Origin of the sequence: Tissierella pigra, from assembly GCF_018917845.1 — a bacterium.
Classification (GTDB): Bacteria; Bacillota; Clostridia; order Tissierellales; family Tissierellaceae; genus Tissierella; species Tissierella pigra.
Map to the genome: position 1 here is coordinate 1 of NZ_JAHLPJ010000001.1, position 115,343 is coordinate 115,343.

102 protein-coding genes (1 of these 102 running past the window's edge) are annotated in these 115,343 nt (G+C 30.3%); 85 read left to right on the forward strand and 17 right to left on the reverse strand.

Translation table 11 applies throughout. The features are described 5' to 3' along the window. From KQI41_RS00005 to KQI41_RS00030, 6 genes are all read left to right on the forward strand, one after another. The coding region (locus KQI41_RS00005; protein ID WP_216584535.1) for an alanine:cation symporter family protein at window positions 1-241 on the forward strand (241 nt) is incomplete at its 5' end. 76 nt (window positions 242-317) lie between these two features. Then, entirely contained in the window at window positions 318-956 is a 639-nt protein-coding gene (locus tag KQI41_RS00010) for a cyclodeaminase/cyclohydrolase family protein (protein WP_154441680.1), read from the forward strand. 107 nt (window positions 957-1,063) lie between these two features. Continuing rightward, a complete protein-coding gene (gene ade, locus KQI41_RS00015; protein WP_154441681.1) occupies window positions 1,064-2,788 on the forward strand; it encodes an adenine deaminase in 1,725 nt (574 codons plus the stop codon). 29 nt (window positions 2,789-2,817) lie between these two features. Further along, window positions 2,818-3,960, forward strand: a complete 1,143-nt coding sequence (locus KQI41_RS00020; protein WP_154441683.1) for an aminotransferase class V-fold PLP-dependent enzyme — start codon at window positions 2,818-2,820, stop codon at window positions 3,958-3,960. A 14-nt stretch (window positions 3,961-3,974) separates the two neighbouring features. Continuing rightward, window positions 3,975-4,493 carry a DUF4446 family protein gene (locus KQI41_RS00025; protein WP_154441685.1) on the forward strand — a complete coding sequence of 173 codons (519 nt, stop codon included), beginning with the start codon at window positions 3,975-3,977 and terminating at the stop codon, window positions 4,491-4,493. Window positions 4,494-4,510: 17 nt separating this feature from the next. After that, window positions 4,511-5,389 (forward strand): diacylglycerol/lipid kinase family protein, encoded by an 879-nt coding sequence (locus KQI41_RS00030; RefSeq protein ID WP_154441687.1) that lies wholly within the window; start codon window positions 4,511-4,513, stop codon window positions 5,387-5,389. A gap of 16 nt (window positions 5,390-5,405) precedes the next feature. On the opposite strand, the gene yyaC is transcribed toward KQI41_RS00030, so the two are convergent. After that, entirely contained in the window at window positions 5,406-5,999 is a 594-nt protein-coding gene (gene yyaC / locus KQI41_RS00035) for a spore protease YyaC (protein WP_154441961.1), read from the reverse strand. Window positions 6,000-6,333: 334 nt separating this feature from the next. On the opposite strand from yyaC, the gene KQI41_RS00040 reads away from it, so the two are divergent. Further along, on the forward strand, window positions 6,334-7,758 hold the full coding sequence (locus KQI41_RS00040; protein ID WP_154441959.1) for a peptidoglycan DD-metalloendopeptidase family protein: 1,425 nt from the start codon (window positions 6,334-6,336) through the stop codon (window positions 7,756-7,758). Between the two features lie 52 nt (window positions 7,759-7,810). Here KQI41_RS00040 and KQI41_RS00045 read toward each other — a convergent pair whose 3' ends face one another. Together KQI41_RS00045 and KQI41_RS00050 are read right to left on the reverse strand one after the other, a co-directional pair. After that, window positions 7,811-9,094, reverse strand: coding sequence for a S8 family peptidase (locus KQI41_RS00045; protein WP_216584536.1), 1,284 nt, complete (start codon window positions 9,092-9,094; stop codon window positions 7,811-7,813). Window positions 9,095-9,278: 184 nt separating this feature from the next. Continuing rightward, the gene (locus tag KQI41_RS00050) at window positions 9,279-11,963 is read right to left on the reverse strand and encodes a calcium-transporting P-type ATPase, PMR1-type (protein WP_154441957.1); all 2,685 of its coding nucleotides are present in this window, start codon (window positions 11,961-11,963) and stop codon (window positions 9,279-9,281) included. Window positions 11,964-12,299: 336 nt separating this feature from the next. Between KQI41_RS00050 and KQI41_RS00055 the strand changes: the two genes are divergently transcribed. The 25 genes from KQI41_RS00055 (at window position 12,300) to KQI41_RS00175 (ending at window position 38,421) form a co-directional block, all read left to right on the forward strand. Next, a complete protein-coding gene (locus KQI41_RS00055; RefSeq protein ID WP_154441955.1) occupies window positions 12,300-12,998 on the forward strand; it encodes a response regulator in 699 nt (232 codons plus the stop codon). 1 nt (window position 12,999) lies between these two features. Further along, window positions 13,000-14,805 carry a sensor histidine kinase gene (locus KQI41_RS00060; protein ID WP_216584537.1) on the forward strand — a complete coding sequence of 602 codons (1,806 nt, stop codon included), beginning with the start codon at window positions 13,000-13,002 and terminating at the stop codon, window positions 14,803-14,805. A gap of 82 nt (window positions 14,806-14,887) precedes the next feature. After that, complete coding sequence (locus KQI41_RS00065) at window positions 14,888-15,388, forward strand: hypothetical protein (RefSeq protein ID WP_216584538.1); 501 nt, start codon at window positions 14,888-14,890, stop codon at window positions 15,386-15,388. Window positions 15,389-15,417: 29 nt separating this feature from the next. Continuing rightward, window positions 15,418-16,845 (forward strand): hypothetical protein, encoded by a 1,428-nt coding sequence (locus tag KQI41_RS00070; protein ID WP_154441949.1) that lies wholly within the window; start codon window positions 15,418-15,420, stop codon window positions 16,843-16,845. Window positions 16,846-16,866: 21 nt separating this feature from the next. Beyond that, window positions 16,867-17,721 (forward strand): two-component system regulatory protein YycI, encoded by an 855-nt coding sequence (locus KQI41_RS00075; RefSeq protein ID WP_195838023.1) that lies wholly within the window; start codon window positions 16,867-16,869, stop codon window positions 17,719-17,721. Window positions 17,722-17,856: 135 nt separating this feature from the next. Further along, entirely contained in the window at window positions 17,857-18,651 is a 795-nt protein-coding gene (locus KQI41_RS00080; RefSeq protein WP_154441945.1) for an MBL fold metallo-hydrolase, read from the forward strand. Between the two features lie 12 nt (window positions 18,652-18,663). Continuing rightward, window positions 18,664-19,809 (forward strand): serine protease HtrA, encoded by a 1,146-nt coding sequence (htrA, locus tag KQI41_RS00085; protein ID WP_154441943.1) that lies wholly within the window; start codon window positions 18,664-18,666, stop codon window positions 19,807-19,809. Window positions 19,810-19,828: 19 nt separating this feature from the next. Then, window positions 19,829-20,578, forward strand: coding sequence for a 5'/3'-nucleotidase SurE (gene surE / locus KQI41_RS00090; protein WP_216584539.1), 750 nt, complete (start codon window positions 19,829-19,831; stop codon window positions 20,576-20,578). Between the two features lie 64 nt (window positions 20,579-20,642). After that, window positions 20,643-20,945 carry a hypothetical protein gene (locus KQI41_RS00095; protein ID WP_154441941.1) on the forward strand — a complete coding sequence of 101 codons (303 nt, stop codon included), beginning with the start codon at window positions 20,643-20,645 and terminating at the stop codon, window positions 20,943-20,945. 147 nt (window positions 20,946-21,092) lie between these two features. Further along, window positions 21,093-21,572, forward strand: coding sequence for a 23S rRNA (pseudouridine(1915)-N(3))-methyltransferase RlmH (gene rlmH, locus KQI41_RS00100; RefSeq protein ID WP_216584540.1), 480 nt, complete (start codon window positions 21,093-21,095; stop codon window positions 21,570-21,572). Between the two features lie 163 nt (window positions 21,573-21,735). Next, window positions 21,736-24,117, forward strand: a complete 2,382-nt coding sequence (locus KQI41_RS00105) for an ATP-binding protein (RefSeq protein WP_216584541.1) — start codon at window positions 21,736-21,738, stop codon at window positions 24,115-24,117. Between the two features lie 332 nt (window positions 24,118-24,449). Continuing rightward, entirely contained in the window at window positions 24,450-25,337 is an 888-nt protein-coding gene (locus KQI41_RS00110) for an alpha/beta hydrolase (RefSeq protein ID WP_216584542.1), read from the forward strand. A 190-nt stretch (window positions 25,338-25,527) separates the two neighbouring features. After that, a complete protein-coding gene (locus tag KQI41_RS00115; RefSeq protein ID WP_216584543.1) occupies window positions 25,528-25,854 on the forward strand; it encodes a DUF2200 domain-containing protein in 327 nt (108 codons plus the stop codon). A 263-nt stretch (window positions 25,855-26,117) separates the two neighbouring features. Next, window positions 26,118-26,738, forward strand: a complete 621-nt coding sequence (locus KQI41_RS00120; protein WP_216584544.1) for a TetR/AcrR family transcriptional regulator — start codon at window positions 26,118-26,120, stop codon at window positions 26,736-26,738. Window positions 26,739-26,753: 15 nt separating this feature from the next. After that, window positions 26,754-27,560: an alpha/beta fold hydrolase gene (locus KQI41_RS00125; RefSeq protein ID WP_216584545.1), complete on the forward strand. Its 807-nt coding sequence runs from the start codon at window positions 26,754-26,756 to the stop codon at window positions 27,558-27,560. Window positions 27,561-27,820: 260 nt separating this feature from the next. Further along, entirely contained in the window at window positions 27,821-28,738 is a 918-nt protein-coding gene (locus tag KQI41_RS00130; protein ID WP_216584546.1) for a helix-turn-helix domain-containing protein, read from the forward strand. A gap of 262 nt (window positions 28,739-29,000) precedes the next feature. Continuing rightward, window positions 29,001-29,567, forward strand: a complete 567-nt coding sequence (locus tag KQI41_RS00135; protein ID WP_216584547.1) for an ECF subfamily RNA polymerase sigma factor, BldN family — start codon at window positions 29,001-29,003, stop codon at window positions 29,565-29,567. A gap of 2 nt (window positions 29,568-29,569) precedes the next feature. Further along, window positions 29,570-30,544 carry a DUF4367 domain-containing protein gene (locus tag KQI41_RS00140; protein ID WP_154441927.1) on the forward strand — a complete coding sequence of 325 codons (975 nt, stop codon included), beginning with the start codon at window positions 29,570-29,572 and terminating at the stop codon, window positions 30,542-30,544. Window positions 30,545-31,105: 561 nt separating this feature from the next. After that, window positions 31,106-31,936: a helix-turn-helix transcriptional regulator gene (locus KQI41_RS00145; protein ID WP_216584548.1), complete on the forward strand. Its 831-nt coding sequence runs from the start codon at window positions 31,106-31,108 to the stop codon at window positions 31,934-31,936. Window positions 31,937-32,216: 280 nt separating this feature from the next. After that, a complete protein-coding gene (locus KQI41_RS00150) occupies window positions 32,217-33,269 on the forward strand; it encodes a FecCD family ABC transporter permease (protein WP_216584549.1) in 1,053 nt (350 codons plus the stop codon). Continuing rightward, complete coding sequence (locus tag KQI41_RS00155) at window positions 33,269-34,309, forward strand: FecCD family ABC transporter permease (protein ID WP_216584550.1); 1,041 nt, start codon at window positions 33,269-33,271, stop codon at window positions 34,307-34,309. The genes KQI41_RS00150 and KQI41_RS00155 overlap by 1 nt, the downstream gene beginning before the upstream one ends. A 19-nt stretch (window positions 34,310-34,328) precedes the next feature. Beyond that, complete coding sequence (locus tag KQI41_RS00160; protein WP_216584551.1) at window positions 34,329-35,159, forward strand: ABC transporter ATP-binding protein; 831 nt, start codon at window positions 34,329-34,331, stop codon at window positions 35,157-35,159. Then, entirely contained in the window at window positions 35,156-35,911 is a 756-nt protein-coding gene (locus KQI41_RS00165) for a nucleotide-binding protein (protein ID WP_216584552.1), read from the forward strand. Before KQI41_RS00160 ends, KQI41_RS00165 begins: the two co-directional genes overlap by 4 nt. Continuing rightward, window positions 35,908-37,182 (forward strand): nitrogenase component 1, encoded by a 1,275-nt coding sequence (locus tag KQI41_RS00170; protein WP_216584553.1) that lies wholly within the window; start codon window positions 35,908-35,910, stop codon window positions 37,180-37,182. The genes KQI41_RS00165 and KQI41_RS00170 overlap by 4 nt, the downstream gene beginning before the upstream one ends. Beyond that, a complete protein-coding gene (locus KQI41_RS00175; RefSeq protein WP_216584554.1) occupies window positions 37,183-38,421 on the forward strand; it encodes a nitrogenase component 1 in 1,239 nt (412 codons plus the stop codon). It abuts the gene before it with no gap. A gap of 124 nt (window positions 38,422-38,545) precedes the next feature. Here the strand turns inward: KQI41_RS00175 and KQI41_RS00180 are convergent, their stop codons facing one another. Next, window positions 38,546-39,532 (reverse strand): ABC transporter substrate-binding protein, encoded by a 987-nt coding sequence (locus tag KQI41_RS00180; protein WP_216584555.1) that lies wholly within the window; start codon window positions 39,530-39,532, stop codon window positions 38,546-38,548. Window positions 39,533-40,232: 700 nt separating this feature from the next. On the opposite strand from KQI41_RS00180, the gene KQI41_RS00185 reads away from it, so the two are divergent. The 3 genes from KQI41_RS00185 to KQI41_RS00195 all read left to right on the forward strand — a co-directional run bounded on the left by KQI41_RS00185 (window position 40,233) and on the right by KQI41_RS00195 (window position 43,687). Further along, window positions 40,233-40,685 (forward strand): GNAT family N-acetyltransferase, encoded by a 453-nt coding sequence (locus tag KQI41_RS00185; RefSeq protein ID WP_154441963.1) that lies wholly within the window; start codon window positions 40,233-40,235, stop codon window positions 40,683-40,685. A 308-nt stretch (window positions 40,686-40,993) separates the two neighbouring features. Continuing rightward, window positions 40,994-43,240 (forward strand): RNA polymerase recycling motor HelD, encoded by a 2,247-nt coding sequence (gene helD, locus KQI41_RS00190; RefSeq protein ID WP_154440862.1) that lies wholly within the window; start codon window positions 40,994-40,996, stop codon window positions 43,238-43,240. A gap of 75 nt (window positions 43,241-43,315) precedes the next feature. Beyond that, window positions 43,316-43,687 (forward strand): YbaN family protein, encoded by a 372-nt coding sequence (locus KQI41_RS00195; protein ID WP_154440863.1) that lies wholly within the window; start codon window positions 43,316-43,318, stop codon window positions 43,685-43,687. A 66-nt stretch (window positions 43,688-43,753) separates the two neighbouring features. Here the strand turns inward: KQI41_RS00195 and KQI41_RS00200 are convergent, their stop codons facing one another. Continuing rightward, window positions 43,754-44,653, reverse strand: a complete 900-nt coding sequence (locus KQI41_RS00200; protein ID WP_154440864.1) for an AraC family transcriptional regulator — start codon at window positions 44,651-44,653, stop codon at window positions 43,754-43,756. A 253-nt stretch (window positions 44,654-44,906) separates the two neighbouring features. Here KQI41_RS00200 and KQI41_RS00205 point away from each other — a divergent pair, with 253 nt between their 5' ends. The 10 genes from KQI41_RS00205 (at window position 44,907) to KQI41_RS00250 (ending at window position 53,456) form a co-directional block, all read left to right on the forward strand. Further along, complete coding sequence (locus KQI41_RS00205; protein WP_216584556.1) at window positions 44,907-45,152, forward strand: hypothetical protein; 246 nt, start codon at window positions 44,907-44,909, stop codon at window positions 45,150-45,152. Between the two features lie 9 nt (window positions 45,153-45,161). Beyond that, window positions 45,162-45,704, forward strand: coding sequence for a helix-turn-helix domain-containing protein (locus KQI41_RS00210; RefSeq protein WP_216584557.1), 543 nt, complete (start codon window positions 45,162-45,164; stop codon window positions 45,702-45,704). 41 nt (window positions 45,705-45,745) lie between these two features. Next, window positions 45,746-46,471: a transglutaminase-like domain-containing protein gene (locus KQI41_RS00215; protein ID WP_154440865.1), complete on the forward strand. Its 726-nt coding sequence runs from the start codon at window positions 45,746-45,748 to the stop codon at window positions 46,469-46,471. A 211-nt stretch (window positions 46,472-46,682) separates the two neighbouring features. Next, window positions 46,683-48,215, forward strand: coding sequence for a YjjI family glycine radical enzyme (locus KQI41_RS00220; protein WP_154440866.1), 1,533 nt, complete (start codon window positions 46,683-46,685; stop codon window positions 48,213-48,215). Beyond that, window positions 48,208-49,044, forward strand: coding sequence for a YjjW family glycine radical enzyme activase (locus KQI41_RS00225; protein WP_154440867.1), 837 nt, complete (start codon window positions 48,208-48,210; stop codon window positions 49,042-49,044). The genes KQI41_RS00220 and KQI41_RS00225 overlap by 8 nt, the downstream gene beginning before the upstream one ends. Before the next feature lie 88 nt (window positions 49,045-49,132). Next, complete coding sequence (locus KQI41_RS00230; protein WP_154440868.1) at window positions 49,133-49,912, forward strand: DUF975 family protein; 780 nt, start codon at window positions 49,133-49,135, stop codon at window positions 49,910-49,912. Window positions 49,913-49,924: 12 nt separating this feature from the next. Beyond that, window positions 49,925-51,010, forward strand: a complete 1,086-nt coding sequence (locus KQI41_RS00235; RefSeq protein WP_154440869.1) for a GGDEF domain-containing protein — start codon at window positions 49,925-49,927, stop codon at window positions 51,008-51,010. 133 nt (window positions 51,011-51,143) lie between these two features. Further along, a complete protein-coding gene (locus tag KQI41_RS00240; RefSeq protein ID WP_154440870.1) occupies window positions 51,144-51,350 on the forward strand; it encodes a small, acid-soluble spore protein, alpha/beta type in 207 nt (68 codons plus the stop codon). A gap of 115 nt (window positions 51,351-51,465) precedes the next feature. Continuing rightward, window positions 51,466-51,699, forward strand: a complete 234-nt coding sequence (gene tlp / locus KQI41_RS00245) for a small acid-soluble spore protein Tlp (protein WP_154440872.1) — start codon at window positions 51,466-51,468, stop codon at window positions 51,697-51,699. 377 nt (window positions 51,700-52,076) lie between these two features. Further along, window positions 52,077-53,456, forward strand: coding sequence for an MATE family efflux transporter (locus KQI41_RS00250; protein WP_154440874.1), 1,380 nt, complete (start codon window positions 52,077-52,079; stop codon window positions 53,454-53,456). A 27-nt stretch (window positions 53,457-53,483) separates the two neighbouring features. On the opposite strand, the gene KQI41_RS00255 is transcribed toward KQI41_RS00250, so the two are convergent. After that, on the reverse strand, window positions 53,484-53,930 hold the full coding sequence (locus KQI41_RS00255) for a hypothetical protein (protein ID WP_195837994.1): 447 nt from the start codon (window positions 53,928-53,930) through the stop codon (window positions 53,484-53,486). 157 nt (window positions 53,931-54,087) lie between these two features. On the opposite strand from KQI41_RS00255, the gene KQI41_RS00260 reads away from it, so the two are divergent. From KQI41_RS00260 to KQI41_RS00300, 9 genes are all read left to right on the forward strand, one after another. Next, window positions 54,088-54,345, forward strand: coding sequence for a YkuS family protein (locus KQI41_RS00260; RefSeq protein WP_154440876.1), 258 nt, complete (start codon window positions 54,088-54,090; stop codon window positions 54,343-54,345). 798 nt (window positions 54,346-55,143) lie between these two features. Further along, window positions 55,144-55,356 (forward strand): FeoA family protein, encoded by a 213-nt coding sequence (locus tag KQI41_RS00265; RefSeq protein WP_154440880.1) that lies wholly within the window; start codon window positions 55,144-55,146, stop codon window positions 55,354-55,356. 25 nt (window positions 55,357-55,381) lie between these two features. Further along, complete coding sequence (locus KQI41_RS00270) at window positions 55,382-55,603, forward strand: FeoA family protein (RefSeq protein ID WP_412034783.1); 222 nt, start codon at window positions 55,382-55,384, stop codon at window positions 55,601-55,603. Window positions 55,604-55,718: 115 nt separating this feature from the next. Further along, a complete protein-coding gene (gene feoB, locus KQI41_RS00275; RefSeq protein ID WP_154440882.1) occupies window positions 55,719-57,944 on the forward strand; it encodes a ferrous iron transport protein B in 2,226 nt (741 codons plus the stop codon). A 35-nt stretch (window positions 57,945-57,979) separates the two neighbouring features. Continuing rightward, a complete protein-coding gene (locus tag KQI41_RS00280) occupies window positions 57,980-58,135 on the forward strand; it encodes a FeoB-associated Cys-rich membrane protein (protein WP_154440884.1) in 156 nt (51 codons plus the stop codon). Window positions 58,136-58,401: 266 nt separating this feature from the next. Beyond that, window positions 58,402-59,430: a Wadjet anti-phage system protein JetD domain-containing protein gene (locus tag KQI41_RS00285; RefSeq protein ID WP_216584558.1), complete on the forward strand. Its 1,029-nt coding sequence runs from the start codon at window positions 58,402-58,404 to the stop codon at window positions 59,428-59,430. Then, window positions 59,415-60,923, forward strand: a complete 1,509-nt coding sequence (locus tag KQI41_RS00290; protein ID WP_154440888.1) for a replicative DNA helicase — start codon at window positions 59,415-59,417, stop codon at window positions 60,921-60,923. Before KQI41_RS00285 ends, KQI41_RS00290 begins: the two co-directional genes overlap by 16 nt. Further along, a complete protein-coding gene (locus KQI41_RS00295; RefSeq protein WP_216584559.1) occupies window positions 60,913-61,665 on the forward strand; it encodes a DUF6063 family protein in 753 nt (250 codons plus the stop codon). Before KQI41_RS00290 ends, KQI41_RS00295 begins: the two co-directional genes overlap by 11 nt. After that, window positions 61,634-66,076: a Smc domain-containing protein gene (locus KQI41_RS00300; RefSeq protein WP_154440890.1), complete on the forward strand. Its 4,443-nt coding sequence runs from the start codon at window positions 61,634-61,636 to the stop codon at window positions 66,074-66,076. The genes KQI41_RS00295 and KQI41_RS00300 overlap by 32 nt, the downstream gene beginning before the upstream one ends. Before the next feature lie 73 nt (window positions 66,077-66,149). Here KQI41_RS00300 and ychF read toward each other — a convergent pair whose 3' ends face one another. After that, the gene (gene ychF / locus KQI41_RS00305; RefSeq protein WP_154440892.1) at window positions 66,150-67,247 is read right to left on the reverse strand and encodes a redox-regulated ATPase YchF; all 1,098 of its coding nucleotides are present in this window, start codon (window positions 67,245-67,247) and stop codon (window positions 66,150-66,152) included. 187 nt (window positions 67,248-67,434) lie between these two features. After that, window positions 67,435-68,649, reverse strand: a complete 1,215-nt coding sequence (locus KQI41_RS00310) for an NAD(P)/FAD-dependent oxidoreductase (RefSeq protein ID WP_154440894.1) — start codon at window positions 68,647-68,649, stop codon at window positions 67,435-67,437. 149 nt (window positions 68,650-68,798) lie between these two features. On the opposite strand from KQI41_RS00310, the gene KQI41_RS00315 reads away from it, so the two are divergent. The 7 genes from KQI41_RS00315 (at window position 68,799) to KQI41_RS00345 (ending at window position 75,369) form a co-directional block, all read left to right on the forward strand. Beyond that, window positions 68,799-69,452 carry a class A sortase gene (locus KQI41_RS00315; protein WP_154440896.1) on the forward strand — a complete coding sequence of 218 codons (654 nt, stop codon included), beginning with the start codon at window positions 68,799-68,801 and terminating at the stop codon, window positions 69,450-69,452. Between the two features lie 87 nt (window positions 69,453-69,539). Then, window positions 69,540-70,706 (forward strand): glycoside hydrolase family 18 protein, encoded by a 1,167-nt coding sequence (locus tag KQI41_RS00320; protein ID WP_154440898.1) that lies wholly within the window; start codon window positions 69,540-69,542, stop codon window positions 70,704-70,706. A 120-nt stretch (window positions 70,707-70,826) separates the two neighbouring features. Continuing rightward, complete coding sequence (locus KQI41_RS00325; protein ID WP_154440900.1) at window positions 70,827-71,753, forward strand: DMT family transporter; 927 nt, start codon at window positions 70,827-70,829, stop codon at window positions 71,751-71,753. Between the two features lie 5 nt (window positions 71,754-71,758). Continuing rightward, a complete protein-coding gene (locus KQI41_RS00330) occupies window positions 71,759-72,628 on the forward strand; it encodes a tRNA 2-thiocytidine biosynthesis TtcA family protein (protein WP_216584560.1) in 870 nt (289 codons plus the stop codon). 49 nt (window positions 72,629-72,677) lie between these two features. Beyond that, window positions 72,678-73,931 (forward strand): DEAD/DEAH box helicase, encoded by a 1,254-nt coding sequence (locus tag KQI41_RS00335; RefSeq protein WP_216584561.1) that lies wholly within the window; start codon window positions 72,678-72,680, stop codon window positions 73,929-73,931. Between the two features lie 20 nt (window positions 73,932-73,951). After that, window positions 73,952-74,701 (forward strand): exodeoxyribonuclease III, encoded by a 750-nt coding sequence (locus tag KQI41_RS00340; protein ID WP_154440906.1) that lies wholly within the window; start codon window positions 73,952-73,954, stop codon window positions 74,699-74,701. Continuing rightward, on the forward strand, window positions 74,698-75,369 hold the full coding sequence (locus KQI41_RS00345) for a YczE/YyaS/YitT family protein (RefSeq protein ID WP_154440908.1): 672 nt from the start codon (window positions 74,698-74,700) through the stop codon (window positions 75,367-75,369). Before KQI41_RS00340 ends, KQI41_RS00345 begins: the two co-directional genes overlap by 4 nt. A 12-nt stretch (window positions 75,370-75,381) precedes the next feature. Here KQI41_RS00345 and KQI41_RS00350 read toward each other — a convergent pair whose 3' ends face one another. Genes KQI41_RS00350 through KQI41_RS00360 form a run of 3 tightly spaced genes read right to left on the reverse strand, consistent with a single transcriptional unit; the run spans window position 75,382 to window position 78,090 of the window. Next, the gene (locus KQI41_RS00350; RefSeq protein WP_154440910.1) at window positions 75,382-76,068 is read right to left on the reverse strand and encodes an MBL fold metallo-hydrolase; all 687 of its coding nucleotides are present in this window, start codon (window positions 76,066-76,068) and stop codon (window positions 75,382-75,384) included. A 10-nt stretch (window positions 76,069-76,078) separates the two neighbouring features. Beyond that, window positions 76,079-77,431, reverse strand: coding sequence for a HAMP domain-containing sensor histidine kinase (locus KQI41_RS00355; RefSeq protein ID WP_154440912.1), 1,353 nt, complete (start codon window positions 77,429-77,431; stop codon window positions 76,079-76,081). Further along, the gene (locus KQI41_RS00360) at window positions 77,428-78,090 is read right to left on the reverse strand and encodes a response regulator transcription factor (protein WP_216584562.1); all 663 of its coding nucleotides are present in this window, start codon (window positions 78,088-78,090) and stop codon (window positions 77,428-77,430) included. The genes KQI41_RS00355 and KQI41_RS00360 overlap by 4 nt, the downstream gene beginning before the upstream one ends. Window positions 78,091-78,259: 169 nt before the next feature. Here KQI41_RS00360 and htrA (KQI41_RS00365) point away from each other — a divergent pair, with 169 nt between their 5' ends. The 8 genes from htrA (KQI41_RS00365) (at window position 78,260) to phnE (ending at window position 87,535) form a co-directional block, all read left to right on the forward strand. Continuing rightward, complete coding sequence (htrA, locus tag KQI41_RS00365; RefSeq protein WP_229768581.1) at window positions 78,260-79,504, forward strand: serine protease HtrA; 1,245 nt, start codon at window positions 78,260-78,262, stop codon at window positions 79,502-79,504. Window positions 79,505-79,663: 159 nt separating this feature from the next. Next, window positions 79,664-80,359 carry a DUF5058 family protein gene (locus tag KQI41_RS00370; RefSeq protein ID WP_216584563.1) on the forward strand — a complete coding sequence of 232 codons (696 nt, stop codon included), beginning with the start codon at window positions 79,664-79,666 and terminating at the stop codon, window positions 80,357-80,359. 25 nt (window positions 80,360-80,384) lie between these two features. Further along, a complete protein-coding gene (locus KQI41_RS00375; RefSeq protein WP_154440918.1) occupies window positions 80,385-81,074 on the forward strand; it encodes a hypothetical protein in 690 nt (229 codons plus the stop codon). Window positions 81,075-81,096: 22 nt separating this feature from the next. Beyond that, on the forward strand, window positions 81,097-82,476 hold the full coding sequence (locus tag KQI41_RS00380; protein WP_216584564.1) for an amidohydrolase: 1,380 nt from the start codon (window positions 81,097-81,099) through the stop codon (window positions 82,474-82,476). 118 nt (window positions 82,477-82,594) lie between these two features. Then, the gene (locus KQI41_RS00385) at window positions 82,595-84,217 is read left to right on the forward strand and encodes a PucR family transcriptional regulator (RefSeq protein WP_154440922.1); all 1,623 of its coding nucleotides are present in this window, start codon (window positions 82,595-82,597) and stop codon (window positions 84,215-84,217) included. A 164-nt stretch (window positions 84,218-84,381) separates the two neighbouring features. Further along, complete coding sequence (locus KQI41_RS00390) at window positions 84,382-85,254, forward strand: phosphate/phosphite/phosphonate ABC transporter substrate-binding protein (RefSeq protein ID WP_154440924.1); 873 nt, start codon at window positions 84,382-84,384, stop codon at window positions 85,252-85,254. Continuing rightward, window positions 85,255-85,986: a phosphonate ABC transporter ATP-binding protein gene (phnC, locus tag KQI41_RS00395; RefSeq protein WP_154440926.1), complete on the forward strand. Its 732-nt coding sequence runs from the start codon at window positions 85,255-85,257 to the stop codon at window positions 85,984-85,986. Further along, complete coding sequence (gene phnE / locus KQI41_RS00400; protein ID WP_216584565.1) at window positions 85,958-87,535, forward strand: phosphonate ABC transporter, permease protein PhnE; 1,578 nt, start codon at window positions 85,958-85,960, stop codon at window positions 87,533-87,535. Before phnC ends, phnE begins: the two co-directional genes overlap by 29 nt. 26 nt (window positions 87,536-87,561) lie before the next feature. On the opposite strand, the gene KQI41_RS00405 is transcribed toward phnE, so the two are convergent. The 3 genes from KQI41_RS00405 to msrB form a co-directional block, all read right to left on the reverse strand. After that, entirely contained in the window at window positions 87,562-89,145 is a 1,584-nt protein-coding gene (locus KQI41_RS00405) for an ABC-F family ATP-binding cassette domain-containing protein (protein WP_154440928.1), read from the reverse strand. 240 nt (window positions 89,146-89,385) lie between these two features. Then, window positions 89,386-90,324 carry a DDE-type integrase/transposase/recombinase gene (locus KQI41_RS00410; RefSeq protein ID WP_216584566.1) on the reverse strand — a complete coding sequence of 313 codons (939 nt, stop codon included), beginning with the start codon at window positions 90,322-90,324 and terminating at the stop codon, window positions 89,386-89,388. Window positions 90,325-90,511: 187 nt separating this feature from the next. After that, complete coding sequence (gene msrB, locus KQI41_RS00415) at window positions 90,512-90,970, reverse strand: peptide-methionine (R)-S-oxide reductase MsrB (RefSeq protein WP_154439617.1); 459 nt, start codon at window positions 90,968-90,970, stop codon at window positions 90,512-90,514. A 112-nt stretch (window positions 90,971-91,082) separates the two neighbouring features. Between msrB and KQI41_RS00420 the strand changes: the two genes are divergently transcribed. From KQI41_RS00420 to KQI41_RS00470, 11 genes are all read left to right on the forward strand, one after another. Further along, window positions 91,083-91,364 (forward strand): DUF6199 family natural product biosynthesis protein, encoded by a 282-nt coding sequence (locus tag KQI41_RS00420; RefSeq protein WP_154439616.1) that lies wholly within the window; start codon window positions 91,083-91,085, stop codon window positions 91,362-91,364. A gap of 243 nt (window positions 91,365-91,607) precedes the next feature. After that, the gene (locus KQI41_RS00425) at window positions 91,608-92,543 is read left to right on the forward strand and encodes a hypothetical protein (RefSeq protein WP_154439615.1); all 936 of its coding nucleotides are present in this window, start codon (window positions 91,608-91,610) and stop codon (window positions 92,541-92,543) included. Window positions 92,544-92,746: 203 nt separating this feature from the next. Further along, window positions 92,747-94,561, forward strand: a complete 1,815-nt coding sequence (pepF, locus tag KQI41_RS00430) for an oligoendopeptidase F (RefSeq protein WP_154439614.1) — start codon at window positions 92,747-92,749, stop codon at window positions 94,559-94,561. Between the two features lie 186 nt (window positions 94,562-94,747). Beyond that, window positions 94,748-96,358, forward strand: coding sequence for a PucR family transcriptional regulator (locus KQI41_RS00435; protein WP_154439613.1), 1,611 nt, complete (start codon window positions 94,748-94,750; stop codon window positions 96,356-96,358). Between the two features lie 85 nt (window positions 96,359-96,443). Continuing rightward, complete coding sequence (locus KQI41_RS00440; protein ID WP_216584567.1) at window positions 96,444-97,796, forward strand: amidohydrolase family protein; 1,353 nt, start codon at window positions 96,444-96,446, stop codon at window positions 97,794-97,796. A gap of 2 nt (window positions 97,797-97,798) precedes the next feature. Next, window positions 97,799-98,947 carry a M20 family metallopeptidase gene (locus tag KQI41_RS00445; protein ID WP_216584568.1) on the forward strand — a complete coding sequence of 383 codons (1,149 nt, stop codon included), beginning with the start codon at window positions 97,799-97,801 and terminating at the stop codon, window positions 98,945-98,947. Between the two features lie 125 nt (window positions 98,948-99,072). Then, on the forward strand, window positions 99,073-100,275 hold the full coding sequence (locus KQI41_RS00450; protein ID WP_216584569.1) for a hypothetical protein: 1,203 nt from the start codon (window positions 99,073-99,075) through the stop codon (window positions 100,273-100,275). A gap of 92 nt (window positions 100,276-100,367) precedes the next feature. After that, complete coding sequence (locus tag KQI41_RS00455) at window positions 100,368-102,050, forward strand: sensor histidine kinase (RefSeq protein ID WP_244971075.1); 1,683 nt, start codon at window positions 100,368-100,370, stop codon at window positions 102,048-102,050. 10 nt (window positions 102,051-102,060) lie between these two features. Continuing rightward, window positions 102,061-102,828: a LytR/AlgR family response regulator transcription factor gene (locus KQI41_RS00460; protein ID WP_216584570.1), complete on the forward strand. Its 768-nt coding sequence runs from the start codon at window positions 102,061-102,063 to the stop codon at window positions 102,826-102,828. Between the two features lie 126 nt (window positions 102,829-102,954). After that, entirely contained in the window at window positions 102,955-104,370 is a 1,416-nt protein-coding gene (locus KQI41_RS00465) for a carbon starvation CstA family protein (protein WP_154439607.1), read from the forward strand. Between the two features lie 183 nt (window positions 104,371-104,553). Beyond that, entirely contained in the window at window positions 104,554-105,237 is a 684-nt protein-coding gene (locus tag KQI41_RS00470; protein WP_154439606.1) for a phosphoribosylaminoimidazolesuccinocarboxamide synthase, read from the forward strand. A gap of 17 nt (window positions 105,238-105,254) precedes the next feature. On the opposite strand, the gene KQI41_RS00475 is transcribed toward KQI41_RS00470, so the two are convergent. Then, window positions 105,255-106,082: a M15 family metallopeptidase gene (locus KQI41_RS00475; RefSeq protein ID WP_216584571.1), complete on the reverse strand. Its 828-nt coding sequence runs from the start codon at window positions 106,080-106,082 to the stop codon at window positions 105,255-105,257. A gap of 223 nt (window positions 106,083-106,305) precedes the next feature. Here KQI41_RS00475 and KQI41_RS00480 point away from each other — a divergent pair, with 223 nt between their 5' ends. Together KQI41_RS00480 and KQI41_RS00485 are read left to right on the forward strand one after the other, a co-directional pair. Continuing rightward, on the forward strand, window positions 106,306-108,048 hold the full coding sequence (locus tag KQI41_RS00480; protein WP_216584572.1) for an ABC transporter ATP-binding protein: 1,743 nt from the start codon (window positions 106,306-106,308) through the stop codon (window positions 108,046-108,048). Then, entirely contained in the window at window positions 108,038-109,861 is a 1,824-nt protein-coding gene (locus tag KQI41_RS00485; protein WP_216584573.1) for an ABC transporter ATP-binding protein, read from the forward strand. Before KQI41_RS00480 ends, KQI41_RS00485 begins: the two co-directional genes overlap by 11 nt. Before the next feature lie 67 nt (window positions 109,862-109,928). Here the strand turns inward: KQI41_RS00485 and KQI41_RS00490 are convergent, their stop codons facing one another. Together KQI41_RS00490 and KQI41_RS00495 are read right to left on the reverse strand one after the other, a co-directional pair. Beyond that, window positions 109,929-110,132 (reverse strand): helix-turn-helix transcriptional regulator, encoded by a 204-nt coding sequence (locus KQI41_RS00490; protein ID WP_154439603.1) that lies wholly within the window; start codon window positions 110,130-110,132, stop codon window positions 109,929-109,931. Beyond that, the gene (locus KQI41_RS00495) at window positions 110,113-110,547 is read right to left on the reverse strand and encodes a hypothetical protein (RefSeq protein ID WP_216584574.1); all 435 of its coding nucleotides are present in this window, start codon (window positions 110,545-110,547) and stop codon (window positions 110,113-110,115) included. Before KQI41_RS00495 ends, KQI41_RS00490 begins: the two co-directional genes overlap by 20 nt. A 265-nt stretch (window positions 110,548-110,812) precedes the next feature. Here KQI41_RS00495 and KQI41_RS00500 point away from each other — a divergent pair, with 265 nt between their 5' ends. The 3 genes in view from KQI41_RS00500 to KQI41_RS00510 are tightly spaced (at most 17 nt apart) and all read left to right on the forward strand, a layout consistent with a single transcriptional unit that may run on beyond the window. Continuing rightward, window positions 110,813-111,256, forward strand: coding sequence for a MarR family winged helix-turn-helix transcriptional regulator (locus tag KQI41_RS00500; protein ID WP_216584575.1), 444 nt, complete (start codon window positions 110,813-110,815; stop codon window positions 111,254-111,256). 17 nt (window positions 111,257-111,273) lie between these two features. Then, window positions 111,274-113,514, forward strand: coding sequence for an ABC transporter ATP-binding protein (locus KQI41_RS00505; RefSeq protein ID WP_216584576.1), 2,241 nt, complete (start codon window positions 111,274-111,276; stop codon window positions 113,512-113,514). Then, window positions 113,511-115,343: the 5' portion of an ABC transporter ATP-binding protein gene (locus KQI41_RS00510; RefSeq protein WP_216584577.1), read on the forward strand. 18 nt of this gene lie beyond the right edge of the window; 1,833 of the gene's 1,851 nt are visible here — the first part of the coding sequence; it begins with the start codon at window positions 113,511-113,513; its stop codon lies off the right edge, out of view. The genes KQI41_RS00505 and KQI41_RS00510 overlap by 4 nt, the downstream gene beginning before the upstream one ends.

The window sequence follows — 115,343 nt, forward strand, 5'->3', positions numbered from 1 at the left end:
CTTTGGAGAAGCAAATATTAAATATTTATTTGGAGCTAAAGCTGTAAATATTTATAAAATTGCAGTTCTTGGATTTATAATATTAGGTTCATTTATGGAAGTTGCTGTGGTTTGGGATTTAGCAGATATGTTTAATGGTTTAATGGTTATTCCAAACTTAATAGGTCTTTTAATATTAGCACCTCAAGCTGCTGCCATAGTAAAGGATTACGATACAAGTTTTATTAAACAACAAAGATAATATACTATATAAAAAGGGAACAATACTGTTCCCTTTTTTTGTTACTTATAGTAAAATAACAATAGGAGGGGATAAAATGTTTATAGATAAGAGTCTAAAAGAATACATAGCTGCTACAGCTAGTGGAGAGCCTACTCCAGGGGGCGGAAGTGTTTCTGCCTTAGTAGGTAGTTTAGGAGGAGCACTGACCAATATGGTATGTAACCTAACTGTTGGTAAAAAAGCTTATGAAGAATTATCAGATGACATCAAGTCAAAAATAGTTAATAATTCTAAAGAAGTAGAAAAATTAGTTGAAACATTAAATAATATTGTAGACGAAGATACTAAGGCTTTTGATAAGGTTATGGATGCTTTTAAACTTCCTAAAGATACAGATGAAGAAAAAGCTGCAAGAAGCAATGCTATTCAAGAGGGCTATAAAATAGCATTAGAAGTACCTTTAAGATGTGCAGAAAAATGTTTAAGAGTATTGGAATTACAAGATGTGTTTGCTGATTATGGAAATGTAAATGCTATTACGGATGTAGGTGTAGGTACATTATTAGCTTATGCAGGATTAGAAGGAGCATTATTTAATGTGACTATCAATCTAGGAAGTATAAAAGATGAATCATTTAAGAAAGAAACAGAAACTAAAGTAGATAATCTCTTAACTGAAGGAAAGAAATTAAAAGAGGAACTACTAAAGGTTGTATATAAAAGATTAGCATAAGAGAAGGGAAACCTTCTCTTTTTCTTTATTAAATCATAAAAATATTGTATTATAATAATAGGAGTGTCATAAATAATTTTCACCATTAAAGCTTAGGAGGTATTAAGATGTTTAAAAAGCAGTTGATAGATCTTATAACTAAAGCAAAAGGTGTAATAGATGTGGAGTTGGTGCTTAAAAATATAAATATAGTCAATGTATTTTCAGGTGAAATAATAAAGGGGAATGTGGCTATTGATAATGGGAAAATAATAGGCATAGGTGAATATAATGGTAAAGAGGAGATTGACTTAGAAGGTAAATATTTGGCTCCAGGATTTATAGATAGTCATGTTCATATAGAATCATCTATGTCATCACCTTCACAGTTTGCTAAAGTAATAGTTCCAAGAGGTGTAACTACTATAATTGCTGACCCTCATGAAATAGGAAATGTTAAAGGAATAGATGGTATAAAATATATAATAGAAGATAGTAAAAATGTCCCTTTAGATGTTCATATAATGCTGCCTAGTTGTGTTCCATCTACAAGCTTTGAAAATGCAGGAGCTATACTAAAAGCTGATGATTTAAAAGAATTATTAGAAGAAGAGACAGTTATAGGCTTAGGAGAAATGATGAATTATCCTGGAGTCATATTTTTAGATGATGATGTATTAAATAAATTAGCTTTATTTAAGGATAAAGTAATAGATGGTCATGGACCTATGATCCGTGGAAAGGAATTAAATGCCTATGTAATATCAGGTATAAAAACAGAACACGAATGTTCTACAATCGACGAAGTATTAGATCGTTTAAGAGTAGGTATGTATATACTTATTCGTGAAGGTTCAGCAGCAAAGGATTTAAAAAACATAATTAAAGTTGTAAATAAGGATAATTTAAGAAGATTCCTATTTTGTACAGATGATAAACATCCTGAAGATTTAATTAATGAAGGAACTATAGATTTTAATATTAAACTTGCAATTAAGGAAGGTATTGATCCAATAGATGCTATTAAAATGGCTACTATAAACTCAGCTGAATGTTATGGCCTAAAAAATAAGGGAGCCATAGCACCAGGATATATTGCGGACTTAGTAGTAATAGATAATCTAGAGGATTTTAATATATTAAAGGTATTTAAAAGTGGAAAGTTAGTAGGAGAAAATAATAAGGCACTATTTGAACCTAATATACATTTACCAAAAAACATGATGGATTCAGTAAATATAAAAGACATAGACTTAGAAGATATTCAAATTCCTATGACCAATAATAAGGCAAATATAATAGGAGTAATGGAAGGGAGTTTAGTTACTAAAGCTGTGATAAAAGAAGTGAATATACTAGATGGATTTTTTCATTTCTCAGATGATGGTATACAAAAACTTATAGTAGCTGAGAGACATTTAAGAAAAGGAAATATAGGTGTAGGACTTATAGAAAACTTTAAATTAAAAAATGGCTCCATAGGTTCAACTATAGGTCATGATTCACATAATATAATAGTCATAGGTGATAATGACGGGGATATACTAACTGCCATAGAAGAATTAAAAGAAATAGGAGGAGGACTCACAATAGTAAAAGATGGGAAAGTCTTAAAAAGTTTGCCTCTAGAAATTGGAGGAATCATGACTTCCAGGCCAGTTGAAGAGACCAATTCTATTCTTAAAGAAATGATAGAACTATCTTATGAAGAATTAAATGTAAATAAAAATATAGACCCTTTTATGACTTTAGCATTTATGGCATTACCAGTTATACCTAAGTTAAAACTTACAGATATGGGTTTATTTGATGTGGAAAAATTTGATTTTGTTAAAGTATGTAGAAATGATTAGTATAAATTATTTTAAATGGAGATGATTTTATGGTTTATTTTGATAATGCAGCTACATCTTATCCTAAACCAAAAGTAGTATATGATGCTATAATGGATGCAATGATGGAATATGGTGCTAATCCTGGGAGATCAGGGCACAAGAAGGCATTAAAAGCAAGTAGGGGGATATTTGATACAAGAGTTCAAATAGGTAAGCTTTTAAATATAAAGGACCCTATGAGTATAATATTTACTTTTAATTGTACAGAAAGTTTAAACCTAGGGATAAAAGGATATTTAAAACCAGGAGACCATGTAATTACCACCTCCATGGAGCATAACTCTGCTTTAAGACCTATTGTATTTTTAGATAAATTAGGAGTAAAGCATACTATAGTACATGGAGATTCTAAAGGAAGGATAAACCCTAAAGATATTGAAGATAGTATAACTAAAGAAACTAAGATGATAGTCACTACTCACATATCTAACTTAACAGGAACTATAATGGATATAGAGTCTATAGGAAAAATTGCAAGGAAACATGGGTTAGTATATTTGGTAGATGGTGCTCAATCAGCAGGTGTATATAATATTGATGTAGAAAAAATGAATATAGATATGCTTGCTTTTCCTGGACATAAGGGGTTACTTGGACCTCAAGGAACTGGCGGGCTTTATATTAGACCAGGTATAGAATTAGTAGAAACCTTTCAAGGTGGCACAGGAAGTATATCTCATTCCTTGGAGCAACCAGATATATTTCCAGATAAATTTGAATCTGGTACACCCAATGCACCTGGAATAATAGGTTTAGGAACTGGAATAAAATATATATTTGAAAAAGGTATTGATAATATAAGGAAAAAAGAAGAAGACCTTACAATGCACTTTATAGAGGAAGCAAGTAAAATTGATAAAATCATACTATATGGAACATTAGAGAAAAATCATCATGCACCAGTAGTTGCCTTAAATGTTGGAGAAGCTGATTCCTCAGAGATAAGCTATATATTAGATGAAGAATATGATATTGCTGTGAGACCAGGGTTACATTGTGCACCTTTAGCTCACAAAACTATTGGAACTTTTGAACAAGGAGTAGTTAGATTTAGCTTTGGATATGAAAATACCCATGAAGAAATAGAGTTTGCCATAAAGGCCTTAAAAGAAATTGCTAAGGAAGTTTAGAGAGGAGAAAATATATGGTTCAGCTACAAGAATTTATTGCATCGTATAATATAGAAATTATGATAGGACTTATGGCAGCAATACCTATATTATTAGTTTTATACCTAATAGCTGAAATAAGAATATCAAAGATAAGAGAGAGATACAATGAATTAGTAAGAGGAGTTAAAGGTATAGATATAGAGCAACTCCTTATAAAAACTAATGAAGAACTGAAATCAATTCGTATAGATATGAATACTATGGAACAAAAAATAGAGAGTATTGAAACAAAGCTAGCCTTTGCTATTCAAAAGGTTGGCTTTGTTAGGTATAATGCCTTTGGAGACATGGGATCCGATTTAAGTTATTCTGTTGCATTATTGGACAAGTTTAATAATGGATTTGTCCTTACAAGTATTTATGGCAGAGAGTATACTACCAGTTATGCAAAACCAGTTAAATTAGGAAAATCAGTATACCCATTATCTGTAGAGGAAATGCAGGCAATAGATAGGGCGTTAATGGGTGAATACCAAGAGAAGACTCTGTAGTAGGAGGAACAAATTAGATGAGTAAGATTTCTTTTATTATAAATCCTGTAGCTGGTGGTGGAAAAGCAAAGGGTTTAATCCCTTTAATTGAATCAAAGATGGAGAAATATGAAAAAGAATATTCAATAAAATTGACTACAAAGCCTGAGGAAGCCATAAAAATTGCAGAAAACTGTGTAGAGGATTATGATATAATAGTTGCAGTAGGTGGAGACGGAACAATAAATGAAGTAGCTAGAGGACTAGTTAACAAAGGGAAGGGTATATTGGGAATCATCCCTGGTGGTACAGGAAATGATATGGCTAAAAGTCTGGGAATCTCCATAGATCCTGAAAGGGCTTTAGAACATTTATGTAATGGTAAAAATAGCACAATAGATGTTGGACAGGTAAATGACTTTATTTTTTTCAATATTGCTAGTATTGGATTTGATGCAGAGGTTGTAATGAATACTATAAATATAAAGAAAGCCATTAGAAGTAGGTTTGCCTATGGAATTAGTGTTATATATTCATTATTTAGTTTTAAAAAGAAAAGGATTCAAATTAATATAGATGGAAAATTTGCAGAGGAAGATGTAATTTTAGTAGCTGTAGGTAATGGAAAATACTATGGTGGCGGAATGGAAATTTTACCTGATGCAAAGGTTAATGATGAATATTTAGATGTATGTATAATATCTGGAATAAGAAAAACAAAACTTTTATTTTTATTTCCAAGCATATTTAAAGGTAATCATATTAAATATACAAAGTATGTAAAAATATATAGAGGAAAAAATATAAGAATAACATCTAAAGAAGGATTATACTTAAATATAGATGGAGAAATTAATCCTAAGGTTAAAGATATAGAATTTAACTTGAAGGATAAAAGATTAAATGTAATAACCTAAAAAAAGTAGCCCAAGGCTACTTTTCTAATATATATTGCTTTTTTTCTTCTCTAGATAGTCTATAAAGTGATAAATAGATACTTTTAGATATAATGTCAGCCATATTCATAACTAGAGATAGTCTAGTATTTTGTAGTACCATAGCTTCCATCATGCCGCCAATATTTACGATTCCAGTAATAGATATATCTCCAACTGGAGGTAGAGATTTGTTTACCCCAGCGCCAGGACGTAAGGGAGAATTTTTAATAGATAAATGCCCAACTCTTTCTAATCTCCCTAAGGAAGAGTCTATGGCAATTATAAATGGATTATTATAATCATTTTTTATTTTATCTAGATTCTCCTCAAGATTTTTTGCATGAATGGGATTTTCCAATGTTCCCATTAGATATACATTTCTATAATTTTTTATTATAGGTTCAAGTTTGTGGCCTACTAATGGACCTAGAGAATCTCCAGTAGACCTATCTGTACCAATACAGAAAAGAATTATATCTTTATTTTCTATAGAATTGGAAGATAAATAATTGAATACTAAGCTGGAAAATTTGGATAAAGCAAAGGGAGAAGATGAGTCTATATAATTGTTTCTAGTAAATATATTCATTAATAACCTCCTATGTATTCTGTTATATATAACCTTCAACTTAATGGGTACTAGGAGTATTGCCTAAAATTAAATATAAATACTTTGTTTCATATATAAAAATAAATGTTAAGATTTCGTAACATTTACATATTTAACCAATTAATATTTATATTAATAATGTGAGAAACAAGCTTAAAAATTAAGGTATGAATAAACTAAAGGAATTAGAAGATAATAAAACTATTAGAATATGGAAAGGTTGAAAAAAATGTAATCTATGATATAATTGTTACAGATTGATTACAAACGAGTTACGACTATAATGAAAATAGTTCTAAACTAGGAGGAAATTATGGATAATCCCAATTATAATTACATGAGAGAAACTTTTGATAAGTTAAGAAAAACCTTTGATAAGTTAAAATTAAACGGAAATGATATGAAAGTAGCCTTATCATCCTTAATGATTCTATCTATTGTTGCATTAAGTATTACAGGATATAAAGCTTATGAGATTAAAATGAAGGCATTTGATGTATATCTTGGGGAAGATATAATAGGAACTGTGAGAAGCCAAGAAGAAGTTAATGACATAATGGACAACTTAGAAAAAGAATTATCCAATACATATAATATAGATGTGGTTTTAGACAAAGATATAAAATTTGAACAAACTAAAGCTAAAGAAGAGTTAATAACATCCAGTAGTGATTTGCAAAAACAAATCAAATCAAAAATGCACTTTTTAGTGTCTGGATATGCTCTTGAAGTAGATGGAACAGAAGTAGGAGTACTAAAAGCTAGAGAAGATATAGAAGATATAATAAATGAAATAAAAAAGCCCTATGAAGATATGGCTAAGGAAGGTACTGATATAAAGGATATAAGTATAGTTGAAAATGTACAAATAGCAAAAAAAGAAGTACCTTTAAATAAGATAAAAGAGAAGGAAGACTTATATAATCATTTATTAACAGGATCGGAAGAAATAAAGACTCATATGGTAGAGGTAGGAGAAAGTTTTTGGACTATTGCAAAGATATATAATTTATCAGTGGAAGATTTAGAAGCTGCAAATCCAGATAAAAATCCAGAAAGACTTCAAATAGGCGATGAGGTAAAATTAGTCGTGCCTAAATCAGTTCTTACAGTGGCTACCGTATTGGAAGTAGAGTATACTGAAAATATAAACTATGAAACTGAAATAGAATATGATGAGACTATGTACACAAATCAAAAGAAAACTAAGGTAAATGGTTCAAATGGTGAGAGAAAAGTAGTTGCAAAAGAAATAAAACACAATGGGATTATAGTAGATAAAGATATAGTCAAAGAAGAAATAATTACAGAACCTGTGAAGGAAGTTGTAGTAAAAGGAACTAAAGAAGTTCCAAAAACTGTGGCAACAGGTACATTTTTAACTCCTACTAGAGGTAGAGTTTCTTCTAGATATGGTATGAGAGGTGGTAGGATGCACAGAGGTCTTGATATAGCAGCTCCAATAGGTACAGCTATAAAGGCATCTGATGGAGGAAAGGTTATATACTCAGGTTCAGGAAAAAGTGGCTATGGAAAAATGGTTGAAATTGACCATGGTAATGGATTTGTTACTAGATATGCTCATTGTAGTAAGTTACTTGTAAATGTTGGAGATAAAGTATATAAAGGACAACATATAGCTAATGTAGGAAATACAGGTAGGTCATCAGGTCCACATTTACATTTTGAAGTCCTGAAGAATGGTAAAAATTATAATCCAAGTAATTATTTAAAATAGAGGAAGCTTTGGCTTCCTTTTTTGTATATAAAAAGGGCGATTTTCCGCCCTTTTAAAATCTAGAATCCAATAAGAATATAATTATCAATAGCATAAGCAGAGTTTCTAGCAAGTCATTATCCATAGTGTTTGAACAAGATTTTATAACATTTTCCAGATTATCTTTTTCATCGCTGAATAATAGCTTTAAGTTTAAAACTCCAATATCTTGTATTTCAGGAGAATTAGAAAGAGCAATAGATGATTTGATTAACTTATTTTTTACATCCTGTGGTGAAATATCTTTATATTTATTTAATAAAAGTGCGACAGAACCAGATACTAAAGGTGTTGCCATGGAAGTACCGCTAAGAGATGTGTATCCATCTAGCTTAGTATTTGATAGAGATTTTATATTTGCTCCTGGAGCTAGTATATCAGGTTTCATTAAACCCTCTAATGTAGGTCCTCGACTAGAGAATGGAGCTATAGTATCATCAGAGGGATCTACAGTTCTTTTATCATCAGTTGCTCCTACAGTTATGACATTTTTATTGATACCAGGTGAAAGAATAGTTCCCTTTTCTGGTCCACTATTTCCTGCTGCCACAACAACAATTAAACCTGCCTTTATAGCCATATCTACAGCTTTACATAAGGGGTCCTTATCGCAGGAGTTATTGGCAGGAGTGCCTAAAGAAAGATTAATAATCTTAGTATTATATTTATCCTTAGTAGCCACTATATAGGAGATAGCATCAATAATATCTGAAATATTTCCTCCTCCTGCTTTATCTAAAGCTTTAATACCTAATATATTAGCTTTAGGAGCTATTCCTATATATTTTCCCCTTGAGGAATAACCACTTGCAGCAATAATACCTGCTACATGGGTACCATGACCGTTATCATCATAAGGTTCACTTTTATCATTGACCATATCTTTAAATCCAATGATTCTATTAGTAGGTCTTGTTAAATCACTATGGGGAGCTACACCAGTATCTATTACAGCTACTGTAATACCCTCTCCATTATATCCTTTATCATGAGGAAAATATGCGTCCATTGTAGGTGCTGCAATATCTAATAGAGCATAAACCCTTGAGTCAAAGCTAATATAATCTACTTCAGGATTAGATACTATCTTATAAATTGTATCTGTAGTCATAAGACCGGCAAATCCATCTATTAATGGTAAATCACGTTTGACCCTATTGGACAAGATATTGATATTTTCCTTTAGATTGGAAGAATTACTATTAAATTGTACAATTACAGGCACCTCTTCTCTTGACTGAGACATTATTTTGGCACCGAGAATAGGACAAAGCTTAGTATTTATTACTGTTTTCACTATTACCACCTTCCTTGTTCTATTCTATGCTACCAAAAAATAAAATGTGTCAAAAACAAGAAAAGCCCGAAGGCTTTTCTTATAATAAATAGTAAAATTCTGCTTTTTATCTTTTTAAATTAGAACTTTACATTTATGAAATTCAGAGAAAACTGAATTATAAATATTTGAATAGAAACTTTTATTACTTTTTAATTACCAATTTACTTAATTCACCTACTATTAAAGGAATAAAAGCATATTCTAATATTGCCATCCAATCCTTTACACCAAGAGAAAAAGTATTAAATATAGGCTGCATGAATGGTATATATAATACGCCAAGTAACAATACAAATGAGAATAATGTACCATATACTAAGGTTCTATTTGTAAAGAATCCAATTTTAAATAATGTATATCTTTGTGACCTACTGGAGTAAGCACGTAATAGTTCTGCAGTTATTAAAGCAGTGAAGGTAATTGTTCTTGCCTTATCGATATCCCCTGAATAAGCTGAAAGTCCCCATTTATATGCTAATAATGAAGCTCCTCCTACAGCTATACTTTGAAGAATTATTCCTACGAGCATAGACTTATTTAATATAGGCTCTTTTGGGTTTCTAGGAGATAATCTCATAATATCAGGGTCACCTTTTTCTACCCCTAAAGCAAGAGCTGGGAAACTATCTGTAACTAGGTTTAACCATAATAATTGAATAGGTAAAAGTGGTACTGGTAAATTAAATAATATACTTGTAAATACTAAAAATATTTCTCCTATATTACATGATAATAAAAAGAAAACAAACTTTTTAATATTGCTATATATTATTCTACCTTCCTCTACAGCAGATACAATGGAGGCGAAATTATCATCAGTTAAAATCAATTCAGCAGTGTTTTTAGCCACATCTGTACCTGTAATACCCATTGATACACCAATATCTGCTCTCTTTAAAGCTAAAGCATCATTTACTCCATCACCAGTCATAGCAGTTATTTCTCCATTAGCCTTTAATGCACTAACTATTCTTACTTTGTGTTCAGGAGAAACTCTAGCATAGACCTTTATATCTTTTACTACTTCTCTTAATTCCTCATCAGAGATTTTATTTAATTCTTCTCCCATCATAGCTTCATCTATTGTATCAGCCATACCAAGTTCCTTAGCTATGGCGAAGGCAGTTTCCTTATAGTCACCAGTGATCATAACTGTTTTTATACCTGCTTCCTTACATTTAGCTATGGCATCTTTAGCCTCTGGTCTAGCAGGGTCTATCATACCAACTAAACCTACAAAAGTCATATCTACTTCATTTAAATCAGGAGATATATTATTAGGTAATTCATTATATTCCTTATATGCAAAGGCTAAAACTCTCAGAGCATCCTTTGAAAAATTGCTATTTACTTCTAGAACTTGATTTTTTATATTTTGACTAAAATCGGTTACTTTTCCATCTATACTAATTCTACTACATCTATTGATTATTATATCTGGTGCTCCTTTAGTGAAGGAAACAATTTTTCCAGGTATATAGTTTTGATGAAAAGTTGTCATCATTTTTCTATCTGAATCAAAAGGAATTTCTTCAATTCTAGGAAACTCTTTATTGATATTATCTTTATCAATATTAGCTTTACCAGCTAGAGTAACAAGAGCACCTTCTGTAGGATCTCCAATAACTCTAAATATACCGTCTGCATTTTCCAGACTAGCATCATTGGCTAAGGCAGATATTGAAAGGAGTGTTTGTAAATCCCCTATTTCTTCTATTTTTATGTTGGCGCCATCTACTATAAATTCTCCAGATGGCTCATATCCACCACCAGTTATATCTATAATTGTTCCATCAGTAAAAACTTTGACTACTGTCATTTCATTTTGAGTTAAAGTACCAGTTTTATCGGAACAAATTACTGTAGTAGAACCTAAGGTTTCAACTGCTAAAAGTTTTTTAACAATGGCATGGCGTTTAACCATTTTATTCATACCAATGGCTAAAACAATAGTTACGATTGCAGGCAATCCTTCAGGAATAGCTGCTACAGCTAAACTGATGGAAACCATTAGCATTTCTAAGGCTTCCCTACCTTGTAAAAGTCCAATTACAAATACTGCTATACATATAAATATTGTAGCAAGACCTAGAACTTTACCAAGGTTGTTTAATTGTTTTTGAAGCGGGGTTGTTTCATCCTCAAAGGATTGAATCATAGTAGCTATTTTTCCAATTTCAGTATCATGTCCTGTACCTACGACAATACCTTTGCCTCTACCATAGGTAACAGCAGTACTCATAAAAGCCATATTGTGTCTATCACCTAAAGATACTTCCTCATCAAAAATGGAATTGCTATTTTTTTCAACAGGTACAGATTCACCAGTTAAAGAAGCTTCTTCAATTTTTAAATTAGAGCTTTCCATAAGTCTTAAATCTGCAGGAATAATATCTCCTGCATCTAAAGCTACAATATCTCCTGGAACTAAAGTGTTTGCAGGAACTACTTCAATACTTCCATTTCTAACGACTTTAGCATTTGGAGAAGACATTTTCTTTAGAGCATCTAAAGCTTTTTCAGCTCTACCTTCTTGATAAATACCTAAAAAGGCATTAACAATAACTATGGCTAGAATAACCATGGCATCCTGTGCTTCCCCGACAAAAACTGAAATAATTGCAGCTGCTATTAAGATTAATATTAGAAAATCTGAAAATTGAGCTACAATTTTAGAGAAGAAACTTTTTTTATTTTCTTCTTTGAGATCATTTGTACCATACTTTTCCAATCTGAGATTTACTTCATTTGAAGTCAATCCAGAATCAAGATTTGAATCTAAGTTAGATAATAATTCTTCTTTACTTTGTTTATACCATTCTTTCAACTTAATCCCCTTCCTTTAATTGTTATTGATTAGTATACCACTGAAAAATAAAATAAATCAAAAAAGACCTTTGTTTAAATCACTTAGTGATTTAAACAAAGGTCTTGCTTCCTAAAAAAAGGTAATTAGCCGGGAAAGTCCGTAATGACGACTAATTATTTTTAAGCTACTCCCCTCTGAATGATATAATTATATATTAAAAGAATATAAGTTGCAAGTTAAATATTTGAGTAATTGCCAAAATATAATAAGTATTTGACAATAAATCCACTATATTAGATAATCTAATATAGGAAGATAATTATGTAAATAATTAATTAATTGGAGTGATTCAATATGTATAATAAAATACTAGTTATAGATGATGAAAAGGCTATTGCAGATATAATAAAATTCAACCTTGAAAAGGAAGGTCATAGTGTGGAAACAGCCTATGATGGAGAAGAAGCTATTAATTTAATTCATAAAATAATGCCAGATTTAGTAATCCTAGATGTTATGATGCCTAAAAAAGATGGATTCCAAGTATTGAAGGAAATTAGAATTGACTATAATTTTCCAGTAATTATGCTTACAGCAAAAGAAGAAGAAGTGGATAAAGTTCTTGGACTAGAACTTGGTGCAGATGATTATATTACAAAACCATTTAGTATGAGAGAGCTAATAGCAAGAGTAAAGGCAAACCTAAGAAGAGTAGACTACTCTAATGCTGCTGCAACAAAGGATTTAGGTACTATGATTACTTCAGATGATTTAACCATAGATTTAAACAAATATGAAGTAAAAAAAGATGGATGTATAGTAGATTTAACTTTAAGAGAATATGAACTGCTTAAATTCTTAGCATCTAGCTCTAATCAAGTTTTTTCTAGAGAGCAATTATTAGAAGAAGTATGGGGATATGAGTACTATGGAGATATAAGAACTGTAGATGTAACAATAAGAAGATTAAGAGAAAAAATAGAAGACAATAGTGGAGATTTTAAATATATTTTAACTAAAAGAGGAGTAGGATATTACTTCAGGAGGACTTAGTATGTTTGCCAGTATAAAGTGGAAATTTATTGTAGTTTGTTTTTTATTAATATTTATTGCTATGATAATAGTAGGTATATTTATTTTTGGAAGATTAGAATCACAACAGATATTAAATAACACTAATTCTATGGAACAGCATATAGAAACCATAATTAAAACCTCTTCGTATTTAGCAGAAGACAATTGGTTAAATGTATCAGAACAAATACAAGAGACTTTAAATGAATGGAAAATAGACGGTAATGAGACTATATATGTAATATATAATGATGAGTTTCCCATTATAATAGCCTCATCTTCAAAACAATATGAAAAATTAATAGGGCAAAATGCTTTATCGTATAAATCCATAGACCCTACCTTAGTATTGAAGGCCTATGGTGGAGATAGAGCAAATGAAGATATAAAAGAAAAAAATGAAAACACTGTATATAATCATATCGCATATCCTGTTTTAGACGAAGTAGGAAAGGTCAAGGGAGTAATATATATGACTTCAGATTTGCAAAATGTATATACAGTAGTAAATGAATCTAAAAAAATATTAACAAGTGCTACAATGATAGCCCTTGTAATTACAATACTTTTAGGATATTTAATAGCTTCAAGCATTACAGAACCTATTCGTGATGTAACTAATAAAGCAGAAGAAATGGCATCTGGAAATTTTGATCAATTTGTTGACGTAAAATCAGATGATGAGATTGGGCAACTTGCCAGTATGTTTAATCATTTAACTTTAAAGTTGAAAAACACAATACAGGAAATGGATTTAGAAAGATCTAAACTAGATACTATTTTTAACTATATGGCAGAAGGTGTTTTAGCAATAGATTTAGATGGTAATATAATCCATGGGAATCCTATTGCCATGGATATATTGAGATTAGCTGGAGAAAAGGACAACAATGATAACTTTACACCTTATATAAATAAGCTTTTAGAACTTATAGATATTAAAAATGTTAATTTTGAACAAATATCTACTTTAGAAGGTCATAAAGCATTAGCCATTGATTCCTATGTATATAAAGTAAAATATGCACCATTTAAAGATGAAGGAAATAATATAGCAGGGCTTATAATTGTGTTTCAAGATATGACAAATGAGCATAAACTAGATAATATGAGGAAGGAATTTGTAGCAAATGTATCTCATGAATTAAAGACACCTATAACTACAATTAAAAGCTATACAGAAACTTTAATGGATAATGGAATAGATAATGAAACAGGGAAAATGTTTTTAACAGTTATAGACAATGAATGTGATAGAATGGCAAGACTTGTTAAAGATTTATTACAGCTTTCAAATCTAGACTATAAAAAGACAGTATGGAAAAAAGAAGAAGTTTCTATAAACAAACTTTTGGAAGATATTTTATTAAAATTAGAATTTGCATTTAAAAATAAGAATCATAAGCTAGAATTAAATATAAAGGAATTACCAGATATTGTAATAGATAAAGATGGTATGGAGCAGGTAATACTAAATATAATATCAAATGCTATAAAATATACAGAAGATAATGGAATTATTGAAATTTCTTTAACAGATGAAAATAATTTTATAAATATAAAAGTAAAAGATAATGGTATAGGTATTCCAGAAGAAGATCAAAAAAGGATTTTTGAAAGATTTTATAGAGTTGAGAAAGGAAGAAGTAGAGAGCTGGGTGGTACTGGACTTGGACTATCTATTGCAAAGCAAATAATTGAAGCTTATCAAGGACAAATCATCCTCAATAGTAGATTTGGAGAAGGTACAACAGTAGAAATAAAAATACCTTATGAGAAAGTGTAATTCAATCTTAATTTTATTGTAATAATTTTGTAATATAGTTACTATATAATGTAATCAGAGTAAAAGTAAAGGAGGATAGATTATGTGGAAAAAGATATTGGCTAGTCTATTTATAGGTGCTAGTCTACTTGCTATTAGTTCAGTTGGAAATGCAGCTACAGAAGATGCAAAAATTAATACTGAGCAAAAAATTGATATAACAAAGTATCAAGTTATAAACCCTGAAAAAAAAGCTTATTCTACAGAGGATAAGATTACTTTTATAAATGGAAAAGCACCATCTGGAACAGAAGTTACAATAGAAGTATATGGAACAACTGATCTTACAAGAAAAAATTTTGATTTACTAAAATTACCAGATGAAGATGATTACATTGAAATATCTAGTGATACTATTAAATCTGGTAATATGGGATTCTTTGACAAAGAATTAGAATTGGTAACAGGAATCAATAAGATAATTGTTATTTTTGAAGTAGAAGATGTTCCACCGATTGAAATAATCGTATATGTAAAAACAACAGATACAGGAAATCATACAAATGAAGTTAAGCTTACAGATATAATAACAATACTTAAATAGTACTTTCTAGTGATATGGAGATGGTTAGAATGATGGAAAGATTCAAGACTTTCATATTAATGTCATTAGTATGTATTAGTTTAGTATTTACAAAACGCTTATGGATTGAACTTCCCAATGAAATGATTAATATATTTAACAATAAAAAAGAAGTTTATGGTGTATCGTATTTATTGTCTGATATGATAGTACCTAATAAATATCTGTTAAATTTTGGTTATAAAAACCATACTCTTTTCTATGACGATTATAAACATAGATTATGGACTAACTCAAGAAATGTTTTAAATAATATATTAGGTTCAAAAAGCATTGAAATTTCTGAATTACCAAATGATGAGTTTTCAACATATAATGGAAAGAGGTCTTTAGTATTTTATTTTCCCGAAAAAGTAAATACCTATATATTAGCTAAATCCTTAGATGTTAAAGATCCTAATCTAATAGTAGATAATCTACCTAGTGTTAAAAGCATTTATATCTCTCTAGTAGATAAGGATTCTTTTTGTGTTTTTTCAGATGGAGAGAAAAATCTATTGATATATGATAAATCTATGGATTTAGATAATTTAAAAAAACAAATCAATTCAATTAAAGAAAATCGGAATTATAATAATTATTTTTCTATGAAAGAAGCTTTAGAAGTAAATAATGATACCTATATATCATATGAAATGAAAAGCACATTGCCTACAATACATGTAGAAAATGAAATCAGAAATTTAGATGAAGAAGAAAAGAAAGAACTAGTAGAAAAGTTTTTTAACAAAAATATTGATTATATTAGAGAAATAGTTGAAAGTAATGGTTCTACTATATATATATATAATCAAAAAGTTTTGAAGTTAAATATAAATGGTTCCTTAGAGTATTTCCATCCCCTAGAAGAATTAGTTAGAAAGCGAAATCTCTATCAAAGTTTGACTACGGCATCAGAATTCATATCTAAAAGTCCAGGAGTTCCAAAAGGAATGTACTTAGCTAAAGTAGAAGAAATTGAAGTAGATAATAATTTAGGATATAATCTAACATTTAGATATAGAGTTAAGGGTATACCTATAATTCTTGGAAATGAAGAAGTAACAGATTTTGTACAAATAGAAGTATTTAATGATCATATAAGGTCATATAAACATTTCATTAGAAAAGATATGAATAAGTCAGTAGAAAGTGTTCCTGAAGCGAAGAGAAATTTAGCCTCCTTTGATATACTAGATATGAATATTGATTTTATAGTGGAAAAGTATTTAGAAAAGAATGATATTCAATTATTAGAAGGTGAGGAACCTGTTCAAGCAGAGGTTTTAGAGACTATAAACGATATTACTTTATCTTATTTTGACCCATGTCTGAAAGATATAGAAGACGAATTGATACCTGTTTGGGTCATAAGAATGGGAGACGGACTTTACGCATTTAATGTATACGACGGTTCATTAGTATATGAAAAAAATTAGTTAGGATGGATGGTGAGTTATGTGGACTGGTCAAAGGCGAAAACCATCTTAATATTTGCATTTATAATAACCAATATTTTATTGGGGTTCGTATTACTTTCAAGCGAAAGACAAGTGGAAACAACAACAAAAGAAGGTTTTATAGAAGATGTGACTGAAATTTTAAAAAGCAAAAACATTTTTATAGATACAAATATATCTAGAGAGATCCCCAGTCTAAGTACTTTAATAGTAGAATATGATTTTGTAGATTTTACGAAAGTAAATAATAATTTTTTTCAAGGTAATGGAACTATTGAATCTAAGGAACAAAACACGGCTGAAATATTTTTTGAAAATGAAAGTATAATAGTTACAAATAAAAAGAATTTAGTCTATGAAAATAAAAAGACAACAAAAGAGTACAAGGACTTAGATGAAGAAAAGGCTAAAGATATTGCATTGGAATTTTTACAAGAAAGAAAATATGATACTTCAGATATGGTATTATCCTATATATCATTAAAAGAGGATGGATATTATTTAGAGTTTTCAAAGTTGTATAAGGATAGATATCTGGAGAAATCCTCTACTATTATAGAACTGGATGAAACTGGAGTCAAGAGAATGGAAAGAACATGGCTAAATATATTAGAGGAAAGAGATACTCCAATATATATAAGTACAGCTCCAAAATCTATTCTAAGTCTTTTGAGTATGAAGGAAGTATACGGAAAAACCATAAAAGATATATCCCTATGTTATTATTTTGAACCAACAGATCACAATGATTATATGAAGGATCCTAAAGAGGCAAAAAAAGGTAAAACTATGCCTGCTTGGAGAGTTTTATTTGATGATGGATATAAAGTAATTATAGATAACTATAATAATTAAAAAAGAAGAATTTCAAATTCTTCTTTTTTTTATGTATATGTACTATAATATAAAAAAGGCTTCTAAATAAATGCTATAATAAAATCCTTACTTGAAGCTAAATAAAAAGCATATTACAAAATGGGGGAATTATGAATGGATATTAAGTTTTGTTCCTTATCCAGTGGAAGTTCAGGGAACTGTCAATATATTGAAACTAACAATACAAGATTATTAGTAGATGGAGGATTTTCTGGAAAAAGAATAGAGGAGTTATTATCATCCATAGAAGTAGAACCAAATACATTAGACGGCATACTAGTAACCCATGAACATATTGATCATGTAAGAGGAGTAGGGGTTCTTTCAAGAAGATACGATTTACCTATCTATGCCAATTGCAACACTTGGTTAGGAATGGAAAAATCCATTGGTAAAATAAAAGAGAATAACATAAAATCATTTGTAACGGAAGAACATTTAGATATAAAAGATATAACTATTCTTCCTATTAATATATTTCATGATGCTTTAGAACCAGTTGGGTATATATTTTTTTATAAAAAGATTAAAATCAGTATTATAACAGATACAGGTTGGGTAAATGATAATATAAAGAACCATATAAAAGGTTCTGATTTATATTTAATGGAATCCAATCATGATGTAAATATGCTGAAAAATGGTACTTATCCTTGGCCACTGAAACAAAGAATACTTAGTGAAAGTGGACATTTATCCAATGATTATGCTGGAAATGTTTTAGGAGAAGTTATATCAGGTAATAGAGAAACCATATTGTTGGGACATTTAAGTAAAGATAATAATACACCAGATTTAGCTCATAGAACAGTAAAGGAAATTTTAGTAAACAAAGGAATAAATGTAGATAAGGATATTAAATTGGATTTAACATATAGAGATAGAATAACCAAGGTATATAATTTATAAGGAGGAGTTAAAATGGGCGATTATAATTATTATAGTTACAATAGACCACCTAAGAAAAATAGGACTTTTTCATATTTTATAGTAGCATTAGTGGCAGCTATAATTGGAGGAATATTTGGTTCTTATATTGCGCCTACCTACTTATATGGAAAATTTCTTCCCATGCCAGAATTATATCAGGGAAAAGGGGTAAGTCCCATAAATGAGATAACTATTACTCCAACAGAAAATATAACTTCAGTGACAGCTGTAGCCAAAAAAGCCATAGGGTCAGTAGTAGGAATAACTACTGTCCAGGAAATGAGAGAATTATTTTGGTCAAGAGATGTAGAAGGTGTAGGTTCGGGAGTAATTATAGATTCAAATGGATATATTTTAACTAATTCTCATGTAATTGGAGATGGTAAGGCAAAGTCAATATCAGTACTGATTGAAAATAGAGATAAGATACAAGGAAAGGTTTTATGGTATGATTCTTCCCTTGATTTAGCCATAGTAAAAGTAGAAGCTAAAGATTTACAGGTGGCAGAATTTGGGGATTCTGATATACTTGAAGTAGGACAGTTGGCAGTTGCTATAGGAAATCCATTAGGATTAGATTTTCAAAGGTCGGTTACATCAGGAGTTATTTCTGGACTTCACCGTTCTATTAAAGTAGATGAGTACAATATTATTGAGGATTTGATACAAACAGATGCCTCTATAAATCCAGGAAATAGTGGTGGTCCTCTTTTAAACAGCGAAGGTGCTGTAATAGGTATAAACACTGCCAAAATAAAGACTGGTGAAGGACTAGGATTTGCTATTCCAATAAATCTAATTAAACCCATAGCAGAAGAAGTTATTAAAGATGGTAAGTTTAGTAGTGTTTATATTGGATTTCAAGGAGCAGAGGTAGATAGATTTGAAAGGGAGTTTGGCACTAGATTAGGCACTGATAGCGGAGTAGTAATCATTGAAATATTACCAAATTCTCCAGCACAAAAAGCCAATTTAGAGATTTTAGATGTAATAACAAAAATTGACAATCAAAAGGTTGAAAATATGGTTCAATTAAGAAAGATACTCTATAAGTATAAGATTGGAGATAAAACAGTTTTAACAATCAATAGAAATGGTCAAGATATAAAAGTAGAAATAGAATTCACAAAATTTTAAAGTAAGTAGGAGGTTTGAAGTGAGAATATTATTAGCAAATGATGATGGAGTAATGGCAGAGGGTATATATACATTGGCAAAGGAGTTAGAAAAGGAACATGAAATAATCATAGTGGCGCCAGATATGCAAAGATCAGCTCAAAGCCATGCTATTACATTAGGTAATGAACTAATAGTAAAAGAAGTGGATTTAGAGGGACTTAAGTCTAAGGCTTATAGTGTTTCAGGAACTCCTGCCGACTGTATTAGAGTAGGCCTAGAAATTTTATCAGAGGAAAAAGTAGACTTAGTCTTATCAGGGATAAATTTTGGGTTTAATTCAGGATTAGATATACTTTACTCAGGAACAGTTTCAGCAGCAATAGAAGGAAATATATATAATATCCCTTCTGTAGCCATATCTGCTGAAGTAAAAGAAGATACTGCACGATTTGATATTGCAGCTAAATATGTAAGACAAATTTTAGAAAATTCTATGGATAAGTTGTTGAAATCCAATATTGTATTAAATATAAATATTCCATATAAAAGTGAAGAGGATATATTAGGTATAAAGGTTTGTAAGATAGGTGGACCTATCTATGATTATTACCTTACGGAGTATAATGAAAAAGGAGAAAAGATACTAAGACTTAAAGGTAGAAAGGACTCCGTAGCAGAAGAAGATACAGATAGATTTTATTTAAACAAGGGATATGTAACAGTAACACCCCTTTATTATGACTTAACAAATTTTAAATTATTAGAAGAGATAAAAACTTGGATATAATTGATTAAATATTATAATATCTGGGTAGTATTTAAATGATACTTACTATAAGGAGGCAAAAACTATGTTTGAGATTAGGAGCAAAGAAGAGGTCTTAAAGGAATATGTAAGGAGATACCCAGAGTTAGATAGATTTGTAATGGATGAATTATCTAAAGAATATGACAGGTACATAGACTTACTGAAAAACTTAGAGACTAAGGAAGAGGCTATCGGAGTATTTCAAGAGGAAATAGAGAGAAATGAAAGGTCCTATAAAGATAATTCCAAAATGAGAGCATTAGAAGGTTCAACTCATAATCAATTCATGGATATATTAGCTAATTATGGACTTATAGTATTTTTTAGAGACAATATGATAAAGTGATTTAAAGACAATAAAAAATGAATATCTAATAATGAATAGTTAAACAAGTGTACAGGATTGTACACTTGTTTTTGTTAATCTGAATATTAAAATTAGGCTATTTGTGGTAGTATATAAGAAGATATATTTAGATGAAAGGAAAAGACTATGAATATAAGAGTTGTTGCAGTAGGAAAGATAAAAGAAAAATATATACAAGAAGGTATAAAAGAATTTTTAAAAAGACTATCAAGATATTGTTCAATGGATATAGTAGAAATTGAAGATGAAAAGGCACCTGAGAATCTGTCTGAAAAGGAAATGGAAATCGTAAAGAATAAGGAGGGGGAGCGAATTTTAGCCAAAATTCCTCAAAATTCTTTTGTTATTTCCCTGGAAATTAAAGGTAAACAATTATCCTCAGAAGAATTGTCAAAAAAGATAGAAGATCTAATGATAAATGGAGTAAATGATATTACTTTCGTCATAGGGGGGTCATTAGGATTGTCTAATAATGTAACCACTAGAAGTGATTTCAAACTATCCTTTTCAAATATGACTTTTCCACATCAGCTAATGAGACTTATTTTACTTGAACAAGTTTATAGGGGGTGGAGGATAATAAAGGGCGAACCGTATCATAAATAACTGCGGTTTTTTTGCTCTAGAAGTCTTTCTATTAAGCTTATAAGTCAGAGAATTGGCTCATTTATTAGTAAAGTAAGTAAAAGATAGACAACGGTTTAATTAGTAGTCTAATGATGTAATTATATAGTAAAATAAAGGTAAATAGGAAAATGGAGGAAAACAAATGAGTGGTGTTGATAATTTACAGGGGATTGACTATCAAGTTTCTTATTCAGTTCTTATTTTGTTAGAGTTAATACAAAGTGAGCTATGCAGTGTTGATGGTATTAAGTTTGAAAGTTTAACAGAAGAAGAGGAAGATTTAAATATTTATAGATGTGATGGAAGTAAAGAGTTTATCCAAATAAAGAAGAAGGCTGAAGGTTATCATTGGACGCCAAGCGAAATGAAGACCATTTTTGAGAAATTTCAAGCGAAAGATAAAGAAAATGTGTATTTTAAGTTTGTTACTAATGGAGGTGGTAACACAACTGTTGCAGAACTAAAAAGAAAACTGCTTAATGGAAAAGCTTTGTCTGATGATTTACTAGATAACTTTTCAAGTACTAATATGAGTATTGTCGATTTAAAATCTATTTTGAAGAGAACTAAAATATTAACCTTAGAGTATACCTCAAATGACACTAATAATCCGGCATACGTTGTTAATGAGAGAATTAAGGATATATTACTATCTACAACGTTTCAGTTGACTGACACAGTTGAAAACGCATTTAATTCACTTTGGAAATATGTTTTTGATTTATCCAAAATATCAAAGATTGTAAACATGTCAGATATTATTACTGAATTAAGTGATATTGGAATATGCATTTCAAATAAGATTTGGTTTGATTTGCCAGTATTAAAGGACTTTATTGGAAGGGAAAATGAAATATTTGACATAAAAACTGCTTTAATGGAGAACAAACGAGTAATCATCAAAGGAATTAGTGGTACAGGTAAGACAATGACTCTTGCTAAATTAGCTGATGACTTAAATAGTAAAGGAAAAAACGTTGCTTGGTTAGAGTTAAATAGTACTTTTTCACGTAATGATATATTATACTATTTAGCTTCGTTTTTCCACGATATTGGATTGCAAAATCTATCTAAATCATTGCTTAAGTCGGAAATAAGAGATATTGTTCCTCGAATTCTTGATGCAATCACAAAACAGGAAGTATACTTAATTTTTGATAGTCTTGATAAGGCTAGCGTTGAAGTCATATCTATTATTGAAGAACTGTTTAAAGAATCTATAATGGCTAATTTATTAGGTGGTATTGTTATATCATCCTTAGATTCAGTAGAATGTTACTCTGAAGTTGATATTATATCTAATAGAGTTGTTGAGTATAAATTATTTGGTTTATCTCCAGAAGATACAGCACTATTTTTCTATGAAAATGGAATTGATATAAGTACTGATGAAATAATTGATTTCCATGAGGCAGTTGGAGGACATCCAATTTCTCTAGCTTTCTTAAGGCAATTAGTTACTAGTAAAACTTTTAATTCAGAAGAGATTGATAAATTAAGTAAATTAAGTATTGATAGTGCGAGAAAATGGTTGTTTAATAAGGTTTTTTTAACACTTAATCAAGACGAAAAGGATTTACTGCTTAATGTATCTGTGTTTAACTATCCATTCAATGAAAATGAAGTTAAACAAATTATTGAAACTAAATATAAACCAATTTACCTATTTGATAGTTTGATGAAAAAATGTATAGTGCTTTCTAAAAGAGGCTTATATAATCTTCATGATGCTATTCGAGATATGCTATACGATATGTTAGATTCTGACAGCAAAGTTCATTTACATAATAAGATGGCTAAATACAATAAGAGAATAATGGAGAATTCATATAAAGATACTGGGGAGGTTTTATATGAAGATATCTTTAAATGGGGATACCATTTAGAACAACTAGAGAAAGGAGAGAATCTAACTAATAATTGTTATGAGTTATTACAATTAGATTCAGAGATGTTAGATGCTCTATGGGCGATAGAAAGGTTTGGATTTCCATTCTCTTTTGCAGATCCTGAACTAAAATACGCTAATAATTGTGTTAAGTTTTTGCTTAAGAAAGGTTTAATAAAGAAAAATCATAATAGATTAAAAAGGTATTTGGGTACAGTGAAAAAGTTTAGGTTAGAAGGTTTCGATTTTTTTGATTCTTGTTTCTTGCACCATCTCTGTATAACACGTGGAATTTCTAACCATTTGGGATATATGCGAGTATTTGAACCTAATGAAGCCTTTCGAGTTCAAGGCATTATATGCCCATGGGAACATTGTATAGAATATATGCCTCTCCCGCCAATTACAAAGGCTCAACATGAAGCTAGGATTAAATTCCTTCAAGAGCAGTTTGATAATAATGCATATGATGACAAACCATTAGAGATAAGAGAAAGATTATGGGATGAACTGCAAGAAGGAGTACCTGAAGATGCTCCAGAACTACCAGATTTTAAATTGGAAGCAGCTAGTTGTCCAATATTCGGCCATTGCTGCCCAGATGGTGAAGAGCAAGCTTCATTTTGTCGAAAGTAATCATAAATGATGAGAGAAACTTTATCAACTTCAAAAATTATTTTTAGATAGAAGATATAAAATACAAAAGAGAGGGAAATACAAAGATGCTATATACCTAAAAAACCGCATTTACAGCGATGCGGCGAACCGTATCATAAGTAAATGCTAGATGTAAGGGTTACATTTGATAACTGTGTAACCTAGATGCTTAGCATTTACTTTTTTAATTGAACCTTAATTTATTGTGAATAGGTTATAGTTATGTTATACTGGGAAAAATAGAAATTGATTATTTTTTATATTTAACATAGTAGCATTGATATTATTGTTTAATATTGGGGGGCGAGATATTGGAGAAATTGAGAATTAAAGCCAATGGAACGGAATTAGAAGTAAATCAGTATCCTAGAAATGGAGAAACAATTGTGTTTATACATTTTTCAGGGGGAAACTTAGCACAATGGAATGGAGTTGTACCATATTTTATTAATAAATATCACATAGTTACGTTGGACCTTAGAGGACATGGTAAGTCTGAGAAAGTAGTAAATGGATACACATTAGACAATATGGCAATAGATATTATAGATGTTATGAATCAATTAGGAATAGAGAAGGCACATATAGTGGGAAGTTCTTTAGGCGGGGAAATTGCAGTAAATCTTGCAGCACATTTTCCAGAAAGGATACAGTCTATTGTGGCAGAAGGTGCGATTCAGAACTACTTTGGTAAAAATGGTGTGTGTGATATAGCAAAAGAAGAAATACCAAATAAAAAAATAGAACTGCGAACTAAAAGAGCAAAGAAGAACAATCCCGTTTTTGATTCAATTGTTGAAAAAGTTAAGATGGCAAAGCAGAATTATGAACAAGGTGGTATTTTGTGGAATCAGCAAATTGAGGAATTTGAAATATATAATAGTTCAGAAACAGGAGATGGGAAATATATATCTGCTTGTCCTAAATGGGTAATAGATAAATATTTAGAAGATTTTTGGGATATCAAATTTGAAAAATACTTTGAAAATATTATTTGTCCGGTTTTAATGCTACCCAGTGAAGAAGAATGGAAGTCAAAGGAAATAAAAGCATGTATAGAAAATTTTGAAAAGCTTTTGAGGTCAAGAAGTCAGGTTGTGGTTATTCCTGGGGGGAGTCATGCATATGTTGCATTACAGTATCCACTAGAGTTTAGCAATGTGATTCAAGCATTTCATAAGGAGATAGAGCAATATTAATGAAAGCCATTTTACTGGAAAGGTATCTTAGTACTTATTGAAAAACTGCTGTTAAAGAGGTACGGTGAACCTTATGATAAATGACTATACAGTTCAAAATGATATATTGCTAATAGAGGCTTTTAATGAACTAATTTCCATAATACTATATAAGTGAGGGTGTATAATTATCAAACATAATCTATATACAATGAGTATAGCAAGGGTTTATCCACTTTATGTTGCGAAGGTGGAGAAAAAGGGACGTACCAAAATAGAAGTTGACGAAATCATTTGTTGGTTGACAGGTTATAGTCAGAAAGAGTTAAAAATACAACTGGAAAAACAAACAGATTTTGAAACATTCTTTACAGAAGCACCACAATTAAACCCTTCTAGAACTTTAATCAAAGGTGTAGTCTGTGGCGTACCAGTAGAAAATATAGAAGAACCAATAATGCGAGAAATTCGTTATTTGGATAAGCTGATCGATGAGTTATCAAAGGGAAAAGCTATGGACAAGATTTTACGAAAATAACTAAAAATGAAGAGTTAATAAAAATCCTAATTCTTCATTTTATCCATAATTTGATGAGATTTATATTGAAATATAATTTTATTGATAAGAGAGAAAGAATGTAAAATTAAAAGGTTAGAGTAAATCTAGCCTTTTTTATATTTTCAATATATTTAATAAATGTTTAAAGCTTGACAAATAGTGAAGTAGATTATATTATTTGCTTAGTGACCATGTGGTCATTAAGTAAATTTTAAGTAGTTAATAAACAAGGGAGAAGAAGTATGCCTAAAGAGTTATTTTATGAATTAGATATAGATAAAAGAAATCGAATTATAAATGCAGGATTAAGTGAATTTGCACGATATAGTTACAATGAAGCATCTACTAATAGCATTGTTAAGAAAGCTTCCATAGGAAAAGGAAGTCTATTTAAATATTTCATTAATAAAGAGGATTTATATTTTTATATATTGGATTATGTCATAGATGATTTTATAAAGGATTTAAAGGATGAGTTGTCAAAGCTTAAAGGAGAACTATTTCAATTTATTCTTAAATATGCAGAGATAGAATTCAATTGGTATATAAAGAACATTGATAAATATAATCTCATAAACCGTGCTTTTAATGACGACAACTCAAGTATATATAAGAAAACTGTAGAAAGATATAAGCTTACTGGGCTTTCTTTTTACAATAATATAATAGAAAGTGCTGAAATACAGAAATTGAGGTGGGATAGAGAAAGGATTTTAAATATTATAAGATGGGTTCTAGAAGGGCTTAACGAAAAGTTTATCAAAGAAGCAGATGGATATTCAAATATCAATGATATTAAGGACTGCTATATAAGAGAGCTTGGAGAGTATATTGAGATACTAAAAAAAGGAATGTATGATTAAATAGGGGGGATTATAATGTTTTACGGAGCAAAAGAAGGGAAGGTAGAAATTGGTGCAACGGATATGAACTATGTTACTTTTGGTAGGGGTCAAAAAAACCTTATTATTATTCCAGGATTAGGAGACGGATTAAAAACTGTTAAAGGAACAAAAATATTGCTTACAGTAATGTATAAACTATTTGCTAAAGAACATAAAGTATATTTTTTTAGTAGAAAGAATTATATTGAAGAGGGATATTCAACTAGAGAGATGGCAGAGGATCAAAGGATTGCAATGGAGAATCTAGGGATACAAAATGCTTATGTAATGGGTATTTCACAAGGAGGAATGATATCTCAATACCTTGCTATTGATTATCCTCAAATGGTAGATAAACTAGTTATAGGAGTATCTGTGTCGAAGCAAAATGATAATATGCAGAAAGTTATAAAAAACTGGATAGCATTGGCCAAGAATAATGATTATAAAAATTTAATTATAGATACTATGGAAAAGACCTTTACAGAGAATAGACTTAAAAAATATAGGTTGCTTTATCCTATTGTCACAAAAGTTGGAAAACCAAAAGACTTTAACAGGTTCATTATTCAGGCTAATGCATGTCTTCATCATAATTCTTATGATGACTTAGATAAAATTAAATGTTCTACTTTAGTAATAGGTGGTGATAGTGATAAAATTGTAGGTGAAAATGCAAGCAAGGAAATGGCTGAGAGAATAAATAAAAGCAAGTTGATTTTGTACAAAGGTCTTGGACATGGAGCATATGAAGAGACTAAAGATTTTAACCGACAAGTATTAAGATTTCTTATATCTTAGAAATATCTATTAAATATAAGCTTTGCCAGTTAAACCAATAGGAATTAGCAAAAAGAAAAGGTATGGACAAGATTTATTAGGGTATCTTAATTAAGGTACTCTAGTTATTGTCTTTGAAAAATTATCCTATATAATTTTGGAGGATAAAGCTTAACCTTATATTAAGAATATTTTTAGTATAGATAGCAGGAATGGAAAAGAACTTTAGATAAAAAGCATATATATTATAATTACCACGTGGAATAAAGAAGGTGAAAAGGTTGGAAATTAAAACAATTATATTTAACAGCTTAAAATATATTGAGATAAATATTAATGAACCTATAAAAGCAGAAGATATAGCTAAAAATGCAGGATATTCATTATACCATTTCTCAAGGATATTTAAAAAACAAATGGGATTATCAATTATGGATTATGTAAAGGAAAGAAGGCTGATTAAGGCTTCAGAAGAAATATCAAATGGGAAAAAAATAATTGATATTGCATTTAATTGTGGTTACCAGTCACATAGTGGTTTCACAAAAGCATTTAAAAATAAGTTTGGCTTTTCACCAGCACTTTTGAGAGCATTTAGTTTTCAAATTAATAGTTTAGGAGGTAATTGTAATATGAGCCATGTATTTATGAACTATACGCCCATTCATTCTACAAAAGAGGAACTATATGAAATACTGATAAAAACTATAGATAAAAATATGTTAGAATACGACAATGAAAAGATTAATAAGGCATATGAACTTGCTTGTATAGCATATGATGGTAAGAAGAGATATTCAGAGGATGATTATGTAACACACTTAATTAATGTCGCTATTCTCTTGTCAGAGATGGAGGCAAATGAAGAAACAGTTGCAGCTAGTTTGCTACATGATATTATTTTGGAGGAATCTAGCATTTCTTTTGAAGAAGTTAAAAAGAAATTTTCTCACCGAACGATAGATATTATCAAAGGTGTAATGGAGTTTAATAGGGATGATAATATAATTGATGAAGATGTAATAATGATTAAACTAGCTGAAAGACTTCACAATATGAGAACAATTGAGTTTATGAATGAAAGTCGTTGGAAGGAAAAGGCAAAAGAAACATTGGAAATATTTTTGCCAATAGCAGTAAAACTGAATAATGAAAAGATAATAGCTGAACTAAATGATTTATCAGTAAAATATATTTAAGACTTTTTATATATGTCTTGAAATAATGTTTATAATAGAATTATGATATATCACTTTATGTTTGTTTTTTGAGGTATATTTAGGATAGAATAAGCTATGGGTTAGTAAGGTGTCTTTTAATTAAGATACCTTATTTTTTAATTTTAAATAATAAATTCTAAATAATATGTAATGAAAACTAAAATCCTTCGTATTAACATATGAGAGGGGATGGAAGTCATCGCCTACTACTTAGCTAAGTAAAAGTAAAGGAGGTTTTAAAGTGCAGCAAATTACATCTATAGATGTTTTAAGTAGACAGAGTAGTAAAGAAGAGTTATATAATAAAGAAAAAGAATTTACTAGTATATTTGAAGCTTATTATAAAAGAGTTTATAACTATATATATTATAGGGCGAGATGTTACTACACAGCAGAAGATTTGACTAGCCAAGTTTTTGAAAAGATTATGCTAAAGATAGATACTTATTCTGAGAAAAAATCACCATTTGAAGTATGGTTATTTGCCATAGCAAGGAATACAGTAAATGATTATTTTAGAAGTTCCCAGAAACATACATTTATATCCATAGATACGATTAAAGAGTTAATATCAAGAAAGAAAAATCCAGAAGATATGGTAGCAATATCAGAAACAAATGAGGAACTTTTTAAGGCACTAACTATTTTAAATAAAAAAGAGAGAAATATTATAGAACTTAAATTTGGAGCAGAGTTAAAGAACAAAGAAATAGCAGAAATACTAAATATTACTGAAGGTAATGTTGGAATAATCCTCTATAGAACCATGAAAAAACTAAATAAGGAATTAAAAAAGGAGGAAAATTAAGTATGAGTAGAAAAAGTATAGAAAATAGATTCTCAACAGATATAGATAAATATATCAATGGAATTGAAGAAGAAGAAAAAATAATGGAATCAGAAGAATATTACGAACTGCTAGAACTAGGAAAGTCTTTAACTAATAAGGATTTTAGTAAAAATAGCAACAAAAAAGAAGTATTTGATAATACTATAAAAAATATTAATGAATATAGAGAGGAAGTTATTATGAAAAATTCAAGAAAATCTAAACATTTTATAGGTAAAGTAGCATCTTTTGCATTAATATGTGGGTTAGGTTTTTCCATAATGCAGACGTCATTTGCTCAGGAGGTAGTGGGAAAAATAGTAAAAACTATATCACTGGGACATATAACAGTATATGAAGATGAATTTGTAGAAATGGAGTCATATCCTATTCCAGATAAATTAAAAGGTAAGATATTTGATAAAGATGGAAATCCACTAGAGGTATTTTCAAGAGATATGGAAAAGATATATACAGCTGATGGAATAGAAATATCTCATATAGATGGTGCAACAGGTGAGATAATAACTGTAGTTGAAGAGCAGAAAAAGAGACAAGAAGAGAATTTAATAGTTGAAGATTCTAGTAAATTAAATGATTATACATGTTTCAACGTTATACTTCCTACTTATTTACCAGAAGGATATAAATTTGATAGAGCAGAATTTTATAAAGATGAAAATGGTATTGTAGAGAATTCTAAATATATTGGTTTGTTTTTTACTAATGAAGAGACAGGAAAATATATCTATATGCAGCAACGATTTGCAGATGAAGAAACTGCATATGCAACTGGAGGAGATAAAATTGAAAAAATAGAAATTAATGGTGTAGATGCTGTTATTTACAGTGATAGGAATATAGATTGGGAAATGAGAGGTATTATTTATGCTTTATCAGGTAGAGGTGAGGTTACAAAAGATGAATTAATAAAAATTGCAGAGTCCATTAAATAAAAAGTTAAGTCATAACTAATATTTCAATGATAATTTAATATACTGTATTTTTATCTAATAACAAGATAAATCAATGCTGAGGAGCAGCTTGAATAGTGTTGTTAGAATTTTACACAGGAACGGATGGCTAATAGGCTATCCGTTCTTTATTCATTCATTGAAGAGACAAGTCCGATAAACGTCATGGGTTTGAGGACAGCATTCTCAAGTTATGCTCTTTTATTCCATGTTTACACTAATACTATATAAGCAGCTTTTATTAATATTTGTTTATATTCTGACCTAAATAAAATAGAATTAATTTCTCCTATGCTAATCTTGTGCTCAATTATATTACTAGATTTTAAGTAATTAATCATAGATAGTCCTTTTTATATGATAATTTTAATATGTTCAATACTGTGAAAACTACTATCCTATTTTTATTAGTATCATACCTTCTAATTTAAGCCAAGTGTAAACATATAATATCTTGATAAAGATAATCATTATCGATAAAATATATTATAAGGAATTTATATAATTATGTCACGAAACAAAAAATATAAAGGAGAATACAAAATGGAAATAGATTTAAATAAATTAGTAACTCATTTTGCAAATAATCATTTTAAGGTACAAACTGTATCCCATTATAAAATTAGTCCTGGAAGTAAAGGTTTTGAAAAATCAGCTCCATTACCAGGATTTATATTTCCTATTCATGGAAGGGCAAAATATTCTTTTAATGGAACCCCTTATATTACAGAAGTTGGGAGTATAGTCCATGGCGGGGCCAATATGGATTTAGGTAAACAAGTTATAGATAATAGTAATTGGGAGTTTATTATAGTTTTATATGATATTAATTACTTAAATAAAAGTGGATTAAACTTACATAATATACATTTTAAGTTAGATATAGGTGGAAATCCTAAGTTGACATCTCTTTTATGGAGATTAAAAGATGTTTCAGAAAAAGAACATGAAATTGCTAGATTTCAAAGAGAGAATATTTTTAGATCTATACTAGAAGAAATCTTTATAAGCGTTCAGAATAGACAAAATAAAGGTATCGAAGCATTATTTAAGCAAGTGTCTTCATATATCCATAATCATTATATGGATAATATAACAGTAAAGGAACTAGCAGAAAAAAATGAAGTAAATGAAAATCAGTTGTTTTATGCATTTAATAAATATGCAGGAATGGGAACTGGAGAATATATAAAACAGTATAGATTAAACTGTGCTAAAGAACTATTGATTAACAGTGAAAATACAATTTGCAGGATTGCGGAAAGTGTTGGATATATGGATCCCCTTTATTTTAGCAGAATATTTAAAAGGAATTTTGGGATAGCACCTAGTATTTATAGGGATAAATTCAGGAATAATCCATATTCAATTTAAGATTGATTCATTCTAAATTCAATTTTTATATGCTATACTAAACAATGTGATTGAGAGTGATTATCAACTGTAAGCAAATAATAAAAAAAATAGTATTAGTTTTAGCCATCACTAAATACCACTTAATCTTTGACTATGACTATCTTAGTAGATAAATCAATTTAAATTTTCTAAGAATAGACATAATTAGCCGAATGCAAACTGCTACCATAGTCTGCATTTGGCTAATTATTTTATATACTAGAAACTAAATAAATTAATGGGAGGGTAAGAAAAATAAATGGTAAGTTCAAACAAAACAAAAACTGAAATTAAAAATATAGAAGATGTGGATAAAGGAAGAACATGGGTTGCCTTACTGATTATATTATTAGGGTTAGGGTTTTTGTTTTTTCTTATGGCTTTTTCCATAACTAAAGGCTCTATAGAAATACCCCTCTCTTCAGTATGGGATGCATTATTTAGATTTGATGAAAATAATACTCATCATCTTATTATTTTAGATATTCGCTTCCCTAGGGTTATAGCCAGTGCTTTAGTAGGAGCTGCTTTTGCCGTAGCTGGAGCTATTATGCAGGGAATTACAAGAAATCCAATGGCAGATTCAGGTCTTCTTGGTCTTAATGCTGGAGCTGGATTTGCTTTATCCATATGCTTTGCATTTTTTCCTAAGATGAAATATATACAAATTATTTTATTTTCCTTTTTAGGAGCTGCATTTGGAGCAGCGCTTGTTAATGGCATAGCTTCATTTAGACGAGGAAGAGCTACTCCCATGAGGTTGGTATTGGCAGGGGCAGCTGTAAGTGCTTTATTGTCATCCTTAAGTCAAGGGATAGCTTTGTATTTTAACGTGGCACAGGATATTATGTTTTGGACAGTGGGTGGAGTTGCAGGTTCAAATTGGGAACAGATAAAGATTATGTTTCCATGGATTATAGGTGCATTAATAGGTGGAGTTATTTTATCTCACTCTATTTCTATTTCAAGTTTAGGAGAAGATGTGGCTAAAGGTCTTGGGCTGAATACGGCCATGATAAATGTTCTTTCATCAATAATAGTACTTATATTAGCAGGAGCTTCTGTATCTGTAGTAGGGACAGTAGGATTTGTGGGACTTATAATACCACATCTAGCACGATATCTTGTAGGTGTGGATTATAGGTGGATTATTCCAGTATCTGCTGTATTAGGGACAATATTAGTTGTAGTTGCAGACTTAGGGGCTAGAACCTTAAATCCTCCATTTGAAACTCCTATAGGCCCTTTAATAGCCTTAGTTGGAGTGCCATTTTTTCTATATTTAGCACGTAAGGAAAGGAGAGCACTATAATGGAGAATATTAAACAAAAAAACGAAGCCCATAAAAATAAGGTTGCAAAACGTAATATAACCATACTAATAACTTGTCTTATATTATTAATATTATCCTTTGTTATTAGTATGAATACAGGATATACGAAACTATCTCCTAATGATACTTTAAAAACCCTATTTGGTGGAGGAAGTCATAAGGAAAAACTGATTCTATTTAAATTTAGGCTTCCAAGAATAGTGGTATCAATTCTTGTTGGTATAGGCTTATCATTATCTGGATGTATAATTCAAGGTATATCTAGAAACCCATTGGCAGATCCAGGTTTACTAGGTATAAATGCAGGAGCTGGCTTAATGGTTATATTGTATGTAATGTTTTTTGGTGCTAAGTCTTTTTTGTCAGTGTTTACTTTACCGTTTTTAGCTTTAATTGGAGCAGGCATTACGGCTATTTTGATATATATTTTATCATATAAAAAGGGAGAAGGAGTCGCCCCTTTAAGGTTGATATTAACTGGAATAGCTATACAGGCAGGAATATCTGCATTAACTACTCTGCTTGTTATAAAGTTAGATGATACACAATTTGATTTTGTTGCTAATTGGCAGTCTGGAAGTATATGGGCTAGTAATTGGAATTTCGTTATGACTTTATTGCCATGGATTCTAATACTTGTTCCGTATATAATGATGAAATCAAGAGTATTAGATATATTAAACCTTGGGGATGAATTGGCATATAGTTTAGGGACAGAAGTAGAAAGAGAAAGGCAATTGCTATTAGGAGCAGCAGTGGCCTTGGCAGCATCTTCTGTATCTGTAAGTGGAAGTATTGGATTTGTAGGATTAATAGCTCCTCATTTGGCAAGAAGATTAGTTGGATCAAAACATAGGATATTACTTCCTACCTGTGCCTTAATAGGGGCAGTATTAGTATCTATATCTGATACTATTGCGAAAATAATAGTGCAGCCTTTGGAGATTCCAACAGGAATTGTAGTTGCTATTGTAGGAGCACCTTATTTCCTATACCTATTGTCAAGAAATACGCAGTAATGAAGGGAGTTGAAAATAGATGAATAGTATTAATGCAGAAAACTTAAGCATTGCATATGAGGAAAAGCTCATAGTTAAGGGACTAGATATGTGTATTCCAAAAGGGAAAATAACTACTATTATTGGACCTAACGGATGTGGTAAATCCACTTTATTGAAGGCGGTGGGTCGTATTTTAAAGCCAAAGGATGGTATTGTTTACTTAAATGGTGAGGATATTCATAATTTGACCACAAAGGAAATAGCACAGAAAATGGCAATACTTCCCCAGTCCCCACAAGCTCCATCTGGACTTACTGTGGGAGAATTGGTGGCATATGGACGTTTCCCTCATCAAAAAGGATTTGGGAAATTAAAGGAAGAAGATAAAGAAATAATTCAATGGGCTTTAGAGGTTACAAAAATATTGGAGTTTGAAACAACAATAGTAGATAACCTTTCTGGTGGTCAAAGACAGAGAGTATGGATAGCTATGGCATTAGCACAGGGAACTAACCTTATTTTATTGGACGAGCCTACTACTTATTTGGATTTATCTTATCAACTTGAAGTTCTGGAGCTTTTATATAATCTAAATAAGAAACAAAATAAAACAATTGTAATGGTATTACATGATTTAAATTTGGCCTCTAGATTTGCAGACCATATGGTGGCAATTCGTTGTGGAGAAATTATATCTCACGGAGATCCAGAAAAGGTAATGACCCCTGAAATCTTAAAAGAAGTATTCAATATTGATGCTCATATAGTTAGGGATCCACGAAAAGGTTGTCTCACCTGTATTTCATATGATTTGATTAAAAATAAAAACAATATGTGTGCAAAAATATGTGGAGGTATGAATATATGAAAAAAATTGCTATTTATGGAAAAGGTGGTATAGGAAAATCTACTACTGTATCCAATATATCAGCTGCATTGGCATCTATGGGATTAGTTGTATTACAAATAGGTTGTGACCCTAAAGCGGATTCTACCAGAAATTTAACTGGTGGAAAAAATATTCCTACCGTATTAGAGACACTTCGCAAAAATGGAGACGCTGATTTAGAAGAATTAGTATATAAGAGTACAACCGGAGTTCTATGTGTTGAAGCAGGTGGACCAGTTCCAGGTGTAGGCTGTGCTGGCAGAGGAATAATTACAGCTTTTGAAAAGTTAGAGGAATTAGATGCCTATGAAAAATATAATCCTGATATAATACTTTATGATGTTTTGGGAGATGTAGTCTGCGGTGGCTTTGCAATGCCAATTAGAGGCGGATATGCTGAAGAAGTGTGCATTGTAACTTCTGGAGAGATGATGTCATTATATGCAGCTTCAAATATATCCTATGCAGTTAAAAGTTTTGAAAATAGGGGATATGCTTCTTTAAAAGGCCTTATACTTAATGCTAAAAATATTGAAGGTGAAAATGAGTTGGTGGATAATGCTGCAAAAGAAATTGAGACCTCTGTTATATATCGTATGCCTCGCCATCCTCTAGTACAAAAAGCAGAAGAACAGGGAAAAACTGTGGTTGAAGCATTTCCAGATTCAGATATGGCAGAGCATTATAGAAATTTAGCTAAGCTATTATTAGATGGAGGTGATGCTAAATGAATAGAATACAGCATCTAAAAAAGATAGCTTCTGTTAAATCAAATGCTGGAATAAAATTTTTAACATCAGCAGCTTTTCCTGGAAGCCACTGTCCATTGCATACATCCCTAGCTTTAAGTACAAATATTAGAGGAATGTCTACTTTAGTAGTAGGAACTGCAGAATGTAGTATTTACAGTAGAAATGTGGTTAAAAAAGCCAGATATTCAGAAGAAACTTTGCATTGGATGTATGTTTTGGATTCTAATGAAGTGGTTTTTGGATGTAGAAAGGGAGTAATAGATGCCATAAAGGAAATGGACAAAGAAGGAGCAGAAGCCATTATGGTGATTTTGACCTGTGTTCCAGAAGTAATAGGAGAAGATATCGAAGGAATTATTCATGAAGTACAACCTCAGGTAAAAGCTCGTCTTAGCTCAGTATTGATGGGACATTTTAGATGCAATAGCCATCCTTCAGGATATTGGAAAACATTATTATCTTTTGGAGGTATGATGGAAAAGAGAGATATAAACTCTAATATAGTTAATATACTTGGACGTAGTACAGATGAGGATAATATTCCAATGCCAGAACTTCTAATGGAACTTGAAAAAAAAGGATTTCATCTACGGATGCTTGCACCGAAATCAGATATTAAGGATTTCATTGGGGCTACAGATGCAAAGCTTAATCTAGTTATTTCTCCATATATGAATCCATTGGCAGATATGATGGATAAGCAATTTAGTATTCCATTTATAAGCCTACATGAGATTTATAATGTTTTAGAAATAGATGAAACATATAGAAAAATAGAGGAAATATTAAGTATATCTTGGGATAATAGATTTGATGAGCTTAGGGAAAAAGCTCTAATGGCGGAAAAAAAAGCAGAAAAGGAGCTAGTGGGATTAAGATATGTTTCAACAGGTAGAAATCCAATACCTCCATTGGCTTTAGCTTTTTATTTAAATAAATTTAATATGATACCAATTCTGCTTCATATGGAAGAATTTTATCCAGATGATCGTCAATGGGCAAAAAAACTAGAAGAAGTAGGAATAAATCCTTTTGTTTGTCATATGGTGAATGATAAAAGAGATGCACCAGTGTTAGAAGAGTTAGAACCAGATTTGTCCTTTGGAGAAATCTTTGAAGGAACAGGGAAAGTACCTTGTGTGTCTTATTTATATGAATTATATGGTCAAATAGGATATGAAAGAACAAGCTTTTTATTAAATAGGATTATGAATACTTTAGAAAATCATAAAAATAAAGGAGGGATTTAAATGGGACTTCATCGATTTAGCCCACCTCTGTCAGGAAGAATGGGGATTTTGAGAACTCTTGCACCAATACGGGATTCTGCAATAATAGAATATGGATGTATGGGACATATGATGTATGGAAGGATGTTTCTAAATAGAGCAGGAGTGTCTGGTATGGCTAAAACATATTCCACTCATATTGATGAAGCAGATATTTCATTAGGAGATACAACAAGACTGAATCGAGCTATTGCTGAAATTGTAGAGAAAGATAAACCAAAAGTTATTTTCTTACTTCCATCTTCAGTTCCACAAGTAATAGGCACAGATTTACCAGCAATATGCAAAGAACTTCAACCTGAATATCCAGATATTCCGTTAATTCCATTTGGATATGGTGGTTTTGATGTCTTTGGATATAGAGGAGTCCAAGAGGCACTTTTGCTTTTAGTTAAAACTTTACCTATAGATATAGAGAAATCTAAACAGAAGACCTTTAATATTATAGGCTCCTGTGCAGATCTCTTTCGTTTTCAAGCTGATGCAGACGAGATTATTAGAATTATGGAAGGATCTTTTGGAATAAAGCCTACCTGTGTTATGACTTCTCATACCAATGTTGATGATATATGTAATATGGGAAATTCAAGTATAAATTTAGTCATAAGGAGAGAAGGAATTCCTGCAGCCGAATATTTACAAGAAAGATTTGGGATTCCTTATTTAGTAGGTAGACCTTATGGTATTAAAGGTACGATTAAATGGATTGAGGATATTGAAAAGATATTGAATATTCCTTCTAATATAGAATTTATAAAGTCAGAAGAAGAAATAGTACAAAATCAAACACTTCCGACTATACCATTTTTTAAGCATATATTCCGTTCCCATCCAGAGGAAGGTACAATTTGCTTAGGTGGCCATGCAGATGTGGTTAAAGGGATACTTACCTATGCAACAGAAGAAATGATGTTTAATAAGGGACCTTGCTGGTGCGATTCATCTCATATGTCTAGTGAAGAAATTCCATATTTAACAGAGGAAGAATGGACAGCTATAATAAAATCAAATAAAAAAAGTTTATTAATGGCTAGTGGTGAAGCTCTTGAATGGGGAGGAGGAAATTTATCACTTCAAATATCCAATCCAGATACAAAATGGAGATTAAATCCTTATCTATCTCCATTTGTAGGATTTAGAGGTGCTCTTAATTTAATTGATTTATGGCTTAATGCTGCCTTAGATCAGGACCATGATTAGAATAAATATATATGTCATTAAAGTAGAAAATTTCTATTAGTTATAAAAAAATCTCTTTTCTGGTTTGAATCTTATTTTGACTCTTGCCAGAAAAGAGATTTTTATTAAGTTATTTTACAATACCTTATTTAGAATACATTTCAGTTAGCTTTTCAGCTGCAAGACGTAATGTTAGTGGGCCAAAACTATTCATGTTTTCATCAAAATAGTAAATTCGTCCATTTTTTACTGCATCCATAGATTGCCATACAGAAGAAGATTCCATACTTTCAACAAAGGATTTAGACATTTCATAATTATGCTGAAACACAATATAATATGGATTCATTTCTGCCACGGCTTCCAAGGACATTGAATCAGCAGCATCTGAAAATCCTTCTGGCTTTGTAATTCCAAAGATTTCGTAGTACTTCGCAGTTCCTTGAGCAATAAAATTTTTCCCATCAGTACGGAAAAGCCCAAAAGTTCTATCTTCATATGATGTCAATGTATCTTTTGTATCAGAAATGTCCTTTTCAATTTCCACAATAAGTTTTTTTGCTTCTTTCTCTTTTCCTAAAAGCTTTCCAATCATTAAAAGCTGTTCTTGCCATGTGGAATTATAATCTAGCTGTACCACTGGTGCTATTTCTACAAGCTGATCATAGGCATCAAGACCAGCAGGATTATGGAAAGTCACTAATAAATCTGGATTTGACTCTAAAACTGCCTCAAGATTCAAATCCCTAGAACTGCCCACTACTGTCATGTCCACATTTTCAAGATAAGGTCCAAATAACTCTGACTTATCAAGTCCTTCAGTTTCCCCCAATTTATTCCCTATAGCTGCTGCAGTGGGAGGTGTATCAAGTGCTAGAAAATGTTCCATATAAACCACATGGAGAAGAGTTATTCGTTCTGGCTGTTTCTTCAAAACAATCTCATTTCCTGCTGCATCTGTAATGGTTCTAGGCCAAACTGCTTCCTTAATTGGTTCTTGACCTCCTTCATCTACATTTGATGTGTTTTCAGATATATTTGTGTTATTATCTTCCACTGGTGCTTTACTACAACCAGCTAAAACCCCTGTAAGTAAGGTTAAAACCATGATTAATACTATAAGTTTTTTCACATTAAGTCCTCCATTATAAATTTGTTAGTTAGCCTTGGGTAACTAATCTTAGATTCAAGTATAGCAAAGGGATTTTTATATTGGAATAGATAAATTCTGAAAGTCCTATGGATTATTTTTGAATCATTTATGAAAGAATAAATGGGTCTATTTTATCATCTACAGTATCAAAAGAAAGCCATCTACTTATTATTAACCTACAAATCAAATCTACAAACCTCTTAAAACACAGTGTTATTTACGGTCTATCACTTATAGTCACTATGGATGATTATTGCAAGAGTTATAGGAGTTTTACAATTATTTTATTGGGTATATAAAAAGGACTTATTAAAATTATCCATAGCAGTACATTGTTTAGTTAACTTTACTGATGTTATTTCTTTAGTTATGTTATTGTAGATTTTATATAGAGGTACAACTTGGAAAAATTCGACTTAATAGTGTTCTAAAGAATATATTAATTCTTAAGCTACAGAGAATATTTCAATAATGGCTCAAGGATGAACATAAAGTTTAATAATCTTTATAGGCAGTATTAGAAACACTTAGGGCAAATGTTCAAAGCCTCCAGAACCATACTTTTATGATTAATAAATTAGAAATTATACTGTAATTATGAAAATCCATATTTTATGGTGTAGATAAATAGAATTATGTCAGGTAAAGAATGAATATATAATAGAAAGTTGTGATGTATATGAAGATTATATCCATAAAAAAGTCTCCTGAATATAAAGATGTAGCAATTAAATATTTTCAAAGTAAATGGGCATCTCAAGATAGTATGAATGTCTATAGTGATTGCATAACAAACTGTATTACTACATCAAACTCGTTGCCACAATGGTATTTGCTGATGGACAAAGGGGAGATAATTGGTTGTGCTGGACTTATTACCAACGATTTTATTAGTCGCATGGATTTATATCCTTGGGTTTGTGCTTTATACATAGAGAAAGAATATAGAGGAAATGATTATGGCTCTATTCTATTGGAACAGGCCAAGAAAGATGCAAAGATAGGTGGCTTTTCTTACTTATATCTTTGTACAGGGCATATTGGATATTATGAGAAATATGGATTTAGATATATAGGTACGGGCTACCATCCTTGGGGGGACAGTTCTCGTATATATTGTGTAGATTTATAAATTTGATGATAGGATATATCTTTCATAGAAATATTTTATATAAGAAAAAGACATTCGTTTAATGACAAATGTCTTTTTTATTGACATAACAAAACAAGAGTGATAATATAAAATTATATCGCCACTTTTAAGCAGATGATTACTATTATCCAATTATAGTATATAACTTTTCGAAGTCAATGTCAATAGTTTTTTAAAATAATTTTATTTCTAGAGAAGTCAAACATATGTGACACAGACCTCTGAAAAATTTTCCTCTAAATAATGCTGTAATTTTTTTAAATTATTTATTATAAGGAGGTTATATCATGAATAGAGATGGTCTTGAATGGAAGGTTGAAGATGAATGGCTGCAAGAAGTACTTGAAGAAGCAGGGAAACAGTATGGTAAGAACAACCATTTAAAAGAAAAAATTAGAGAAGATGCCATTAGAACACAGAAGGAACTATGGGAGGAAGTAGGTTCGGTTTCCATAGCAAACGGAATGGATCAAATCGCAGACTTTATGCAATTTATTAATTTTATGAGGACACAAAAGATAAGCCACGAATCAACTAGAAAAATTCAAGAAAAATATGAGAAGGTACTCTCATCACCATATTTTGGGAGAATCGATTTTATTGAAGATGTGGAGAACAGGGCGGAGAAATATTATATAGGAATTTCAAATCTTATTGATGACAATATTGATTTTCTTATATATGATTGGAGAGCTCCGATTTCTAGTATATTTTATGACTGTGAAATAGGGGAAGCTAGTTATAAATGTCCAGAAGGTGTAATAGAAGGTGAGCTTACGCTGAAAAGACAGTATAAAATAAACAATGGAAAAATTGAATATATGTTTGATAGCAATATAAAAATAGATGATGAGATTCTTCAAGATATTTTAAGTAAAAGTACAGATAATAAAATGAAAACCATAGTGACAACGATACAAAGAGAGCAGAACAAAGTAATTCGTAATGAAAAATATAAAACTTTAATTGTTCAAGGTCCTGCCGGAAGTGGAAAAACTTCTATTGCCCTTCATAGAATTGCTTATGTCTTATATAGATATAGGGAAAAAATAACACCTGAAAATATAGTTATATTTTCACCTAATGAAATTTTTAATGACTATATATCTAATGTATTGCCAGAACTTGGAGAAGAAAATATGTATCAAACCACATTTAAAGAATATATGGATGCTGCATTAGGTAATGAGTTCAAAAAGGAAAATTATTGTGAAATGATGGAGTATATTTTAGGTACAAAAAATGAATTAAACTATGAAAGTAGAATTTATAATATAGTATATAAATCTAGTGTAGAATTTGTAAACATATTAAAAGATTATGTGAAATATGTTGAGAAAACAGATAGAAAATTTTCAGATATAATCTTTAAAGATAAGCTAATAGTATCATCTAAAGATTTACAAGAGCTGTTTTTTAAAGAATATATGCCATTACCTTTAAAACGAAGGTTAAGAAAGATTAAGGAAAGGATACTTTTCTTATTAGAGCCTCATAAAAAAGATAGAATAAAGGAAATTGCTGTTGAATTAGAATATACAGGCTCATATGTAAATAAAAATGAAATATTAAGGGATAGTATAACTATTGTAAATGATGAAATGAAGGAAATATATAATGAAATAGATAAAATAACAGAATTTAGGTTAATAGAAATCTATAAAGAGTTCTTTGAAAAATTAGATATATTTTGTACCAATTCGAATATCTTAGATTGTAAAGAGAAGATTGATAAAATTAGAAAGTATACATTAACAGGTTTAGAAAATAAAAGTCTCAACTATGAAGATCAAATAATCCTTCTATATTTTAAAATTATGTTTGGAGATATTTCAAAAACATCTGAAATTAAATATGTAATTATTGATGAAGCTCAAGACTACACCCCTCTCCAATATGAAATTTTTTATCAACTTTTTGAATCTGCAAATATGACCATATTAGGTGATTTAAATCAGTCTATTAATCCTTTTATGAACATAGGAGACTATAAAAATATCTCTCATATATTCCCCAAGGATAATACTTCTATAATAAATTTAACTAAAAGTTATAGGTCTACAAAGGAAATAACAGAATTCTCTAGAAAAATTCTTAATAGTGAATTTATTAATGAAGGTATACAGCGAAAGGGAGATAAACCTTTGTTACTAGGATTTACAAATGAAGAAGAAATAAAGCAAAAAATTCTTGAGGATATAAAAATATATAAGGATAAGGGATATAAATCCATTGGAATAATAACAAGAACAGTAGAAGAAACAAAAGAAGTATATAATTATCTAAAGGATAAGGCTCATATTAATGCTATTATGAAAGATGATGATGAATTTATTAATGATACTTTGATAATACCAATATATCTTGCTAAGGGATTAGAATTTGATGTTGTGCTTATTTATAATGTAGGAAATGAAAATTACTCATGTGAGGAGGAAAAGCTTCTTCTTTATACGGCTTGTACTAGAGCCCTTCATATTTTATGTATATATTATTCAGGAAATTCCACGCCATTACTGAAAGAAGTATTATAGTGTATTATTATGATTAATCTAATGAAATAAAGGATATTAATATGGTATTATAATTAATCATTGAAGGAGCATAATATGAAACTATTTAATCTATTATTTATAACAATGGGAGTTGTTTTTACAGGGTTAGGTATGATAGGGGTACTGCTGCCAGTATTACCTACTACACCTTTTCTAATACTTGCTTCTATATGTTTTATGAGGAGTTCGGATAAGTTTGATAGATGGTTGAGGGGCACACAAGTTTACAAAAATTATGCTGAGGACTTTGTGAATGATAGATCTATGACTTTAAAGAGAAAGGCAAAGTTAATGTTATTGTCAGATGCCATGTTATTATTCCCATTAATAAGGCTGAACAATTTATACCTTAGATTGTTTATTATTACAATCATAGCAGTTAAATATTGGTACTTTATATTTGTAATAGAAACTAAAAAGGAATAGGATATTTGTAATAAAATGTTTTAAAATAACAGTGGATTTGCTACAAAAAATCCACTGTTATTTTATTTATATCTTTTTAATTGGAATATAAATATCCATAGAGATTTTTTCATATTCCCAAGGGTGACAACGTTCATCATAGAATTCAAAGTCTAGCTTAGAGTCATCAATTTCATAGCCAGAGTTTGGAAACCATTCTTCTAGAATATATTTCCAAGTACCCTTAATTGAATTTATAAAGCTACCATCATCTGAATTTACAGAAGGAGTTGTAAATACGGCATAGGTTGCAGCAGGTACTTCAAGTGTATACATGTCGGCAGTTGCTTGGTCAAAGCTGGTAACTTTTATACCTAATACATAAGAAAACTCATCGGTTTCCATATTGGTATTTACACAAATGCCATATTCACCATGTATAGGAGGATTTTGTGTCTTATATAAATGTGCTTCCTTGCCTTCTATATTACATTGATCCCAAAAAGCAGGAATATCCCTAGAGTGAGCATTATTTCTCAATGTAGTTTTAAACTCATATCCTACTATTTTAAAAGAATCTTTATTTACTATTTTAGGTTGCATTATAATACCTCCAATTTTATTTATTTTAATTTTCTTTAAGTCTACTTTTTGCGGAAAACCTACTGGTGCGTGTAGTCTATAAAAACTTGGTGTATATCCAAAACATTTTTTAAAAGCCTTGGTAAATCCAGCATGAGTTTCAAAGCCTAAATCTAAGGCAATATCAAATATTTTTTTATTATTACTAAGTTCAGAAAGGGCATATTGAAGTTTTCGCCTTGTTACATACTCCATAACGGGAACTCCAACGAAACTATGGAAAATTCGATAGTAGTGATAGGTAGAGAAGCCAGCAATTTCTGCTAATTTATCAACTGTAATTTTTTCATTAATATGATTATCGATATAATCTATGGTTTTTTGGATTAAATCTATATAGTCCAAAGAATTTCCTCCTTTAAACAATTAGTTTCTGTACGGTAACTATATATTAACATATTTACTGATGAAATCCTTTTCCTGTTTTGCTAATATAAAGAATTATTATTTTAAGTTTAAATTTATAAAACAAAACTATTTGTGGCATTGGATAGATTATTTGATTATGCTATAGTTAAATTATCAAGATTTTGATTATATAAATAATAATCTCTAATTAAAAGAGATATAAATAGTATTTTGAAAGGGGTATATTACAATGTTTAATAAATTAAGTTCAATTAAAACATTAAATAACCAATTAATTTTATTTCATTCTGATGACCATATTGCTTTTGTTACAGATAAAGTAGATACCTCTTATCATAGTCATAATTACATTCAGATAACTATTGGATTTGAAAAAGATTTTTGTATTACTATAGAAAAGGAATCTTTTTATATAAGAGGAGTTATTTTAGATTCTAATATTAGCCACAAATTACAAGGATATGATGAATGGTAACTATATCTATTGATTAATCCAGAATCTATATTGGGAGAAACAATAAAGAGAAAGTTCTTATGTGAAAAAGAATTATATTTAATAGATCATAAGGAAATAAAAGAAAGTATTAACTTAAATATTCAATCAACATATGAGAGATTTGGTTTAATTGAATATAATGAACTTATAAAGAATATTAGAGGAATTTTAGGATTGAAAAATTATCATTTGAACCATACAATAGACAATAGGATACAGAAGATTTTAGTATATATAGAGGCTTATTCCTTGGAAAAATTGACAGTTAAGGAATTAAGCAATATGATTTTTTTATCAGAAAGTAGATTATCCCATTTGTTCAAAGATGAAATAGGTATATCGTTGACCAGTTATATTCTTCATAAAAAGATTGAAAAAACTTTTTATCTAATACTTAAGGGAATGAATATTACTGATGCTGCAATAGAAGCTGGATTCAGCAGTTCTTCTCATTTTACCAATAGCGTTCGTGATAAACTGGGAATGACTCCAAGTATAATTATAAAAAATAGCAGATATATGCAAGTATAATTATAAGAGACACCTTATAATAAATTAAAAAAGGTGATTATATGGATATATATTTAAAAGAAACAAGATTATTAGATTTCAATAATCTATCTGTTCAGAAATTAATTGAAGAGAAAGGATGGAAGGAATTAGAAGAAAACCATAAGATAAGAGAAGTTTATAGTTTTGTACGAAATGAAATTAAGTTTGGGTATAATAAAGGTGATGATATAATTGCCTCAGAGGTTTTAAAAGATGGGTATGGACAGTGTAATACAAAAAGTATACTTTTAATGGCTTTATTAAGGACATTAGATATTCCTTGCAGGATTCACGGATTCTATATTGATAAAAAGATGCAGAAAGGAGCACTAACGGGAATCACCTATTTATTTGCTCCTAAGAAAATAGTTCATGCTTGGACTGAAGTATATTTTAATCATGAGTGGATAGCTTTAGAAGGTGTAATTATTGATGAAGATTATCTTAATCAAGTAAAAGATAAACTTTATAACTTAAATAATGGATATATAGGCTATGGAATTTCTGTAAAAGATAAAGAAAAAATAAATACTTGTTGGCAAGGAAAAAGCACATATATTCAAAGTTTTTCCATTACAGAGGATTTAGGAATTTTCAATAGCCCAGATGACTTCTTTCTCAAATTTAATAATACAAATAATGGATTTAAAAGATTTTTATTTGATGTTTTGAGAAAGAGAATTAATAAAAAACTAGAGATAATAAGAAGCAGTAGTTATGATGAAAAAATTAGTAAAAGTAGATAATATTTAAAGTTTCTTATATTAGGCTAGAAACATATAAGTTATTTAGAATATGATACCTTATTATTTAATGGTTACAATAGTGAGAATAATAGTATTAGAAAATCATTACGTTAATTGAAGTGATTTTCTGTATATTAAAGGTACTTTTATATTTCTTTTGTTTATTATATAATAAATAAAAGAGGTATAATCTATTTATGGAGGTTATGAAATGGAAATTTTCGATAAAGTTGAAGATATAAAAAGAGAAGTTATGAACACATTAGAAAATCAATCCTTAACATATGAACAACAAACCTATAGATTAGCAAAAATTGCAGAAAATATTATGGATTATCCAGTATCAAAGGATGATTTATTCTATGAAATGTATAATGAGGGAAAGATATGTGACTTAGATGAGGGACACGCTCCCTATGCTCCTAGATATATATTACCTGACTATGAAAAACTTTTAAGAGAAGGCTCAGAATTTTTAAGATTGACTCCAGCTAAAAATTTAAAACAGGCTATAAATAGTCTTTTAATATTCTATCATCATGTTCCAAGTATAACAAGATTTCCAGTATATATAGGGTCTTTGGATACGCTTTTAGAACCTTTTATAGATGAAGTAAATGATGATGTCATAGAAGAAATCAAACTATTTTTAATTCAATTAGATAGAACTATAAATGATTCCTTCTGTCATGCAAATATTGGTCCATATGAAACAAAAGTTGGAAATATTATTTTAGATATTATTGATGAGCTGCAAAATGTAACACCAAATATGACACTTCTATATGATTCAGAAATAACTCCAGATACTTTCGCTGAAAAGGCTATTAAAGCTTCGTTAAACACCGCCAATCCAGCCTTCGCAAATTTATCATATTATAAAAAAGATTTCAATGAGGTTCCCTTTGGAATTGCAAGTTGCTATAATGCTTTACCAACTACAGGTGGTGCATTTACATTATCAAGAATTAGACTAAATAAAATAGCAGATGATTCTAAAGGTATAGATGATTTTATAAATGGAGAGCTTCCTAAAGTTGTAGATACCTTAGTACACTTTATGGAGAGTAAAATTGATTTTTTAGTAAATAAAACATCTTTTTTCAAAAGTAGCTTTTTAATTAGAGAAGGATTTGTTAAGATTGAAAACTTTGTAGGATTATTTGGAGTTGTAGGACTTCATGAATGTATTGAAATCTTATCAGCTAAAGAAGGTAAAACTTTTGTACTAGGTACTGATAAAGAAGCAGAAGAATTAGGAATAAAGATTATGGATAAAGTGGAGGAATTGGTAAATAAGTTTACTTCAAAATATTCTCCTGTATGGAATAGCAAGTTTATGCTTCATGCCCAAGTAGGAGCAGCCAATGACAAAGGTACAACAGCAGGTACAAGAATTCAAATTGGTAAAGAACCTGATTTATATCAGCATATTAGAACGGCCGCAAGATTACAGCAATATTTTCCATCAGGAACGGGAGACCATTTTCCATTTGAAAGTACAGCAGAAAAGAATCCAAAGGCTATTTTAGATATATTTAAGGGAGCTTTTAAACTAAATATGAGATATATTTCTTGCTATAAGGAAGATGGAGACTTAATTCGAGTTACAGGTTATCTTGTGAAGAAATCTGACCTTGAAAAATTCAATAGAGGAGAACAAGTGTCATATGACACAGTTCAATATGCACAAGACCCACTAAATGATTATGGAATTTTAGAAAGAAAGGTACAAAATGTGTAAGACAGCTACTATTAATAAAATAATACCAATGTCTTTAGTTGATGGACCTGGAAATAGAACAGCTATATTCTTCCAAGGGTGTAATTTTAACTGCAGTTATTGTCATAATCCTGAAACCATAAAAAAATGTATTAACTGTGGAGAATGTGTTAGTCATTGTCCAGTTGGAGCATTAAAGATGATTGATGGAAAAGTACTTTGGGATGAAAATAAATGTATAGACTGTGATACTTGTATTAAGGTTTGTCCCCATGGTTCTACTCCAAAGACTTACGAATATACAGTAGATGACCTTATGGAGAAGATAGAGGAAAATATTCCATTTATAGAGGGAATAACCACAAGTGGTGGAGAATGTACATTAAATTTTGAATTTCTAGAGAAACTCTTTATTAAAGTAAAATCATTGGGGCTTACTAGTCTTGTAGATACAAATGGTTTTATTTCCCTTAAAAGTCCAATGATGGAGGGATTAGTCAAGGCTGCAGATGGGTTTATGCTTGATATAAAGTCTATGAACGAGGAGGAGCATATTAACTTAACTGGAAGACCAAATAAAACTGTAATTGAAAATGCAGTATACCTTGCTAGTATAGGAAAACTTCAAGAAATCAGAACAGTTCTTATTGAAGGAAATAAAAATAGGGAGACTGTAGAAAATATAACAAAACTTTTGCAACCTTACCCTAATATTACCTATAAACTAATAAGTTATAGGCCCTTTGGAGTAAGAGAAGAGTTTTTACAATTAAAATCCATAGAAAAAAAACAAAAAGAAGAATTAAAAGAAATAGCCATAATGAATGGAATAAAGGTTATAGATTGTTAAAACAATCTATAACCTTTAAAAATTTGTTCCTTTTTCTGATAATTTACATATACTAAGGGTAAGTATAAACTGGGAAAGGAGTGATTTTATGTGGAGTAGAGAGTATATTAAGAATTATGCTAAAGATTTTTTAAGGAAACATTATTGGAAAGCATTTTTAGTATGTCTTATTGTATCCATATTAAGTGGAGGTGGGAATGGAGGGGGTAGTAACTCAACAAGAACTTCCGAAAGATATTATCAAGAACAAACGATTCATGAATTTAGAGATGGAGTCATGTTTGAAACTAAGAATCCCATGTTAAACTTTATGCTGAGAAGATTAGGAAGAACTCCCTTGTTTTATTTAACTTGGGGAAGTATTGCAATGGCAGCTATTATATTGACAATACTAATGGTAATTATAGGGTATAATCTTGAAGTAGGACAAAAAAGATTTTTCTTAAAAGGATTTAGAGATGATTTTGATGTTAATGTAGGAAATTTATTTTCTACATTTAATTCTTATGAATATCTAGGAATTATAAAGACACAATTTTTAAGGGGATTATATAATTTCCTATGGTTTTTTGCCTTAATAATACCTGGTATAATAAAATCCTATGAATACAGTATGGTACCATATATTTTAGCAGAGGAACCTAATTTGCCATCTAATGAAGTAATTGGAAGAAGTATAGAGATTACAAATGGACATAAATGGGATATGTTTGTATTGGATTTATCTTTTTTAGGTTGGTATATTTTAGGTTTAATTTTCTTTGGAATAGGTGGAATTTTTGTAAATCCTTATAAGGAAGCTACCATGGCAAAATTATATAATATTTTATCTGGAAATGATAGTATAGATGGAGAAGTATTGGAATAAAGGAAGATAATAATGATAATTGCAATCTTTAGAGAATTATTTATAAATGCCTGTATTTTGGTAACAGTTGTTTTTGTAGGTAGTCAGTTTTTTATGAATACAGGACTAGGCTCCTCATCTACTATTAAAGTCAAAGTGCAGGCAGGGATTTTAGGAGGAATCTTAGGAATTATATTAATGTTTTTTTCAATAAAAATACCACCAAATGGAATAATGGATTTAAGACATATAGCAATTATAATTAGTGCAATCCATGGTAGTGGAATAGTTACATTTATTACTGGAATGATATTAGCATTATTTCGCTTGTTATATAAAGGAATAAGTGATGTTTCTATTATTGCTGCTTCTATTATAATAGTTGTAATGAGTCTATGTATTTTTATTAGATGGATAAATAAGAATAAGTTTATGAGATGGATTTATATGTTTATTTCATCGGGATTAATAGCAACAATAGGATTTTTTCTCACCATTGAAAATTCAAGTGATTTGATAAATATAATAGTAGCTTACTGGCTAGGCTCATTATTTGCTATAATCTCAGTATATTTTTTAACAGAATATCTAGTCCAAACATATTTCTTATTAAAACGACTTAAAGAGGAATCTACAATAGATTTTCTTACAGGACTAAGCAATACAAGAAACTTTGATGTATTATTTAATTCAGTAATCAAAAATAGTATAATTCAAGATGAAAAAATATCTATATTAATGTTAGATATAGATTTTTTTAAAAAAGTAAATGATACTTATGGACATAATGCAGGTGATATAGTATTAAAAGAATTAGGAGAGCTATTATCTAAATCCATAAGAACTATAGATATAGTGGCTAGAATTGGTGGAGAAGAATTTTGTATAATATTAAAAGACTGTTCTAAAGACAAGACTTTAGAAATTGCTGAGCGAATAAAAAATATGGTGGAGGAAAAAGATTTTCTTCTTCCAGAAGGAATAAATCTTAAAGTAACTATATCTATAGGTTGTGCAATTTATCCTGATACTACTTTAGATATTGAAAAAATAAAAGAATTGGCTGATATAAAACTATATGAGGCAAAACACACAGGTAGAAACAGAGTTTGTATGTAGTTTGATGTCTTTATACCAGGATTTGACATAGTTGAATATACTTCGCATTATTTTCGTAAAATTACCTAGTATTTTAATAGATATTAATATCCAAAATAACAAGAGAAATAAATTTAATTAAGAGGTGATTGTTATGGGAAGAATGCCTATAGATTCAAATGCTATAATAGCTTTAAATGAAATGAAAATGGAAATTGCAAAGGAATTAGGATTAGGAAATAATATTACTGAATTAGATCCTGTACAAAATATATTTACAGCAGGAACCGTAGGAGGATTAATGACTAGAAATTTAGTTGAAATTGGACAAAAAAATCTTATAAATAAAGAGAATAAATAATATCATTTGGCAAGATTTATTGGAATAAGAAACTTAATATAACACATAATAAAAAGGCAACCTTATTTAAGGTTAACTTTATCACACAAATATATTAAGTTAGGAGATAAAAGCAATGAATAATAAGCCAAAACCAGATGATAGAAGAGATAATGTAGATAAGATTCAGTTTAATATTGATAATACAATTCAAAACTATAGAGAAACTAAAGAAATGATTTCAAAAACAAGTGATGAAAAATCTAAAAAAGATCTTGAAGAAAAACAAGAGAGAAGATTAGAGTCTCTTAAAGGTATGAGAGAAGAAATAAAAGATGAAGCAATAGCTAAACAAAACGATTATAAATAATTAAACTAAAAAATAATAGAGTAATTGCTCTATTATTTTTCTTTAACTGGAAGAAAATAAACAATGTAATATAGGATAGAATGATTATTTTTGTAAGGTTACTAAAATTAAATTCGGAGTTCATATGCTAGTTCTAGTAATATTAAAGCCTGTAAACTTAGTTAATGATATAAAAACATATATGATATACTGTGTTCATACCCATAGGGGACACATAACATTATATGAAACCATAATACAAATAATGTTGACATAAAGTAAAAACTAATATATACTATCGAAGGTAGTTTATACTAAATATATAATAAAACTGAAGCAGATGGGCGGCTTTTAATACCCATTTGCTTTTTTGTGTCTAAAAATAGGAGGCGACATAAATGAAAAAGACATTAAAAGACAAACAGTTTTTCCTTGCTATTCTTACATTAGTTATACCTATAACTTTGCAGAACTTAATCAGTTCATCATTAAATATGGTTGATAACTTAATGATAGGAAGACTAGGGGAAAATTCAATTGCATCAGTTGGTTTAGTTAACCAATACTTTTTTATATTTACTTTATGTTTAGCAGGAATTAATGCTGGGGCAGGTATATTTATGTCTCAGTTTTGGGGGAGAAAAGATATTTCTAACATACGAAAGATGTTAAGATTAGATATAATCTTAGGTCTTGTAGCTTCAATTATATTTTTTATTCCAGCAGCATTATTTCCTAGTTCAATAATGAGAATATTTACTAAGGATATTGAAGTTGTAACCTTGGGAATAAAGTATCTTAGAATAATATCTATAACATTTGTACTTACTGGCATTACCCAATCTTATTCTACAGTACTAAGATGTATAGGTATAGCAAAACCACCTATGTACGGAAGTTTAATAGGAGTACTAACAAATGCATTCTTAAACTGGATATTGATATTTGGCCATTTTGGGTTCCCGACAATGGGAGTAGCAGGAGCAGCCATAGCTACGAGTATAGCTAGAGTGGTTGAAATGATAGTTATAGTTATTGCAGCTTATAAATCTAACTCTATTATTTCTAATAAAGACAAAGAGAATGTAGAATTTGACTTTAATTTTGTGAAAATGTATTTTAAAACATCCTATTCAGTAATACTTAATGAATTGGTATGGTCCGTAGGACTATCAGTATATTCAATTATATATGCTAAAATAGGTATTCGTGAAGTGGCTAGTATGCAAATAGCCAATACTATAAATAATATGTTTATGGTTCTATCTATGGGACTGGCCAATGCTGCTGCAATTATGATAGGAAACAAAATTGGAGCTGGGGAGGAAGAGGTAGCAATTGATTATTCAACAAAGCTAGGTATATTAGCACCTATTGTAGGATTAATAATGGGAATATCTCTATGGGTATCTGCACCAATGGTTGTAGGATTGTTTAATATTAATAAAGATACACTAAATATGACAATAACAGTACTAAGAATTATGGCAGTAGCTGCACCTTTAAAATTCTTTAATGTTCTTATGATTGTAGGTGTATTTAGGGGTGGTGGAGATACTACTTACTCAATGCTCGTCCAACTTGGAACGGTTTGGTGTTTTGCAATTCCAGCTGGATTTATTGCAGCAGTATATTTCAAAATGCCTTTAGAAAAAGTGTTCTTTGTAATAACTTTAGAAGAAGTACTTAGAGTATTCTTCGAAGCTAAAAGACTTAAATCTAAAAAATGGATAAGAAATGTAATTGAAGATGTAGAAAACATAAGCTTAGCAGCATAAAAGAATACTCCTTTTAGGAGTATTTTTTTATAGATTATCATTTAATTTTGATACTGCCTTTTCTAAATCAACCTCAGCATTAGATAGGGCTTGTTCTCTACTTACATTTGGGTCATCTAAATAACCACCATGGGTTTTTAGGATTTTCCTAGCTTCATTAGTTTTGCCATCTGAATTTACACTAACTACATAGTTGATACTTGCTACATCATCAAATGTTCCCATGCCACTTACCATGGGACTTGCTGCAGCTAAAGGTGAATTTCCCTGATTTAAACCATCTGATCCAGAACCTAGAACTAAATTAGAAAGACTTGCACCTGTGCTAGCTCCATGAAGGTTTGTTTTAACATTTTTATTTCCTATATAATGATCATTTATATCTACAAAGGCATCACTAAATCCTGCTTGTTCTAGTGATTTAATAGCATCATTGGCAGCACTTATTTCACCGAAATAGCCTTTTACTGTCATAAGAATTCCTCCAGTATACTTTATTTATTCACTATATACTTTCTCACAAATGTATAATATTAATACAGTTATAAATTTCTATAACAGCCAAAATGGACTAGATAATAATAGTATATTATATTGCTAATTGTACAAAATAAAACATGAGGTGATAAGTATGAAAAAAATTGGTATAGAAAAAGGACTAAGTAATGTGGCAGGTCATTTGATAAAATCAGGGTATACAGTTGAATCTCTAAGTGGATCAATAGATGAAAATATTAAAAAACTAAGTGGTTTAGATGCCATAGTAACAGCAGGATATAATACTGATATGATGGGAATTAGTGATACGGAAACTAAGGCACCAGTAATAAATGCAAAAGGTTTAACCCCAGAAGAAGTAAAGAATAGATTAGATGAAGAGTTTAAATAAATAAAAAAGCTAAGTTATTTCTTATAACTTAGCTTTTTTATTTATTTCCATATATTATAAATCTTTTTTAAAAGTTAAATTAAATATAGAATATAAAGTTATTAAATAAAGTTTTATTTAGATAAATATGGCTGAAATAACTAAAGAATATGATTAATAATACACTAATACCAGCAACTGATATTCTGGAGTATTTTTTCATTTTCTATTTCTTGCACTTCTTTACACTATCCATTAGCTGATACCAAATTTGTAGGTATAAATACTAGCTTGTCCAAATCATCAATATTTTGGCAATATTTAATAGTATTTAATTTATTTATATAATCTTTTGAATATGAAAAGTTTATAAGATCACTTTGATCTCCATATGTTCGAGGTACTGCATTTATATATTGTTTCTTAATAGAATCTCAATAGCTATTAAAAGATAGTCTATATTTATATTTTCCATCATATTGAATAAGGATTTTTAAATTTTTAACTGTATGCTGATCAATCTCCTAAAAAAGTCAATTTCCTGTTCAAATGAGAATTTTACTTCTAGAAAATATCTATCGGATTCAAATTTAATTCCTTTTAATTCAAGGAGTTTTCCACTATAGATAGACATAATTGTCCCTCTTTCTCTAGATTTAAGTATGGTAGTATAAAATAATCCATATTTTTGTGAAAAAATTCTCTTTTCTGGTAGAAATCAAAGTGGAAGAATATTGACTTTTGTATAAAGTTGGATTATACTTACACTATAGAACTAAGCGATACTGATTATCAATACCGAAGAAGGGAAGTGAATTTATGTCATTAATGATGGTTCCGTTAGGCGAAACAAAGATAGTTACGGAGTTTAGAGGGAAAGATGATATGAAGCGTCATCTTCAGGATTTAGGAGTTGTAAAGGGAGAAAAAATACAGGTTGTCGGTGAAACTTCAAGTGGACTTATTTTGCTTATCAAAGGTGTTAGAATTGCCCTTAATCGTGGATTAGCTTCGTTGATAATTGTTAATTAACAAACAAGAGTGAGGAGGAGATATAGTGACATTAAAAGATTTAAAACCAGGTCAGGAAGGTACGGTTATATCCATTGGAGACAAGGGACCTATGAGAAGAAGGATTATGGATATGGGGGTGACTCCAGGAACTGTTATAAAGGTTATAAAGGTGGCGCCTTTAGGAGATCCTATTGAAGTAAATATAAGAGGATACGAATTAAGCCTTAGAAAAGATGAAGCTGAGAATATAGAGATAAAGATGTAGACAATTTATAAAATAAATAGGTGTTTAACCTATTATTTTTTCCATTGTAGGTTAGAGTAAGCTAACCATGATAATTATTTAAGTATGTTTTAATTTCATAAAAGGAGGATAAATTATGGATTATGTAATTGCTCTCGCAGGTAATCCTAATAGCGGGAAAACGACGCTTTTTAATGAGCTTACTGGTTCTAAACAACATGTTGGAAACTGGCCAGGAGTAACGGTAGATAAAAAAGAAGGTGTGTATAAAAAGGATAAGAACATAAAGATTCTGGATTTACCAGGAACCTATTCATTATCTCCATATTCAGCAGAGGAAATAATAGCTCGAGATTATATTGTAAAAAATAAGCCTGATGTAGTAATAAATATTGTTGATGGAACTAATATTGAAAGAAACTTATACCTTACTTTACAGATTGCTGAGACTAAAATTCCTATGGTTGTTGCCATGAATATGATGGATGAAGTTGAAAGTCAGGGAGATAAGATTGATTGTGAGAAACTAAAGAATATTTTAGGTGTTCCTGTAATACCGATTGTTGCTCGAAATGGAAAGGGTTTGGATAAATTAATGGCAGAGGCTGTTAAGGTAGCTAAGGATAAACCTTTAGGAAAGAAATTAGAAGTATTTGATGAGAATATTTCAAATGCTGTAAATGCCATTTCCGAATTGTTAATTGAATCTAATAATGATTCCTCATCTGTTAAAGCTATTTCCACAGAGGCTCAATGGAAAGCCATTAAATTAGTAGAGAATGATGAAATAGTAAGCTCTACCTTATCTGATAATAAGAGGGCTGCTGTTGAAAAGATTGTGAGAGAAGCAGAGAAGAATGCAGATGGAGATACAGAAGCGAAAATAGCTGATTTAAGGTATCAATTTATAACTAAAACAGTAAATACTGCTGTTAAGAAAAGTAAAAAAGGCTACGTTGAAACAAAATCAGATAAAATAGATAAGATTTTAACCAATAGATTTTTGGCTTTACCGATTTTTGCTATTATTATGTACTTAATGTTTGCTATTACATTCAGTGAAAATTTCTTATTGATAGAAGGACTTCCTAGTCCAGGTGTCTGGTTGGCTGGTTTAGCAGAAGGTCTGTGGGGTTCCTTTGCAGATGTAGTCGATGGATTGATTGCGAATGCTTCTCCAGTGGTATATTCCCTTATTATGGATGGGGTAATTGAAGGATTAGGTGCTATTATTGGTTTCATTCCTTTAGTATGGGTTTTATATTTGTTAATATCATTTTTAGAAGACTGTGGATATATGGCACGTATTGCTTTTGTTATGGATAGAATCTTCCGTAGATTTGGTCTTTCAGGACGTTCTTTTATTCCATTATTGATGGGATTTGGATGTGGTGTCCCAGCAGTTATGGCTACTAGAACTTTAGATTCTGAAAAGGATCGTACAATAACAACTATAATAACTGCTTTTATGCCTTGTGGTGCGAAGCTTCCAATTTTTGCAATGTTTGTTTCTACTTTCTTTGCAGGAAACAATAAAACATTAGTTACATACTCCCTTTATATGCTGAGTATAGTTGTAGCTATTGTAGTATCCTTGATTTTAAATAAATTTGTATATAAATCTGCTACTTCCAATTTTGTAATGGAGCTGCCAAGATATCGTGTACCTACTATAAAGAGTATTGCTATACATGGATGGGAAAAGGTAAAGGGTTTTGCTGTTAAAGCAGGTACAGTTATATTTATATCTACAATACTTATTTGGTTATTGAGTAATTTTAACATTAATTCATTTAATGGCGTTAATGCTGCAAATAATGAAGACGGAGTCATTATGGCTGAAATGGATGATAGTTTCTTAGCTTCAGTAGGAAATGCAGTTGCTCCTGTGTTTAAACCATTAGGCTTTGGTGAATGGAGACCTACTGTAGGTGTGGCAACTGGCTGGATTGCAAAGGAAATGGTTGTAGTAACTCTTGCGCAGTTATATGATGATGATGTTTCGCCTGAATATTTAGAAGGATATTTTTCTCAATATAATCAAGAAGAATTAGAAGAATTAGGATTTGAAGATGGACAGTATGATGAAGAAGCGGCATTTGATATTTATACTGAGGGAATTCTTTGGGAAGGGGAAGATGAAAATGCCCTTTCAACAATGAAGGATGATATAAAAACAAAGGCAGCAGCTTATTCCTATATGGTATTTAATTTATTGTGTATGCCTTGTTTTGCAGCCGTAGGAGCAACAAAGAGAGAATTAAAGTCTTGGAAGCTTACAGGGGCAGCAGTGGGAACTCAAATGCTTACAGCATATATCGTGGCATTTGTAGTTTATACTGTAGGAAGCCTGATAGCTTAGTAAGATTAAAGGCTTTTCTTTAGGAGGGAAAAGATATGGTAGACATTATAATAATAGGTGTTATAGGTGTTTGTGTGGTTTTGAGTATTTTATATATGGTCAAAAGAAAAAAAGCAGGGCAAAGCGGATGTGGATGTGACTGTAACGGTTGTGAAACTTCAGGCTGTAGTACACAAAAGAACACTAATTAAAAAGAAATAATAAAACCTAAGTGGCTAGCCACTTAGGTTTTATACATTGTAATTGCTTCCAATTATTTGTAAAACCCATAGATAGTAAGATATTATCTATGGGTACTGATAAAAATTTAGAGGAAGATTGTTACATTTTAATAGGTTGGTTATAATAGGTGAAATAGTAGAGAATCCTCCTCTGATTGTTATAAAATAATGATCAATGGAGGTTTTTATATATTAATTTATGTTAAAATAGAATAAAGATAATGAGGTGAGATTATATGTCCACTAAAGATAGAATACTAAAATATTTAAAATCCCATAAAAATAATACAATTCAATTAAATCAATTAGAAAATATATTATCAGGGGAGGAATCTTATTTAGATTTTACTTCTATTATAGAAGACTTAATGGAGAATAGGATTTTAAAGCCAGTGAAAGAACATGGCACCAATGGAAAGGTGATACCACTGTATAATACCTATCGTATTATAAAAGCAAGTCTTAGAGAAACAATCAATGATGAAATACAACGAAATAGCATCGAATTTAATCCCGATATAAATTTAGATATTTATTTTTCACTCAAGGAAGAAGAGTGGGAAAAAGATTTGCAATATATAAAAATTATGGATGATTATTTAGTGAAAAATGGCCTACCATCAGACTACGGAACATCTTCAGAAAGAAGCTTTCAGATTGTAGGGAATGAAAAATGGATAGATGAAGAAGGTGGAAAGAAGATATTGGAAAGGATAAAATTATGGGAAAAATTTAAAATAATAACTAATCCAGACCCTCTTATGTTTGCCATAAATCCTTTTAGATTCAAAGAATCATCGCATATCCATTTAGTAGTAGAGAATAAAACGACCTTTTATAATTTAATAGATAGTATTAATAAAAGTCAATTTACATCTCTAATATATGGGGCTGGTTGGAAAATTACAGCAAATATCCATAAATTATATAATCAATTAGGATTAGAGAATGATTTACATAAGATATATTATTTTGGAGATATAGATGCAGAAGGGATATCAATATGGTATTCAATATATGAAAAATACAATATAGAATTGGCACTACCATTTTATAAAGCACTGTTCAATAAAAACTATTCCATAGGTAAAGAAAACCAACAAAGGAATGAGAAGGCTATTGACAAATTCACAGAATACTTTTTGGAAGAAGGAAAATCTAAAATAAATAAACTGTTTGAAGATGGAGGATATTTACCACAAGAGGCACTAGAGAAAGAAGAACTGGAAAGAATTTGGAGGAATGAAATATGGGAATTTCCATAAAGAATATTACGGAAAACTATAGGGAAAGGATGGAAAGACTGGTATTATTTGATCCTTTATATGAACTTAAGAGAAAAACAGGAAAAGACAACAGTGGCAATATAATAGACTATTATGGCTTAGGGTTACTGACATTATTATTTTTCTTTGAAAATATGCTAATAAGGAATAAAAAAGCCGGAGTATTGGAATTGACTGAATTTCTTTCAAATCTTACCTATGGGCAACTAGATTTAAGTTATGAAGATTATGTAAAGATGTCTAGGGAAATAATACAGGTATTTAGACCATCCAGTGGGAAAAGAAATAGTAGGGAATTTTATAATTGGGAAACAGGAAAAGATGAAATAATTCAATATTCCATACTTAAAGCATCTGATTTTGATTCAAAATCCAATCTTCAATACTACAAATTAGATGAACAGGGTCTAGAGTTGATATTTGCAACAAAAGAGTTTTTTTCTGAATTTCAGCTTTCTATTAATCAACTAATACTTAGAAAACAATTGGAAAAAGGGGAATTTGCAGGTGCTTTAAGACAGATTGATGAGATGAGAATGGATGTTAGACATTTGCAGGAAAAAATATATAGTATAAAACATGAAATTCAAAGAAATATTATTTCTGATGAAACTTACAAAAGATATGAAACAATAGTAGATGATATACATTTTAGATTAAATAGAGAAAATGAAGAGTTTGAAGAGTTAAAACTCTTTATAGGTGAAACGAAAAATAGATTAGAATACGAAATCCATAAGGACAAGATGGAAAAGGCTTATGGATTAGTTCTTAGGATAGAGAGAGAACTGGGAGAAGTCCACTATGAACATAGAAATTTACTATTAGAAAGTATAGAAATGAAGACTACAGCATTAAATGCTGCACAGGAATCACTGTATTATGTAGGAATTGATTCCTTCAATTTCAAAGAACAAATAACCAGTAAGTTACTATCGATTCCTTTGCCATTAGAAGCTTCACGAAATTTAGCAGCCCCTTTTTTATATTTGGAGAAGGCAGAGCTTTGGTCACCATTGGCAGTCTTTGCTAAGCAGGGAATAATAAAAAAAGGCACAGAAGATAGGGGACGGACCTTTATTGATCCTTTAGAAGAAGGAGAAATCCAAGAGGATATAAAAATACAACAGAGAAACTACGAATATATAATGGAAATAATTTTAAGATTAATTGATAATGAGAACCATATTTCTTTAGAGGAAGTAGTTAATCATATAATAAGGAATGAAGATGAGAGTATATTAAATCATAGATCTTTTTATGATTTTTGGTTGCTTCTTCACTATAATTCTCCTATAAAAATGGAAATAGAAGAAAATCAAAATCTTATGCTAGAAAAGGTAATTAAATTATTAGAGAAAGACTATACTCAATTGGAAGTAGTAGAGATAAATGGGAAAGTTCAGCCAAATACAAGATATACAATAAGAAATATGAAATTGAGTTTGGAGGTGAAGAATAGTGATATATGAACAGGAGCAGGTAGTACAAGCATTTAAAATATATTCGACTTTAGCTATTAATGGAAAGGCAAACAAGGATGATTTAAGATTATATATAGCTGATGATACCATAAGGGGTTTAGTAAATCAGTTTGCTCAAGAGATGGACTGTATCATATTGGTTGTGGGAGATATGGTATATATGGTACCTTTGGCTATTTATTCACCTTTTCATGTATCTAATCAGTCCATTAAAGACAAACACTTGCCATCTAAGGCTGTAAATGCAGATATATATATGATGTATATATCAATAATAATCTTATTTGGTGAATTTTATGATAGCTATCAAAACGTAGAAGCTACAAGAGATTTTATAAGAGTTGGAGATTGGTTAAATGTAGTAAATCAAAAGGTATTGTCAATAAAGACCTTTGATGAGGAAAAACTTTTGGAATTGGAAGAAAGATATGAGTATAATTGGATTGCCATAATAGACAAATGGGATGCATTAGATGATATTAAGGAAAATGTTGCTCAAACTGCTAGGACAATTAGTAGGATGAGTTTTATTAACATGGTAAAAAGATTCTTGGAGAAGCAGGAATTAGTAGAAGAAATAGGAAATGATGAAATTCAATTAACCGAAAAGGCTAAGGCTATTATTCAAAGATATTATATGGAGTTAGAACATAATAGGGAAATCTTAGAATTTATATATTCTTTAGAAGGGAAGGAAGGTGAAGAGAATGCCAGCCATATCAAAAATTAGATTGACTAATATAATATATGAAAATGGAGGCAAAAGATTTAATGATGATATATTTGAGTTTGATGGACATAATGGAGTTATATTACTTGAAAATGGAGGAGGAAAAACTGTATTGATCCAGACTGCTCTTCAAGCTGTACTTCCGCACTCAGCCCTAGGAGAGAGAAAAATACGAGATACCTTGTCCCTAGAGGGAGGAGCAGGTCATATTGCCATTGAATGGATATTAAATGACAGACCTAGAAGATATGGAGTAACGGCAGTAACTTTGTATTTAGCTCCAGATGGCTTAAAATCCTTACGATATGCTTATGATTATTCATCAGGGGATGATCACTCCATAGATAATATTCCCTTCACAAAGAAAAATCAAGAAAATCTTACTAGATCTACCAGTAGGCAAGAGATGCAGGAATATTATCAATATATGCAAAGTCAGAAGCTAAATGCTTACAGCTTTGACACAATAAAAAACTTTCAAGAATATATTGAAGAAAATTTCCACATTATCCCTTCAGAGTGGAAAAATATTGCTCTTATAAATGGAGCAGAGGGAGATGTTGAAAAGTTTTTTGAACAGTGTAAAACCACTTCCCAATTGGTTGACAAGTTACTTATACCCACTGTAGAAGAGGCTTTGGTAGGTAATGGGACCGATGATTTTGTCCAAATATTTGAAAGACAAAGAGAGCATTTCAAAAAGCATAAGGAGCTTAGAGATAGAATAGAAGAGAGTAAAAAAATAGAGGAAAAAATAAAAAACTATGTGTCCATATATGTTGAATATCACAAAGTAGAAGAAGGAATGGTTAATAAAAAAGGGGAAGTTAAATCAATATATGAGTTTTTAGAGGAAGAGACAAGAAAAACTAATAGTGAAATATGCCATATAGAAAATTCACAAGAAATGTTAAATAAAGAAATGGAAGAGCTAAATAGGAAAGAACTATCCTATGAATTGGCAAAGTTAGAAAAGGAATTAAACAAAGCTAAAGAGGATTATGAAATCATCTTACATGAATACAATGAAATAAAAGACAACTTAGAAGAAAAGGAAGAAAGATTACAAAACCTTGAGATAGCAGAGCTTAAATCCAATATCAAACAGGAAGAAGAAAGAATCACCAGATTGAGGAATCAATTGAGTGAATTAGATGATGATTATGAAACTCTGGATTTTAAGGAAAGATTAAATGAAAACTCTAGTATATTAAAGGGATATTTTGAACAAGAATTAAATAGTTTAGATAAACAAAAAAACATGGCGGACAGTCAAAAGTATAGATATGAAGAGGAACTAAAGGTAATCCGTGTTAAATCAAATGGCTTGAAGATAGAAAAGGAGGATTTGATAAAGGTTCGCTCTGGCTTTGAAGGTGAGATAAAGGCAACAAAAAGTATTATGGAAGGTATTAGAAAAGAAATACTTTTAAACCCAGCTAATGAAACTATAGGAGAAGAATATCCTAAGTGGAAAAGTAGGCTGGAAGAGATTGAAAATTTGAATCTAGAGCATATAAACCATTTAAAAGGATTAAAAAATAGAAAAGAATTTTTATCAAAAGAAGTCCCTATTATAAACAATGAAATAGAAAATTTAATTAAAGATGTCACTAGGGAAGAAGCAAATTTGGAAGAAATTCATACTAAGCATGAGAAAATATTATCTATGATTAGAGGTTTAAAAATAGATTGGCAGTATTTAGATTCCATATATTTAAAGCAACAGTCAATTATTCAATATATGGAGGAAAGGCTGGAGAGAATAAAAAGTGAGAAAGAAAGATTAATAGAAAAGGAAAGGTTATCCTATAGATTATTGGATTATTATGGAGAAAATGAATATTTTACTGGAGAACCTTTGCTTGAAAATTGGATAGATAGTTGGAAAAATCAATTTAATCTGTTGGAACTTGGAACTAAATATATAGAAAAAGTAGCAGTCGAGTTCAATAAGGATATAGAAAGGATATATAGAGAATATCCTCTATGGCCATTGGTTGCCATTACCTCAGAAGGGGAGCTGGACAAATTATATAAAAAAATAGAGTCCCAAAGTAAAAAATTAATATCTCCAATATTAGTTTTATCTCAAGAGGAAGCAACAAAGATTATATTGGGAAAAACCAATATAGAGGAAAGATATATATATCCTTCTATTTGGCGGGAGAATGTAGATAAGAAAAAGTTTCAAATATGGAAAGAGGAGCTTTTACTATCTGCCAAAGAAATTGTGAAGGAAAGAAAAAACAAGGAGAAAGAAGAAAAAGATTGGAATGATAGGTTAAAAAGTATCAAGGAGTTTTTAAGCGATTACCCCTATGATAAATACGCCCAATTAGAAGAAAGTCAAAGAGAATTGAAGAAAAGCCTAGAAGATAAAAGGAATAAGCTAGGGGAAAAACAATTAGAAGATAAAAATATAAATAATGAAATCAATGAATATGAAACTAAATTAAAAGATTTGGAGCAAGAATCCAAGTATTTAGAGAGAAAACTGGAAAGAGCCTTAGAATTTTTCCAAAGAGAAAGAGAAATAGAAAAGATAAATAATCAATTATTTAGGAAAGATGAAGAGATTGAAAAAATCAATAAGGATATAGAATTAAATGAAAAAAGCATAAAAGTCAGTGAAGATATAATCCAGAATCTTCAAGAAGAAATTAGAGATATTGGTGGTGAAATATCTAAAATACTAGATGATTTTAATTATAAGGAAGTAAGAGATTTTAAAGGCATATATAAGAACATGGCAAAACAAAGCATTTTAGAGGATAGAGTATATATAAGGGATATGCTGTCTGAAAAGCAAAAAGATAGACCAGAATTAGAAAGACAATTAAAAATGGCTATTGAAAACAAAGATGATAAAACACAAGCATTGGAGCTGAAGTATAAAAGCGCTTATTATCATATGGATGAGGACTTAGAATACCCTTATAATGGAAAAAATTTAATAAAAAGCCTAGTGGAGAATATTAGAACTTTAAAAGAAGATATGGAGAAGATAGAACCCAATAAAAATATAATGGAAAAAATATTTGCTAAGAGTGAAACTAAATATAATATTAGAAAAGAGGATTTCTATAAAAAATTTAATGAAATTATGCTCTTTACAGAGCCTCTATTTAATGTAAAAAAACAAATAAGTAAAGAAAAAAGAGAATTAGAAGATAAAGAAAAGTATTTAAAATCAAATGCTGATAGATTGGAAAATGAATTAAAAGATATTGAAAATCATATACAAAACCTTAAAATTGAAAATGGAAAATATGAGTTTTTAATAAATAAAATTAAACCAATTTTGTTACAATCAGATATACTACAAAATCTACCCTATAATAGAAAAAATATAATATCCAGTGCCATAGCTCAGATGGAAGAATTAAAAATAAATCTAGAAAATCAGGCAAAGAAAGTAAATATGGAAAAAAGTCATTTTATTCAATTTTTAAATGAAAATCCCATAGAAATTAGATTGAGGGAGATGACCATATCTGGAGTAAAAAACAAAGAAGATTTTCATGATATATTGGAATGGCAGAGTAATATGGAAAGAACTCTAAATAGAGTGATAAACATATATGAAAAAAATATGATGGAACATGATAAAGAATTAAATCAGTTTATTCAATATCTATATACTTATTTATCCACATTAGCTTATGAAATAAGTACAATACCTAAGAATACAAAGGTAAGAATAGAGGATAAATGGAAAGAAATATACCAAATCCAAGTTCCAAGTTGGAATGAAGATAGGGGAAGAGAAGAAATTAGAAAACATGTAGATTGGATGATAGGTAAATTAGAGGAGGAAGAATTTTTAGATGAAGAAGGAAATGAAGATATAGAAAAGGTAAAAAAATCTATAGAAACATGGCTGCAACCTAAGCAATTGCTCAATATTATTATGCTAGGCGAAGAGATTAAAGTAAGATGCAGAAAAGTGACTAATGACGGAAAAGTAAGTAATATGTACTATTCTTGGAGTAGTTCAAACCAATGGTCAGGTGGAGAAAAATGGAGCAAGAATATGGCTCTTTTCTTGGGGATATTAAACTATTCAGCAGAAAAGAAGCAACATATAGTACCTAATCAAAAACGAAACAGAACAGTTATAATGGATAATCCCTTTGGCAAGGCTTCCAGTAACCATGTTTTAAGCCCTGTATTTTTCATAGCAGAACAACTAGGATTTCAGTTTATAGTTCTAACTGCCCATGGAGATGGAAAATTTATAAGGGATTATTTTCCTATAGTTTATAGCTGTAAGCTAAGACCTTCTGTAAATGGGGATACGTCTATATTAACTAAGAAGAAAACCATAAATCATGCATTTTTGAGAGATAATGACCCTATGACAATAGAAAGAATAGGAGATAAGGAGCAACTAAGCTTACTTCAGTAGATAAATGTGAAGGAAAAATAGAACTATCTTAAAATCAGTAAAAACCCCAAGGCTAACTAACCTTGGGTTTTTTCTATACATTAAATCTAAATAATACTACATCTCCATCTTTCATTACATAGTCTTTTCCTTCAATTCTTACAAGTCCTTTTTCCTTAGCTGATGTCATGTTTCCCCCATGTGCCATTAAATCATCAAAGGCTATTACTTCTGCCCTAATAAATCCTCTTTCTATATCAGAGTGGATTTTACCAGCAGCTTGAGGGGCTAAGGTTCCTTTTTTAATAGTCCAGGCTCTAGCTTCCATAGGTCCTGCAGTTAAAAAACTCATAAGTCCTAATAAACTATAGGAAGCTTGTATAAGTTTATCAAGACCAGATTTTTCTACTCCTAAATCATTTAAGAATTCCATTTTTTCTTCATTATCTAAAAGTGAAATTTCTGCTTCGATTTGAGCACTAACAACTACTACTTCTGCATTTTCAGAACTAGCATATTTTCTTATTTTTGCTACATAAGGATTTGAGTCACCATTATTTCCTAAGTCTTCTTCAGATACATTTGCCGCATATATTACAGGCTTTGAGCTTAAAAGGTTAAAGGTTTTAACTATTTCCTTTTCCTCAGGAGATAAATCCAATGTTCTTATGGATTTTCCTTCCTCTAAAGATTTCAATACCCTTTGAATTATTTCTACTTCTGCAGCCAATGACTTATCTGATTTAGCCATCTTCTGTGATTTTTGAAGTCTTCTTTCTAATTGTTCCATATCAGAAAACATTAACTCTAGGTTTATAGTTTCTATATCTCTAAGGGGGTCGATATTTCCTTCTACATGGACAACATCTACATTTTCAAAAGCTCTAACTACATGAACGATAGCTTCAACTTCACGAATATGAGATAAAAATTTGTTTCCAAGACCTTCTCCTTGACTAGCTCCTTTTACAAGTCCTGCTATGTCATAGAATTCTATTGCAGTTGGAACTGTTTTCTTAGATGTATAAATTTCTGCCAGCTTGTCTAGTCTTTCATCTGGTACTGCAACTACTCCTACATTTGGCTCTATAGTGCAAAATGGATAGTTAGCAGATTCTGCACCTGCTTGAGTTATTGCGTTAAAAAGTGTACTTTTTCCTACATTAGGTAGTCCTACGATTCCAAGTTTCATCCTTTATTTCCTTTCTATGATAAAAATTTTAAATTTCTAACAAAAAACTACTATACAAAAGAAAATTATACAGTATATAGTCCATAAGTTCAATAATAACATGATGATAAAGATATTTAAGGACCTTGAAACTATCAAGGCCCCCATAAAAGTTATAGAATTAAAATTTTAAATATATTGTAACTCCTTATTTACTTTTCAACTCTTGAATAAAATTATCAAAGGATATATTCTTGTAGTCAATATTTTCAATGCTAGTTTCCTTTTCAATTGCAGATTTTAATATAGCAGAAGATTTTATATTTCCTACAACTATGGCCCCTATGATTTTCTTATCTTTAATAAAAATTTTATTATATATATTCTTATCTACATTTTCATCTAAAATAATATCAGTAGCCATATCTTCATCTATTATTCCCATGGAAAATAAAGATATATCAAAGGCATTTAAGGTAGTTACTGGAGTAATATCTTCATATATAGTATCCTTATCTGCAATATTATATCCAGCAACTTTTCCTTGATTGAGGGCAATATTCCACAGTCCGAATATATGTCCATTATATTCTGCTGCATCTCCAGCAGCAAAGATTTCTTCCATATTTGTTTTCATTTTTTCATCTACAATAACTCCCCTATTTAATTTTAGAGGAGTATCTTTTAAAATCTCTATATTGGGACTAGCTCCTATGGAATATATTATTGTATCACAAGTATATGTTTTACCATCACTGGTTTTGAAGCCATCTACTTTACTATTACCTAGTATTTCACTTACTTCACAGTCAAATAGTATCTGAACATTATTAGCATATATATTGTTTTCTAATATTTTAGATGCTTTACTATCTAATTGTTTTGCCATAAGTCTATTACAATTATGAGCTACGGTGACTTCTTTATTCATTTGAGATAATATCCATGCTGTTTCTAAGCCTTGCACTCCCCCTCCAATTATTAGGATTCTTTTACTGTCCTTAAATCCATGGGCAATATTCCAAGCATCTTGAAGTGACCTCAAGGTATATATCCCTTCCTTATCAATTCCAGGAATTTCAGGCTTCATATTACTGGAACCAGTTGCAATTAATATTTTAGTGTAACTAATTAAGCTATCATCAAATAATTTCACTGTCTTTTTATCTGTATCTATGGATACCACCTTAGTACCTAGATATAAATTTACGTTATTATCATCATACCATACCTTTTTTTGAAGCAATATATTGTCTTCCTGAAGAGTAGACAGCAGGCCTTTTGAAAGTCTTAATCTACTATATGGATAAAATACTTCTTCTCCAAATAAGTGAATTTCACTTTCTGCATCTATTTCCCTTATGGACTTTATGGCAGAAATTGCAGCTATACCATTGCCTATTATAATTATTTTATCTTGCATTTATTTTATTCCTTTCTAATATGTTTTTATTAGTTTGTTACAATTATTATTTTAAATACATATTTGAAAACAAATAAAAATTTAAAAATAATAATGTGGGTAAATATGGAATATAAATTTAATTCTTATTCAAAATTTGAGGTGACAAAATGAGAAAATTTATTTCTACAATTATAATTATAATAGGTGTTATATTATTATTTATTCCACATATAAACAACCTGATTATTCAGCATAATATTAATAACACCAGGAATGTATTAAAGGAAATTACTTCAGAGGAAATAATAAAAAATAAAAATACAGAGGGAATTTATGATTACGATAGCATAAGGGATATTGAAATCAATACAGTATTATGGGAGATTAAAGATTTTGATAATAAAAATATTATAGGTCAAATTGCTATACCAGATTTAGGTATTGATATTCCCATATTAAAGGGTACTACTAACTCCAATTTATTAATAGGGGCTACAACTATGGTAGAAGGTCAGGAAATGGGTGAGGGGAACTATCCTTTAGCAGGTCATCTTATGAAAAACAAATCTCTTTTATTTGGAAGTCTCATGGATATAGAAATAGGAGCTTTAGTAAAGATAAGCGATAAAAATATGATTTATGAATATAAGATTTATGATACAGTAGTGGTACCTGATGAAGCTCTTAATATGTTAGACAATAGTAAGGCTGAAAAGAGAGGCAGACCGATTATATCTTTAATGACCTGTTATTATTCTTCTAAAACGGGAAAAAGGTTTTTTGCATTGGGAGAATTAGTAGATACATATACTTATCCATAATTCCCAAGATTTACAGCTTGAAAAGGAATTTAAAAACCTATAGGATGAAAATATAGTATAATTTTAAAAGAGGAGCTGGTTGGTTTTATGGTAAATACTATAAATAGTAAAAAAATAGTATTTTCATCTTTGGTCTTTATATTAATATTAAGCTTATTATCTATAACCCCTACTGCTTTAGCCAGTAGGGTAGAAGGTCTTGAAAAGAAAGTGGTAGGATATTATACATCTTGGTCGGCTTATTCAGGCTACACTCTAGATAAAGTTGATGTTACTAAATTGACTCATATTAATTATGCCTTTGCAAATATTAATGAGGAACTAAAAGTAGTATTGGGAGATGCCTATATAGATTCTATTAATCTACAAAAAATAGGAGAAATCAAAAGGATTAATCCAAATCTCAAGGTATTAGTATCAGTTGGAGGATGGTCATGGTCAGATAAATTCTCAGATGTGGCTTTAACAGAGGAGTCTAGAATTACATTTTCAAATAGTTGTATAGAGTTTATGAGGGAATATGGATTTGATGGAATCGACATAGATTGGGAATTTCCAGTGAGCGGTGGACTTCCAACTAATAAATATAGACAGGAAGATAAAGAAAATTTTACACTTTTACTAAAATCATTAAGGGAAACCTTTGATACTCAGGGTAAGATAGATGGTAGGTCTTATATATTGACTATTGCAGGTGGGGCATCAAGTATGTTTACTGACAATATTGAATTAGAAGAAATTCATAAATATATAGACTTTGCAAATATTATGAGCTATGATATTCATGGTTCTTGGGATAAATATACAGATTTCAATTCACCACTATATATCAATAGTGAATCTTTAAATAATATTAAACTCAGTATAGATGAATCTATGAAAATCTGGATAAATAGGGGTTTTCCTAAGGAAAAAATAGTCATGGGAATTTCATTTTATGGAAAGCAGTATGATAATGTAAGTCCATGGAACAATGGACTATATCAGGTCTATAATGGAATATCAACCATTGGATATGGAGACATAGCTACTAAATATTTGAATAAACATGGAAACAATAGATATTTTCATTATGGATCATTAATGCCATGGATTTATAATGGGACAAGCTTTATAACTTATGAAGACAAAGAATCCATTTTTTATAAAACAGATTATATTAAATCAAATGAATTGGGTGGGGCAATGATTTGGGAATTAAGTGGAGATTCTAATGGATTTTTACTAAACCAGCTTTATAACGGATTAAAATAGATAACTCATAAACCTAGGCTTTAAATTAAGCCTAGGTTTTGCTATGTTGCAGATAAGACTAAAAGTATGATATATTATTCTAGATAAGGATTATCTTGGTTATTAAAGGGGGAAGTTTATTTGAGAAATAACAAATATTTACCTATATTTTCGGCAATTATATATTCAACTATATTTGGATTTTCTTTTATGTTTTCTAAAATAGGACTCAAAGTCATGACACCAATAGAACTTATAGCATTTAGGTTTTTATTGGCAGCTTTAACAATGACTTTGCTTAAAATCTTTGGAATTATTAAGGTAAATTTAAAAGGAAAGAGTCTAAAGATTGTATTACTTACATCTATTTGTGAACCAGTATTATATTTTTTATTTGAGTCTTTGGGAATAAATATGACTTCTTCTTCAGAGGCAGGTCTTATGATAGCTTTGATACCTGTATTTGTAGCTATATTTAGTATGATATTTTTACATGAAAGACTTAGTCCTATTCAATTGGGGTTTATAGTTTTATCTGTTGGGGGAGTAATTTTTATTAATATAATGAAAGATAGTTTAAGGCTATCAGGCAATTTTTTAGGGATTATATTTTTATTTTTTGCTATAATATCATCTTCTTTCTATAATATTGGATCGAAAAAATCTTCTATAGATTTTACACCTGTTGAAATTACATATGTTATGATGTGGATAGGTGCTATTTCATTTAATACTGTACTTATTATTATAAATCTAATAAAAGGAAATATGAGAAACTATTTTGCACCATTAGCTCATAGCCAAGCAATAATCCCATTACTATATTTGGGAATATTATCATCAATAGTTGCTTTTTTTATGGTTAATTATACAATATCTAAAATACCAGTATCCCAATCGTCAGTCTTTTCCAATCTTTGTACAATAGTATCAATATTTGCTGGAGTTGTAATATTAAAAGAGGACTTTTTTTGGTATGATTTTATTGGAGCGATTGTGATTTTAATAGGAGTATGGGGAACAGTATATTTTGAAGAAAAAGAAGAAATATTAGGTCAATTGGAGTGATAGATATGGATGAAAAAAATAATGGAATAAAGGGAACAGGCTGTGAAATATTAGTTCCTTTTAATGATAGAAAACCATTAAAGGATATAGAAAGAAGTATTATAAAGACCTATAGAAAAAATATATGGTCTAAGTTTATTAAGGCAATAAAGGAGTACAATTTAATAGAAGATGGAGATAAAATAGCAGTTGCCATATCAGGGGGGAAAGATAGTCTTCTTATGGCAAAGCTTTTTCAAGAGTTATATAAAAATGGGAATCAAAATTTTGAATTAGAGTTCATTGCCATGGATCCTGGGTATCATAAGGACATACGCAGTCTTTTAGAAGATAACTGTAAGTATTTAGATATACCTGTTTCTATATATGATGCAGATATATTTCAAGTTGCAGATAAAATAGCCAATGATTATCCTTGCTATATGTGTGCTAGAATGAGAAGGGGCTCCCTATATGGAAAGGCTCAAGAGCTAGGCTGTAATAAATTAGCTCTAGGACACCATTTCAACGATGTAATAGAGACTACTATGCTGAATTTATTGTGTGCAGGTAATTTTAAGACTATGATGCCTAAGCTAAAGGCTCAGAATTTTGAAAACATGGAATTAATAAGACCATTATATTTAGTGGAGGAGAAATATATTCAAAGGTTTATTCAAAATGCTGGAATATGGCCTTTAAACTGTGCTTGTATGGTGGCAGCTAAGAAAATAGGAAATAAGAGATATGAAATAAAAGATTTATTAGAAGGACTAAGGAAAGACTTTGCCAATGTGGATATGAATATATTTAGATCCGCAGAGAATGTAAATATGGATGGAATATTAGGGTGGCAGAAAAATGGAGAAAAACATTTATTTTTAGAAGAATATTAGAATTTATTAAATAAAGAGTGTAATAATATATAAGAAGGAAGGTGTTCTAATGTCAGAAAGTTTTAAGAATCTTGGAATAAGTAAAGAACTGGAATCTATATTAAATAAAAATGGAATAACAGAACCTACACCTATTCAAGAAAAAACCATAAAGGAATTAATAAATGGACGTGATGTAGTAGCTCAGGCTCAAACAGGAACAGGTAAGACTTTAGCATTTTTATTGCCAATTATACAGAAAATAGATGCAAATAAGCCATATATACAAGGACTAATTATAACTCCAACTAGAGAACTGGCGATTCAAGTTACTAATGAAGCCAAAAGGCTTATGGGTGAAAAGGAAATAAATATTTTAGCTGCCTATGGTGGTCAAGATGTGGAGCAGCAAATAAGAAAGCTAAAAAATGGAATTCATTTGGTAATAGCAACTCCTGGAAGATTGTTGGATCATATGAGAAGGGAAACCATAGACTTTGGCAGACTTAGTTTTTTGGTACTAGATGAAGCAGATGAAATGCTCAATATGGGATTTTTAAAAGATGTGGAAAGTATTATAGTAAGTACACCAAAGACTCGTCAGACCATGTTGTTTTCAGCTACAATACCTAATGAAATAAGATCACTAGGTAAAAGATTTATGAAAAATCCTTTACAAATCGAAATACAAGGAAAGAACATTACCTTAGATGAAATAGAGCAGATAGTTATAGAAACTACAGAAAGAAAAAAGATAGATACACTTTGCAAATTAATTGATGAATATAATCCTTATTTAGCAATTGTATTTTGCCGCACAAAGCAAGGAGTAATTGCCTTAAATGGTGAATTGCTTTCTAGGGGATATAATACAGACGAACTTCATGGAGACCTTAGTCAAGCTAAAAGGGAAAGGGTAATTAAATCCTTTAGAACTGCAAAGATTCAAATTCTTGTGGCGACAGATATTGTAGCTAGAGGTTTAGATGTAGAGGGAGTAACCCATGTTTTTAACTATGATATACCAGGAAATGTAGATAGTTACATTCATAGAATTGGGAGAACTGGAAGAATTGGAAATTTAGGTACTGCAATTACTTTTGTAACAGAGAGAGATAGAGACGATTTAGCATTAATTCAAAGAAAGGTCAAGGCAGATTTAAAGACTAAAAAAGTAGAAAAGGATAGGGGAAAAGATGTAAGGAAACCAGATAATAAACCTGAAAAGAAAAAGAGTGAATCTAAGGAATATAAATTTGAAAGGACTAAAGGCAGTGGTCCTAGATATGCTTTTAAAAATAAAAAGAATAGTAAGAAAAAGTAATGTTTAGGGGGACGATTTAAATGAAATTGATTTCTTGGAATGTAAATGGACTTCGTGCTTGTGTAGGTAAGGGCTTTTTAGACTTTTTCAATGAGATAGATGCAGATATATTTTGTATTCAAGAGACAAAATTACAAGAAGGGCAAATTGACTTAAACCTAGAAGGTTATTATCAGTATTGGAACTATGCAGAGAAAAAAGGATATTCGGGAACTGCTGTATTCACAAAGATAGAACCTATATCAGTTAGTTATGGACTTAATATAGAGGAACATGACAAAGAAGGCAGAGTTATTACCTTAGAATATGATGATTTTTATTTAGTAAATGTCTATACTCCAAATTCTCAAAGAGAACTGGCAAGATTGGACTATAGAATGAAGTGGGAAGATGACTTTAGGGAATATCTAAAATTGTTAGAAAATAAAAAACCTGTGGTACTGTGTGGAGACTTAAATGTTGCCCATAAGGAAATAGACCTTAAAAATCCTAGTACCAATAGGAAAAATGCAGGTTTCTCTGATGAAGAAAGAGAAAAGATGAGTTTTCTACTAGATTCAGGATTTGTTGATACATTTAGACATTTTTATCCAGATAAGGAAGACGCTTATACTTGGTGGTCATATATGAGACAAGCTAGAGATAGGAATGTTGGCTGGAGAATTGACTACTTTATAGTATCAGAAGCATTAAAGGATAGAATAAAATCAGCATCTATTCATTCAAGTATACTTGGTTCAGACCATTGTCCAGTAGAGGTTATTCTATGAAAAAAACTATTCTAGGTTTTATAAGACTCTTTATAGGGTATTTTGTATGTGCCATAGGTATGGTAATGACTATTAATGCCAACTTGGGAGTATCTCCTTGGGATGTATTTCATCAAGGACTTGGAAATGTATTTAATCTGCCTATAGGAAGAGCAAGTATAATTGCAGGATTTATTATAATATTTATTGATATATATTTTGGTCAAGATATTGGCTGGGGAACTATTTTCAATATGATATTTATTGGAATATTTGTAGACTTTCTAATGCTTAATAGGTTGATACCTATATTTAATGGATTTTTTCCAAGTTTAATTATGATGCTTCTAGGGATGCTTGTTTTGGGATATGGTTGTTATATATATATTGGAGCAGGATTTGGTGCAGGACCTAGAGATGGATTGATGGTAGTACTAACTAAAAAGACTAATAAATCAGTAAGATTTGTAAAAAACTCTTTAGAAATAATAGCAATAATAATAGGATACTTTTTAGGTGGTTCCGTAGGTATGGGAACTGCCATAATGTCCATAGCTGGAGGATATTTCTTTCAGTTTGCATTTAAAACAGTAAAATTTAATGTAGCAGAAGTAAATCATAGATATATTAAAGAAGATATAAGGTTTTTAAAGGATAAATTCATAGCAGTAGAAAAAGGTGAAGTATAATCTTCACCTTTTTTAAAGTTCTATTATTTGATTTCTGTGGGTAATTTCCACAATATTAGTATCAATATCCCCTATTTTGTGGATAAAGTCTAAAGAAGTATGGAACTTATCCCCAAAGTGCATTGAAAAAAAGTATTTTGGCTTTATCTCTTTAATAAAGTATTCACCACCAAAACTAAAGGCTGATTCTAGTCTAGGATCTACTGGGAAAAAAGCTATATCTACATTAAGCTCTTTTATTTTTTTAATTTCTTCTTTAAAGGATTTTTCCATACTGATTTTTTCTTCTTCTGTATCATCATTCCAATACCACCAATTTAAGTCTCCTGCATGGAATATATCTATACCGTCTACATTGACGAAGAAAGATACACCCATATCTGTAGAACCAAAGGTTTTAATACTTACATTATCTAAAGTTAAACTTTCATAGACATCCATTTTATATATTCTCTTATTTGAATCCATAATCTTTATATCTGAACTAAATACATAATCAACGTCTTCTCTATTATTTGACCACTCCAATATCTCAGAATTAAAATGATCATCATGGGAATGGGTAGAGAATATTATGGTTTTTTTATCTTTTAGTGATATATTACCTTTATAGTAGTCAAAGACTAAAAGGAAGTTTTCTGTTTCTACAGTAAATCCACTATGAAATATATGCTCTACTTTTACATTTAATTTATTCATATCATCACTCCTAACTATGAATCTCTACATAAAAGGATACCCCTTTATTTTCATTTATAGCAAATATATTAGAATTATATGAGTTGAGAATTTTATTTACTATGGCAAGACCTAAGCCAAACTCACCTTTATATCCCTTGTTGAATTTATTAAATAGGGTATCTAAAAGTTCATCTTCAATGGGTGGTCCATCGTTCCATACTCTCAAGATAATCTTATTATTTATATTTTTTAATGAAACAAGAATTCTTTTATCCGCATATCTTATTTGATTATCTAGAAGGTTTTCTATTACGATTCCCCATTGTTCCTTATCTCCTTCCATAAATATAGGATTAAGCTCTAAGTTCCAATGAATATCTGTTCTGCGCCATGACAATCTATCTATAACCTCTTGAATTAATGAGTCAAGAGAAAATCTTATTTTATCCGTTTCATGATTAGATAAGTAGTCTAGTTTGGTTAAATATAACAGGTCTTTAACTTTCTTTTCTAGTCTTTTAGATTCTCCTTCAATTACGTCTATGGAACATTCTAAGGTACCTTTTGGATATATGCCGTCTTTAATAGCTTCGGTATAGGATTGTATAACCATTACTGGAGTTTTTAATTCGTGGGAAACGTGCTGTAAAAAGGACTGCTCTGCTTCATCTTGACGTATGAGCTGATTTCTTAAATATTCTACAGATTTTCCAAGTCTTCCGATTTCATCTTCTCTATTTAACTCTATAGGCTCATTCCATTCATTATTGGCTAATTTTTCTACTCTTTTTTCTAAATCCACTAATGGTTTAGATAAATATCTAGACAATAATATGGCAGGAATCCAGCTAAATAAGAAAACAACTACCATAACTCCTATAAGTTTTCTAAATAGAGTTTGAACTAAATCTTCTCTATAGGAGTCTCCCATATAAGAAACTAGAAACGCATCTCTATTTAGTGCTTTACCCTTTGTAATTATATAAAATACTTTTTCATTTCCTATGGAACCAGAGTATTCTTGGCTAATGTTTTTTTGATTTAAGGCTTCATTTTGTACTTTTTCTAGAAACTTTGCAGGCATAGAAAGATTTAAGGGACTTTTATTATCAGCATAAAATATAAAATGTCTTACAGTTCTAATATTTTCTAGTAATTGTTCATCTCGGCCAAAGAAGTCTGAACCAATGTAATCCCTATATATATCACTATCAAATTGATTAAATACTAAGTCTTGGGCAGAAGTAATTGTTGCATAAATCTCCCTAGTAAAAAAATCTCTTAAAGTGGAAGGCAGTATAAAGGATAACAGCAAGGAAATAGATAAGGTAATAATAGCTATGATAATCCAAATTTGAAGGGATAAGGGGTAATTTTTCATTTTTCATTCACCCTATATCCGTAGCCATAGACCGTTTCTATATCAAGCTTTGGCAGTTTTTTTCTAACTCGTCTTACTAAATCATCAACTACTCTGTCAGAACCGAAATAATCATCTCCCCATATAATGTCTAGGATTTGTTCTCTAGACAATGCCATTCCAGGATTTTTAGCAAAATACACAAGTAATTCGTATTCTTTAGAAGTAAGATCAATTGTTGCTTCTCCATATTTTACTATTCTGCTGCTTTCATTGATATTGTAAGGTCTAAGATTTAATATATTAGAATTATTTACATTGAATCTATCTAGGATATTTTTTGCTCGAATAACCAATTCTCGAGGTAAAAAAGGCTTAGGTAAATAATCATCGCTGCCTAGCTCTAATCCTACTACTCTATCAATGTCTTGGTCTCTGGCAGAAATAAAAATAACTGGAACATTTGGAGTTGTATTTTTTATTTCTTTAATTAGTTGGTATCCATCAACATCTGGAAGCATTATATCTAAAATCCACAAATCAGGCGGAGTATTGATTACTTTTTCTGCATCTCCACCATTTAAAAAGGAAGATACATTCCAGCCTTCTTTTTTTAAATATGAAGATAATACTAAGTTTAAGTTTTCATCATCTTCTACTAAATATATTTTATAGGACATATTATCACCCCATTATAATTTACACTTGTTTACACATATTATAACAAATATTCCAATAATAAAAAATAAATCCCACAACAAAAACATAATTCCCCCATATTATTTTCATACTCTTAGTTTATTATTAGAAGTAATAAATAACTTATAATTAAATAAGGAGGTAGATATTATGGATGAAAATAGAGATTATAATATGAATGAAAATGAAATCAATGAAAATGTAGAAATGACAGAAGAAAACTATAAAATACCGGAAGATATTTATATCTATAAAAGTTCAGAAGATAATTCAGAAAAGGATAAGAAGAAGAAAAGAAAGTTTAGAGGAAGTTTATTCTCTTATATATCTTTAGCATTAGTGGCATCTATTATTGGAGGCTTAGCTTCTACTTATATAGGACCGAGTTTATATGGAAAAGTGTTGCCAAACCCTAATGCTAATCAATATGTATCAACACCAGTAAATATAACTACTAATGATAGCATAAATACAGTATCTGCCGTGGCTAAAAAGGCCATGAGTTCAGTAGTAGGTATAACATCTGTAGAAGTACAGCAATACTTCTTTTCACAGCAGGAAGTAGAAGGTGTAGGTTCAGGAGTTATAATAGACAGTAATGGATATATCCTTACAAACTCCCATGTAGTTGCTGATGGTAATGCTAAAGAGGTAAATGTATTGTTTGAAAATGGAGATAAGAAACCAGGTACAGTGCTTTGGAATGACTCGGCTTTGGACCTTGCCATAGTAAAAGTGGAAGCTACAGGACTTCCAGTGGCAACTTTAGGGGATTCAGACAAACTAGAAGTTGGTGAAATAACTGTGGCTATTGGAAATCCATTGGGATTAGAATTTCAAAGGTCAGTTACATCAGGTATAATATCTGGACTTCATAGGTCAATTCAAGTAAGCTCCAATAATATAATAGAAGATTTAATACAGACAGACGCTTCTATTAACCCGGGAAATAGTGGAGGACCTCTTTTAAATAGTAAAGGTGAAGTAATAGGTATAAATACAGCAAAAATAAAAACAGCAGAAGGTTTAGGATTCTCTATTCCTATAAATGAGGCTAAAGCAATAGTAGAGGAAGTAGTTAAAAATGGATCTTATAAAACTGTGTTTTTAGGAATATCAGGTATTTCAGTTGAAGACTATCAAGCAAGACTTGGAGTTCAGCTTGCAGAGAACAGTGGAGTTATATTGATCCAAGTATCAGAAAATACTCCCGCATCTAAGGCAGGTTTAGTAAATGGAGATATAATAACTAAAATAGATGATATAAAAATAGATAATATGAGTAGTTTGAAAAAAGCATTATACAGATACAAACAAGGTGATAAAGCTAAATTAACAATTATAAGAAATAATACAGAATCACAAATTGATATAGAATTTACAGATGTAAAATAAACTGTAAAAAACAACCTATGAGTAGCCCCCCTTCTCATAGGTTGTTTTTTATATGAAAAAATTTTCAAAAATTTGATAAAATAATGAAAGTTTTTGCGTTGAATACATATATGCTATGGTGATACCATATAGTCAAACAACGACTAAGGAGGAATACTTATGGATTATTTAAAAATAGCAAATAGCTTTCCAATGTGGTTGGCAGCAGGTCTTGCCATAACATTAGCATTATTTCAAGCAATTATTTTTGCTAAAAAATCTTATAGTACAGGAAAAGAAATAGGGCTTACTGATAACCAGATGAAGAGCGCTATGAAAAGTAGTTTTATCACATCTCTAGGACCTTCAGTAGTAATTTTAACAGGACTTTTATCATTATTAGTAACAGTAGGTGGTCCCATGGCATGGATGAGGTTATCATTTATAGGCTCCGTAATGTTTGAAATGATGGCAGCAGGCTTTGGAACAGAGGCAGTAGGAGTTAAGATGGGAATAGATCCAATGACAAATATAGCTTTTGCAAATGCAGTTTGGACAATGATACTTGGTTCCATAGGTTGGATAGTATTTGCTACATTAACAGCAGACAAGATGGAAAAGGTACAGACTAAGTTTTCCAAAGGTGATAAAGGAATGTTAAGTATTATATCTGTAGCAGCTATGCTAGGATCCTTCGGTTCATTGGTGTCAGGCCACCTATTGGCAATGAATAAAAATACAATGGCAGCACTAGCTGGCGGGGCTATAATGCTTATTCTATCTCCAATAGCAGATAAGAAGAATATAAAATGGCTTAAGGAATGGGCTTTAACCTTTGAATTATTTGGTGGAATGTTAATAGCTGCAATAATATAATTTTAAATAATAGGAGGACAAGACCATGGAAAAAAACAGTCAATATGATGGAATCTATTTACCATATATAATTAAGTGGGGAAGGATAACAGGTTGGTTAGGAGTATTATTATCCTTTGGACCAGCATTAGTACTTGCAGTAGTATATAAACTGATGCCACCTGTATCTGCAATTATAACAGCATTTATAGCTATAGCATCAGCAGTAGGTATAAACTGGGTAGTTGAACCAATATCATATTTCCCTATAGTTGGAGTGCCAGGAACATATATGGCATTTATAACTGGAAATATTTCAAATCTTAGGATACCAGCCGCAGCTGTATCTCAAAATGTTGCAGGTGTAGAGCCAGGAACAAAAGAAGGAACTATTATAGCTACATTAGGCATGGCTACATCAGTTATTGTAAATATAGTAATATTGGCTTTAGGAGTATTTGCAGGTACTGCAGTTTTAGAATCGTTACCAGAAAGTGTAGTTGCATCATTTAACTTTCTGTTACCTGCATTATTTGGAGCTATATTTATACAATTTGCTCTTAAAAAGTTGAAATTGGCACCAATAGCCTTAGGAATAGCACTAGTTTTAACATTTGCATTAAATTCAGGAGTATTTAGTTTCTTACCTGGTAAACCAAGTTATATAGTTACATTAGGTGCAGTATTTGGAACTATTGGTATAGGTACAGCTTTATACAAAAAGAAACTTATATAAAAGTATTTAAGGAGGGTGTATATTGAATAAATCAGATGTATTGAAATATTTAAATGATATAGGTGAAGAAGTAAAAGATTTAAGCTTAAAGGTATGGAATAATCCTGAGACTTCTGGAAATGAAAAAGAATCTGCTAATTTATATAGACAAATATTAAAGGACTATGATTTTAAAATAAAAGAAGTAGATGGGATGGAACACGCTTTTATTGGTGAATATGGAAGTGGCTCACCAGTGATTGCAGTATTGGCAGAATACGATGCACTGCCTGGATTATCTCAAGCTTTAGATACAAAGTTTAACCCAGTAGAAGAAAATGGACCAGGTCATGGTTGTGGACACAATCTTCTAGGCAGTGCCGCATTAGGTGGGGTACTTGCAATTAAGAAATATTTAGAAGAAACAAAAACAAAAGGGACAATAAGATTCTATGGCTGTCCCGAAGAGGAGACTTTAATAGGTAAAGTAAAGATGATCAAAGCTGGAGCTTTTGAAGGATGTGATTTAGCATTAAGTTGGCACCCCATGAATGCTAATACTGCTTTAGAAAGCGCATTTTTATCAAATAACTCTATTAAATTTAAGTTTCATGGAATATCAGCTCATGCAGCTGCATCTCCAGAGTCTGGCAGATCTGCACTAGATGCTGTAGAGTTAATGAATGTAGGTGCAAACTATTTAAGAGAGCATATTATAGATTCAGCTAGAGTCCACTATACCATAACAAATGCAGGTGGGGCTCCAAATATTGTTCCAAAAGAAGCAGAATCTTGGTATTTCGTTAGAGCACCTCATAGAAAAGATGTAGATGATATAACTGAAAGATTAATCAAGGTTGCACAAGGTGCAGCAATGATGACGGAAACCACAGTTGACTATGAGGTACTAGGTGGATGTTATGAAATGTTGCCAAATAAGGTGTTATTTGATTTAACTCATAAGAATATGGTTGAAATTGGTTCACCAGAATATACAGAAGAAGAATTACAATTTGCAAAAACAATACAAGAAAGTTTAGATCCAAAATTAGTAGGAGCTGAAGCAAAGAAATTTATATCATCAGACAGCAATACAAAAGTATATCTACATGAAGGTGTATTGGAAAAAGAAAAGTCCAGTTCCATAGTAGTTGCAGGTTCTTCTGATAGTGGTGATGTTTCATGGATAATGCCAATGAATTTATTCTTAACTGCTACCTGGCCATTGGGAGTTCCGGCTCATTCATGGCAGGCTACTTCATCATCAGGCTCATCTATTGGAATAAAAGGAATGTTATATGCAGCAGAAATATTTTCAGGTATGATGTATGATGTATTAAATAATCCTAATATAGTAAAAGAAGCAAAGGATGAATTTAATAGGAGAACAGAAAATAATAAATATATAAGTCCACTTAGATAATAAAATAAATAGAGATTCTTTACACTTTAACATTATTATATATGTGTAAAGAATCTCTTTCTTATATATATAATGATTTGTGGTATAATATTAGAATCAAATATAAGCAGGTGATATTATGGGTTTAACCGTTAGGGAAATGTTAGGAGCAGAATTTTTTAAAGACTTCAAGGTTATAGGAGGTCACGAAGGATTAGACAAGCAAATACAAGGGATTGCAGTATTTGATGCACCAGATGGCTACAATTGGACAAAGGGAAGAGAGCTTATTATATCATCAGGTTATTTATTTCAGCAACAGCCTAAACTATTCCAAGAATATGTTAAAACCGATGTATTCAGGGAAATATCAGGTATGGGTATTAAGCTGGATAGATACATAAAATCTGTTCCAGATAATATTATAGCTATATTTAATGAATATAAGATTCCACTAATAAGTATTCCCAAGAGACCATCTTGGATGGATATTATGTACCAGCTTAATGTTTTAGTAATGAATAGAAATATTAAACAATTTAGAATAAGAAATATAAACCCAAGAAGTTTTTCAAATCTGAGTTATCAATCAAGAAAAATAAATAAAATATTATCACAAATGGAGGGAGAAATGAATTTTCCTTCTATGTTATATGATTTATCCTCTGAAAAAGCATATTATAGTTCTCCTGAATTTATAAAACTTATGGAGGACTTAAATATAGAGGATTTCTGGAAACCATCCTTTGATTCTACTCAGGAAATACTATGTGATAATTTAAATATAATAAGATATCGATTTATAGATGAGAAATATGATAAACCATATAGTTGGATAACTATTCCAATTACAGTAGAAGATAAAATAAAGGCTTACTTTGTAGTAGTTGAGGCTACAGGACTTATAGATTATTTTGACCAATTTGCATTACGTATAGGATTTTTACTTTTACAATCCTTATATGAACAAATATTAGTAGCTCAAAGTATAGGTGATACAGGTTTTGAAAACTTTATAAACGAAATAATAACAGGGGCATTATCTAATGATGAAATCATTTCTAAAAGAGCCAGTGATATAGGATTAGATATAAATTTAAATTATTATCTAGTATTAATGAAGGAAAAAGGAAAAAAGTCTCATTCTTCTAGTAGTAGAAAGGAGCTAAAAGAAGTAATAAATAGCAGTATATCACATATGCAGGCTAGAATAGCTATGATTGATGATAGTAGTTGTATTTTTTTAATTCCAGTGGAAGATAGTATTTCTTATGAAAGGAATTTACAGGAGATGGAAAAGTCTGCTGAGACTTTCAAAAAAAGAATAGAGTCTAAAATTGATAATACAGAAGTAGTTTTTGGTGTTTCAGATATAAGTGATACAGTATTTGAAATAAAGAGAAATTATACAAGATGTTTACAAGCCATAAAAATGGGGCAATTATTATATCCAAAGGAATATTACCTAAAGTATTCAGACTTAGGAGTATTTGCATGGATGGATATAAAGGAAGATGAGTTAGAAATAATGTTGAAAGATATAAAGCTTTTGACTGAAAACCCTGAATACAGAGAACTTATAGAAACTTTAAGGGTTTATTTAGAATGCAAAATGAATTATAGTCTTACTGCAAAGCAGCTTTTTATACATATAAATACAGTTAGAAAAAGAATAGGAGAAATAAATGATTTAATAAACTTTGATATAGAAGACTCTATGAATAGATTGAAACTTGAAATTCTATTAAAGTTAATTAAGTAAAATACTCCTAACAAAGAAGATAGCTAATGGCTATCTTTTTTAATGAAAAATAAAGAGTAACGATACAGATGGCAATGCGATTAAAATATCTTAAAAGTGTATTGCAATTAATATAAAAGTGTAGTATTCTGTAATCAAGAATTTAGATTTAAGGGGGAAGTATAATGAAAAAAATGATGGTTTTTTTATTGATTGTAACCTTGGTTATTCCAATTATTGGTTGTACTCAGAAAAAGGAAGAGGTTATTAGAATGGGATTTGTTCCCATGAAGGATGGAGATAAGTTAATAGAGTCTGTAGAGCCTTTAACAGAGATTTTATCTAAGGAACTTGGAGTTAAGGTAGAGGGATTTACAGCCACTAATTATGTAGGTGTAGTAGAAGGACTTGGGTCAGGTCAAGTTGATTTTGGATTTATTCCTCCATTTGCCTATGTATTAGCTAATCAAGAAAGTAATGCAGGTGTTATACTTACAGCATTGAATAAATCTGGAGAAGCAAAATATCGTTCCCAATTCTTAGTAAGAAATGATAGTGGAATTGAAAGCTTTTCAGATGTAAAGGGTAAGAAAATAGCATTTGTAGACCCATCTTCCACATCAGGATATTTATTTCCTGGAGCACATTTAATTAAAGAAGGTATTGATATAGAGAAGGATATAGAATATGTATATGCTGGAGGACATGATAAAGCTTTACAATTACTATTAAATGGTGATATTGATGTAGCCACTACCTTTGTTGATGCAAGAGATAGATATAAAGAGGATTTTCCTGATGCTATGGAAAAGACTAAAATCCTAGGATATACAGATTATATTCCAAATATATCTGTAACTATAAGAGGAGATATGGATCAGGAACTTCAGGAAAAAATAAAAAATGCTTTACTGAACCTTGCTAAATCGGAGGAAGGATTAGAGCTTTTAAAAGAGTTATTTAATATGTATGGATTTGAAGAAGCAACAGATACTGATTATGAAATCATAAGAAATACAGCAGAGTTTATGAATGTTGATTTAAAAGAGGGAAATTAAATGCTAAGACTAGAGCATATTACAGTTTCATATGATAGAAAGATACGAGCTGTAGATGATATAAGTTTAGAAGTCGGGCAAGGAGAATTTGTAGGAATAATAGGTTCATCTGGAAGTGGGAAGTCTAGCGTATTGAAATCCATAAACTTATTGGTTAAACCTATAAAGGGAAAAATCTATATAGATGATGTAGATATAATGAGTCTTAAAAATTCTCAGCTTAGAGCTGTAAGAAGAGAGATAGGTTTTGTCTTTCAGGATTATAATCTAATAGACAGGTCATCAGTTTTAGACAACGTATTAGTAGGAAGGCTTGGATACAAGTCTTCTTTTCACTCAATGTTAGGAATATTTACTGATGAGGATTATAAAAGGGCAGAGAAAGCATTGATTCAAGTAGGACTAAGTGAAAAAATATTTGAAAGATCAGATCAATTAAGTGGAGGTCAAAAACAAAGAGTTGCCATAGCCAAGACTTTATGTCAGAGTCCTAAAATAATATTAGCCGATGAACCTGTGGCTAGTCTCGATGTATCTACTTCTCAAAATATAATGGATTATTTTAAAACCATCAATGAGAAAAAAAATATTACCATATTAATCAATCTTCATGATGTAAATCTAGCAAAAAAATATTGTAATAGGATAATAGCTCTAAAAAGAGGTAAGCTTTTATTTGATGGAAAAGCAGGTGAGTTCAAAGATGAATTCTTTAAAGAAATATATGAATAATAAAAGAATATATAGATATTCGTATTTACTGGGGATATTTATTATTTTAATTTATTTAGGATATAAAGTGGATTTTAGCTTTATTAGATTGTATAAAGGTTTGCCTAGTATGATGGACCTTATTGAAAGGGTTTTGAAGCCAAACTTGCTATATAGTAAAGAAGTAATTGAAAAATTAATTGAGACAATTCAAATGGCAATAATTGCATCTTTAATGGGGTTAGTATTGTCGTTGCCTTTTTCTTTATTTACAGCAAATAATATTACACCTAATAAGTTATTGGGAAGTATACTAAATGGATTGTTCTCTTTTCTTAGGACTATTCCAAGTTTAATATGGGCAGCTTTGCTAGTAAGTATATTTAGTATAGGAAAATTTTCAGGAATTATAGCTCTTGGAATTATTGGTTTTTTAATGTCTTTAAAATTATTTAGAGAGTACATTGAATCCATTAAAGAAAATCAACTAAACTCTATTAGGGCCATAGGAGCAAGTTCCATACAGGTATTGAGATATTGTGTTCTTCCATATGTATTTGAGCTATCTGTTTCTGTATTCTTTATTGTATTAGAAACTAATATTAGGGCAGCAGCTATATTAGGGTTAGTTGGTGCTGGTGGAATAGGTCAGATTATGTGGAAGGATCTAAATCATTTGAGATATGATAATGTGGCTACTATAATATTGATTTTATTTTTGACTATTTTAGCAATTGATTTACTGAGTTTATTTATTAGAAAACATTTAAATAAAAAAAATATTAAGTTTACAGATATAAAAGAGCATAAAAGATTTCAAATATGTAAAATAATCTATATGCCTATGATATTTGTAGTGCTATTATATATTATATTTAAATCCTTAGATATAGATTATACTAGATTAGTTCTTGGAATAGGGCAAGGTATGGATATTATAAGGAGAATGGTAAAAGTGGATATATCTTATTTTCCTAAGATGATAGAGGGAATAAGGGAAAGTTTTTTTATAGCCATATTTGCCACCATAGTAGGAGGGGCGTTTTCTTTAATATTTTCATATTTAACAGCATATAATACTTCTCCTAAAAGGACAATATCCTTAATTTTTAAAGGTTATATAAATATTTTGAGAACATTTCCACCACTAATAACAGCCATAATATTTTTTCGTGGAGTAGGTCCAGGACCTTTAGCTGGAGCCATAGCTCTCAGTATTTACACAACAGGTGTACTTACAAAAATGTATAGTGAGGTATTGGAAAATACTCAAAGGAATATTCAAGACAGTATAATCGTAACAGGAGCAACTAGATTTCAAAGCTATATACATGGACTGCTACCTCACACATTTCCAAGTTTTATAGGATTATTATTATATAGGTTAGAATCTAATATTAGAAATTCTACTATTTTAGGTGTAATTGGTGCAGGAGGTGTGGGAACTGCCCTAACCATTAATATAACATGGAGAAATTGGGAAAAGGTAGGACTACTCCTTATTGGAGTTTCCATTATGATAATCATAATAGATAAATTAAGTCAATATTTAAGAAAAGTGTTTTTATAAAAAAATTCTATTAAAAGGCTAGCCTTTTAATAGAATTTTTCTATATATTCTTCATAAGTCATCATTCTATCGTTGAATCCATCAGGTTTTATCTCAATTATTCTATTGGCAATAGTTTGGATAAACTCATGGTCATGAGATGTAAATAATACATTGCTCTTAAAGTCCTTTAAACCATTATTTACGGCAGTAATAGACTCGAGGTCTAAATGGTTTGTAGGCTGGTCAAGAACTAATACATTTGAATTATTTAACATCATTTTAGATAACATACATCTTACTTTTTCTCCTCCAGATAATACTTTGGCTTGTTTTAGAGCCTCTTCTCCAGAGAATAACATTCTTCCTAGGAAACCTCTTAAATATATTTCAGATTGTTCTTCGGAAAATTGTCTTAGCCAATCCACAAGATTTAAGTCTACATCATTGAAGAATTCTGAGTTATCATTGGGGAAATATGATTTAGTAATAGTAACTCCCCATTTATAGCTTCCGCTATCAGGTTCTATTTCTCCCATTATAATTTTAAATAATGTAGTTATACTTATTTCATCTCCAATAAAGGCAATCTTATCTCCTTTATTTACTCTAAAACTAATATTATCTAATACTTTTACTCCATCTATAGTTTTTGATAAATCTTCTACAGTTAATATTTCGTTACCGACTTCTCTTTCCATAGTAAATCCAACGAATGGGTATCTTCTAGTGGAAGGTACTATATCATCTAAAGTAATTTTTTCTAATAACTTTTTACGTGAAGTTGCTTGTTTAGATTTAGAAGCATTGGCACTAAATCTAGCAATAAAGGATTGTAATTCCTTAATCTTATCTTCTTTTTTCTTGTTTTGGTCCTTCATCATTTGAAGTGCTAACTGACTTGATTCATACCAGAAGTCGTAGTTTCCAACAACCATCTTTATTTTACCAAAGTCAATATCTACCATATGAGTACATACTTCATTTAAGAAATGTCTATCATGAGATACTACTATAACAGTACCTTCAAAATCTCCTAAGAAGGTTTGCAGCCATCTTACAGACTTTACATCAAGGTGGTTAGTAGGCTCATCAAGGATTAGTATTCCTGGCTTACCAAATAAAGCTTGGGCAAGTAATACCTTAACTTTTTCATTACCAGTTAAATCGGCTACTTTCTTTTCATGTAGAGAAGTGTCGATTCCTAAACCTTGTAATAAAGATGATGCCTCAGATTCTGCACTCCATCCATCCATTTCGGCAAATTCAGCTTCAAGTTCAGAAGCCTTTATACCATCTTCATCAGAGAAGTCTTCTTTGGCATATATTGCATCTTTTTCAACCATTATTTCATATAATCTTTTGTTACCCATGATTACTGTTTGAATTACACTGCAGTCATCATATTGGAAGTGATCCTGTTTAAGTACAGACATTCTAGCATTTTTCTCAATGGAAACATCACCAGTATTAGGTTCAATTTCACCAGATAATATTTTAAGAAATGTACTTTTTCCAGCACCATTGGCTCCAATTACACCATAACAGTTTCCAGGTGTAAATACTAAATTAACATCATCAAATAATTTTTGTGACCCATATCTTAAACTTACATTATTTACATTGATCAATTTTTTTCCATCCCTTACTTAAAAATTTACATTATAATATTATAACATAGACAAGATATAAAGTCATATATAAATAAAGTTTTATTTAGGAATATTCTAGAGAAGTCAAACATATGTGACACAGACCTCTGAAAAATTTTCTCTGAATAATGCTGTGGTTTTCTTAAATTGCTAGTAATTATTTTGTCAAGGAGGAAAGCGATAGCGATCCTTGATTAAATAATTATTAGTAATACCATCTTAAGCAGCATTTTTAGAGAAGTACTCCTCAACTATTTCATTTGGCGTCTTAAAGTTAAGAATTTTCCTTGCTATGTTATTGTATTTGTTACTATATCTTCTAAATGACTTCTCCATTTCTTTATAGCTACTAAACCGTCTTCTGCTGTAGAATAATTCATTATCTATCCTATGACTACGCTCTACTATACCATTTTGCCATGGTGAATATGGACGAATACGTTTGTGTTTTATATCTAGCTTTTCTAAATACTTTTCAAATCTAGTTTTCTTATTTGTAATATCTTGATCATTAACAAATTCGATTCCATTATCAGTTTGAACCAATTCAACTTTAAATCCTAATTTATCTTCTAATCGTGTTAAAAAGTTAGATGTACTATATGTGCTAAGTTCATTAACTAATTCTAAATATCTCTTTCTTGAATATTCATCAATAGCTGTTATTTGGTAGTATCTGCTATGATTACTTGCAAAGCCAATACATTCATTTGGAACATACTTTACATCTATTTGTACTCTTTCCCCTGGATAAGTAGCAAGGTTTTTATGATAGTTAGATTTAGGATAGCTCACTCTTTTCTTTGCTACATTTAATTTCATTTTTCTTATCTGTCTACACATAGAATCATAGGTTCTTTTATACCCTGCATCTCTTAACTTACGATATATCTGTGCATAACCTTCATGCTGATGGTATCGATGCTTATATCTTATTAAATCTAACTCTTCTTGAGTATGTTGATTAGGATGTGACTTTGGTCTTGTACTTCTATTGGCCAAGGATTTTACATCACCATCATATCTTTTTCTCCAGCGTTGAACTTGCTGACGGCTGGTATGGTATTTTCTAGCTGCCTTAGCATTATTATCATGTTTAATTGCATATTTAACTACCCTTTGACGAAATCTCATCTCTTCTGTTATAATTGTTTTCATAAGGAAAGATCCCTCCGATTTTTGTTTGTTATGGTAAACAACATTATATCAGAGGTCTTTCCTTTTTTCATATTTACTTGTCACAAATGTATTGTCTCATATCAAAATAAAGTTTTATTTAGGAATATTTTGAAAAAGTAGGTTAAATATATACATTTAAACTAAAAAATAAAGAGACTAGAGGTTTCTAGTCTTTTTTTCTAAATAAAATAAGATATTCACCATACCCTTCTTTTTCCATATCCTGTTTCTTAATAAATTTAAGGGAAGCACCATTTATACAATATCTAAGTCCTCCTTTATCCTTAGGACCATCTGGAAACACATGGCCAAGATGAGAGTCTCCATATTTACTTCTTACTTCAGTTCGAATCATACCATGGGATAAGTCTCTTTTTTCAATTACATGACTATCTTCTAAGGGTTTAGTAAAACTAGGCCATCCACACCCTGCATCAAACTTATCATTTGAACTAAATAGTGGTTCGCCTGAGACTATATCCACATATATCCCTTCCTCATTGTTTTCGTTATATTCATGGGTAAAAGGTCTTTCTGTTCCACTTTTTTGGGTTACACGATATTCTAAATCATTTAATTTTTCCTTTATTTCTTCGTCACTTGGTTTTATATATTTATTATTCATATATTCACTCTCCTTAAAAATATATTACCCAAATATTTAGATTATATTGTAATGAGTTGTTAATTTTATGATATGATAAAATAAGATGGTAAAACTAGGAAGGAGTGATTAAATGGCAGAGCTTATTATTACTGTGATTATAACATTACCCCTTTTAATAATTCTAATTTATGGAATTATACATCCCGAAGAGTTGGCATCTTGGGGATATAAGTGGAGATACAAAGGAGAACCAGAGCCTACAGAGGAGTATATAAAATATACTCGTGCGTCTTCAGTAATAGGATTATTATTAATTATATCCATTATAATCTTTTATTTTAGTACCTTATATGGTTTAATATTTTTCATACTATCAATATCCCTATCCCTATATTATTTTTTAACTAGATAAACCAGTACTATATTTTTTCAAAAATAATATTTAGAAAGAGAAGTAAATCATGATAATGATAGAGACAATAAAAGGACAGTCATTTTATTAATGGAGAAAGAAGTGTTTTATATATACAGTAATTTAGACTTATTAGATAAAGGGAATAGCAAGTAAATTCAATGATAAATAACATAGTCCTAGGCTTTTGCTCTAGGACTTTTGTGTTATAATTAGCTTAATAGAATATTGGGAGGGATGTATATGTATAGGGGAATTAATGAAGAGATTTATGAATTAAAAGAAAGGCTTAGAACAAAAGAAAAACTTGATTCATTTAGAATTATGACCATGGAAGAATTGAATAAGCAAAAACAAAATTTACAAAATTTAAGAGATATATTGAAAAAAGAAGAAAAGGACGTAACTAAGCTTGAAAGTATGAGTCTATCAACTTTTTTCTTTGATTTAATAGGCAAGAAAGAAGATAAATTAGATAAGGAAAGAAAAGAATATTTAGCAGTTAAAATGCAATATGATGAATGTATTTTAGCCATAAGGGAATTAGAAGACGAGATAAAAAAATGTGATAAAGAATTAATGAATTATTCAAGTGTAAAGAAAGAATACGAAGAAGCCATAAAGAAAAAGCAGGAAATGATAATAAATGAAGATGGAGATAAAGGAAGAACACTAAGAGATTTATTAGATAAGCAAAATGAATTAAAGTTAAATATAAAAGAAGTCAAAGAAGCCATAAATGCAGGGAAAAATGCGTCAGGTGCATTGTCACAAATGATGGAGCCCTTAGACTCAGCTAGAAATTGGGGCATATGGGATATGCTTGGCGGCGGATTTTTTACAGATATGGTAAAACACTCTAAAATAGATGATGCTAATAAGATGTCCTACGATGTACAGCAATGTTTAAAGAGGTTTCAAAAAGAGTTAAATGATGTAAATGAATTTACAGATATTACAGTAGATATTGGTTCTTTTGCTACATTTGCTGACTTTTTCTTTGATGGACTTTTTGCTGATTGGTTTGTACAGTCAAAAATAAATGAATCCATATCCAATTTAGATAATGCAAACACAAAAGTAGGAGATATAATAGAAGATTTAAATAGGGACTTGACTATAATGGAAAGCCAACAGGAGTCTATAGAGACTAAAATCAACAAATTATTAGAGAGATAATAGTTTTGTTTTTACTTTTAATAAGCAATGGATAATCTGTTAGGATATATTTATATAATGAAGCTTTACTAAAGACCTTTGATAAATATATAAAGTTTTATTTATTTAAGGATAAGTAAAATTGAATATAGAATTGTTGTAATATTCTTATCTTTATAATATAATTTACTTAGATACTCGAACTAATTTTAAGGAGGGGTACAATGCCAAAAGTTTTATTGGAAAGAAAAGATGTAGATGTAAATCTTACATGGGATTTATCAACGATTTTTAAAACTGAGGAAGAATTTGAAGCAGTAGTGAGTAAAGCACAAAGACTTACAGAAGAACTAGAAAAAGAGTTTAAAGGAAAGCTGAATAATTCAAAAGCAATCAACAGTTGTTTAGATAAGCTAAGAGAAATAACTCAGCTATCTATGCTTGCAAGTACATATGCGTACCTTGCAGTGGCAGTAGACCAGACAAATGTAGAAAATCAAAGTAGACAAATGAAGTTATCTAATATATCATCTGATATTCAAAGTAAATTAAGCTTTGTACAATCTGAAATAATAGAGGCAGATGAAAAAATAATAGAAGCGACAATAGAAGAATCAAAAGAAAACTCAGGATACCTTAAGGATATAATTAGACAGAAAAAATATGCCTTACATCCAGAGGTGGAAAAAACATTATCTGCATTATCAGGTACTTTAGGCGCTCCGTATCAAATTTATAATCGTGCCAAATTAGCAGATATGGATTTTGGTACTTTTGCTGTAGACGGTAAGGAGTATCCTTTAAGTTTTGGCCTATTTGAAGATGAATGGGAATATGAACATGATACCAAAATAAGACGAGCTGCCTTTGAAGCTTTTTCTAAGAAATTAAGAGAATATCAGCATACTATAGCAGGAGCGTACCATACTCAAGTACAAAAAGAAAAGACATTGGCTACTTTAAGAGGATTTGATTCAGTAATTGACAGTTTATTATTTCCACAGGAGATAACTAGGGAATTATATAATAGACAAATAGATGTAATAATGGAGCATTTAGCACCACATATGAGAAAGTTTGTAAAATTACTTCAAAAAATTCATGGCATAGAAGAAATGACCTTTGCAGATTTAAAATTAGATGTAGATCCTGACTTTGAACCAGAAATATCTGTTGAAGAGTCTAAAAAGTATATTAAAGGAGCATTGGGAGTTTTAGGAGATGATTATTTAGAAGTTATTGAAAGGGCATATAATGAGAGATGGATAGATTTTGTTCAGAATAAAGGTAAATCCACAGGAGCATTTTGTTCAAGCCCTTATGGAAGTCATCCATTTATATTGATCTCTTGGACAGAAAGAATGAGAGAGGTCTTTGTATTAGCTCATGAATTAGGTCATGCAGGACATTTTTACTTGGCTCAACGAGAGCAAAATATATTTGATACAAGAGCTTCTCAGTATTTCATTGAAGCACCATCAACTATGAATGAAATGCTTATGGCAAATTATCTAATGAAAACAATGGATGATCCTAGGATGAAAAGATGGGTACTATCCTCTATAATATCTCGTACCTACTATCATAACTTTGTGACTCATTTATTAGAGGCCCATTATCAAAGAGAGGTATATAAAATAATTGATGAGGGTGGAAGTGTACAAGCTGCTACATTAAATAAACTTAAAAGAGAAACCTTAGAGAAATTCTGGGGAGATACTGTAAAGATTAATGAAGGTGCGGAACTTACTTGGATGAGACAGCCTCACTATTATATGGGACTATATCCATATACCTATAGTGCAGGACTTACAATTGCTACAGAAGTAAGTAAGAGAATTTTAACAGAGGGACAAGACGCATTAGATGATTGGAAGAAGGTTTTAAAGGCAGGAGGAACTAAGACTCCAGTAGAATTAGCACAAATGGCAGGAGTAGATATAACTACAGATAAACCACTATTAGATACTATAGCACATATAGGAAGTATAATAGATGAAATAATTAAGCTAACAGAAGAAATAGAGGAAAAGCAGTAAAAATAGAGATAAAAAATAATCACTCTGTACTGGATGTACAGAGTGATTAAGATTAACTAACAAATTTATACCGTAACCACACTATGCAGATCGGTTACATTGCTTATATTATACCAAATTACTGATTAAAGTAAACGCACTTTGGGGAAAATTAAGATAATCAATATCTAGGATGTGAGCTATACAATGATTAAAGTTAAGGATTTACTAGAACAATTTGAAGATTTTAAAGTATTAGCTGGTGAGAAAGGATTAAATAAAAATGTAAGTACAGTTAGTATTATGGATGCTCCAGACATATATAATTGGATGAAAGGTGGAGAATTTTTAGTCACTACAGGATATATAATGAGGGATAATCCTTTGGAACTAAAGAATTTAGTTATTAAGCTACACGAAAATAAAGCGGCAGCTTTAGGAATAAAGGTAGGCAGATTTATCGAAAAATTGCCAGACGAAGTAAAAAGAATAGGTGATGAATTAAATTTCCCCATTATATATGTACCTAAGAACTATGCCTTTACAGATATTATAAACCCTGTTCTTTCAAGAATAGTTAATGAACAGGCTAAGAAGTTAATGATGTCTGAAGAAATACATAAATCTTTTACACAAATAGTTATACAAGGGAAAGGAACTTCCCATATAGTGGATACATTATATAAGATATTAGACAAAGATATAGCTTTTATAGATTTAGTCTTTAATAGAAATTATATAAGATGTACGTCTGATAAATTTAAAGAGGATATAGACAATTTAGGGATTAAAAACATATCAGATAAATACTATAGTTATCCTGTTCAAATAGGAAGTTCTATTTATGGATATTTAGTAGTAGAGAACTTGCAAGAAAAACCATTGGAAGATTTAGATAATATAACTATAGAACATGCCAGTACCGTTCTTAAACTTAATATTCAAAAAGAAATATCCAATCATCAAATAGAACAAAAGTATAGGGATGAATTTATTCAGGATTTAATAATAAACAATATAAAAACTGTAGAGGAAGCTAATAATAGAGCAGCATTATATGGCTGGAAAATAGAAAATGGGTTAATTTGTTTAATAGTTGATATAGATAATTTTAAAGAAAAGTTTATTACTCTAGAAAACACACAGGAGCTAGAAAGTGAAAGGGATAAAATCTTTAGACTATCAAACTTTAAGATGAAAAGAAGCTTTAAACAGTGTTTTTATACAATTTACAGTGATAATATTGTTTTTTTAGTAGAGCCAGATGAAAAGCCTATAGAGAATTTTACCAAAAGATTAGAAAATGTTGCTGAAGAATTAAGGAGAGAAATTAAAGAAAACAGTAAATTTACAGTTTCCATAGGTATAGGGACTTACCAAGAATCCATAATAGATATTTATATTAGTTTTGTAGAAGCTCAAAAAGCTGTGAGAATAGGAAGAACAGTTTACGAGAAGGATAAGATTTATAGTTATTCTAAACTAGGCGTATATAAAATGTTATATAATCTTTCTTTAGAGGAAGATACAAGCAGATTTTGCAGTGAATATCTGCAAAATCTACTGGATTATGATAATGAGAATAACTCTGCGTATATGGAAACTTTAAAGACAATAGTTAAAAATGATTGGAATTTAAAACAAGCTTCAGAGGAAATGTTTATTCATTATAACACTATAAAATATAGATTTAACAAGATTTGTGAAATTATAGATTTAGATTTAGGCAATAGGGAGGATAAATTTAAAATAGAACTTTGCTTAAAATTAATGAATATGAGTAAACAATACTCTTTGTACATGAAGACTAAAATATAGTCTTCATTTTTATACTCTAAATACAGTGTGGATATTGTTAATTAATTATATAATACAATTAATTAAATACTGAGGAGGAAATATAATGTATAAAACAAAAGTAGGTATGTTAAAAGATGTATTGGCTTCAGTGAAAGAAAGTAATTTATCAGATCCATTTAAAGATTTAGAAAAGACAGGAAGAATTATATTAAAAGGTGGATTGGTGGTAGATCCTAAAAATAATATAGAAGAAGTACTAGATATTGCTGTATTAAATGATGAAATCGTTGAAGTAGGAAAGGATATTTATGTAGAAAAAGGCGATATGGTAATAAATTGTGAAGGATTATTAGTAACTCCAGGAATAGTAGATATGCACCTTCACTTAGGGGACTTATTTGAAGTAAGTACAGATCCTATGTATGGAGCAGTGGCGAATGGAGTGACTATGGGGCTTTCTCCAGGAGCAGGAAATACATTTATGGCACCAGCACTATTAGGAGCTGAAGTAGATAGAGGATTACCAGTAAATATTGGAGTATACCAAGGGGCTGCCAGTGTATTATCTACTATGTTATCAGTGGAGGAGTTAATCAAATTATATAAAGGTGAATTAGATGAAGAGACTGCATCATCAAGAATGACTAGAAATTCAATTACAAATACTACAGCACCATTAGTAGTAGGTATAAAAGATCATATGGGTCACTTTATAATGTCTGATGAAAATATAGAGAAAATATTTGAAATAACTTCAAAAGCTAAATTACTATATATGACTCACACTCAAGACCCAGCTCATGCAATTAGATTAGTAGAATTATCTAAAGGAAGATCTCTTCATTTAGGACATACAACAGCTGCTGGATGTGGTACACATATGGATGCAGTAGAGGGTATGAAAACTGTAATAGATCTATGTAAAAATGAAAATGTAACTGGAGAGTTTGTAACTACTATGTTGAGACAAGGTGGTGGAAGTAGAGAAGGACTTATTCTGCCTAAAAAATCTCAAGAATTATCCTATGAAGCCTTAGAAAAAGGAATAGTAGATGTTTTAATATCTGATGGGCAAAATGATGCCACAATGAAAGGATTTGGAGATACAAGGGATAATATTCCTGCAATACTGGAATTATCAGAAATGGGAGTTTTAAGTTTAAGTAAATCAGTGGCTACTATGACTTCTAATCCAGCAAAATTAGTGGCTGAGAAGACAGGAAATGACTGGTGGACAGAAAAAATAGGACATTTAGGAAAAGGTGCCTTAGCAAACATAACTGTAATCAATATGGATGTAAAGTCAGCAGTTTATACTATGGTAAATGGAGAAGTAGTAGGTTTTGAAAATAGAGCAGTAAGACGTGGAAGCGGAGCAGGAGGATTTGTAAGTAAGTTTGGTATGGTTAGAAGAATCGGAGTAGGAGATTTAGTAATGTTTTCATACAAGAGATAAGAATGGAATTAAGAGAGGAAGTCGTTTTAATGTATACTACAGAAGACATATTAAAGAGATTGGTAAAAATTAATTCTACTAATTTACCAGGAAATGAAATGGATATGGTAAAAGAAATACTACAATTTTTTCCCAAATCAATAAACTATGAAATAATAGATCATGGAAATAACAGAGGTTCTCTAATAATAGAACTAGAGGGAATTAAGAAGGAAAAAGTTGGATTTATTGGACATATAGATACTGTACCAGTAACAGATGAAGAAAGCTGGGTACACCCTCCATTTGAAGGGATAATTGAAAATGGATATATGTATGGCAGGGGAACATCTGATATGAAAGGGGGAGTTACTGCTATGATAAAAACAGCCCTGCATTTCATAGAAAATGGCATAACTCCCCAACATACACTTAAATTTGTTTTCACAGCTGATGAGGAGTCAGGAGGACTGGGAGTACGAACTTTAAGGGACAAAGGGTTATTACAGGATTTATCTAAAGTGTTTATTACAGAGCCTTCTGATGAAGAAATTGGTATATGCGAAAAAGGAACTCTTTGGCTAAATGTTTCAATTAAAGGAAAATCTGCTCACGGGTCTAAGCCACATTTAGGTATAAATGCCATAGAAAACTTATATGAGTATATAGATAAATTAAAAAGCACATTAGATTTAAAAAAGACACATGAATTTTTAGGAAGTTCAAGTTTTGCAACTACTACTATTCATGGCGGAGTAAAAACAAACATTATACCAGAAGATGCAAATGCAACTTTAGATATAAGAACTATTCCAGGTTTCAGCCATGAACAAATCATAGAAAATGCGCATAAAATTGCTAAAGATATGGAAAATAAAAGCCAAGGAATGGTTATACAGGTAGTAGTAGAAAATAACAGACCACCTTTAACCATGGATAAGGAAGACAATTTTATAAAGGAAATAGAAAAGGTATTTAATAAATTGTCTTATCCAGTAAAATTTAAAGGAATAAACTTCTATACAGATGCTTCACAGCTTATTCCTTATCATAATATTCCATTTGTAATACTAGGACCTGGTGAAGAGAATATGTGTCATCAGAAAAATGAAAGGATAAAAATTGAATCTATTGATAAGATGACTAAGTTTTATATTTCTTATAACGAATAAGAAAGTTCCACTTTTATCTTTTATAAATAATGAGCTTTCTGTAAATGAGTTTCAATAAAAACTACATTTAATGCTTAGATAGAGGATTTTGTTATAGTACTGATTAATAAAATTGGAGGATTAATATGGAAGATATGAAGACTAATAAAAAACAATATAAAACAGGTTCTTTGCCAGGGTTTATCATATCCATAGGTATAGGACTTCTAATCTACTTGGTTCTAAGTGGAATGACTTTCCAGACTAACTGGTTAGACTATAACACTATAGTAACCAATGCAGATAGTAATATTTTCTATAAGTTCATTTGGTACATTATGAACTTTACAGAAGCACAGTTTTATGCAGGAGTATTTGCATCACTAGGATTAATTCTAGGAGGTATAGTAGCTTGGAGATTAGATGTTAAAAACTCCGAGTTAGCAGGATTTAATGTTTGTTATGGTTCAAATATGTTTCCTTGGGTATTAGCTTCACAGTTATTATCACTATTTATTGCAATATTTATTTTAAAATATACATCATTATTTGGAAGTGGAGAATATACTTGGTTACCAACATTCATTACTGTAGTAGGAGCACCTCCAGCCATAATGCTGTTATATGGACCTAGTATAAAGGCATTGCTTACAGGTTCTATATTAGGTGGAATCATGGGATTCCCAGTGGCGTTCTGGATTTCAAATAATATTATTCCAGTATTAGAAGTACCAGGAGTAGTTTCAAATGTATTTACTATGACAATAACAGGACTAATAGTTTGCTGTATAGCTAAGGCATTGCCTTGGATGGAAAAGGTTCCAGCAAAACCATTAAATAGACCTGTAAAGTCAGAAAAAGAAACTTTAGAAGAAATGGAAAAACCATTATGGACTGTAAGAAGAGTTTTAGCAGACTTTTCTGAAGCTCCATTTTACGGAAATGAAATAGCTGGATTATTTGTTATATTGGGAGCCTGTCTTGATTGGGTACTAAATGCAAATCATGGTGCATATGCTTCAGGTGCCATTCCAGCAATTATATTATCACAGTTTGTAGGATCAGCAGTAGGAGTATTTTTATACTTCAATAAATATGTGGAAAAAGGATGGTATGGAACTTATGTGCCAGTAGTAAGTGTTGGACCAGCTTGTGTTCTAATGTTTGGTGCAACAATTCCAGTAGCAATTACAGCTGGAATATTAGGTGGTATTATAGGTCCAGCTTTAGCTGAATATTTCTGTGATAAACTTCCAGAAGATTATCATCCTACAATTGGGAATGTTACATCAATGGGAGTTACAACAATAGTGGTATCTATGATAATAAAAGTACTTCCTTGGTTTTAAATAAAACACAAAAAAGTTGAGCAGGCCTGCTCAACTTTTTTGTGTTTTATATGATATACTAATGAATATAAAATATTAGAAGAGGTGTTATTTTGTTAGTTTTTTTACTTAGAAATTTAACTACTCGAGTAGGGATTCTTTTAATTTTAGCTCTTTTCTTGTCTAGAATAGGTATATTTAGGAAGCTGGTATCAAAGGAAAATATAAATATTAAAGAGAAGGTTCTTCTATCTATTATATTTGGAGGATTTGGGATAATTGGAACTTATAGTGGTATTCATATACAAGGTGCCATAGTAAATTCAAGAGTAATAGGTGTATTTGTAGGAGGTTTACTAGGAGGTCCTATGGTAGGTGCTTTGTCTGGAATCATAGCAGGAGGACATAGATATATTATAGATATTGGTGGATTTACGGCTTTTGCTTGTACTATATCTACTTTAGTAGAGGGAATAATGGCAGGGCTTTTAAAGAAAAGGTTTGAAAATACTTCTCGTAGAGTAGCATTTTCTTTAATCTATGGTGGAATAGCTGAATTAATCCAGATGATAATAATTCTTTTGGTTGCTAAACCATTATCTGACTCCTTATTGTTAGTTAGGACAATTGGAATCCCTATGATTACAGCAAATGCTATTGGAATAGCTTTTTTTATTGCCATAACAGATACTATATTTAAAGAAATTGAAAATGAAGCAGTTTATCAAGCACAATTGGCTTTGAAAATAGCTGATAAAACCTTGGCATATTTTAGAAAGGGATTTAATGAGGAGACGGCTAGAGATACGGCGAAGATAATCTATGAAATGACCAATATAAAAGCTGTGGCATTTACTGATACAGAAAAAATATTGGCACATGTAGGTATAGGTGAAGACCATCATTTATCAGGCAGTCCCATAAAAACCAATTTAACAAGAGAGGCACTACAAACCAATAAATATATAGTGGCAAATGTACAAGATGAAATAGGATGTGAAAACCATCAATGCCCATTAAAATCTGCTATAATTGTACCTATACGAGAAGAAGATAAAGCCATAGGCATATTGAAGCTGTATAAAGGAAAAGAAAACTCAATAACAAAGGTGGAAATTGAATTGGCCTTAGGATTGGCACAGATATTCTCTACCCAAATAGAATTAAGTAAAATTGATTATCAAAGAGAGTTATTGTCTAGATCTGAATTAAAAGCTTTACAATCTCAAATAAATCCGCATTTTTTATTTAATGCTATAAATACTATCGTTTCTTTAACTAGAACTCAGCCAGATGATGCCCGTAGACTTCTTATACATCTAGGAAACTATTTTAGAACTAATTTACAGCAGGAATTAGATGTGGTGGATTTGCATAGAGAAATAGAGCATATAAACTCCTATGTGGAAATTGAAAAAGCGAGATTTGGAGATAAGCTAGAAATTTTCTATAATATTCCAGAGGACATTGACTGTATGCTTCCACCATTAATTATTCAACCTTTAGTGGAGAATGCAATTAAACATGGAGTATTAGGAAAAGTTGAAGGGGGAAAAGTTGAAATAATTGCAGAAAATAATGAAGATGAAACAAAATTAATTGTAAAGGATAACGGAGTGGGAATATCCGAAGAAGACTTAAAATATCTATTTGCTGGAGACTCCCATAGGGAAAGAATTGGTATTAAAAATGTAAATGAAAGATTAAAAAACAAATATGGTCCAAAATATGGGCTAAAAATTGAATCTGAATTAAACAAAGGTACCATAGTAACTATTGTAATTCCTAAGTATTAGGAGGGATTAGATGAAGAGGTGTTTAGTAGTAGATGATGAAAAACCAGCAAGAGAAGAATTAATATATATTTTAAAGGAGATAGAAGGTATAGAAGTCATAGGTCAAGCCTCTCATGGAAAGGAAGCGTTACAACTAATTGACAGGTTTAAACCAGATATTGTATTTTTAGATATTCAAATGCCAGAAATGAATGGTATAGAAGTAGCCCGAAAGTTACTTAATAAAGAATATACTCCTGAAATAATATTTGTAACTGCCTATGATAAATTTGCTGTACAGGCCTTTGAGGTAAATGCCATAGATTATTTATTAAAGCCAATATCTGAAGATAGGCTGAAACAGCGTCTAGAAAGCATGGTTAAGGAAGATAAACATAATGAAAGTTTAGACTATGATAAGTTAAAGGCTTTAATCTGTTCCATAAAGCCAGAGACGGCAGATAAAAAAATGAGAATTTCTTTTCATCAAAATAATAGACTTATTCCAGTGGATATAGAAGATATTATATATATAACCATAGAAAATAAAAGTACAATAATCTTTACTAGCAAAGGGAATTTTGATACAAATCATACTTTAAATGAGTTGATGGATAAATTAGATAATAATGTATTTTTTAGGTCACATAAATCCTATATAGTAAATTTAAACTATATAGAATTTATAGATCCTTGGTTTAACTACACTTACAATATACATTTAAAAAATAGTGATGCTATAATACCAGTAAGTAGATCTTATGTAAAGGATTTTAAGGAAATTATGAATATTGAATAAATGTATTTTAGACTGTTATATTGCATCTTAGATATAAATTAATACATTTTGTCAAAAAAACCACATATATTATATTCTCTTATTATATTATTATAATGAAAGAATATTATATAAGGAGGTTTTAAAATGTTTCAATTTATTCTTGGAATTATAGTACTTATAGCAGGTTACTTTATCTATGGAAAAATAGTAGATAAACATTTTGGCATTGATGACACTAGGGAAACTCCAGCTACAAGACTGGAGGATGGCATAGATTTTGTACCTATGAGCTGGGGAAAGATTTTCTTAATCCAACTACTTAATATAGCAGGATTAGGACCAATTTATGGGGCAATTCAAGGAGCCTTATTTGGACCAATGGCATTTGTATGGATTGCACTAGGATCAGTATTTGCAGGAGCAGTACATGATTACTATTCAGGAATGTTATCTTTAAGACATGACGGACAAAGTATATCAGAAATTACAGGTATTTACTTAGGAGAAGGTGCAAGAAAGGTAATGAGAGTATTCTCTGTTGTATTACTTGTATTAGTAGGTACAGTATTTATGACTGGACCAGCTACATTGATGGGAAGTATAAAATTGTTTGGGCTAGGTAATGCGGACATATGGTTAGCAATAGTATTTGTATACTATTTCTTAGCTACGATATTACCTGTTGATAAGATAATTGGTAAAATTTATCCATTATTTGGTGTAGCTTTACTTACAATGGCAGGCGGAATTGGTACGATGATCCTGGTAAAAGGATATAAATTACCAGCATTTACAGTACAAAGCTTACATCCAAGCGGATTACCAATATGGGCAATTTTATTTACTACAATAGCTTGTGGTGCAATTAGTGGATTCCATGCTACTCAATCACCAATGATGGCTAGATGTATGACGAAAGAAAGCTATGGTAGAAAGATATTCTATGGTTCTATGATAGCTGAAGGTATAATAGCAATGATTTGGGCAGCTGCTGGAATGGTGTTCTTTAACGGTATCCCAGGATTATCAGAAGCATTAGCAAATGGTGGACCTGGTGGAGTAGTAAATACTATTTCAACTTCTTTATTAGGACCAGTAGGTGGAGTATTAGCAATGTTAGGAGTTATAGCTTGTCCTATTACTTCAGGTGATACAGCGTTTAGATCTGCAAGACTTACAATAGCAGATGCTATGAACTATGAGCAAGGACCTATAAAGAAAAGATTAATCTTAGCTCTACCACTATTTGTAATTGCATTTGGACTGACTAGAATTGACTTTAATATTATTTGGAGATATTTTGCTTGGTCAAATCAAACATTAGCGATGATTGTTTTATGGACTGCATCAGCTTACTTAGTTAAAAACAATAAGAGTCATTGGCTAACAACTATACCAGCAACATTTATGACTGCAGTATCTGCAACTTATCTTTTACAAGCACCAGAAGGATTTAAGCTATCTACAACAATTGCATATCCTGTAGGAGCAGCTATAGCTGTCTTAGCAATTGCATTTTTCCTTGTAAAGATAAAGGATAAGAAATCTGTAAAGGCATAGAATTAAATAAATAATGAACACTTCTAAAAGAGATGGATTTCCATCTCTTTTTTGCATTATAAGGATAAAGAAGAAAAATTTTTAAGTTATTATATTGAAATTAATTTTAAACTATGCCTTGATAGTTTTTTTAAAAAAATATATAGTATTATTAGAAAATCTTTTTATAAAGGAGCCAATAAAATGAATTTAGTTTATGAGGGAAAAACAAAAGACGTATATGAATTACAGAATGGTAATTATCTATTAAAATTTAAGGATGATGTAACTGGAACAGATGGAGTATTTGATCCTGGTGCCAATACTGTTGGACTAACCATTGAAGGAATGGGAAAAGCTGGACTTAGACTTACAAAGTTTTTCTTTGAAAGATTAAATGAAATGAATATACCAACTCACTATGTAGAATCAGATATAGAGAACGCTACTATGACAGTTCTTCCAGCTAAAATGTTTGGAAAAGGTGTTGAAGTAATCTGTAGATATAGAGCAGTAGGTAGCTTCCTAAGACGATATGGAATGTATGCTACAGAAGGACAGAACCTAGATGCTTATGTAGAAGTTACATTAAAGGATGATGATAGAAATGACCCTCTTATAACAGATGAAGGTTTAGAGATGTTAGGAATAATGAGTAAAGAAGAATATAAGATTTTAACAGATTTGACTAAAAAGATAGGTAAAGTAGTTAAAGAGGAATTGGCTAAAAAGGGAATGGAACTATATGATATTAAATTTGAATTCGGAAGAGTAGGAGAAGATAATCATATAGCTTTAATTGACGAAATATCTGGTGGAAATATGAGAGCATATAAAGATGGAGAATATATAGAGCCATTAGAATTGGAAAAAATAATGTTATCATAAAAAAATATACCTAGGAGTTATATAGCTCCTAGGTATTCTTCTAATGTAATATTTTTTTCAAAGATTTCTTTTGCTGTTTCTTTGCCTACATAACGAATATGCCAAGGTTCATAACTATATCCAGTTATATCTGTAGTCTCTTTTTGATAACGAATTATAAAACCAAAGTTATGTGCATTTTCCTCTAGCCACTGTCCTTCTTTAACTTGTCCAAAATTTTCTTCTAAAGCAAATCCAACATTTTGGGAAGAAACATCTATAGCAAGTCCAGTTTGATGTTCACTTTGTCCAGGATATGCCACTAAAAGATTTGCCTTTTCTGTCCCTACTTTATTTGCTTTATTTTCAAATAGCATTTTCTGCGTATTATAAGAACGGTATCCAGATATTGCAAATAGTGATATACCTTCATTATCCGCTGCATCAAATAAATCTTCTAATGCTTCAGCTGCTTCTTTTCTTAAATATTTCTTTTCTAAATTTTCTTCAAAAGGAAATCTTACATTTGGAATCACTAAATCTTCAGGTTTATAATCAGACGGAAGATTCCTCTGTTTATTAGCCAACACTAAAATATCATTTGTATTTTTTACTATAAGGTTGCCATTTTCATCTTCATAAGTAGTATTTTCCAAAAGATCAACTTTATTATCTTCTTCATTATTTATAGTAAAACCGTCTGTATCTGTACTAGCAATTATCAAATCATCTTTTTTCTCTGCAAAAGATGAGTGATAATTTTTTGAGAAAGAACCTATACTTTTATTTTTAAAAGTTGTAAAGATGTTAAAGGTAACTACACCGGCAATGCCTATAGTCACAACCCCTATTAATTTTTTCTTCATATTTATCATCCTTTGTACTTATTTTAAATTCTCTATACTTGTCCATTATATAATATTTCGATAAAAAAGTACATATTATCCTATTTTATAATCTCGGATTATATCGGGTTTAATCTTTTTCTGTCAACAGAAACTTTTAAAAAAATTAGTAGGCTAATTTAATTGTCTTTCGTGTGTCTAAGGAATATAATATAATAAAGGACTATTTATAAGGAGATAAAATATGAATATAAGTTATTTGAAAAAATATATCACAAGATATAAAAAGCAGTTCTCCATTTCCATTATTTTTTTAATCCTTGAAACAACAGGAGACTTAATCCAACCTACTATTATGTCAAAAGTAATTGATAATGGTGTAAAAAAGGGTGATATGAAATATGTATTTACTTTAGGTGGATTAATGTTTTTAATGACCTTTTTAGGAGCTATATGTGCAGTTATTAGAAATGTTTTATCATCTAGGGTAAGTCAAAGTTTCGGTGCAGATTTACGTGAGGATTTATATATTAAAATCCAAGATTTTTCCTTTGATAATGTAGATGAATTTCAAGATGCCTCTTTGATTACTAGACTTACTAATGATGTAAATCAAATGCAGAACTTTTCCCATGGAATGATGAGAATATTTGTAAAGGCACCAATTATTGGAATTGGTTCAGTAATTATGGCATTTATATTGAACGCTAAGATGGCATTTATATTGCTTAGTGTAATACCTATTATTTTTATAATAGTTTCATTGAATCTAAAAATTTCTTACCCCATATTTACTAAAGTTCAAAAATCATTAGACAAAGTAAATGGAGTTATGAGAGAGTATTTAGCAGGAATTAGAGTAGTAAAGGCCTTTAATAGATTTGATTATGAGAAAAATAGATTTAAAAATGTAAATGATGATTTGAAAAATATTACCTTAAAGGGTATGAGAATTTCTGCTGTATTTAATCCCATAGTTTCTTTGATAATCAATATATCCATTGTATTAGTCCTATGGCTAGGAGGAATAGGAGTCAATAATGGCAATATGGAAGTAGGGAAAATCATGGCTTTTGTCAACTATATGACTCAAGTCCTTTTTGCACTTATTATGATGACTAGAATACTTAATATATTTATTAAGGCAAAGGCTTCTTCAGAAAGAATAGGAGAAGTATTTTGTGCTGAAAACACCATAGTCCAAAAAGAGATTACAGAGAAGCCTAAAGAAATAAAAGGAAAGGTAGAATTTGAAAACGTATATTTTAAATATTCCACAGGAAAAAATTGTATATTAGAAGACATTAACTTTTCCATAGAACCTTCAGAAACATTGGCTATTATAGGATCTACAGGTTCAGGTAAATCATCTCTAATCAATTTACTCCCAAGATTTTATGATCCAGTTAAAGGAAAGATAAAAATAGATGGTGTAGATATAAAGGATATGGATTTAAAGGATTTAAGGAAAGAAATAGGAATAGTTCCCCAAAAAGTTTTATTATTCACAGGTACCATAGAAGAAAATATTAAATGGGGAAAAGAAGATGCTTCTTTTGAGGAAGTAGAAGAAGTTTGTAAAATAGCAGAGGCTCATGATTTTATTCTTTCATTCAGTGATGGATATGATACTTATTTAGGTCAGGGAGGAGTAAATTTATCAGGAGGGCAGAAACAAAGAATTTCCATAGCAAGAGCACTTATAAGAAAACCTAAAGTTCTAATCCTAGATGATAGTACTTCAGCAGTAGATTTAATTACAGAAAAAAGAATAAGAAAAAAACTAAAAGAATACTTAACAGACACTACAACCATATTAATTGCACAAAGAATAACATCTGTTATGGACGCGGACAAAATAATAGTTATGGATAGGGGAAAAATAGTGGGCATAGGTACTCACAAGGCCCTAATGTCTACATCAGAAGTATATAAAGATATATATAATTCACAAATAGGAAAGGAGGGGGAAAATCTTGGATCCTAGACAGCGAAGAAGAACAACGGGTATAGCAGGACCTATGAATGCAAGACTAACTGTAGAAAAGGCTAAAGATGTAAAATACACTTTAAAAAGATTGTGGGGATTTTTTAAAGAAGAAAATAAACTTCTTATTATAACATTTCTATTAATATTAGCTTCAGGTTTGTTGGGTATATTGGTTCCTTTTTTAATTGGAAAGTCTATAGATAGTATATTTCCAGGAAAAGATTTAGTAGAGTTTCAAAAGCTAAGGCTTATTTTAGTAGTATTATTATCTGTATATCTATTGGATAATTTATTTACATTTTTACAAGAGTATATTGTAGCTGGAATTGCTCAAAACATAGTATATAGACTTCGTGAAAAGTTATTTGAGAAACTTCAATCCCTTCCAATCATGTTTTTTGATATTCATACCCATGGAGAGATTATGAGTAGATTAACAAACGATATAGACAATGTAAGCACTACCATATCTCAGACTACAGTACAGCTTATGTCATCTGTTGTAAATATACTTGGCTCTTTAACTATGATGATTTATTTAAGTCCTATTATGACAGCAGCTAGTTTAATAACCATACCTATGGTATATTTTTTTACTAGATTTATAGCAAATAAAACAAAAGTGTTTTTTAAAGACCAGCAGCAAACTTTGGGACAACTAAATGGACATATTGAAGAAACCATAGCTGGAATTCATGTGGTGAAATCTTTTAATAATGAAGACAAAGTAATAGAAGAATTTAAGGCTCAAAACAATGTATTAAGAGATGTAGGTGTCAAAGCTCAAATTTGGTCTGGTTATATAATGCCAATTATGAATGTAATTAACAACTTTGGATTTGGGGTAATAGCTATATTTGGTGGATACTTAGCTGTAAAAGAAGTGATTACAGTGGGAACAATAGCTAGTTTTATTTCATATTCTAAACAATTTACTAGACCATTAAATGAATTGGCCAATACATTTAACACTTTACAGTCAGGAATAGCTGGTGCAGAAAGGGTATTTGAAATTCTAGATGAGGAAGAAGAGAGAAAGGATTTGCCTAATTCCATTGAAAAGGATAAAATCCAAGGAGAAGTAGAATTTAAAAACGTGAGATTTGAATATATAGAAGGTGAATCCGTTTTAAAGGATATATCATTTAAAGTAATCCCAGGGACAAATATAGCATTAGTAGGTCCTACGGGTGCAGGAAAAACTACTATAGTAAATCTTTTAACTGGATTCTATGATATAAATAAAGGTGAAATATTAGTAGATGGAGTAAATATTAAGGATTATAAAAAAGATAGTTTAAGAAAGATATTTGGAATGGTTCTGCAAGATACATATCTTTTTTCAGGTACTATTAAGGAAAATATAAGATATGGAAAGCTAGATGCAACAGATGAGGAAATAGAAAAAGCAGCTATTTTAGCAAGGGCAAATGAATTTATAGAGTATCTCCCTAAGGGTTATGATACATTTATAAATGAAGGAGGAACTAATTTAAGTCAAGGGCAAAGACAATTACTTGCTATATCAAGGGCAATTTTATCCAACCCTTCTATATTGATACTAGATGAAGCCACATCATCAGTAGATACAAGGACAGAATTAAAGATTCAAGAGGCAATGGTGAAATTAATGGAAAATAGAACTACATTTATAATTGCCCATAGACTTTCAACCATAAGAGATGCAGATATAATTATGGTAATAGATCATGGTGAAATAGTAGAAAAAGGAAATCATGAAGAATTACTGAAATTAAAAGGACACTATTATAATTTATATCAAAGTCAATTTGCTAATGTAAGCATATAGTAAGAATAAAAAGTAATCACTCTGCATAGCCATGCAGAGTGATTAAATACTTTAAATCACCATAAGCTCAATCTATAAATTCAAATAACTCCTCTACAGTAACACCAAATATCTTAGCAATATCCATAGCTAACTTTAAAGAAGGATTATACTTTCCATTTTCTAAATGAACAATGGTTTCACGGCGAACCCCGACTAACTCTGCCAGTTCACTTTGTTTTATATTCTTATTTTCTCTGAGTTCTTTCAAATTAGTCTTTAAGGTAGTCATCTTCTGGTCCCTTCCTATCATAGTACTGGAATAAAATTGGCTTTATTCCAGTAATTATAAGTAGTAAAATTAGAGTAAATAATCCAATAGTATCCCTAGAGAGTTCTATTTCTTTGAACATAGGTGATGCTATAAGAACAATAAGGACAAATAGTCCTATTGTAGTAATGTTGATACATATGTGATTTACTTTGCCTAGTATTCTTTCTGCTGACTCATCAGTCTTTTCATTTTTTCGTAGTAATCCAATGACGGCATAAGCTATTAATCCCAGATAATAGAGTTTTGAGATAATAGGTTCATATTGTTTAAATCCAAAGTTTTCTCGACTAGCAATATATAAAGCTAGTATTCCAAATATTATCACTGCCTGTAATGAATATTGTGTTACTAAAGAAAGTTTTTTCTTTTTCATAAAATCGCACCTCCCATGTTATATATTTATAACCTCTATGTTATAAATATATAACATTAATTATAATTAGTCAAGTATAAATGTTAATTATTTATAACATTAATTCCAAGGGATACGTAACAAACTTAAAGATATAATATTAGTTAGTTAACTAATTAATAATTAGAGTATGCTTTATAAAGATAAAATTTGAATATTGACAACTATAAGAGATAGTAGTATTATATTAATTATGTTTAGCCGACTAACTAAAGAGGAGGACAAAATGGATGTAATAAATAAGGATTCTTTATATTATATATTTTTAGAAGTTCTAAGACTTCATCACATTCGTACCCGTATGCTACTTGATGAAATAGGCATATATCCAGGACAGCCACCTTTATTATTTATTTTAAATAAAAAGGATGGTCAGAGTCAGAGAGAACTAAGTGATAAACTAATGTTAGCACCTGCAACTTTGACAGTAATGATAAAAAGAATGGAAAAATCAGGTCTGGTAATACGAAAACAAGATGATAAAGATCAAAGAGTGTCTAGAGTATATATAACTGAAGAAGGAAGAAGAATATGTAAAGATGCACTGAAGGCAACTAATGTAATTGGAGAAGAATGTTTTGGAAATTTTACAGCAGAAGAAAAAGTGATTTTAAGAAGACTATTAATGGAAATGAGAGATAATTTAAACAAAGCAAATCACAAAGAATGAAAGATTAGGAGGATAATATGCTAAAACTATATAAAGAGTTTAAACCATTTATTGTATCAATAATTATTGTAATAGCATTGCTTTTCCTTCAAGCTAGTACAGAGCTAGCCTTGCCTGATTATATGTCCAATATAGTCAATATAGGAATACAGCAAAATGGAATAGAAAATGTAGTACCAAAAGTAATTAGGGCTTCTGAATTGGAAAAAATAAATATATTTTTAAATGACGAAGAAAAGGCTTTGATAAAAAGCAGTTATGAATTAATAGAAAAAAATAATAGTCAAGAATATAATGATTACCTAAAGAAGTATCCAGTGTTAGAAGGTGAGGAACTATATTTACTAAATACTAAAGATAAAGAAATCATTGAAGAAATGAACTCTTTTCTAGGAAGACCTATGCTTATTATATGGGCAATAGAAAATGGAACTCCTGAAGGAATGGGAGCAGAAAATGAGGGTACAAATCCCTTTGCTAATTTACCAGAGGGTACAGATCCTTTCGTAGTATTGAAGAGTTTACCACAGGAACAACTGGAATTAATTAAATCTAGTGCTGAAGAACAATTTAATAACTTACCAGAAACCATGATAAATCAAGCTGCCATAAATTATATTAAAGCTGAGTATGAAAATATAGGAATTAATATAGAAAAAACTCAATCTAACTATATATTGTATATAGGGGGAATAATGTTACTTATTTCACTTATAAGTATGGCTGCGTCCATAGGAGTTGGATTTTTATCATCTAAAATCTCATCGGGAATTGGCAGAAATTTAAGAGAAAAGGTATTTAAAAAAGTAACTCAGTTTTCCAACAATGAGTTTGATGACTTTTCAACAGCTTCACTAATAACTAGAAGTACAAATGATATTCAGCAAGTACAGCAATTTAGTATGATGATGATGAGAATTATATTTTTTGCACCTATTATGGGAGTAGGTGGAATTATAAGAGCTCTTAGAACTAATACTTCTATGGCTTGGATAGTTGGAGTAGGAGTCATGGCTATTTTAACATTGGTTATAGTTTTATTTTCAGTGGTTATGCCTAAATTTAAAAAATTACAAGACCTTGTAGATAGGGTAAATCTTGTAATGAGAGAAGCACTTAATGGATTAATGGTAATTAGAGCCTTTAATACTCAAAAAGTGGAAGAAAAGAAATTTGATAAAGCCAATAATGATTTAACAAAAACAAACCTATTTGTATCAAGAGTAATGACCATGATGATGCCAACTATGATGCTTATTATGAATGGAATAATGCTTCTAATAATATGGGTAGGTGCTCATGAAATAGATAATGGAGTAATTCAAGTAGGAGATATGATGGCATTTATTCAATATACTATGCAGATTATAATGTCTTTCCTTATGATTTCCATGGTTTCAATCATACTTCCAAGAGCTTCCGTATCGGCAGGAAGAATTGCTGAAGTATTAAATAAAGATCTTGTAATTCAAGAATCTAAAAGTCCTAAAAAACTTACAAGTAGTACAAAAGGTGTTTTAGAATTTAAAAATGTTAATTTTAAATATCCAGGAGCAGAGGAATATGTATTGGAAGACATATCCTTTATAGCAAAACCTGGAGAAACTACAGCTTTTATAGGTAGTACAGGAAGTGGAAAATCAACCCTTATTAACTTAATACCTAGATTTTATGATGTTACTGATGGAAAAATCCTCGTTGATGGAATAGATATAAAAGATATGGGGATTCATGATTTAAGAGAACAAATAGGGTATGTTCCTCAAAAGGGAGTACTTTTTACTGGAACCATAGAAAGCAATTTAAAATATGGTAAAAATAAAAATGCTACAGAAAAAGATATTTTAAAAGCCATAGAAATATCTCAAGCAAAAGAGTTTATAGATACAAAAGAAGATGGAATTCTAACTGAAATATCTCAAGGAGGAACCAATGTATCTGGAGGTCAAAGACAGAGACTTTCCATAGCCAGAGCATTGACTAAGGGACCTAGAATATTTATTTTTGATGATAGTTTTTCAGCTCTTGACTTTAAAACTGATGCAGCACTACGAAAAGCCATGAGTGAAGAAGTTAAAGATAAAACTGTACTCATAGTAGCTCAAAGAATAAATACAATAATGAACGCTGAAAATATTATAGTTCTAGACGAAGGAAAAATAGTTGGAAAAGGGACTCATAGGGAATTACTTAAAAGCTGTGATGTTTACAAACAAATAGCCTTATCCCAGCTATCAGAGGAGGAATTAGCCATATGAGTGGAAAAGATATAAAAACAAATACTTCTAAAAGAAGAGGTCCCATGGGAAATGGACCAATAGGGGCAAGATTTGAGAAACCTGAAGACTTTAAAGGAACATTTTCAAAGTTATTGAATTATTTAAAGCCATATACGTTTAAACTAACCATAGTAATGATATTTGCCATAGGAAGTACGGTGTTTTCCATAGTAGGACCCAAAATTCTTGGTAAAGCTACAACTAAAATATTTGAAGGACTGGTATCTAAAGTATCTGGAGCAGGTGGAGGCATAGACTTCCAGTATATATTGAATATAGTATTCCTCTTGATTGGACTATATTTAATATCTGCAATATTCTCATATATACAAGGGTTTATAGTGACTGGAGTAGCACAAAAGGTAAGCTATAATTTAAGAAAAGAAATATCTGAAAAAGTAAATAAACTTCCCCTTAAATATTTTGATAATATAAGTCATGGAGATGTATTATCTAGGGTTACAAATGATGTAGATACTGTAAGTCAGACCTTAAATCAAAGTATGAGCCAAATAATAACTTCTGCCACTACTTTAGTAGGAGTTCTTATTATGATGTTGTCCATATCTTGGCAGATGACTATTTTAGCTATTTTAATATTGCCATTGTCCATGGGTTTAGTTATGACAATAGTTAAAAGGTCACAGAAATACTTTAAGGCTCAACAAGAAAGCTTAGGAAAAGTAAATGGACATATAGAAGAAATCTATGGCGGTCATAATATAATGAAGGCCTTTAATGCGGAAGAAGAAGCCGTTGAAGAATTTACAAAGATTAATGGAGAACTTTATAACTCTGCATGGAAATCTCAATTCCTTTCTGGAATGATGATGCCTATTATGAATTTCATAGGTAATATAGGATATGTGGCGGTATCTATTTTAGGTGGATGGTTTGCAGTTAGAAAAACCATAGAAGTAGGTGATATTCTTTCCTTTATTCAATATATAAGAAACTTTACTCAGCCTATAGCCCAAGTGGCTCAAATATCCAATGTATTACAATCAACAGTAGCTGCTGCTGAAAGAGTATTTGTATTCTTAGATGAAGAGGAGGAAGTAAAGGAATCAACTACACCTGTTAAACTAGAAGAAGTAGAAGGAAAAGTTACCTTTGAAAATGTTAAATTTGGCTATAATGAAGATAAAATAGTAATAAACGATTTTTCACAAAATATAAAACCAGGACAAAAAGTCGCCATAGTTGGACCTACTGGTGCAGGAAAAACTACCATAGTAAAATTATTAATGAGGTTTTACGACTTAAACGAAGGTAAAATTCTAATTGATGGAAATGATATAAATGATTTCACAAGAGAAGATTTAAGGAATAACTTTGGAATGGTTCTTCAAGATACATGGTTATTTAGTGGAACAATAATGGAAAATATAAAATATGGCAGATTAGATGCAACAGATGCAGAAGTAATAGAGGCTTCTAAGTCTGCCCATGCCCATAGATTTATCCAAACACTTCCCGATGGATATAATATGGTTATAAATGAAGAGGCAAACAATATATCCCAAGGACAAAAACAGCTTTTGACCATAGCAAGAGCAATACTTTCTGATCCTAAGATACTTATCTTAGATGAGGCAACATCTTCCGTAGATACAAGGACAGAGGTACTCATTCAAAAAGCTATGGAGAATCTGATGAAGGGAAGAACATCCTTTATAATTGCTCATAGACTTTCAACCATAAGAGATGCAGATTTAATTCTAGTAATGAAAGATGGAGATATAATAGAACAAGGAAGCCATGAAGAGCTTCTAAAGAAAAATGGATTCTATGCAGAACTATATAAT

Excerpts from the sequence above, each read along its gene's own strand:
- KQI41_RS00010 (WP_154441680.1), top strand. The coding sequence starts at position 318 with ATGTTTATAGATAAGAGTCTAAAAGAATACATAGCTGCTACAGCTAGT.
- ade (WP_154441681.1), top strand. The coding sequence starts at position 1,064 with ATGTTTAAAAAGCAGTTGATAGATCTTATAACTAAAGCAAAAGGTGTA.
- KQI41_RS00020 (WP_154441683.1), top strand. The coding sequence starts at position 2,818 with ATGGTTTATTTTGATAATGCAGCTACATCTTATCCTAAACCAAAAGTA.
- KQI41_RS00025 (WP_154441685.1), top strand. The coding sequence starts at position 3,975 with ATGGTTCAGCTACAAGAATTTATTGCATCGTATAATATAGAAATTATG.
- KQI41_RS00030 (WP_154441687.1), top strand. The coding sequence starts at position 4,511 with ATGAGTAAGATTTCTTTTATTATAAATCCTGTAGCTGGTGGTGGAAAA.
- yyaC (WP_154441961.1), bottom strand. The coding sequence starts at position 5,999 with ATGAATATATTTACTAGAAACAATTATATAGACTCATCTTCTCCCTTT.
- KQI41_RS00040 (WP_154441959.1), top strand. The coding sequence starts at position 6,334 with ATGGATAATCCCAATTATAATTACATGAGAGAAACTTTTGATAAGTTA.
- KQI41_RS00055 (WP_154441955.1), top strand. The coding sequence starts at position 12,300 with ATGTATAATAAAATACTAGTTATAGATGATGAAAAGGCTATTGCAGAT.
- KQI41_RS00060 (WP_216584537.1), top strand. The coding sequence starts at position 13,000 with ATGTTTGCCAGTATAAAGTGGAAATTTATTGTAGTTTGTTTTTTATTA.
- KQI41_RS00065 (WP_216584538.1), top strand. The coding sequence starts at position 14,888 with ATGTGGAAAAAGATATTGGCTAGTCTATTTATAGGTGCTAGTCTACTT.
- KQI41_RS00070 (WP_154441949.1), top strand. The coding sequence starts at position 15,418 with ATGATGGAAAGATTCAAGACTTTCATATTAATGTCATTAGTATGTATT.
- KQI41_RS00080 (WP_154441945.1), top strand. The coding sequence starts at position 17,857 with ATGGATATTAAGTTTTGTTCCTTATCCAGTGGAAGTTCAGGGAACTGT.
- htrA (WP_154441943.1), top strand. The coding sequence starts at position 18,664 with ATGGGCGATTATAATTATTATAGTTACAATAGACCACCTAAGAAAAAT.
- KQI41_RS00095 (WP_154441941.1), top strand. The coding sequence starts at position 20,643 with ATGTTTGAGATTAGGAGCAAAGAAGAGGTCTTAAAGGAATATGTAAGG.
- rlmH (WP_216584540.1), top strand. The coding sequence starts at position 21,093 with ATGAATATAAGAGTTGTTGCAGTAGGAAAGATAAAAGAAAAATATATA.
- KQI41_RS00105 (WP_216584541.1), top strand. The coding sequence starts at position 21,736 with ATGAGTGGTGTTGATAATTTACAGGGGATTGACTATCAAGTTTCTTAT.
- KQI41_RS00115 (WP_216584543.1), top strand. The coding sequence starts at position 25,528 with ATGAGTATAGCAAGGGTTTATCCACTTTATGTTGCGAAGGTGGAGAAA.
- KQI41_RS00120 (WP_216584544.1), top strand. The coding sequence starts at position 26,118 with ATGCCTAAAGAGTTATTTTATGAATTAGATATAGATAAAAGAAATCGA.
- KQI41_RS00125 (WP_216584545.1), top strand. The coding sequence starts at position 26,754 with ATGTTTTACGGAGCAAAAGAAGGGAAGGTAGAAATTGGTGCAACGGAT.
- KQI41_RS00140 (WP_154441927.1), top strand. The coding sequence starts at position 29,570 with ATGAGTAGAAAAAGTATAGAAAATAGATTCTCAACAGATATAGATAAA.
- KQI41_RS00145 (WP_216584548.1), top strand. The coding sequence starts at position 31,106 with ATGGAAATAGATTTAAATAAATTAGTAACTCATTTTGCAAATAATCAT.
- KQI41_RS00150 (WP_216584549.1), top strand. The coding sequence starts at position 32,217 with ATGGTAAGTTCAAACAAAACAAAAACTGAAATTAAAAATATAGAAGAT.
- KQI41_RS00155 (WP_216584550.1), top strand. The coding sequence starts at position 33,269 with ATGGAGAATATTAAACAAAAAAACGAAGCCCATAAAAATAAGGTTGCA.
- KQI41_RS00160 (WP_216584551.1), top strand. The coding sequence starts at position 34,329 with ATGAATAGTATTAATGCAGAAAACTTAAGCATTGCATATGAGGAAAAG.
- KQI41_RS00165 (WP_216584552.1), top strand. The coding sequence starts at position 35,156 with ATGAAAAAAATTGCTATTTATGGAAAAGGTGGTATAGGAAAATCTACT.
- KQI41_RS00170 (WP_216584553.1), top strand. The coding sequence starts at position 35,908 with ATGAATAGAATACAGCATCTAAAAAAGATAGCTTCTGTTAAATCAAAT.
- KQI41_RS00175 (WP_216584554.1), top strand. The coding sequence starts at position 37,183 with ATGGGACTTCATCGATTTAGCCCACCTCTGTCAGGAAGAATGGGGATT.
- KQI41_RS00185 (WP_154441963.1), top strand. The coding sequence starts at position 40,233 with ATGAAGATTATATCCATAAAAAAGTCTCCTGAATATAAAGATGTAGCA.
- helD (WP_154440862.1), top strand. The coding sequence starts at position 40,994 with ATGAATAGAGATGGTCTTGAATGGAAGGTTGAAGATGAATGGCTGCAA.
- KQI41_RS00195 (WP_154440863.1), top strand. The coding sequence starts at position 43,316 with ATGAAACTATTTAATCTATTATTTATAACAATGGGAGTTGTTTTTACA.
- KQI41_RS00205 (WP_216584556.1), top strand. The coding sequence starts at position 44,907 with ATGTTTAATAAATTAAGTTCAATTAAAACATTAAATAACCAATTAATT.
- KQI41_RS00215 (WP_154440865.1), top strand. The coding sequence starts at position 45,746 with ATGGATATATATTTAAAAGAAACAAGATTATTAGATTTCAATAATCTA.
- KQI41_RS00220 (WP_154440866.1), top strand. The coding sequence starts at position 46,683 with ATGGAAATTTTCGATAAAGTTGAAGATATAAAAAGAGAAGTTATGAAC.
- KQI41_RS00225 (WP_154440867.1), top strand. The coding sequence starts at position 48,208 with ATGTGTAAGACAGCTACTATTAATAAAATAATACCAATGTCTTTAGTT.
- KQI41_RS00230 (WP_154440868.1), top strand. The coding sequence starts at position 49,133 with ATGTGGAGTAGAGAGTATATTAAGAATTATGCTAAAGATTTTTTAAGG.
- KQI41_RS00235 (WP_154440869.1), top strand. The coding sequence starts at position 49,925 with ATGATAATTGCAATCTTTAGAGAATTATTTATAAATGCCTGTATTTTG.
- KQI41_RS00240 (WP_154440870.1), top strand. The coding sequence starts at position 51,144 with ATGGGAAGAATGCCTATAGATTCAAATGCTATAATAGCTTTAAATGAA.
- tlp (WP_154440872.1), top strand. The coding sequence starts at position 51,466 with ATGAATAATAAGCCAAAACCAGATGATAGAAGAGATAATGTAGATAAG.
- KQI41_RS00250 (WP_154440874.1), top strand. The coding sequence starts at position 52,077 with ATGAAAAAGACATTAAAAGACAAACAGTTTTTCCTTGCTATTCTTACA.
- KQI41_RS00255 (WP_195837994.1), bottom strand. The coding sequence starts at position 53,930 with ATGACAGTAAAAGGCTATTTCGGTGAAATAAGTGCTGCCAATGATGCT.
- KQI41_RS00260 (WP_154440876.1), top strand. The coding sequence starts at position 54,088 with ATGAAAAAAATTGGTATAGAAAAAGGACTAAGTAATGTGGCAGGTCAT.
- KQI41_RS00265 (WP_154440880.1), top strand. The coding sequence starts at position 55,144 with ATGTCATTAATGATGGTTCCGTTAGGCGAAACAAAGATAGTTACGGAG.
- feoB (WP_154440882.1), top strand. The coding sequence starts at position 55,719 with ATGGATTATGTAATTGCTCTCGCAGGTAATCCTAATAGCGGGAAAACG.
- KQI41_RS00280 (WP_154440884.1), top strand. The coding sequence starts at position 57,980 with ATGGTAGACATTATAATAATAGGTGTTATAGGTGTTTGTGTGGTTTTG.
- KQI41_RS00285 (WP_216584558.1), top strand. The coding sequence starts at position 58,402 with ATGTCCACTAAAGATAGAATACTAAAATATTTAAAATCCCATAAAAAT.
- KQI41_RS00290 (WP_154440888.1), top strand. The coding sequence starts at position 59,415 with ATGGGAATTTCCATAAAGAATATTACGGAAAACTATAGGGAAAGGATG.
- ychF (WP_154440892.1), bottom strand. The coding sequence starts at position 67,247 with ATGAAACTTGGAATCGTAGGACTACCTAATGTAGGAAAAAGTACACTT.
- KQI41_RS00310 (WP_154440894.1), bottom strand. The coding sequence starts at position 68,649 with ATGCAAGATAAAATAATTATAATAGGCAATGGTATAGCTGCAATTTCT.
- KQI41_RS00315 (WP_154440896.1), top strand. The coding sequence starts at position 68,799 with ATGAGAAAATTTATTTCTACAATTATAATTATAATAGGTGTTATATTA.
- KQI41_RS00320 (WP_154440898.1), top strand. The coding sequence starts at position 69,540 with ATGGTAAATACTATAAATAGTAAAAAAATAGTATTTTCATCTTTGGTC.
- KQI41_RS00330 (WP_216584560.1), top strand. The coding sequence starts at position 71,759 with ATGGATGAAAAAAATAATGGAATAAAGGGAACAGGCTGTGAAATATTA.
- KQI41_RS00335 (WP_216584561.1), top strand. The coding sequence starts at position 72,678 with ATGTCAGAAAGTTTTAAGAATCTTGGAATAAGTAAAGAACTGGAATCT.
- KQI41_RS00340 (WP_154440906.1), top strand. The coding sequence starts at position 73,952 with ATGAAATTGATTTCTTGGAATGTAAATGGACTTCGTGCTTGTGTAGGT.
- KQI41_RS00345 (WP_154440908.1), top strand. The coding sequence starts at position 74,698 with ATGAAAAAAACTATTCTAGGTTTTATAAGACTCTTTATAGGGTATTTT.
- KQI41_RS00350 (WP_154440910.1), bottom strand. The coding sequence starts at position 76,068 with ATGAATAAATTAAATGTAAAAGTAGAGCATATATTTCATAGTGGATTT.
- KQI41_RS00355 (WP_154440912.1), bottom strand. The coding sequence starts at position 77,431 with ATGAAAAATTACCCCTTATCCCTTCAAATTTGGATTATCATAGCTATT.
- KQI41_RS00360 (WP_216584562.1), bottom strand. The coding sequence starts at position 78,090 with ATGTCCTATAAAATATATTTAGTAGAAGATGATGAAAACTTAAACTTA.
- htrA (WP_229768581.1), top strand. The coding sequence starts at position 78,260 with ATGGATGAAAATAGAGATTATAATATGAATGAAAATGAAATCAATGAA.
- KQI41_RS00370 (WP_216584563.1), top strand. The coding sequence starts at position 79,664 with ATGGATTATTTAAAAATAGCAAATAGCTTTCCAATGTGGTTGGCAGCA.
- KQI41_RS00375 (WP_154440918.1), top strand. The coding sequence starts at position 80,385 with ATGGAAAAAAACAGTCAATATGATGGAATCTATTTACCATATATAATT.
- KQI41_RS00385 (WP_154440922.1), top strand. The coding sequence starts at position 82,595 with ATGGGTTTAACCGTTAGGGAAATGTTAGGAGCAGAATTTTTTAAAGAC.
- KQI41_RS00390 (WP_154440924.1), top strand. The coding sequence starts at position 84,382 with ATGAAAAAAATGATGGTTTTTTTATTGATTGTAACCTTGGTTATTCCA.
- phnC (WP_154440926.1), top strand. The coding sequence starts at position 85,255 with ATGCTAAGACTAGAGCATATTACAGTTTCATATGATAGAAAGATACGA.
- phnE (WP_216584565.1), top strand. The coding sequence starts at position 85,958 with ATGAATTCTTTAAAGAAATATATGAATAATAAAAGAATATATAGATAT.
- KQI41_RS00410 (WP_216584566.1), bottom strand. The coding sequence starts at position 90,324 with ATGAAAACAATTATAACAGAAGAGATGAGATTTCGTCAAAGGGTAGTT.
- msrB (WP_154439617.1), bottom strand. The coding sequence starts at position 90,970 with ATGAATAATAAATATATAAAACCAAGTGACGAAGAAATAAAGGAAAAA.
- KQI41_RS00420 (WP_154439616.1), top strand. The coding sequence starts at position 91,083 with ATGGCAGAGCTTATTATTACTGTGATTATAACATTACCCCTTTTAATA.
- KQI41_RS00425 (WP_154439615.1), top strand. The coding sequence starts at position 91,608 with ATGTATAGGGGAATTAATGAAGAGATTTATGAATTAAAAGAAAGGCTT.
- pepF (WP_154439614.1), top strand. The coding sequence starts at position 92,747 with ATGCCAAAAGTTTTATTGGAAAGAAAAGATGTAGATGTAAATCTTACA.
- KQI41_RS00435 (WP_154439613.1), top strand. The coding sequence starts at position 94,748 with ATGATTAAAGTTAAGGATTTACTAGAACAATTTGAAGATTTTAAAGTA.
- KQI41_RS00440 (WP_216584567.1), top strand. The coding sequence starts at position 96,444 with ATGTATAAAACAAAAGTAGGTATGTTAAAAGATGTATTGGCTTCAGTG.
- KQI41_RS00445 (WP_216584568.1), top strand. The coding sequence starts at position 97,799 with ATGGAATTAAGAGAGGAAGTCGTTTTAATGTATACTACAGAAGACATA.
- KQI41_RS00450 (WP_216584569.1), top strand. The coding sequence starts at position 99,073 with ATGGAAGATATGAAGACTAATAAAAAACAATATAAAACAGGTTCTTTG.
- KQI41_RS00460 (WP_216584570.1), top strand. The coding sequence starts at position 102,061 with ATGAAGAGGTGTTTAGTAGTAGATGATGAAAAACCAGCAAGAGAAGAA.
- KQI41_RS00465 (WP_154439607.1), top strand. The coding sequence starts at position 102,955 with ATGTTTCAATTTATTCTTGGAATTATAGTACTTATAGCAGGTTACTTT.
- KQI41_RS00470 (WP_154439606.1), top strand. The coding sequence starts at position 104,554 with ATGAATTTAGTTTATGAGGGAAAAACAAAAGACGTATATGAATTACAG.
- KQI41_RS00475 (WP_216584571.1), bottom strand. The coding sequence starts at position 106,082 with ATGAAGAAAAAATTAATAGGGGTTGTGACTATAGGCATTGCCGGTGTA.
- KQI41_RS00480 (WP_216584572.1), top strand. The coding sequence starts at position 106,306 with ATGAATATAAGTTATTTGAAAAAATATATCACAAGATATAAAAAGCAG.
- KQI41_RS00490 (WP_154439603.1), bottom strand. The coding sequence starts at position 110,132 with ATGACTACCTTAAAGACTAATTTGAAAGAACTCAGAGAAAATAAGAAT.
- KQI41_RS00495 (WP_216584574.1), bottom strand. The coding sequence starts at position 110,547 with ATGAAAAAGAAAAAACTTTCTTTAGTAACACAATATTCATTACAGGCA.
- KQI41_RS00500 (WP_216584575.1), top strand. The coding sequence starts at position 110,813 with ATGGATGTAATAAATAAGGATTCTTTATATTATATATTTTTAGAAGTT.
- KQI41_RS00505 (WP_216584576.1), top strand. The coding sequence starts at position 111,274 with ATGCTAAAACTATATAAAGAGTTTAAACCATTTATTGTATCAATAATT.